101 protein-coding genes and 7 pseudogenes (2 of these 108 cut by a window edge) are annotated in these 113,966 nt (G+C 63.2%); 44 read left to right on the top strand and 64 right to left on the bottom strand.

Annotated elements, in window-relative coordinates; translation table 11 throughout:
• Positions 1-392, bottom strand: partial view of a transglutaminase family protein gene (locus tag OKW44_RS15230; RefSeq protein ID WP_018423529.1) — the start only. Its footprint begins 3,094 nt before the window's first position; only the first 392 of its 3,486 coding nucleotides appear in the window; its start codon is at positions 390-392; the stop codon falls past the left edge of the window.
• 322 nt (positions 393-714) lie between these two features.
• On the opposite strand from OKW44_RS15230, the gene OKW44_RS15225 reads away from it, so the two are divergent.
• Positions 715-1,815, top strand: a complete 1,101-nt coding sequence (locus OKW44_RS15225; protein ID WP_018423530.1) for a zinc-binding metallopeptidase family protein — start codon at positions 715-717, stop codon at positions 1,813-1,815.
• Between the two features lie 105 nt (positions 1,816-1,920).
• Here OKW44_RS15225 and OKW44_RS15220 read toward each other — a convergent pair whose 3' ends face one another.
• The 3 genes from OKW44_RS15220 to OKW44_RS15210 all read right to left on the bottom strand — a co-directional run bounded on the left by OKW44_RS15220 (position 1,921) and on the right by OKW44_RS15210 (position 4,635).
• Positions 1,921-3,231 (bottom strand): DUF3443 domain-containing protein, encoded by a 1,311-nt coding sequence (locus OKW44_RS15220; protein ID WP_026226359.1) that lies wholly within the window; start codon positions 3,229-3,231, stop codon positions 1,921-1,923.
• Between the two features lie 11 nt (positions 3,232-3,242).
• Complete coding sequence (locus tag OKW44_RS15215; protein ID WP_026226360.1) at positions 3,243-3,692, bottom strand: DUF2844 domain-containing protein; 450 nt, start codon at positions 3,690-3,692, stop codon at positions 3,243-3,245.
• 517 nt (positions 3,693-4,209) lie between these two features.
• Positions 4,210-4,635: a phasin family protein gene (locus OKW44_RS15210; RefSeq protein ID WP_018423533.1), complete on the bottom strand. Its 426-nt coding sequence runs from the start codon at positions 4,633-4,635 to the stop codon at positions 4,210-4,212.
• A 375-nt stretch (positions 4,636-5,010) separates the two neighbouring features.
• Here OKW44_RS15210 and OKW44_RS15205 point away from each other — a divergent pair, with 375 nt between their 5' ends.
• Together OKW44_RS15205 and OKW44_RS15200 are read left to right on the top strand one after the other, a co-directional pair.
• The gene (locus OKW44_RS15205) at positions 5,011-5,463 is read left to right on the top strand and encodes a hypothetical protein (protein WP_018423534.1); all 453 of its coding nucleotides are present in this window, start codon (positions 5,011-5,013) and stop codon (positions 5,461-5,463) included.
• Positions 5,464-6,110: 647 nt separating this feature from the next.
• Positions 6,111-6,902: a DUF4410 domain-containing protein gene (locus OKW44_RS15200; protein WP_026226361.1), complete on the top strand. Its 792-nt coding sequence runs from the start codon at positions 6,111-6,113 to the stop codon at positions 6,900-6,902.
• Between the two features lie 106 nt (positions 6,903-7,008).
• Here OKW44_RS15200 and OKW44_RS15195 read toward each other — a convergent pair whose 3' ends face one another.
• Positions 7,009-7,443 carry a response regulator gene (locus OKW44_RS15195; protein WP_051103862.1) on the bottom strand — a complete coding sequence of 145 codons (435 nt, stop codon included), beginning with the start codon at positions 7,441-7,443 and terminating at the stop codon, positions 7,009-7,011.
• 314 nt (positions 7,444-7,757) lie between these two features.
• On the opposite strand from OKW44_RS15195, the gene OKW44_RS15190 reads away from it, so the two are divergent.
• On the top strand, positions 7,758-9,968 hold the full coding sequence (locus OKW44_RS15190) for a TonB-dependent receptor (protein WP_018423539.1): 2,211 nt from the start codon (positions 7,758-7,760) through the stop codon (positions 9,966-9,968).
• Between the two features lie 284 nt (positions 9,969-10,252).
• On the opposite strand, the gene OKW44_RS15185 is transcribed toward OKW44_RS15190, so the two are convergent.
• Together OKW44_RS15185 and OKW44_RS15180 are read right to left on the bottom strand one after the other, a co-directional pair.
• Positions 10,253-10,750 (bottom strand): universal stress protein, encoded by a 498-nt coding sequence (locus tag OKW44_RS15185; protein ID WP_018423540.1) that lies wholly within the window; start codon positions 10,748-10,750, stop codon positions 10,253-10,255.
• Positions 10,751-11,302: 552 nt separating this feature from the next.
• Entirely contained in the window at positions 11,303-11,620 is a 318-nt protein-coding gene (locus OKW44_RS15180; RefSeq protein ID WP_018423542.1) for a DUF1840 domain-containing protein, read from the bottom strand.
• 302 nt (positions 11,621-11,922) lie between these two features.
• Between OKW44_RS15180 and OKW44_RS15175 the strand changes: the two genes are divergently transcribed.
• The 3 genes from OKW44_RS15175 (at position 11,923) to OKW44_RS15165 (ending at position 15,425) form a co-directional block, all read left to right on the top strand.
• Positions 11,923-13,089, top strand: a complete 1,167-nt coding sequence (locus OKW44_RS15175; RefSeq protein WP_026226364.1) for an HPP family protein — start codon at positions 11,923-11,925, stop codon at positions 13,087-13,089.
• Positions 13,090-13,206: 117 nt separating this feature from the next.
• A complete protein-coding gene (locus OKW44_RS15170; RefSeq protein ID WP_018423544.1) occupies positions 13,207-13,623 on the top strand; it encodes a MarR family winged helix-turn-helix transcriptional regulator in 417 nt (138 codons plus the stop codon).
• Positions 13,624-13,625: 2 nt separating this feature from the next.
• Positions 13,626-15,425: a chloride channel protein gene (locus OKW44_RS15165; RefSeq protein ID WP_026226365.1), complete on the top strand. Its 1,800-nt coding sequence runs from the start codon at positions 13,626-13,628 to the stop codon at positions 15,423-15,425.
• 69 nt (positions 15,426-15,494) lie between these two features.
• Here OKW44_RS15165 and OKW44_RS15160 read toward each other — a convergent pair whose 3' ends face one another.
• Together OKW44_RS15160 and OKW44_RS15155 are read right to left on the bottom strand one after the other, a co-directional pair.
• Positions 15,495-15,806 (bottom strand): hypothetical protein, encoded by a 312-nt coding sequence (locus OKW44_RS15160; RefSeq protein WP_018423546.1) that lies wholly within the window; start codon positions 15,804-15,806, stop codon positions 15,495-15,497.
• Between the two features lie 215 nt (positions 15,807-16,021).
• Positions 16,022-16,924: a glutamate/aspartate ABC transporter substrate-binding protein gene (locus OKW44_RS15155; RefSeq protein WP_018423547.1), complete on the bottom strand. Its 903-nt coding sequence runs from the start codon at positions 16,922-16,924 to the stop codon at positions 16,022-16,024.
• A 258-nt stretch (positions 16,925-17,182) separates the two neighbouring features.
• On the opposite strand from OKW44_RS15155, the gene OKW44_RS15150 reads away from it, so the two are divergent.
• Positions 17,183-17,806 (top strand): LysE family translocator, encoded by a 624-nt coding sequence (locus OKW44_RS15150; RefSeq protein WP_018423548.1) that lies wholly within the window; start codon positions 17,183-17,185, stop codon positions 17,804-17,806.
• Positions 17,807-17,902: 96 nt separating this feature from the next.
• Here the strand turns inward: OKW44_RS15150 and OKW44_RS15145 are convergent, their stop codons facing one another.
• The gene (locus OKW44_RS15145; protein ID WP_026226367.1) at positions 17,903-19,336 is read right to left on the bottom strand and encodes a UbiA family prenyltransferase; all 1,434 of its coding nucleotides are present in this window, start codon (positions 19,334-19,336) and stop codon (positions 17,903-17,905) included.
• Between the two features lie 811 nt (positions 19,337-20,147).
• Here OKW44_RS15145 and OKW44_RS15140 point away from each other — a divergent pair.
• Positions 20,148-21,857: a hypothetical protein gene (locus OKW44_RS15140; RefSeq protein ID WP_018423550.1), complete on the top strand. Its 1,710-nt coding sequence runs from the start codon at positions 20,148-20,150 to the stop codon at positions 21,855-21,857.
• A 563-nt stretch (positions 21,858-22,420) separates the two neighbouring features.
• Here the strand turns inward: OKW44_RS15140 and OKW44_RS15135 are convergent.
• Positions 22,421-23,836, bottom strand: coding sequence for an aminotransferase-like domain-containing protein (locus tag OKW44_RS15135; protein WP_018423551.1), 1,416 nt, complete (start codon positions 23,834-23,836; stop codon positions 22,421-22,423).
• A gap of 185 nt (positions 23,837-24,021) precedes the next feature.
• Between OKW44_RS15135 and aptA the strand changes: the two genes are divergently transcribed.
• Positions 24,022-25,350, top strand: coding sequence for an omega-aminotransferase AptA (aptA, locus tag OKW44_RS15130; RefSeq protein ID WP_018423552.1), 1,329 nt, complete (start codon positions 24,022-24,024; stop codon positions 25,348-25,350).
• Between the two features lie 100 nt (positions 25,351-25,450).
• On the opposite strand, the gene OKW44_RS15125 is transcribed toward aptA, so the two are convergent.
• Positions 25,451-25,975, bottom strand: a complete 525-nt coding sequence (locus OKW44_RS15125) for a DUF6496 domain-containing protein (RefSeq protein WP_018423553.1) — start codon at positions 25,973-25,975, stop codon at positions 25,451-25,453.
• A gap of 195 nt (positions 25,976-26,170) precedes the next feature.
• Here OKW44_RS15125 and OKW44_RS15120 point away from each other — a divergent pair, with 195 nt between their 5' ends.
• Complete coding sequence (locus OKW44_RS15120) at positions 26,171-26,422, top strand: hypothetical protein (RefSeq protein WP_018423554.1); 252 nt, start codon at positions 26,171-26,173, stop codon at positions 26,420-26,422.
• Positions 26,423-26,550: 128 nt separating this feature from the next.
• On the opposite strand, the gene OKW44_RS15115 is transcribed toward OKW44_RS15120, so the two are convergent.
• The 11 genes from OKW44_RS15115 to OKW44_RS15065 all read right to left on the bottom strand — a co-directional run bounded on the left by OKW44_RS15115 (position 26,551) and on the right by OKW44_RS15065 (position 40,668).
• Positions 26,551-27,759, bottom strand: a complete 1,209-nt coding sequence (locus OKW44_RS15115; RefSeq protein ID WP_026226368.1) for an ABC transporter substrate-binding protein — start codon at positions 27,757-27,759, stop codon at positions 26,551-26,553.
• A 103-nt stretch (positions 27,760-27,862) separates the two neighbouring features.
• Positions 27,863-31,504, bottom strand: a complete 3,642-nt coding sequence (locus OKW44_RS15110; protein ID WP_018423556.1) for a molybdopterin cofactor-binding domain-containing protein — start codon at positions 31,502-31,504, stop codon at positions 27,863-27,865.
• Positions 31,501-32,010, bottom strand: coding sequence for a (2Fe-2S)-binding protein (locus OKW44_RS15105; protein WP_018423557.1), 510 nt, complete (start codon positions 32,008-32,010; stop codon positions 31,501-31,503). Before OKW44_RS15105 ends, OKW44_RS15110 begins: the two co-directional genes overlap by 4 nt.
• Before the next feature lie 28 nt (positions 32,011-32,038).
• Positions 32,039-33,238, bottom strand: coding sequence for an amidohydrolase family protein (locus OKW44_RS15100; RefSeq protein WP_018423558.1), 1,200 nt, complete (start codon positions 33,236-33,238; stop codon positions 32,039-32,041).
• Between the two features lie 34 nt (positions 33,239-33,272).
• Entirely contained in the window at positions 33,273-33,986 is a 714-nt protein-coding gene (locus OKW44_RS15095) for an ABC transporter ATP-binding protein (protein WP_018423559.1), read from the bottom strand.
• Positions 33,983-34,792 (bottom strand): ABC transporter ATP-binding protein, encoded by an 810-nt coding sequence (locus tag OKW44_RS15090; protein WP_018423560.1) that lies wholly within the window; start codon positions 34,790-34,792, stop codon positions 33,983-33,985. Before OKW44_RS15090 ends, OKW44_RS15095 begins: the two co-directional genes overlap by 4 nt.
• Entirely contained in the window at positions 34,789-36,741 is a 1,953-nt protein-coding gene (locus OKW44_RS15085; RefSeq protein ID WP_018423561.1) for an ABC transporter permease, read from the bottom strand. Before OKW44_RS15085 ends, OKW44_RS15090 begins: the two co-directional genes overlap by 4 nt.
• 173 nt (positions 36,742-36,914) lie before the next feature.
• The gene (locus OKW44_RS15080; RefSeq protein WP_018423562.1) at positions 36,915-37,499 is read right to left on the bottom strand and encodes an amino acid synthesis family protein; all 585 of its coding nucleotides are present in this window, start codon (positions 37,497-37,499) and stop codon (positions 36,915-36,917) included.
• Positions 37,500-37,549: 50 nt separating this feature from the next.
• Positions 37,550-38,140, bottom strand: a complete 591-nt coding sequence (locus tag OKW44_RS15075; protein WP_018423563.1) for an amino acid synthesis family protein — start codon at positions 38,138-38,140, stop codon at positions 37,550-37,552.
• Positions 38,116-39,054: a UPF0280 family protein gene (locus OKW44_RS15070; RefSeq protein ID WP_018423564.1), complete on the bottom strand. Its 939-nt coding sequence runs from the start codon at positions 39,052-39,054 to the stop codon at positions 38,116-38,118. The genes OKW44_RS15075 and OKW44_RS15070 overlap by 25 nt, the downstream gene beginning before the upstream one ends.
• A 24-nt stretch (positions 39,055-39,078) precedes the next feature.
• Positions 39,079-40,668, bottom strand: coding sequence for a hypothetical protein (locus OKW44_RS15065; protein ID WP_018423565.1), 1,590 nt, complete (start codon positions 40,666-40,668; stop codon positions 39,079-39,081).
• A gap of 289 nt (positions 40,669-40,957) precedes the next feature.
• On the opposite strand from OKW44_RS15065, the gene OKW44_RS15060 reads away from it, so the two are divergent.
• On the top strand, positions 40,958-41,650 hold the full coding sequence (locus OKW44_RS15060; RefSeq protein WP_018423566.1) for a TetR family transcriptional regulator: 693 nt from the start codon (positions 40,958-40,960) through the stop codon (positions 41,648-41,650).
• Positions 41,651-42,133: 483 nt separating this feature from the next.
• Here OKW44_RS15060 and pcaC read toward each other — a convergent pair whose 3' ends face one another.
• The 5 genes from pcaC to OKW44_RS15035 all read right to left on the bottom strand — a co-directional run bounded on the left by pcaC (position 42,134) and on the right by OKW44_RS15035 (position 46,395).
• The gene (pcaC, locus tag OKW44_RS15055) at positions 42,134-42,535 is read right to left on the bottom strand and encodes a 4-carboxymuconolactone decarboxylase (protein WP_018423567.1); all 402 of its coding nucleotides are present in this window, start codon (positions 42,533-42,535) and stop codon (positions 42,134-42,136) included.
• Positions 42,532-43,323, bottom strand: coding sequence for a 3-oxoadipate enol-lactonase (pcaD, locus tag OKW44_RS15050; protein ID WP_018423568.1), 792 nt, complete (start codon positions 43,321-43,323; stop codon positions 42,532-42,534). Before pcaD ends, pcaC begins: the two co-directional genes overlap by 4 nt.
• A 5-nt stretch (positions 43,324-43,328) precedes the next feature.
• Entirely contained in the window at positions 43,329-44,708 is a 1,380-nt protein-coding gene (locus OKW44_RS15045; RefSeq protein ID WP_026226369.1) for a 3-carboxy-cis,cis-muconate cycloisomerase, read from the bottom strand.
• Between the two features lie 306 nt (positions 44,709-45,014).
• A complete protein-coding gene (locus OKW44_RS15040) occupies positions 45,015-45,674 on the bottom strand; it encodes a 3-oxoacid CoA-transferase subunit B (protein ID WP_018423570.1) in 660 nt (219 codons plus the stop codon).
• Between the two features lie 13 nt (positions 45,675-45,687).
• Positions 45,688-46,395 (bottom strand): 3-oxoacid CoA-transferase subunit A, encoded by a 708-nt coding sequence (locus tag OKW44_RS15035; protein ID WP_018423571.1) that lies wholly within the window; start codon positions 46,393-46,395, stop codon positions 45,688-45,690.
• A 420-nt stretch (positions 46,396-46,815) separates the two neighbouring features.
• Between OKW44_RS15035 and OKW44_RS15030 the strand changes: the two genes are divergently transcribed.
• The 3 genes from OKW44_RS15030 (at position 46,816) to OKW44_RS15020 (ending at position 49,849) form a co-directional block, all read left to right on the top strand.
• Positions 46,816-47,745 (top strand): LysR family transcriptional regulator, encoded by a 930-nt coding sequence (locus tag OKW44_RS15030; RefSeq protein ID WP_018423572.1) that lies wholly within the window; start codon positions 46,816-46,818, stop codon positions 47,743-47,745.
• 136 nt (positions 47,746-47,881) lie between these two features.
• The gene (gene folE, locus OKW44_RS15025) at positions 47,882-48,520 is read left to right on the top strand and encodes a GTP cyclohydrolase I FolE (protein ID WP_018423573.1); all 639 of its coding nucleotides are present in this window, start codon (positions 47,882-47,884) and stop codon (positions 48,518-48,520) included.
• 216 nt (positions 48,521-48,736) lie between these two features.
• Positions 48,737-49,849: a VTT domain-containing protein gene (locus OKW44_RS15020; RefSeq protein WP_018423574.1), complete on the top strand. Its 1,113-nt coding sequence runs from the start codon at positions 48,737-48,739 to the stop codon at positions 49,847-49,849.
• Positions 49,850-49,913: 64 nt separating this feature from the next.
• On the opposite strand, the gene OKW44_RS15015 is transcribed toward OKW44_RS15020, so the two are convergent.
• On the bottom strand, positions 49,914-51,443 hold the full coding sequence (locus OKW44_RS15015; protein WP_018423575.1) for a sensor domain-containing diguanylate cyclase: 1,530 nt from the start codon (positions 51,441-51,443) through the stop codon (positions 49,914-49,916).
• A 168-nt stretch (positions 51,444-51,611) separates the two neighbouring features.
• Positions 51,612-52,457, bottom strand: a complete 846-nt coding sequence (locus tag OKW44_RS15010) for a CHAD domain-containing protein (RefSeq protein WP_018423576.1) — start codon at positions 52,455-52,457, stop codon at positions 51,612-51,614.
• A 229-nt stretch (positions 52,458-52,686) separates the two neighbouring features.
• On the opposite strand from OKW44_RS15010, the gene OKW44_RS15005 reads away from it, so the two are divergent.
• Both OKW44_RS15005 and OKW44_RS15000 read left to right on the top strand, forming a co-directional pair.
• Positions 52,687-53,280, top strand: a complete 594-nt coding sequence (locus OKW44_RS15005; protein ID WP_018423577.1) for a short chain dehydrogenase — start codon at positions 52,687-52,689, stop codon at positions 53,278-53,280.
• A 236-nt stretch (positions 53,281-53,516) separates the two neighbouring features.
• Positions 53,517-55,103, top strand: a complete 1,587-nt coding sequence (locus tag OKW44_RS15000) for an inorganic phosphate transporter (RefSeq protein WP_018423578.1) — start codon at positions 53,517-53,519, stop codon at positions 55,101-55,103.
• A 98-nt stretch (positions 55,104-55,201) separates the two neighbouring features.
• On the opposite strand, the gene ppk2 is transcribed toward OKW44_RS15000, so the two are convergent.
• Together ppk2 and OKW44_RS14990 are read right to left on the bottom strand one after the other, a co-directional pair.
• Positions 55,202-56,128: a polyphosphate kinase 2 gene (gene ppk2, locus OKW44_RS14995; protein ID WP_018423579.1), complete on the bottom strand. Its 927-nt coding sequence runs from the start codon at positions 56,126-56,128 to the stop codon at positions 55,202-55,204.
• Positions 56,129-56,290: 162 nt separating this feature from the next.
• Complete coding sequence (locus tag OKW44_RS14990) at positions 56,291-56,689, bottom strand: VOC family protein (protein ID WP_018423580.1); 399 nt, start codon at positions 56,687-56,689, stop codon at positions 56,291-56,293.
• Between the two features lie 177 nt (positions 56,690-56,866).
• On the opposite strand from OKW44_RS14990, the gene OKW44_RS14985 reads away from it, so the two are divergent.
• Both OKW44_RS14985 and OKW44_RS14980 read left to right on the top strand, forming a co-directional pair.
• Positions 56,867-57,916, top strand: a complete 1,050-nt coding sequence (locus OKW44_RS14985; RefSeq protein WP_018423581.1) for a S1C family serine protease — start codon at positions 56,867-56,869, stop codon at positions 57,914-57,916.
• A gap of 158 nt (positions 57,917-58,074) precedes the next feature.
• Positions 58,075-59,277: a Fic family protein gene (locus OKW44_RS14980; protein ID WP_026226370.1), complete on the top strand. Its 1,203-nt coding sequence runs from the start codon at positions 58,075-58,077 to the stop codon at positions 59,275-59,277.
• A 40-nt stretch (positions 59,278-59,317) separates the two neighbouring features.
• Here the strand turns inward: OKW44_RS14980 and ggt are convergent.
• The 6 genes and pseudogenes from ggt to OKW44_RS14950 all read right to left on the bottom strand — a co-directional run bounded on the left by ggt (position 59,318) and on the right by OKW44_RS14950 (position 65,999).
• Positions 59,318-61,039: pseudogene (ggt, locus tag OKW44_RS14975) on the bottom strand (gamma-glutamyltransferase).
• Between the two features lie 38 nt (positions 61,040-61,077).
• Positions 61,078-62,481 carry an MFS transporter gene (locus OKW44_RS14970; protein ID WP_018423585.1) on the bottom strand — a complete coding sequence of 468 codons (1,404 nt, stop codon included), beginning with the start codon at positions 62,479-62,481 and terminating at the stop codon, positions 61,078-61,080.
• Between the two features lie 138 nt (positions 62,482-62,619).
• On the bottom strand, positions 62,620-63,384 hold the full coding sequence (locus tag OKW44_RS14965) for a phosphocholine cytidylyltransferase family protein (protein WP_018423586.1): 765 nt from the start codon (positions 63,382-63,384) through the stop codon (positions 62,620-62,622).
• A gap of 28 nt (positions 63,385-63,412) precedes the next feature.
• The gene (locus OKW44_RS14960) at positions 63,413-64,489 is read right to left on the bottom strand and encodes a lysylphosphatidylglycerol synthase domain-containing protein (RefSeq protein WP_018423587.1); all 1,077 of its coding nucleotides are present in this window, start codon (positions 64,487-64,489) and stop codon (positions 63,413-63,415) included.
• Positions 64,486-65,301, bottom strand: coding sequence for a HalD/BesD family halogenase (locus tag OKW44_RS14955; RefSeq protein ID WP_018423588.1), 816 nt, complete (start codon positions 65,299-65,301; stop codon positions 64,486-64,488). Before OKW44_RS14955 ends, OKW44_RS14960 begins: the two co-directional genes overlap by 4 nt.
• Positions 65,298-65,999 carry a CDP-alcohol phosphatidyltransferase family protein gene (locus OKW44_RS14950; RefSeq protein ID WP_026226373.1) on the bottom strand — a complete coding sequence of 234 codons (702 nt, stop codon included), beginning with the start codon at positions 65,997-65,999 and terminating at the stop codon, positions 65,298-65,300. The genes OKW44_RS14955 and OKW44_RS14950 overlap by 4 nt, the downstream gene beginning before the upstream one ends.
• A 237-nt stretch (positions 66,000-66,236) precedes the next feature.
• Between OKW44_RS14950 and OKW44_RS14945 the strand changes: the two genes are divergently transcribed.
• Complete coding sequence (locus OKW44_RS14945) at positions 66,237-66,668, top strand: hypothetical protein (protein ID WP_018423590.1); 432 nt, start codon at positions 66,237-66,239, stop codon at positions 66,666-66,668.
• Positions 66,669-66,680: 12 nt separating this feature from the next.
• On the opposite strand, the gene OKW44_RS37000 is transcribed toward OKW44_RS14945, so the two are convergent.
• The gene (locus tag OKW44_RS37000) at positions 66,681-66,809 is read right to left on the bottom strand and encodes a YjaZ family protein (protein ID WP_503125024.1); all 129 of its coding nucleotides are present in this window, start codon (positions 66,807-66,809) and stop codon (positions 66,681-66,683) included.
• Between the two features lie 34 nt (positions 66,810-66,843).
• On the bottom strand, positions 66,844-67,365 hold the full coding sequence (locus tag OKW44_RS14940; protein ID WP_018423592.1) for a hypothetical protein: 522 nt from the start codon (positions 67,363-67,365) through the stop codon (positions 66,844-66,846).
• 608 nt (positions 67,366-67,973) lie between these two features.
• Between OKW44_RS14940 and OKW44_RS14935 the strand changes: the two are divergent.
• The 3 genes and pseudogenes from OKW44_RS14935 to OKW44_RS14925 all read left to right on the top strand — a co-directional run.
• A pseudogene (locus tag OKW44_RS14935) lies at positions 67,974-68,375 on the top strand (porin family protein); the annotation flags it as partial.
• A gap of 166 nt (positions 68,376-68,541) precedes the next feature.
• A complete protein-coding gene (locus OKW44_RS14930; protein WP_018423595.1) occupies positions 68,542-69,051 on the top strand; it encodes a hypothetical protein in 510 nt (169 codons plus the stop codon).
• 149 nt (positions 69,052-69,200) lie between these two features.
• A complete protein-coding gene (locus OKW44_RS14925) occupies positions 69,201-69,713 on the top strand; it encodes a metal-dependent hydrolase (protein ID WP_018423596.1) in 513 nt (170 codons plus the stop codon).
• Between the two features lie 50 nt (positions 69,714-69,763).
• Here OKW44_RS14925 and epsC read toward each other — a convergent pair whose 3' ends face one another.
• The gene (gene epsC, locus OKW44_RS14920) at positions 69,764-70,690 is read right to left on the bottom strand and encodes a serine O-acetyltransferase EpsC (protein WP_018423597.1); all 927 of its coding nucleotides are present in this window, start codon (positions 70,688-70,690) and stop codon (positions 69,764-69,766) included.
• 147 nt (positions 70,691-70,837) lie between these two features.
• Positions 70,838-71,071 (bottom strand): hypothetical protein, encoded by a 234-nt coding sequence (locus tag OKW44_RS14915; RefSeq protein WP_013092363.1) that lies wholly within the window; start codon positions 71,069-71,071, stop codon positions 70,838-70,840.
• Between the two features lie 327 nt (positions 71,072-71,398).
• Between OKW44_RS14915 and OKW44_RS14910 the strand changes: the two genes are divergently transcribed.
• Together OKW44_RS14910 and OKW44_RS14905 are read left to right on the top strand one after the other, a co-directional pair.
• Entirely contained in the window at positions 71,399-71,851 is a 453-nt protein-coding gene (locus OKW44_RS14910; RefSeq protein ID WP_018423598.1) for a DUF3005 domain-containing protein, read from the top strand.
• 141 nt (positions 71,852-71,992) lie between these two features.
• Positions 71,993-72,598: a short chain dehydrogenase gene (locus tag OKW44_RS14905; RefSeq protein ID WP_018423599.1), complete on the top strand. Its 606-nt coding sequence runs from the start codon at positions 71,993-71,995 to the stop codon at positions 72,596-72,598.
• 3 nt (positions 72,599-72,601) lie between these two features.
• Here the strand turns inward: OKW44_RS14905 and araD are convergent, their stop codons facing one another.
• The 7 genes from araD to OKW44_RS14870 form a co-directional block, all read right to left on the bottom strand.
• Entirely contained in the window at positions 72,602-74,338 is a 1,737-nt protein-coding gene (gene araD / locus OKW44_RS14900; RefSeq protein WP_026226374.1) for an L-arabinonate dehydratase, read from the bottom strand.
• Positions 74,339-74,369: 31 nt separating this feature from the next.
• Positions 74,370-75,311: an ABC transporter permease gene (locus tag OKW44_RS14895; RefSeq protein WP_018423601.1), complete on the bottom strand. Its 942-nt coding sequence runs from the start codon at positions 75,309-75,311 to the stop codon at positions 74,370-74,372.
• Complete coding sequence (locus OKW44_RS14890) at positions 75,311-76,198, bottom strand: ABC transporter permease (protein ID WP_018423602.1); 888 nt, start codon at positions 76,196-76,198, stop codon at positions 75,311-75,313. Before OKW44_RS14890 ends, OKW44_RS14895 begins: the two co-directional genes overlap by 1 nt.
• A complete protein-coding gene (locus OKW44_RS14885; RefSeq protein ID WP_018423603.1) occupies positions 76,195-77,274 on the bottom strand; it encodes an ABC transporter ATP-binding protein in 1,080 nt (359 codons plus the stop codon). Before OKW44_RS14885 ends, OKW44_RS14890 begins: the two co-directional genes overlap by 4 nt.
• A gap of 170 nt (positions 77,275-77,444) precedes the next feature.
• The gene (locus tag OKW44_RS14880; RefSeq protein WP_018423604.1) at positions 77,445-78,614 is read right to left on the bottom strand and encodes an extracellular solute-binding protein; all 1,170 of its coding nucleotides are present in this window, start codon (positions 78,612-78,614) and stop codon (positions 77,445-77,447) included.
• Between the two features lie 247 nt (positions 78,615-78,861).
• Positions 78,862-79,806: an SMP-30/gluconolactonase/LRE family protein gene (locus OKW44_RS14875; RefSeq protein ID WP_018423605.1), complete on the bottom strand. Its 945-nt coding sequence runs from the start codon at positions 79,804-79,806 to the stop codon at positions 78,862-78,864.
• Positions 79,803-80,774, bottom strand: a complete 972-nt coding sequence (locus OKW44_RS14870; protein WP_018423606.1) for a dihydrodipicolinate synthase family protein — start codon at positions 80,772-80,774, stop codon at positions 79,803-79,805. The genes OKW44_RS14875 and OKW44_RS14870 overlap by 4 nt, the downstream gene beginning before the upstream one ends.
• 579 nt (positions 80,775-81,353) lie before the next feature.
• Between OKW44_RS14870 and OKW44_RS14865 the strand changes: the two genes are divergently transcribed.
• Positions 81,354-82,058 carry a helix-turn-helix transcriptional regulator gene (locus OKW44_RS14865; protein ID WP_018423608.1) on the top strand — a complete coding sequence of 235 codons (705 nt, stop codon included), beginning with the start codon at positions 81,354-81,356 and terminating at the stop codon, positions 82,056-82,058.
• On the opposite strand, the gene OKW44_RS14860 is transcribed toward OKW44_RS14865, so the two are convergent.
• Positions 82,042-82,359, bottom strand: a complete 318-nt coding sequence (locus tag OKW44_RS14860) for a helix-turn-helix domain-containing protein (protein WP_026226375.1) — start codon at positions 82,357-82,359, stop codon at positions 82,042-82,044. The genes OKW44_RS14865 and OKW44_RS14860 overlap by 17 nt on opposite strands.
• 156 nt (positions 82,360-82,515) lie before the next feature.
• Between OKW44_RS14860 and OKW44_RS14855 the strand changes: the two genes are divergently transcribed.
• Positions 82,516-83,109, top strand: a complete 594-nt coding sequence (locus tag OKW44_RS14855) for an acyl-homoserine-lactone synthase (RefSeq protein WP_018423610.1) — start codon at positions 82,516-82,518, stop codon at positions 83,107-83,109.
• 57 nt (positions 83,110-83,166) lie between these two features.
• Here OKW44_RS14855 and OKW44_RS14850 read toward each other — a convergent pair whose 3' ends face one another.
• Positions 83,167-83,856 carry a FadR/GntR family transcriptional regulator gene (locus tag OKW44_RS14850; protein ID WP_018423611.1) on the bottom strand — a complete coding sequence of 230 codons (690 nt, stop codon included), beginning with the start codon at positions 83,854-83,856 and terminating at the stop codon, positions 83,167-83,169.
• A gap of 281 nt (positions 83,857-84,137) precedes the next feature.
• Here OKW44_RS14850 and OKW44_RS14845 point away from each other — a divergent pair, with 281 nt between their 5' ends.
• The 3 genes from OKW44_RS14845 (at position 84,138) to OKW44_RS14835 (ending at position 87,017) form a co-directional block, all read left to right on the top strand.
• Positions 84,138-84,605, top strand: a complete 468-nt coding sequence (locus OKW44_RS14845; protein ID WP_018423612.1) for a universal stress protein — start codon at positions 84,138-84,140, stop codon at positions 84,603-84,605.
• A gap of 228 nt (positions 84,606-84,833) precedes the next feature.
• A complete protein-coding gene (locus tag OKW44_RS14840) occupies positions 84,834-85,601 on the top strand; it encodes a helix-turn-helix domain-containing protein (RefSeq protein ID WP_204357173.1) in 768 nt (255 codons plus the stop codon).
• Positions 85,602-85,715: 114 nt separating this feature from the next.
• On the top strand, positions 85,716-87,017 hold the full coding sequence (locus tag OKW44_RS14835; protein ID WP_018423614.1) for an SUMF1/EgtB/PvdO family nonheme iron enzyme: 1,302 nt from the start codon (positions 85,716-85,718) through the stop codon (positions 87,015-87,017).
• Positions 87,018-87,234: 217 nt separating this feature from the next.
• Here the strand turns inward: OKW44_RS14835 and OKW44_RS14830 are convergent.
• The 3 genes and pseudogenes from OKW44_RS14830 to OKW44_RS14820 form a co-directional block, all read right to left on the bottom strand.
• Positions 87,235-87,692 (bottom strand): annotated as a pseudogene (locus tag OKW44_RS14830) (IS5 family transposase); the annotation flags it as partial.
• A 38-nt stretch (positions 87,693-87,730) separates the two neighbouring features.
• Positions 87,731-88,965, bottom strand: a protein-coding gene (locus OKW44_RS14825) for an IS3 family transposase (RefSeq protein ID WP_280785269.1) whose coding sequence is annotated in 2 segments (ribosomal slippage) — positions 87,731-88,611 and positions 88,611-88,965 — 1,236 coding nt in all. Because the reading frame shifts where the segments join, the coding sequence is not laid out codon by codon here.
• A 65-nt stretch (positions 88,966-89,030) separates the two neighbouring features.
• Positions 89,031-89,528, bottom strand: a pseudogene (locus OKW44_RS14820) (IS5 family transposase); the annotation flags it as partial.
• Between the two features lie 135 nt (positions 89,529-89,663).
• Between OKW44_RS14820 and OKW44_RS14815 the strand changes: the two are divergent.
• Positions 89,664-90,481 (top strand): IS5 family transposase gene (locus tag OKW44_RS14815; RefSeq protein ID WP_085952369.1). Its coding sequence is split into 2 segments (ribosomal slippage): positions 89,664-90,012 and positions 90,012-90,481, totalling 819 coding nucleotides; the frame shifts between segments, so codons are not numbered across the junction.
• Between the two features lie 928 nt (positions 90,482-91,409).
• Here the strand turns inward: OKW44_RS14815 and OKW44_RS14810 are convergent.
• The 4 genes from OKW44_RS14810 to OKW44_RS14795 form a co-directional block, all read right to left on the bottom strand.
• The gene (locus OKW44_RS14810) at positions 91,410-91,700 is read right to left on the bottom strand and encodes a hypothetical protein (RefSeq protein WP_018423619.1); all 291 of its coding nucleotides are present in this window, start codon (positions 91,698-91,700) and stop codon (positions 91,410-91,412) included.
• Between the two features lie 491 nt (positions 91,701-92,191).
• Entirely contained in the window at positions 92,192-92,719 is a 528-nt protein-coding gene (locus OKW44_RS14805; protein ID WP_018423620.1) for a DUF4142 domain-containing protein, read from the bottom strand.
• A 265-nt stretch (positions 92,720-92,984) separates the two neighbouring features.
• Positions 92,985-93,299, bottom strand: a complete 315-nt coding sequence (locus OKW44_RS14800; RefSeq protein ID WP_018423621.1) for a DUF3303 domain-containing protein — start codon at positions 93,297-93,299, stop codon at positions 92,985-92,987.
• A gap of 401 nt (positions 93,300-93,700) precedes the next feature.
• Positions 93,701-93,910, bottom strand: a complete 210-nt coding sequence (locus OKW44_RS14795; RefSeq protein ID WP_018423622.1) for a hypothetical protein — start codon at positions 93,908-93,910, stop codon at positions 93,701-93,703.
• Positions 93,911-94,548: 638 nt separating this feature from the next.
• On the opposite strand from OKW44_RS14795, the gene OKW44_RS14790 reads away from it, so the two are divergent.
• On the top strand, positions 94,549-95,337 hold the full coding sequence (locus OKW44_RS14790) for a crotonase/enoyl-CoA hydratase family protein (protein WP_018423624.1): 789 nt from the start codon (positions 94,549-94,551) through the stop codon (positions 95,335-95,337).
• 142 nt (positions 95,338-95,479) lie between these two features.
• Positions 95,480-96,460: an NAD(P)H-dependent flavin oxidoreductase gene (locus OKW44_RS14785; protein WP_018423625.1), complete on the top strand. Its 981-nt coding sequence runs from the start codon at positions 95,480-95,482 to the stop codon at positions 96,458-96,460.
• 228 nt (positions 96,461-96,688) lie between these two features.
• On the opposite strand, the pseudogene OKW44_RS14780 reads toward OKW44_RS14785, so the two are convergent.
• Positions 96,689-96,886: pseudogene (locus OKW44_RS14780) on the bottom strand (transposase); the annotation flags it as partial.
• A 707-nt stretch (positions 96,887-97,593) separates the two neighbouring features.
• On the opposite strand from OKW44_RS14780, the gene OKW44_RS14775 reads away from it, so the two are divergent.
• Genes OKW44_RS14775 through OKW44_RS14750 form a run of 6 tightly spaced genes read left to right on the top strand, consistent with a single transcriptional unit; the run spans position 97,594 to position 103,799 of the window.
• On the top strand, positions 97,594-98,457 hold the full coding sequence (locus OKW44_RS14775; protein ID WP_018423630.1) for an ABC transporter ATP-binding protein: 864 nt from the start codon (positions 97,594-97,596) through the stop codon (positions 98,455-98,457).
• Positions 98,450-99,262, top strand: coding sequence for an ABC transporter permease (locus OKW44_RS14770; protein ID WP_018423631.1), 813 nt, complete (start codon positions 98,450-98,452; stop codon positions 99,260-99,262). Before OKW44_RS14775 ends, OKW44_RS14770 begins: the two co-directional genes overlap by 8 nt.
• On the top strand, positions 99,259-100,236 hold the full coding sequence (locus OKW44_RS14765) for an ABC transporter substrate-binding protein (RefSeq protein WP_018423632.1): 978 nt from the start codon (positions 99,259-99,261) through the stop codon (positions 100,234-100,236). Before OKW44_RS14770 ends, OKW44_RS14765 begins: the two co-directional genes overlap by 4 nt.
• Positions 100,237-100,238: 2 nt before the next feature.
• On the top strand, positions 100,239-101,549 hold the full coding sequence (locus tag OKW44_RS14760) for an amidase (protein ID WP_026226378.1): 1,311 nt from the start codon (positions 100,239-100,241) through the stop codon (positions 101,547-101,549).
• Between the two features lie 47 nt (positions 101,550-101,596).
• Positions 101,597-102,262: a GntR family transcriptional regulator gene (locus OKW44_RS14755; RefSeq protein ID WP_018423634.1), complete on the top strand. Its 666-nt coding sequence runs from the start codon at positions 101,597-101,599 to the stop codon at positions 102,260-102,262.
• A gap of 28 nt (positions 102,263-102,290) precedes the next feature.
• Positions 102,291-103,799, top strand: a complete 1,509-nt coding sequence (locus OKW44_RS14750) for an amidase (RefSeq protein WP_018423635.1) — start codon at positions 102,291-102,293, stop codon at positions 103,797-103,799.
• Positions 103,800-103,914: 115 nt separating this feature from the next.
• Here OKW44_RS14750 and OKW44_RS14745 read toward each other — a convergent pair whose 3' ends face one another.
• The 5 genes and pseudogenes from OKW44_RS14745 to OKW44_RS14725 form a co-directional block, all read right to left on the bottom strand.
• Positions 103,915-104,814 (bottom strand): MFS transporter, encoded by a 900-nt coding sequence (locus tag OKW44_RS14745; RefSeq protein ID WP_162634075.1) that lies wholly within the window; start codon positions 104,812-104,814, stop codon positions 103,915-103,917.
• 21 nt (positions 104,815-104,835) lie between these two features.
• Positions 104,836-105,857 (bottom strand): annotated as a pseudogene (locus OKW44_RS14740) (IS30 family transposase).
• 39 nt (positions 105,858-105,896) lie between these two features.
• A pseudogene (locus OKW44_RS14735) lies at positions 105,897-106,322 on the bottom strand (MFS transporter); the annotation flags it as partial.
• 83 nt (positions 106,323-106,405) lie between these two features.
• Positions 106,406-107,590, bottom strand: a complete 1,185-nt coding sequence (locus OKW44_RS14730) for a porin (protein WP_026226379.1) — start codon at positions 107,588-107,590, stop codon at positions 106,406-106,408.
• 36 nt (positions 107,591-107,626) lie between these two features.
• Positions 107,627-108,913, bottom strand: coding sequence for a M20 aminoacylase family protein (locus OKW44_RS14725; RefSeq protein ID WP_084754344.1), 1,287 nt, complete (start codon positions 108,911-108,913; stop codon positions 107,627-107,629).
• Between the two features lie 45 nt (positions 108,914-108,958).
• Here OKW44_RS14725 and OKW44_RS14720 point away from each other — a divergent pair, with 45 nt between their 5' ends.
• The 5 genes from OKW44_RS14720 to OKW44_RS14700 all read left to right on the top strand — a co-directional run.
• On the top strand, positions 108,959-109,849 hold the full coding sequence (locus OKW44_RS14720; RefSeq protein ID WP_018423642.1) for a LysR substrate-binding domain-containing protein: 891 nt from the start codon (positions 108,959-108,961) through the stop codon (positions 109,847-109,849).
• 380 nt (positions 109,850-110,229) lie between these two features.
• Positions 110,230-111,141 (top strand): IclR family transcriptional regulator, encoded by a 912-nt coding sequence (locus OKW44_RS14715; RefSeq protein WP_429410449.1) that lies wholly within the window; start codon positions 110,230-110,232, stop codon positions 111,139-111,141.
• The gene (locus tag OKW44_RS14710; protein ID WP_018423644.1) at positions 111,138-112,526 is read left to right on the top strand and encodes an MFS transporter; all 1,389 of its coding nucleotides are present in this window, start codon (positions 111,138-111,140) and stop codon (positions 112,524-112,526) included. Before OKW44_RS14715 ends, OKW44_RS14710 begins: the two co-directional genes overlap by 4 nt.
• A 41-nt stretch (positions 112,527-112,567) precedes the next feature.
• Positions 112,568-113,557, top strand: a complete 990-nt coding sequence (locus OKW44_RS14705; protein WP_018423645.1) for a substrate-binding domain-containing protein — start codon at positions 112,568-112,570, stop codon at positions 113,555-113,557.
• 55 nt (positions 113,558-113,612) lie between these two features.
• Positions 113,613-113,966, top strand: partial view of a hypothetical protein gene (locus OKW44_RS14700; RefSeq protein ID WP_026226381.1) — the 5' portion only. Its footprint extends 1,611 nt past the window's final position; the window shows 354 of its 1,965 coding nt (coding positions 1-354); the start codon lies at positions 113,613-113,615; its stop codon lies off the right edge, out of view.

Below are 113,966 nucleotides of genomic sequence, written 5' to 3'. Positions count from 1 at the left end.
ACGAACTCGGCGAAGCGCGGCGTCATCGGCCGCTTCACGCAGTAGGGCGCGAGTTCGGCCGCCAGCTCCGGCGCGTAGTCGAATGGAAATTGCTCGGCCGACGGTTCGAGAAAGAAGTCGAACGGGTTGTAGACGGCCATTTCGGCGACCAGATCGACGCTCACCTTGAACTCACGCGTCCGCTCGGGAAACACGAGCCGCGCCTGATAGTTGGCGAACGCGTCCTGCTGCCAGTTGATGAAGTGACTCGCGGGTTCGACGCGCATCGAGTACGACAGGATCGGCGTACGACAATGCGGCGCGGGCCGCAGCCGCACGACCTGAGGTGACAGCGTGACCAGCCTGTCGTAGCGGTAATGAGTAACGTGATGCAACGCGACGCGTATGGACACTCCGGACTCCTCGACGAAGGGGCAGCCCGCCAAAAAAGCAAGCTCTATGCCGTTGCTGGACAAACCCGTATAAATCGTTTGGTGTTGTGTGAACTGCGTTTGCGTTGCGTACCTCGCGCCCTGCCGCGGGCTCGCGTCGGACCGTGCACCAAAGCGGCGCAGCGCCGATGCACGATCATGAGCGTACTGTGCGTTAAAGCGGTGACGTCTGGCAATCGCGGCATGAAGATTGCGACCGGCTTTCGTCCGCTGTCGCATTGACGATGCCGCCATCATGGCTCATCACCGCAAACGACATAGCACCGATCACAAGGCCCGCCCGATGAAAACCTTCCACTGCAATCGCTGCGCGCAACTCGTGTTCTACGAGAACGTCCGCTGCGAGCGCTGCGGGTCGCTGCTCGGCTATCTGCCTGAACTGCGGGAAATCAGCGCGTTCGAGGACGCCGGCGACGGCCGCTGGCGCAGCCTGCATCCCGAGGCGAATGGCGCGCTGTTTCGACAATGCCACAACTACGCGGTCGAAAACGTCTGCAACTGGATGATCCAGGCCGATTCACCCGACACGCTGTGCCACGCCTGCCAGTTGACCCGCACGATTCCGAACCTGAGCGAACCGGAAAACCGGCTCTACTGGTACCGGCTCGAAGTCGCGAAGCGGCGTCTGCTGTACACGCTGGGCGAGCTTGGCCTCGACGTGCGATCGCGCGACGCGGACCCCGGGCGCGGTCTCGCCTTCGAATTTCTCGCCGACGGCGGCGACGGCAAGCACGTGATGACCGGTCACGACAACGGGCTGATCACGCTGAACATCGCCGAGGCCGACGACGCGCATCGCGAGAACGTGCGCAGCGCGATGGGCGAGCCGTACCGCACGCTGCTCGGCCACTTCCGCCACGAAACGGGCCACTACTTTTTCAGCCGCCTGATCGAAAACGAGCCGCGCTGGCTCGAACCGTTTCGCATGCTATTCGGCGACGAGCAGGCCGACTACGGCGAAGCGCTGAACGCCTATTATCGCGACGGCGCGCCAGCCGACTGGCAGGCGTCGTACATCAGCGCCTACGCGACGATGCATCCGTGGGAAGACTGGGCGGAGACATGGGCGCACTATCTGCTGATCGTCGATGTGCTCGACACGTCGACGTCGTACGGACTCGCGCTGCTGCCCGACGATCCGAGCGAGCCGACGCTGACCGACCGCACGCCGGTCGAGGACGCGAGCTTCAGCAATCTGATGAAGCGCTGGTTTCCGCTGACGTATGCGCTGAACAGTCTGAATCGCAGTCTCGGCCTGCCCGACGGCTATCCGTTCACGCTCGCCGCGCCGGTGGTCGACAAGCTGCGCTTTGTGCATCGCGTGATCGCGGCAGCGGGTGACAAGCGCGACAAGCGGGGCATCCGCGAGCCAACAAGCGCATAAAAAAGCCCGCCGCCGGACCAGCCGGCAACGGGCGCTTATGACGCTCATCATCGAGCCGCGAGCTACCGGCTACACGCGCTCGGTTCGCCACTTCAGTACGCGACTTCAGTACGCCACATAAGGCCCCTTCCCACCCGGCGTCGACTGCTGCTCGATCGCCGCATAGACATTGCGACCGTAGAAGAACGGCAGCCCCCAGTCGAACACAGTCGACGTGACGAATGCCGGGCCCGCGAGCAGCGGCAATGCCGAGTCGCCGCTATAAGTCTGCGCGATCGACATCGCATTGCCGACGTTGAACGTCACCGCGCTCGTCGTGCCATTCACGCCTTCGATCATCGCGCTCAACTGCTGCGTCGAGCTCGGGCAGTAATAAGCGCTGTTCGGGCTCGCGCAGGCCGGCATCAAGGTGGTCTGGAAGAAGAGTCCCGTCGAGCCGCTGTCCATAATGCTGCGCGTATACGTAGCGCCGTTCTGCACCGTCGTGAACGTGCCGTTCGACGGGCTCACACCGATCACCTGCGCCCCGCCGAGCGCATTGTTGCTCTGCGTGCCGATGCCGAACACGAGTTGCCCCGACACCGATGGCGCGCCGCCCGACACGGTCGGCAGACTGAGCATCGAGCCGTTGTTGTCGGTCGCGAAGTACGGCACCGGATTGGCGACCTGGTACGTCTCCGCGAGCGGTATCGACGTGCAACCGGTGCCGCCGCAACCATAGTAGGTCGCGGGGATCGCCTGCTGCACGCAGTTCGCGCCGCAGTCGTGCTTGAACACGCCGATGCCGAGAATGCCGTTCGCCTGCAAGGCGGCCGGCGTATTGCGCCCCGCGCCGACGGCCGCGCAATCGCCCGGCAGCGACGCGTAGCCCGGATCGATCACCTGGATCGGCAGCGCAGCGGCTTTCTCGCCGGCGATCTGCACATCGGCGAGCTTCACCGCGCCCCACGTGTAGCCGTCGAAGAACTGCATGCATTCGGCAACCAGGTTGCCCGAGCCGTCCTTCTGCTGCGGCAGGCTCATCGACGCGGGCAATTGCGACGCGAACACGCGCACGCCCCAAGAGCCGGTATCGACGAGCACGTGATCGATCGTCTGGCAGTTGCTGGTGCCGGGCGCGCAGATCGTGATGCTGACGAACGGCATGTTCGGCACGTTGCTGACGCCCGGGTCGACCGTGACGCGCACCGCGTTGGCGGCCAGCACCTGCGGCGACGGCGACGTGTTGGTCACGGTCGAACCCGACGAGCTGGTCGAGCTGCCCGAACCGTTCGAGTTGCTTGAGGTGCTCGAATTGGCCGTGGTGCTCGCGCTGCCGCCTCCGCCGCCGCCGCCGCCGCACGCGCTCAACAGCAGCGCCAGAACCACGATGGGCGCCGCGCCCAGCAGAGTCATCCACGAAGACCTGGATCGCATGATTCGCTCCGTTATTGAATAACGCTGACGTCGACGCTCGCGGGCACCGCCTGCGGCAGATAGGCGTAGCCGGTGAACGCGCGCAGATGGCCGCTCGAGAACACCACGAGATCACTGTTCGAGACCGCGAGCGGCGCGCCGCGCCGCGCCGCGCTGGCCGCAACGTAGGCATCGAAGGAGGCGCCGAGCATCGCCTTCAGATCGGGCAGCGTCGGGCCATCCCACGCGACGCCGAACACGATGCCGTTGGCAGCCACGTATTCGCGCACCCGGGTGCCGGACGGCAGCGTCAGCGCGTGCACCGAATACGCGCCCTGTGCGCTGGCCGCGCGAGCAACCGCATGCAGGCGCGTCTGATCGCCGTCGATGGTGCTGGCGTTCTGGCCGAGCGTCGCGTACGCGCTGAACGGCAACGCGCAGCTTGCCCCTAGCATTGCGCAGGCAATGCGGGTAAGAAGCATCGGTTTCAAGAGATTCCTTCGAGGTGAAACGCCGCGACCTGCATGTAGCCGATCACAAACGCGAGACTAGGGGCGCACACCTGACCGGCTAAGCCGGTTGCCTTCACGCCGGTTGGGCTGCGTGAATGCGTCTACGGAAAGGCGAGGCGAAACTTTAGTCAGGGGAATGGCGCGCGGCAATCGTTTGCGGCGCGATTGAAACCGTTCGGAGTTCCTGAATCGTTCGACCAGGTTTGATCAGCGTGGGCAAAGCCTTTTGGCGTCAATGCTTTGACGCTTATTCGCTTTCCGTCTGACATTTAGAACTGATCGACTGGGGAAATTGCGGCCGTCACGCGTAAAAGTTGCGAACGTGAGTAGCGCTTGTTCATCGATGTAAGCGTCTGCCGAATAATGAGCGGGCGGAGTCCGCATTCCTCTGACTACGTGAGGCTTGCGACACAAATCCCGACGGGCAAAAAAACGGAGGGCCTGGCGGCCCTCCGCGTCATAGAACGTCCGGAACTCGCGGCGTGCGCTACGTCTTCTGTTGCTGAAGAAGCGACTTCAACTCCTGCACGTTCTCCTCCACGCGTTTCGCGATCACCCCATACGACTCCGCCTGCGTCTGATACGCGGCTTGTGCGAGTTGTTGCATGTCGGCGAGCGATTTGTGCAGGCTCTGCTGGATCAGCTCCGCGGTTTTGCTCGACGGCGCGGTGCCGGCCGCCGTGAGTTGCGCAGTCAGCGCCTGTAGCTCGCCCAGCGTGGTGCGCAGCATGTCGGCCTGTTTCTGCGCGAGCGACTGCATCCCCTGGAATGCTGTCTGATTCGCCTGAACTAGCGCTTCCATGTCCTTTCGGCGCGCTTCCATGATGGCGGGCACGTCGAAGCCGGGGAGCTTGAACTGCTCCAGCATTTTGGTCAGATCGCCAAATGGATTGGCTGCATCGGGTCGGTCCATGCGAAATCCTCCTTGCGGTTGAAGACTCATCGCCTCTGCGCCGCCCGCACCAGGCGCGACGCCGATGCCGGCGGCTGCGTGTGCCGCGCGCACCGCCACAGCAAGATGCTTTTGGGGTCGCACGGCACATCGGAGCAATCATGCGCTATCCGGCTGGGTTGCGCCAGCGGACTCACCCTGGCGAAAACCGGTTCGCGGCAACTTGCGTCGCTTCGAGGTCCGCGCTGCAGAGCCGCGCGCCGCTAAGCCGCGCGCCGCGAAAGGCTCGGAAAGTTACTGAATGGCTTTCGTAACCCGACGAATCAGCGGGTCGACTATCGTTGCGAGGAGCCGGTCCATCGTGGCGCCGGCGCTGTTTTCGATGGGAGCGACGTCATGAGAAAAGCATTCTTCAGCGCGGCCGTCGCCGCGGTTCTTGGCATCATAGCGACGGCCGCGCTCGCCGACGACGGCATGCCGCCGCCCCCGCCCACCGCCATGCACGACGGCGGCCCGCGCGGCGACGGACCGCCGGGGCATGGTCCGATGATGGGTCACCCGGGCCCAGCTTTCGCGGTGATCAATGATCTCGAACAACTGCGCCGTCTGTACGCGCTAAACGGTCATGAAGGCGAGATCGTCGCCGTCTACCACGACGTGCTGAACAAGACCCAGGACCCGATGCTGCGTCACTACGTGTACGACTCGCTCGCGCGCGAGCAGCTGAAGCCCGCCAATCCCGAGCAGGCGATCGCGACGTTACGCACGAGTCTCGCCGAAGATCTCGTGGCGGCGAACAAGGCGCCGCATGGCACGCCGCCGGGTCAGCCAGCGGCGCAACCGCAATAAATTTTCATCGCGAATTGCGAATAAAGCGCCGCGCCACGTGGCGCTTTTTCTTTGCGCCGGAGCATGCGAGCGCGATCGAGCGACCGCGCCATCGCCGCATCTCGCCGATAGGTGGAAGAGTTTCCCGGAGCCCCGCCCCGCTCGGCTTTCCGGGACTACGTTGCCTGTCCCACATTGGCGCTTCTCTGACGCTTTTCATCTCCTGTCAGGTGATTACGATAGGAGCTCCGCAACGTCAGGGCAGGGTGAAGGAATGCGCTATCCGCTGGACATGGCCATTGCCGCCGCCCTGCTAGTGTTCGTCCTGTGTTGCATCGTCAAGCTCGCTTTGAGCTGATCGGCGGCTCGACGTCCGCGCGCTCTTCTTCGTCTCGCTCCCCTGCCGTTTCGCGTCGCGCTTCGGCGCGCGCGCCCGCGCTTCGCGCCTTCGTTTCGCCGTGACATCGCTCGAAATAATTGTCGAATGGAGTTCGGCGAGGCGCTCACCCATACTTCGTTCGCTGCCGGTGCGTGACGAATCACAGACGCATGAGATCGAAAGGCTTCACGTGCGAATCCCTTCGCCGATGATCGACGATCCCACGGTTGCCCGATCATCGGCGATGGACTCGAACAGACTGGCACCGCGTGCCGACCACAGGATCATCATGTTGACTTCAGTGAACTTCATCAAAAAGAACGCCGCCCGTTTCACCTGCATGGCACTCGTGTGCGGCGGCGCGCTGCTGAGCGGCTGCGCCGGCGCCAGCGTCACGAATCTGAGCGCGACGAGCACGTCCGCGACGGCCGACGCAGGCACACAATCGACGATGCATCCGGACACCATCTACGTCTACACGTTCGATGCCGATCCGCAGCAGGTCAAGCTCGACAACGGCGGCATGCTGCAGAAACTGAAGATGCAGATGTCGGGCTCGTCGGACGCGCAGAAGCGGGTTGCCGATGCCGCCCAGGTGCGCGAGCAGGTCGCCGACGAGATCGTCCATCAGCTGCAGGCGATGGGTCTGCACGCGGTGCGCACCGACGCGCCGGTGCCCGCCGGCCAGAACGTGCTGCTCGTGCAAGGCAGCTTCGAGACGATCGACGCCGGCAGTCGCCGCCGCCGCACGCTGATCGGCTTGGGCGCGGGCAAGAGCGAGGTGAGCACCACGGTGCGGATCGTCTACCAGCCCGCGGGCGGCACGCCGCGTGTCGTGCAGAGCTTCACGGCCAACGCGGACAGCGGCAAGATGCCCGGCATGGTCGAAACCGCCGGGGTCGGCGCGGCGGCCGGCACCGTCGCGACCGCGGCAGCGGCCGGCGCGGGCCTGCACGGCGTGACCGAAACGAAGCGTGCGGGCGTGTCGGACGATGCAAAGCGCCTCGCCGATGCAGTCGCGAAACAGATCGGGCAGTTCGGCGTGCAAGCCGGCTGGATACAGACCGCGCGAAAGAGCTGAGCGGTTGAGCGCGGCGGGTTCCGCGTCCGACTAAAGAGCGCGGTTGAAAAGCGCGGCGGTGTGGAGCGATGTCCACGCCGCCGCGTTTTGGTCGACGCGCGCCCCGTCACCAGCCGCGCCACAACCCTCGCAGCAGTGCGAGCAGCGCGGCCGGCGCCGTGCCCTTCTGACAATAACCGTCGAAGTTGTGGCGTTCGCGGCCGGTTTGCCTCACGTGGTCCTCGTCTAGCGACGTAAACGCGACGATGCCGAGGCTGTGCGTCGCCAGATAGCGGCGCAGCGCGCTTGCCGTTTCGTAGCCGTCGCGCTCCGGCATCATGATGTCGAGCACGACGACGTCGGGTACCCAGTTGCGCACGCAGTGCAGCGCCGCCGAGCAGCCGGTCGCGGCGCGCGCCTCGACGCCCTCGTAGGAAAGCCAGGTGGCAAGCGCTTGGGCGGCGTTCTCGTTGTCGTCGATGACAAGCACGCGCGGCACGTCGTGCAATAGCTGGACCTCTCGGGCGCTCCACCTCTGGCAGGAACTCGGATTTCGTGGCATGTATTGCGGCCTGCGATTAAACCTCGAGGCGGATAGCAAGCACTGTACCGCGATTGCGGCGGCGTCAAAGCCGCGCGTCGCGGCGGGCTCGACGTCATCCAAATATCCACTTTTGCCATCAGTTCTGTAAATTGTTGCATTCCCACAATAGGAATGATTCCTATTTGCACTATAATTCCGCCGAACCTTTCGTTTCGCACTCGGACTGCTTACATAAATGGCATCGTCCGCGCGTGCAATCAGGGGAAAATGCCGCCCGGATTCAACTAGCACCCCGGGACGGAAGATCGACGACCACGCCTACTTTCCAATTCATGTCCGTTTCACGCTGGAATCGCCCGCAGGCCACGCCTGCTGAAGCCACTCTGCATCGCGCCACCATCCTCGCCGCCATCGCCGTCGCTTTCAGTGTCCCGGCCAGCGCGTTCGCTCAATCCACCGACTCCGCCCCCGCCGCCGACGGCACGCTGCCCGCCATCAAGGTTCAGGCGGCCGCCGCCGAAGAGTTGCCCGGCGACCTGTCGCCGACATACGCGGGCGGCCAGGTCGCGCGCGGCGCCGACTACGGCGTACTCGGCAAGCAGCGCAACATCGACATGCCGTTCAGCATGACGACCTACACGGCCAGGCTGATCAAGGATCAGCAGGCGCGCACGCTCGCGGACGTGGTCGAAAACGACCCGTCGGTGCGAACCGCGTACGGCTACGGCAACTTCTCGGAAGTGTTCGTGATTCGCGGCTTCCAGCTCAACGCCGACGACATCTCGATCAACGGTCTGTACGGCGTTACGCCGCGCCAGTTGGTCTCGACCGCGGCGGTCGAGCGGGTCGACGTGTTCAAGGGCGCCAACGCGTTCCTGAACGGTGCTTCGCCGACGGGCTCGGCGATCGGCGGCGGCGTGAACGTGCAGCTGAAGCGAGCGGAGGACACGCCCACCGCCAACGTGACACTCGCAACCAGCGGCTCCGGCGAGTTCGGCGCGCATGTGGACGTCGGCCGACGCTTCGGCAGCGAAGGCCAGTTCGGGATCCGCGTGAACCAGGCGAATCGCGACGGCGAGACGAGCATCGACGGCGAACACCGCCGCGACAACACCACGGCCGTCGCGCTCGACTGGCGCGGCGACAAGCTGCGTCTGTCCGGCGACTTCCTGTATCAGCGCGAGCACGTCAGCGACGGCCGCCCGGTCGTCTACTTCACCGACGCGATTCCTGCCGTGCCGCCGGCAACGTACAACTACGCGCAGAACTGGTCGTACACGAACCTCGAAGACACCGTCGGCATCCTGAAGGCCGAATACGACTTCCTGCCGGGCTGGACCGCTTATGCGACCGGCGGTCTGCGCCGCACGGTCGAGCAAGGTGAGTACTACTCGCCGACCTATTCGTCGACCGGCGTCACCGGTGCCCGTCTCGGCGTGCCGTACAACCAGAATTCGACCTCTGCCGAAGTCGGCGTGCGCGGCCGCTTCGACACTGGCCCGGTGTCGCACATGGTTGCGGCGGGCGGCGCCATCACGAGCGAGAACACCAACTCCGCGTGGACCTACGCCTTCATGGGCCCGGTCTCGCTCTACAACACGGTGCAGACGCCTTACCCGGCCACGACGATGTCAGGCGGCAACCTGGCCGATCCGGGCATGACGGCCACCACGGTGATCCGCAGCGTGTCCGCGTCCGATACGCTGGGCTTCCTGCATGACCGGGTGCTGTTCACGGTCGGCGCGCGTCGCCAGCAGATCGCGACGGCCAACTACGACAACACGGGCATCGGCAGCGGCAACTACAGCGACGGCATCACGACGCCGCTGCTCGGCCTCGTTCTGCGCCCGACGCAGAACGTGTCGATCTTCGCGAACCGCAGCGAAGCGCTGGCCGCGGGCAGCATCGCGCCGGCGGGCACGCTGAACCACGGTCAACAACTGGCGCCGGTCCGCACGAAGCAGTGGGAAGTGGGTGTCAAGTACGACACCGAAAGGCTCGGTGCGTCGTTTGCCGCTTTTCAGATCGAACAGCCGTCGGCATACACCGACCCCGCCACCCATATTTATGGCCTGAACGGTAACGAACGCCATCGCGGCCTTGAAGCAGAAGTGCACGGCGAGCCGCTCAAGGGCCTGCGTCTGCTGGCCGGCGCTTCGCTAATGAACGCGACGCTCGAGAACACACAAGGCGGAATCTACGACGGCAACCGTCCGGTGGGCGTGCCGACTTTCCTGTTCAACCTGGGCGCCGATTACGACATTCCGATGGTGCCGGGGCTCGCGGTCAACGCGCGCTGGATCCATACCGGCGCGCAGCAAGCGAACGCGGCCAACACGCTGTCGATCCCGTCGTGGAACCGCTTCGACCTGGGGGCGCGTTACGAGACCTCCATCTACGGCAAGAGGACGACGTTGCGTGCCACCGTGCAGAACGTGACGAACAAGGCGTACTGGTCAGCCGTGTCGGCCTACGGCGCGACGACGTACCTGACCCAGGGCGCACCGCGTACGTTCCTGTTGTCGGTCAGCACCGACTTCTGATTGTCTGACGTGACGTCGGTCGCCTGTGCCAGCGGCTTGCATGCATGACGAAAACGCTGCCAGGCTTTCGGGCTGGCAGCGTTTTAGCGTTTACTCGCCTTCGGGTTTTTTCTTCGGCCGCTGCGCATCGGCGGCGCGCTGCGGCAGCTTGCTCTTTTCGTTATCGCTGTGCTTGACGGGTTGGGGATGATTGAACTATTCGTCGACGTCTGTCATGGTGTGCCTCCGTGCCAACGCAACGCAACGCAACACAACACAACACAACTCAACCCACAACACGACGCTCATGAATGTTCGGCGGACCGCGCGGTCTCGCCCGTGCCTGCGACTGCGGCCGGCGCATCGGTTGCCGCGCCCATCGTCACCAGCACGCTGCACGTCACGCGATCGAGCAGCAGCCCGTCGTGCCGGCCACCCCACCATCGCGCGAGTCCATGACTGCGACGATGACCGACGACGACCAGATCGGCCTTCAGATCGTTAGCGAAAAACGGAATCTCATCGAGTGGTTCGCCGATCGCGAGATGACCGGTCGCGCGAATTCCGCGTGCGGCGAGCTTCTGTAAGCCCTCGTCGAGCAGCGTTTTGGCGGATTCGTTGATGAAATCGATCGGCACCGCGGACGTGATGTCCGCGCCCTGCATCCACGCCGTATTGTTGAGCACGGAAAGCAGATGCACTTCAGCGTTCAGGTCTTGCGCGAGAGCGGCACCGTCCTTCAACGCGTGTTGTCCTTCGCGAGTTCCGTCGTAGCAGAGAAGAATGCGCTTGAAGCTCGACATGAGAACCTCCTTGCGCCGCGCGGCACGTGATCAATTAATTATATGTCAGTTCGTGATACATACCGCGCGACACCGATGCACGCAAATACCTACAGAAACGCCGTCAAACAGACACTATTCGCGAGTTTCGGCGGCCACCGAATCCCTGCCCTGAAATAGCCGTTGCTCGGCGCGGCGGTCAGGAACACCGCGCTACGACTCAGGCCACAGAAAGAAAACATGAACAGCGTTTGCCGCGGGATCGACGGGCAAACCATAGCCATGCGACCGAGCGGTCCATGCCTCGTGCGGCGAACCGTTCGGCCATCTCACGAGCACCACCGCTCCGCTGGACAACTGGTCGACAATGGTGCCGCCATACACGCCGATCACACTGCTTCGCACCCCCGTGCCGCACGATGCGGTGCAAGAGCCGCGCACCGGCTGCGGGTATCGGCCGGTCTGCTGCGCGGGTGAGAACGCATAGGCAAGCGGAACGGCGCAAACCGAAATAACGAGGATTGCGAAAAGTCGACGCGACGCAAGTTGTTTCATCGCGATTCCCTCGACCAACTACAGCCCCCAGATGATGTCCGCGTCCGAGTCGCGCGCCGCACGCATCATGTCCAGAAACGGCCACGCGCGCTGCGACAGCCGGTTGCGCGACTCGCGCTGATTACTGGTTGAGCAGTGCAATGCTTCGAGGGTCGTTTCCGCGGCCGCGTCTTCGGTGATGGCGGTTTCGAGCCGATCGATCGCGCGGGGCAGTTCGTCGTGGCTGATAACGCCCCGCGCGCCGAGCCGCTTGCCGATCAGACCAAGCAGATATTGTGCGAGATCCCTGAGCATGACGACATCCGGCGACGCCGTCGATTGAAACGTGATCATCATGATGGCTCCTTTATCGGTCTATCAGGCAACGGGCCAACGGGTGCTTCCAATCCGTCTGCTTTCATTTTATATCACGATGTGACAAACAAGGAACGCACCGAGGGGTGATCGAGGGCCATGCTGAAGCACGTCGGCCGTGTTCTCGACTGTCTGCGATATGCGACGGATTCCGCGCGCCGCGCAAGGGGCGGAGAACTTTTTATATCATATTGAAATATAATCATGACCAGACTGTATTCGCGTTGCCAGGGTTTCCCCGGTAATGTCGGGCCCGGCATCATCGACTACTTTCTGCTCCTATCTTGTCCCGCTCTCCTGCTCTCGGCTGGCTTGCCAGCTTTCTCCCCGCACCGGTCACCGTGAAATGGCACGAGCGTGCGCGTTCGTGCCTCGGCGCGCTGCTCGGCATCGCGTTCACCGGCGGTCTGATGTATCTGCTGCTCGGCCCCGTCGCGAATATTCCGCTGCTCGTCGCGCCGATGGGCGCTTCCGCCGTGTTGCTGTTCGCGGTGCCCGCGAGCCCGCTCGCGCAGCCATGGTCGATCATCGGCGGCAACCTCGTGTCCGCGACGGTCGGCGTAACCTGCGCGATGCTGATCGGCGATCCGACGCTGGCGGCCGCCCTCGCGGTGGCGCTGTCGATCTCCGGCATGTTCGCGCTGCGCTGCGTGCACCCGCCGTCGGGCGCGGTCGCGTTGACCGCGGTGCTGGGCGGCCCGGTCATTCATGCGCTCGGCTACCGCTTCGTGCTCGAACCGATCGCGATCCAGTCGGCCGCGCTGCTGTTCGCGGCGCTCGTCTATCACGCGGCAACCGGCCACCGTTATCCGCATGCGGGACGCCAGGACCGTGCGACGCCGAGCCAGGCCGCCGACGAAGCCGCGCGCGTCGGCTTCACGCGCGAAGACGTCAAAGCCGTGCTCGGGCGCCGTGACGAACTGCTCGACATCGACACCGACGACCTCTATTCGCTGCTGCGCGAAACTCAGCTTCAGGCGTTCTCGCGCAGCTTCGACGAACTGCGCTGCGAAGACGTGATGTCGCGCCACCTCGTGTCGGTGTCGCCGGGCACGCGCGCCGCCGCCGCATGGCAGTTGTTCAAGCGCCACAACATGAAGGCGCTGCCGGTCGTCGACGCGGCGCAGAAACTGCTAGGCATCGTCACGCGCGCCGATTTCGTCGACAGAAGGAGCTTCGGCGCGCTCGGTCCGATCCTCAACTACTTCGACGGCTGGCTGCGCGGCGATGCGCTTCGCACGTCGAACGTCGGCAGCGTGATGACCACCGACGTCTGCACCGTCGCCGTCACCGATCCGATCACGGAACTCGTGCCGATGTTCGCGAACTTCGGCCATCACCACATCCCTGTGCTCGACCGCGCGGGCCGCGTGGTCGGCATGATCACGCAGGTGGACCTGATCTCCGGCCTGTATCGGCAAACCGCCACCCGAGCCCGCGAGGCGGCCTGATTTTCAACTAAAAGACCGAAGAGACCTGCCGCACGATGCCGTTGCGACGGCCGCAATTCGCTTACATACCTCATGACGTGATATATTTTCGGTTTTCTTCGCATCGACGGATTTTCCATGAAAGTACGGACTCGCAAACTCGTTAAGAGCGATTTCGAGCAGTTGTCGCAGTTTCGCTATCAGATGCGGCGCTTCGAGCGCTTCTCGGAGCAGGCCGCGCAAAGCGAGGGCATTACGCCGTTGCAATACCTGTTGTTGCTGCACATCAAGGGCTATCCGGAGCGCGACTGGGCGACCGTCGGCGAACTCGCGGAGCGTCTGCAGGCGCAACATCACGGCGTCGTCGCGCTGGTATCGCGCTGCGAGGCACTGAATCTGGTGCGCCGCCAGGTCAGCGAGATCGATCGCCGCCAGGTTGAAGTACACATCGAAAGAGCGGGAGAACGGGTACTCGAACGGCTTGCGGAACTGCATCGCGCCGAATTGAGATCGCTCGAAGGCTCCTTCCAGGTTCCACGAATCGACCTCGACTAACCATGAGCATGGATTCCCACAAACGCGACTTCGCGGCGAATGCACGGCTGCCCGGCATCTTCGCGCTCGCCGCAGGCATCGGTTTCGTCAGCACGGTTGCCGCCTTTGTTCTGCTGAACCTGATTCGCCTGTTCACCAATCTGTTTTTCTTCGGCACGCTGTCGTTCGTCGACCGCTCGCCCGCCACCAATACGCTTGGCATTTGGGTGATCGGCGTGCCGGTGATCGGTGGTTTGATCGTCGGGCTGATGGCGCGCTTCGGCTCCGCAAAGATTCGCGGCCACGGCATTCCCGAGGCGATCGAGGCGATCCTGTTCGGCAAGAGCAAGATGTCGCCGAAAGTGGCGGTGCTCAAGCCGTTGTCGTCGGGCATCGTGATCGGCAGCGGCGGGCCGTTCGGCGCGGAAGGCCCGATTATCATGACCGGCGGCGCGCTCGGCTCGCTGATCGCGCAGTGCGTGAAGGTCACGTCGGCGGAACGCAAGACGCTGCTCGTGGCGGGCGCGGCGGCCGGCATGACCGCGGTGTTCGGCACGCCGCTCGCGGCCGTGCTGCTCGCGGTCGAACTGCTGCTGTTCGAATGGCGGCCGCGCAGCTTCCTGCCAGTCGCGGTGGCGTGCGCGGTCGCTGGCTTCGCCCGCGTGATTTTCTTCGGTACAGGTCCGCTGTTTCCGCTACAGACTGCCGCGCCCGATGGCTGGTCGCTGCTGTCGTGCGCGGTCGCCGGCGTGTTGTCGGGCGCGCTGGCGTCCGGCCTGTCCGCCGCGCTCTACAAGGTGGAAGACCTGTTCGGCAAGCTGCCGATCCACTGGATGTGGTGGCCAGCGCTCGGCGGCATCGTCGTCGGCATCGGCGGCTGGCTCGAACCGCGTGCGCTCGGCGTCGGTTACGACGTGATCGGCGATCTGCTGCATCAGCACATTGCGGTGGAGGTCGCCCTTGTGCTGCTCGCCGTGAAGGCGGTGATGTGGGTCATCGCGCTCGGCTCGGGCACGTCGGGCGGTGTGCTCGCTCCGCTCCTGATGCTCGGTGCCGGACTCGGCACGGTGCTCGCGCATTGGCTCCCGGGCAGCGAACCGGCGCTGTGGCCGCTCGTCTGCATGGCCGCGACGCTTGGTGCCACGCTCGGCGCGCCGCTGACGGCCATCGTGTTCGCGTTCGGCCTCACGCACGACGCCAACGCGCTGTTGCCCCTACTGACGGCAACGCTGATCGCGCACGGCTTCTGCACGATCGTGATGCGGCGCTCGATCATGACCGAGAAAATCGCGCGACGCGGCTATCACATCTATCGCGAGTACGGCGTCGATCCGCTCGAGCGCCACTATGTCGACGAAGTGATGACCGCCTCGGTCGAATCGGTCGATGCCGCCACGACGGTCGGCGCAACGCTGCAGACGCTGTTCGGCGCGAACCAGCTGCGCCGCGCGTATCCGGTGGTGCGCGACGGCGCGGTCATCGGCGTGGCCGACCGCATGTTGCTCGAACGCTTCTGCGCCGAGGACCCGGAACGCAACCGCGCGATGACGCTCGCCGACGTGTTCGCGCAACACAACACCGCGTTTGCTTTGTCATCCGAAACCTGCCGGCTCGTGGCGACGCGGCTCGCCGTGCTGGGGCTCGAACGCCTGCCGGTGGTCGCCGATCGCAACAGCATGCGTCTGGTGGGCATCGTGTCGCGCAGCGATCTGGTCAAGCCGTCGCTCGCGCACTTCGAAGAAGAGCACAAACGGGAACGGTTCCGTCGTATCGGGCCGTCGTTCAGCAAGCGGCGCTTCGCGCCGGTTCGTAAAGCCCGCTAAAAAGACCGCAGCAAAAAATCAAAGGCCGAGCCCCCGTTAGGGCCTCGGCCTTTTTGTTCGCGCATGGAGCTATTTGCCCGCGCCACGTGACTCGACGCAACCCAGCACGAGCGTGTCGCCCGATTTCGCGCCGGGACCCAGCGCCGCAGTGTGGAAGTCCGCGTGGTCGCAATGCCATTCGGCGCGGAAGTCGCGTGGGCATGCCATCGTCGTGCCACCTTTGTGCAGGCCGGGCAGCGCGTAATCGCAAGTTTCCCGTCCGTTGCAATGACGCTCGAGCTCACGAGTCAGGTTGCCGCGCGGCGCGCCGCAATTCTCGCCATAGGTGCCCGATACGATCGTAATCGCGCGCATTTGTGCGTCGGCGTTTGCGGACACCATGAATACGCCGCTTGCCAACGCCAGCGCAGCACGAAGAATTCCACTGGGGAAAATCCGTCCGCGCCGCGAAGATTCCATCGGCCTCTTCACTTTGCACCTCCGTTCCCGCTATAGGCGACGTTCAACCGAAACGCGCCGCCTATAGCCAGGTATAGAGGAAAGAGCAAAAGACTGCCACTAGAAACCATTCCTACGCGCAATAGCGGCCAAAGCCGTTATTCGAGCGCCTTGTCGTTCGGCGTCGCGTAAAGCTGTTTCAGCGAATCGCTCATCGGAAAGTCGAAACTGATGTTCTTCGGCGGCACCGGCTTGATGAACCATCGGTCGTACATCGTGTGGATTTCCGGTCCTTTCATCACCTGTTCGAGCGTGTCGTCGACGAGCTTTCTGAACTCCGGATCGTCGCGGCGCAACATGAAGCCATACGCTTCCGACGATTGCGGCGTGCCGGTGATGATCCAGTCCGACGGCTTCGCGGTCAGCGTGCGCGTGCCGGCAAGCAACACGTCATCCATCATGTACGCGACGGCGCGGCCGCTTTCGAGCGTGAGGCGCCCTTCGCCGTAATCCTTCGCGCTGATGATCTGCATGTTCACCTTCTTGTCCTCGTTCATCTTGCGCAGGATGCGCTCGGACGTCGTGCCCTGATTCGTCACGACGGTCTTGCCGGCGAGATCCGGAAAGTCCTTGATGCCCGAGTCCTTGCGCGTCAGAAGACGCGTCGTCGCGACGAAGAACGTGTCGGCGAACGTCACCTGGCTTTGGCGCGCGACGAGATTGGTCGTCACGCCGCATTCGAGATCGACCGTGCCGTTCTGCACGAGCGGAATGCGATTCTGCGAGGTGACCGGGATGAAGCGCACCTTGAGGTCCGGACGCTTCGTTTTCGTCTTGACCACATCGATGACCTTGTTGCACAGGTCCTGCGAAAAGCCGACCACCTCGTTGTTCGCGTCGACGTACGAGAACGGCACCGACGTCTCGCGATGGCCGATCGCTATCACGCCGCTTCGCTGGATCTTCGCGAGCGTGGACGTCGCGTCCTGCGCGAACGCGCCCGGACTCGCCAACGTTGCCGCCACGAGCATGGCAACAGTGGACCAATTCATCACTTTCATGGGTATCTCCAATCGTGCGGCAGGTTCCTGATGGATGGCGGGCTGCTGCGCCAGCCGCCTACATATGTTGCCATTAAAAAAATAAATGCAACATATGTTAACTACCGAGTGTTGAAACGCCGCGTGGCGACGCTTTCCGGCCAATCAAGTCATCATCGATCCGTACCGGACATCATTTTCAAAACCGTACAGGTACTGTACCGGCCCCTGTCGCTAGAATGAGCCTCACCGTTTTTTGTTGGCGACACCGGAGCCCCCATGTCTTTCGTCACTCTCAGCGCGCTGCCCGCCGGCGTCCTGTTCGCGCTCGTCACCTCGATCACGCCCGGTCCGAACAACACTATGCTGCTCGCGTCGGGCGTCAATTTCGGCTTTCGCCGCACGCTGCCCCATTTGTCCGGCATCAGCGTCGGCGTGGTGCTGTTGATGTTGTCGGTCGGCATCGGCCTCGGCGAGGCGTTCGTGCATTTCCCCGTGCTGTACACGGTGCTCGAAGTCGTCAGCGTCGCTTATCTGCTGTATCTGGCGTGGAAAATCGGCACGTCGGGCGAACTGAAGCTCAGGAACGGCGAGCGTCGCCCGATGCGCTTTCACGAGGCGATCGCGTTTCAGTGGGTCAATCCGAAGGCGTGGATGATGGTGCTGACCGCCGCGACGACGATTCACCTGAGCAACAGCTTCGGCATGAACGCCGTCGCGATGGCTGCGGTGTTCTATGTGATCGGCTTTCCGTGCATCTGCGTGTGGGCCGGGTTCGGCACCGCGATGCGCGAGGTGCTGTCGAACCCGAAGCGGCTGCGCGTCTTCAACATCGCGATGGCGCTGCTGCTCGTGGCGTCGCTGTATCCGATCGCGCTGGAGCTGATCAGGCACGGCGGCTGAGCTTTCGACGCGCGCCGCCGCGTCTTGTACGCATGCAATGTTGGGGTTCGGAATCGCGTCGCTTTGCGATGCAACCTATAAAGAGCTAGCGTTTGATCAAATCGCAAAAAGGACTGCGGCTACGCAAAGCATCATGATGACCAGGCTAGAACGGTTCCTGAACGCATACACGATCGGGTCGTCATGCATCTGCCCTCGGAAAGCTACCATCCAGACGCGGCTGATCCAGTACAGCACGAGAACAAAGAAGATCCAAAGCCTGTGGGGATGACGATACAACCCCGTGACGGCGGCAGAATTCATGTAAAGCGCAAGAACGAGCACCGCCACATAGCCCGCTGCGGGTCCAAACGAGCGCACGATGCTCATGTCCGCCGTGAGATAACCTCGGCCAGGCGTCGAGTCCGTGCCCTCTCGCTGCATTTTGTCGAGTTCGGTATAGCGCTTCACCAACGCCAGACTGAGGAATATCATCACCGAGAACATGATTAGCCAGTCTGACGGCACGACATCGACCGCCGCGCCCCCAGCCACGATGCGGGTGGTATAGAGCGCAGCCAGCGTGAAGACATCTACCAGCATCACCCGCTTCAGGTGGAAGGAATAAGCGAGTGTCAGCACGACGTAACACGCTAGCACGAGCTGAAACGATGGCAGCAGGAAAACCGCGAGGCTCGCCGACGCCAGCAACAGGACGAATAACATGCCAATTCCGCTAACAAGCGGCAACTCGCCTGAGGCAAACGGACGTTTGCACTTGCGACTATGGCGCCTGTCCGCGTCGAGATCGAGCATGTCATTCAATATATATACCGAAGACGCACAGAAGCAGAACGAAAGAAATGCGATCCCGCCAACCTTCAGTGCGTCGAAGTTCGTGAAGCGATGCGACGCAAGAAGCGGCACGAAGATCAACAGGTTTTTCACCCACTGATAGACGCGCATTTCCCGTACGGCCAGCCTGAAGAGAGACCGTTTGTTATCGAAGATGACCGTGGTTTGATTCACCTTCCGCGCGGCCGCCTGGATGCTCTTTCCTCCAACGACAATCGCCGTGCGCGCCTGCTTCCACACCGGCAGATCGGCTCGCGCGTTTCCGCAATAGTCGAATCCTTGTACGCCAAACTCCGCCGTCAAAGCCGACGCCTTGTTCGTGCCTGACAGACTGATCGACTCGTTGCTCGCCATCACCCCCTTAAAGAATCCGAGGTGAGATGCGATCTGTTCGGCAAACCGTTGATTGCCTGCAGTGCAGAGATAAAGCTCGCGGCCGGCCGCGCTCTCTTTCTTCAGGAAGTCGATCAGGCGTCCGTTGTACGGCAGCAGTGACACGTCGATTGCGGCCCGCGCGGCTATCTGCGCTTTGAGATATCCCTTTCCACGCAGCAACCATTCCAAACAATAGAGCAGATAGAGCGGATTTCGCTTCACGAGAGCGAGGAACGACTCGATCAGAAGATCGCTGTGCGTCAGTGTCCCGTCCAGATCAACGCAAAGTGGAATGGCAGCCATGGTGACCTCGATGGACATAAATCGTCATCAACCTTACAAAGTTTAAGCAATGCAAAAGTCGCATTGACCCGCTGGATCAGCACGCGAGCGCAACGGGCCGCTGCCGCGACTCATTTCCGCGTCGTCGCCTCGGTCGGGTGCTCAACTTTCAAGGCGTTGTAAAGGAGTCTGGCGAGCGCAATCGCCGGCTCTGCCAGCCACGAACATCTACTGATGCCAGTGAATCTTCGTACTTGAGAAGCGCAACTCCGCGTGGAATGCGCCTTACCGCAGTGAAGGGTGGGCGCGCGTTCCCCGCATGAAGATCGTGATCGTCATGCACTCGACCCTTGTCTGAGCGCATCGACCTGTCGATAGGGTTAGCACGACAGATTCGTGGGCGGACAATGAAGCCAATCGCTGGCTATCGCTTATTCGCTGCGTTGCAGCGAACCGTTGGCGCCTGCAGCGAGCATAGATCTGCCGGCTCTGACCGGTGTCACAGCGGCTTGCAATGTGGTGATATTGGCCGATAACGTCGAACACTCTCCGCGTCTGGGTCCACGCCTCGACTTTCCAAGCACCACCCATCGAGCTGCGCTATTTGTGCGGCGCTCCGACAGCAGAAAAGTGCCTCGGCGGTTCGCGCAATGCGAGCTTGCGCAGCGCCATTCAAATGCCCATAATCGGCGCTGTTCGATTCGCTGTCGTTCCTCTTTTACTTCGTTCATCCCAACCCCGGCCTTGCGTTGTGTTGTCGTGGGCATGTTTCGACGGTCAGAGTGGTGACCTTGGTAGCAGCGGGCATGCGTCGACCGGCGAGGGTCTCCATCAACCGGAGAAGGCCCGAATGTCCACGATGACGAATGACGCCATTCTGCGTGTGAGCTCCACGCGGAGATCGATGACGATGCAAGCCGCCCTGGAGTGTGTGAACTGGACGCAGCTGTGCGACCAGATCCTCATCTTCGTATTCGGCTCGTCGCTATATGCAGCGATCCTCTACAACCTCGACATCAATAGCGGCGTGCTGGCAGGAATCTGGGCGTTCGCCATCGTTGTAGCCGTCGTCATCTATGGCTATGTTTCTCGTTCCGAATGGCGCACCACGATCGTTACGATATTATTCATCGCGGTGGTGTTGTTTGCGTTTGGATTCCTGCGAGAATTCAGTTTCGACGGCCTGAACTATCACATCGCGACACCGTTATCGATAGACCACACCCTAAACGGCGTTGCCGATACCGACGCACTGGGCGGAAGCTTCTGGGCCGCACATTACCCCAAAGCATTTGAGTATTTTGCATACACGGCCAAGGTTCTGACTTCACGGTTCAACAGTGGAAAGTCATTTACGCTATTGCTCAGTGTCCCTGCCTGCGTTGCTCTGATGGGTTTGCTGCAGTCAGCGGGAATATCTGCCAGAGCGTCACTGATTGCTTCGGTTGCCTCTGTTTACAACCCGGTAGCGCTCGGCCAGGTGACGAGTTTTTATGTCGACGCTGCACATTACTACTGCTGGGCCATCTTTTCTGTCCATTTGCTTTTCGCGCTCAAGCGTAGGCCTTATTCCGGAGTTCAACTAGGTATCGCACTCGTGCTTCTGATCGGCTCGAAGCTGACAGGACCCGCCTTCGCCGCCATCTCGATTGCTGTTTTCTTCACGGCGGAGTTTATTGGCGGCGAAAAGAGACGCTTTCTGACTCAGAACCGGAAAGTTATCGGAGAGTTGGTCATCTGGTCTGTTGTCGCTGTCGCAGTGATCGGCTATTCGCCGTACGTGCAGAACATAGTCGCTGGCAAACACATTTTCTACCCCGTGCTGGGCAGCGACAAGGTCGATATTATCGGTGGAAGAGTGTCAGCACACTTTCTTGCAATGAATCCTTTGCAGAGGATTTTCTTATCGTATTTCTCGCTGCCGCTGGATTGCAGGCCGTGCGAGAACGCGGAGCCTATCTTTGTCCCGTCATACGCCCACTTGCGCGACGCGTTTATCGCGCTGCATACGGCTGCTGCGCGTTTCGGCGCGTTCGGACCCTTCTTCGGGGTTATGTTTATCGCGTGCATCGCTTCTTTCTTCTGGAGAAGGAGAGACGGCGGTGAGATTGCGAAAGTGTTTCTTCTCGCAACGTTAGCGAGCGTTCTGCTACATCCGCAGTCCTGGTGGGCCCGCTACGTCCCGATGTTTTATATGGTCCCATTTCTGGTCATTGCGGGGTTTTCATCCAATCGGAAACTATTCCATGTAGTACTCGCCTTCGGCATCGCGAACTCGGTCCTCGCTGCGGCAAGCGTTACGGGCTATATCCTGCTGAAGGAGACGTACTACAAAGACGAGGTGGCCGCAGTGCGCACGATATGCGGTCAAGAACCAATATTGCTGGCATCTTCGGAGATGAATTGGGAAGCGGATTTGCGCGACGACAGTCTCGTTGTTGCGGCGGGAAAGCATCCGGCCAATTCAGGTTGTCCCGTGAACTTCGACGAGATGATGGTCATGAATAAATATCCGTCGCTGGAAAATTTTCGATGGTCGCCAACGTCCAGCCGGCGTTGAAAAGAACCCGCCAGTTGCGTGTGGCGAAGCCGCTCGAACGAGCGTATTCATTTGCTCACCTATTTCTCACTGAAACGAATATTTCGCGATCTTGACCTCGGTCCTTGTCGCAGTCGCAATGACACTGAACCCAATGCGGACGATGTCGCCGTTAGTGGCCCAGATTGCGTTTGTCCGTAGGTCGGTCTTTCGTGGCGTGCTACGCAAGCACGTGCGATACAGTCAATGGCGCTTGTCAAGGCAAACGGGCGTTGCCGAGGGACATCTGGCAAGGGTAGTCAGAATTGCCGAAGTGCTGGATGTTCCTGTGTGGCTACTATTCGTATAGCCGGCAGGTCGCGGCTGACCGCAGCGGCGGGAGCATTCCCTGGAATCTCAAACGCAATCCAGTCAACGATTAACTTTGAAAACCTGTCAGGAAAAGAAAGTACACACTTAACGGTCCATGCGCTGTCTTTGGGCTCAGCGCGCATTTCCAGTTCGCGATATAACCAAAGGTACAACTTAATTGTTTGAGGAATGGCCGCTCAGAAAAGTACGGACTTTATTGTGTCGCTACACGTCTACCACGCCCCCTGCCCGACCCGCTCGATGAAGCGCCACAACGCGTCGTCGCTCGAATACGGCGCGTTGAAGCGGAACCACGCGCTTGGCGCGTCGTCGGGACGGAAGTACGAGCCCGGTGCGAGCCAGATTCCGTGCGCAAGCGCGGCAGTTGCGACCTCGGCGGCACGCTCCGCTTCGATCGGCAGACGCGCCAGCATGAAGAGTCCCGCGCGCGGCCGGTGAAACACCTCGAGCCCGAGCGCGTCCAGCCGTTCTTCGAGGGCCACGTGCGCGAGCTTCAGCCGTTCGTTGACCGTCTCGACGTGGCGCGCGTAACGCCCTTCCACCAGCACCTTGTCGACGATCCGCTCGATCGTTTCCGACGACGTCAGCCCCACCGCCATCTTCGTGCGCGCGAGTTCGCGCAGCACCGCCTGCTCGGCCACCACATAGCCGCAGCGCAGCGACGGCGTCACCGTCTTCGAAAAGCCGCCGACGTGCAACACGCGCTGCAAGCCTTCCATCGCCGCCAGTAGCGGCGCGCCGGCCGGCGCGAGTTCGCGGCTCACGTCGTCCTCGATCACCCAGATGCGCTCGCGCTCGGCGATCTGCAGCAAGCGGAACGCGGCCGACATGCCGAAGGTCGCGCCGGTCGGATTCTGGAGCGTGGTGTTGACGAAGATCGCCTTCGGCTTGTGCCGCGCGACCAGCGTTGCGAGAACGTCCGTATCGACGCCGGCCGGCGTGCGCGGCACGCCATGCACGACCAGCCCGGCGAGCTTCAGGATCTGCAGCAGATTGCAGTAGCCGGGATCTTCGACGATCACCGCATCGCCCGCGCGCAGCAGCGTGCGCACGATCAGGTCGAGCCCCTGCGTCGCGCCCTGCGTGAGCAGCACGTTCGCGACGTCGACGGGCAGCCCGCGCCGGTCGAGTTGTTCGGCGATGCGCTCGCGCAGCGGCGCGAAGCCGTACGGATGGCCATAGTCGCCGAGGCGCGCGGCCGGCACCCGGCTCAGCGCGCGCAGCGAGTGCTGCAGGCCGCTCTCGTTGGTCCATTCGCTCGGCAGCCAGCCGCAGCCCGCCTTGATCGGCACCGAGTGATCGGCGAATACGTCGGACAGCAGCCACGTCGCGGTCAGGCTCGGCGGCGTCCAGTCGGCGATGGCCGCGCGCGTGGACGGCGAGCGCGCCGCCACCCGATAGCCGGAGCCGCGCCGCGCGACCACGAGGCCCATCGACACGAGCCGGTTGTACGCCTCGGTCACGGTGAAGGTGCTCAGCGCGTGGCTTTGGGCAAGCTGCCGCACCGACGGCAGCAGTGCGCCGGCGCGCAGCGATTGCGAGTCGATCGCGCGCGCGAAGCTCTGCACGACCTGTTCGACGAGCGTCGGCGCCGCGCGCCGGTCGCGTTGAAGGTCCAGTTCGATCATGTTTCGGGCGAAAAACGAGGGGCAAAAAGACGGACCGCGGACCGCCCGCCTACCGGAACAGTTCGCGCGAATCCACCAGCACAGTTGACACCACACTTGGTCAACTGTTTATGCCGCCATTAAACCGCGAGGACTACAGTTTGGCTACGCTTAAAGCCCCAACCGCGCCACTTCGAGGAGATGCCATGACTTCGCGCCCCGTCATCGACGATCTGTCGTCCTTCTGGATGCCCTTCACCGCCAATCGCCAGTTCAAGGCCGCGCCGCGCCTGCTGGAATCGGCGAAGGGCATGTACTACCGCAGCACCGACGGGCGCGAGATTCTCGACGGTTGCGCCGGGCTGTGGTGCGTGAACGCCGGCCATGGCCGCGATGAAATCGTCGCCGCGATCACGCAGCAGTTGTCGACGCTCGACTTCGCGCCGACCTTCCAGATGGGCCACCCGCTCGCGTTCGAAGCGGCGAAGAAGGTTGCCGAGCTGATGCCGGAAGGGCTCGATCGCATCTTCTTCACGAACTCCGGCTCCGAATCGGTCGACACCGCGCTGAAAATCGCGCTCGCCTACCATCGCGCGCGCGGCGAAGGCCAGCGCACGCGTCTGATCGGCCGCGAGCGCGGCTATCACGGCGTCGGTTTCGGCGGCATTTCGGTCGGCGGCATCGCACCGAATCGCAAGACGTTTTCCGGCGCGCTGTTGCCGGCGGTCGATCATCTGCCGCATACGCACGACCTCGAACACAACGCGTTCTCGAAGGGCCAGCCCGCATGGGGCGCGCATCTGGCCGAGGAGCTGGGGCGCATCGTCGCGCTGCACGACGCTTCGACGATCGCCGCGGTGATCGTCGAACCGGTGGCCGGCTCGACCGGCGTGCTGATTCCGCCGCAAGGCTATCTGCAGAAGCTGCGCGAGATCTGCACGAAGCACGGCATCCTGCTCATCTTCGACGAGGTGATCACAGGCTTTGGCCGCCTCGGCAAGGCGACCGCGAGCGAACACTTCGGCGTCACGCCGGATCTGATCACGCTGGCGAAGGCGATCAACAACGCGTCGATTCCGATGGGCGCGGTCGCGGCGAGCCGCACGATCCACGACACGGTCGTGGGTAGCGGCGCGCCGGGCGCGATCGAGCTGTTCCACGGCTACACGTACTCGGCGCATCCGGCGGCTGCCGCGGCCGCGATCGCGACGCTCGATCTGTACCGCCGCGACCAGCTGTTCGAGCGCGCGGCAAGCCTCGCGCCGACGTTCGAAGCCGCCGCGCATGGACTGCGCGGCGCGAAGCACGTGAAGGACGTGCGCAATCTCGGCCTCGTCGCGGGCATCGAGCTCGAATCGCGCGACGGGGCGCCGGGGGCGCGCGCCTACGAGGCGTTCGTCAAATGCTTCGAGGCCGGCGTGCTGATCCGTTTCACCGGCGACATCCTCGCGTTCTCGCCGCCGCTGATCATCGACGAAGAGCAGATCGCGCGGCTCTTCCGCACCGTTGGCGAGGTGCTGGCGACAGTACAGTAAGAAGGCGCGCAAGCGCGCCACCAGGCGACGACGAAAGAGCGGCGGCACGCGCATGCGTGCGCCGCTCTTTTCTATTGCTGCCGCTTTGCGAGCCGCAAGCTCAGTGATGCGCGCGCGACGCCCGCGTTTGCGCGGCCTTTTTCGCGGCAGCGGAGCGTCCAGCCGCGCCCTTCGTCTCAGCGGCCTTTTTGGCTGCGGCCGAGCGGCTCGCGGCTGGCCGCTTGGCCGCCGCCGACTTCGCCTGCTTCGACATCGCGGCCGACGACGCCCCGGCCTTGCTCTCGCGCTTGAGCACGCTCTCCGACACACGCGAGCGTTTCGCGCTCGACTCCTTGCTCGCACTCTTTTTCGCGGCGCCTTCGTGCTTGCCCGCCGCGCTGTCCTTCTGCGCTTTCTTGCGGGTCGCCTCGCTCGTGGCGCCCTTCTTCGGCGGCTTTAGGTCGACGCCCGCGCGCCGCGCCTCGGACAGCCCGATCGCGATCGCCTGCTTCGGCGAGCGCACGCCGTGCTTGCCGGCGCGGACTTTGTCCACCTGTTCCTTGACGAACTCTCCCGCTTGAGTACTCGCTGATTTGCCGGCGCGTTTATCGGCCTCGGCACGCTTCAAGGTTTTCTGCTCTGGCATGACGGTTCTCCGGTTGTGGGTGAGTCTCTATCATTGAGCAACGAGCGTGCCGGCGCGCCAATCCGCGCCATGGTCCGGCGGCGGTTGCGCGGCGGGACTCGCGTGCGTCGGCGGGACGGCGTATGGTTGTGGACATGGGACGGGAGTAAGCGCCGAAGCGCCAACTCAAATCGACCGCCTTGCATGGAGACAGCCATGAAGATAGTTACGGTTCGCGCTGGCACACATATCGAGGGCGTGCACTGGATCGCCGAGTACGTCGAAGACGTCCACGAAATTCGCGTGTTCCGCGAGGGGCAGGAAGTGGACGTGCACAACGCGCCGTCCACACTGTTCGGCGATGAAGAAAACGCGGGCTCGAAAAACACCGCCGATCATCGCGCGATGGAAGCGGCCGTGCTCGCTTATCTGAAGCGCTTCGTCACGGAGCACGACGCGGAAGAGTAGGTTTCGCCGACGGCAACCGCCGTTTTCAAAGCCGCCCGCTCGTGGCAAAAGCCGCTGCGAACGTGCATTCACCAACACTCGCGCGGCCATTGCGCGGCAGTCACGACGGACCGCCGCGCGCCACGTCCTCAATCCGCCGGGCGCAGTTTCTTCACCTCGGCGTCCGATGGCTGCACGCTCGCGCCATCCACATAGCGGTACGACGTCATCACACCCTTGCCGTCCTTCACGCCGGTCACGCCGACATACGCGCCCATCGTCGACTGATTGTCCTGCGCGCGGTACATGATCGGGCCGAATGGCGTCTGCACGTTGAGCCCCTTGAACGCGGCGGCGAGTTTGTCCGGATCGGTCGAACCCGCCTTCTTGATGCCGTCCGCGATCGACATCAGCGCCGAATAGCCGACCACCGAGCCCAGCCGCGGATAGTCGTGATATTTCGCCTGATACGCGTCGACGAACTGCTTGTTCGCGGCCGTATCGATCGAATACCACGGGTAGCCGGTCACGATCCAGCCGGTCGGCGCTTCGGCGCCGAGCGGATCGAGGTAGTCGGGCTCGCCGGTCAGCAACGACACCACCGCGCGATCCTTGAAGAGCCCGCGCGTATTGCCCTCGCGCACGAACTTGCCGAGGTCGGCGCCGAACAGCACGTTGAAGATCGCGTCGGGCTTCGCGTCGGCGATCGCCTGGGTCACGGCGCCCGCGTCGACGTTGCCGAGCGGCGTCGCCTGTTCGACGACGAACTGCACGTCCGGCTGCGCGGCCGTCAGCAGCTTCTTGAAGGTCGCCACCGCCGATTGCCCGTACTCGTAGTTCGGATACACGATCGCCCAGCGCTTCTTCTTCAGCTTCGCGGCCTCGGGCACCAGCATCGCGACCTGCATGTAGGTCGAAGGGCGCAGACGGTACGTGTATTTGTTGCCATCGGCCCAGACGATCTTGTCGGTCAGCGGTTCGGCCGCGAGGAAGAAGATCTTCTTCTGCTTCGCGAAGTCGGCTAGCGCGAGGCCGGTGTTCGACAGGAAGCCGCCGAACAGCAGCTGCACCTGCTCACGCGCGATCAGTTCCTGGGCGACGCGGATCGTGTCGCCGGGATTGCCGTTGTCGTCGCGCGAGATAACTTCGAGCTGCTTGCCGAGCACGCCACCCGCCGCGTTCACCTGCTCGAGTGCGAGATTCCAGCCTTGCTTGTAAGGCCCGAGAAAGGCGGGTTGCGCCTTGTAGCTATTGATCTCACCGATCTTGACGGTCTGCTGTGCGCTCGCGCCGAGCGCGGCAAACGAGCACACGGTCGACACCATGAGGCGAGAGATCCATCCTGCGCGCGTGGTCATGCGTTTCTCCGTTATCAGAAGGAATGGTGGTTTTAGTCAGATATGCGAACGCGCGGACGTGCAAGCGCGCGGACCTGCGCACCTGCGGACGACGGCTGGCGGCTCATTGCTCGCGCGGTTCCGCGCGGATTCTGGCCACGTTCGCGGCGACGTCCTGCCACGCCGGCTTGCCGCCCGCGAACTGCGCGCGCAGGAACGACACGAGTTCGGCGACCTGGGCGTCGTTGAAACTGTCGCGGTAAGCCGGCATCGTACCGAGTTCGGGCCGCGCAGGCGAGCCGATGCCGTCGAGAATCACGCGAATCAGGTTGTCCGGCGCCGCGCCGTGCAGGTTCGTGTTCAGCGCAAGCGACGGATGTGCGCCGAACAACTGAGGTCCGCTGCCAGCGTGATGGCACGCGGCGCACGCGCCGTCGAAAAGCCGCGCACCCGCCGTGACCGGCGCGCCCGTCATCGCGCTGGCCTGTTCGTATGCGCGCGCGGTCGCGGCCGGATCGGCGTTCGGTTCCAGCGGATTGAGCGACGCGAGATAGACGGCCATCGCGCGGATATCGCTGTCGGGCAGCGCCGCGAGATCGCCGACCACGTGCGCCATCGGCCCGGCTGCGACACCGTGCAACGGCGCGTGACCGTCGCGCAGATAGCGGAACAGTTCGTCCTCGCTCCACGGCACCGGCGCGTTCGACAACGCCGACAGCGCGGGCGCTTCCCAGCCCTCTGCGCTGCCTCCGCCCATGAGCGCCGCGCCGGTTTTTTCGGCGCCGAACGCGTTGCGCGGCGTGTGGCACGCGCTGCAATGGCCAAGGCCATTCACCAGATACGCGCCGCGATTCCATTGCTCGCTCTGCGCGGGCTTGGCGGTAAACGCAGTGCGGCCGAGAAACAGGCCGTTCCATGCAGCCATTAGCGGACGCACGCTGAAAGGAAACGCGAGCTTCGTTTCGGGCGGCCGGCTGCGCACCGGCGTTTGCGACATCAGATACGCGTAGAGCGCATGCAGATCGTCATCGGAGATGTTCTGGAACGACGTGTACGGAAACGCCGGATACAGCCGATGACCGTCGCGGCTGATGCCGTGCCGCATCGCGCGCACGAACGCTTCGAGCGACCAGTGGCCGATCCCCGTTTGGCCGTCGGGCGTGAGGTTGGTGCTGTAGACGGTGCCGAACGGGGTCGCGAGCGGCTTGCCGCCGGCGTTCGGCACGCCGTTGTTGGCGGTATGGCAAACCGCGCAATTGCCGAGCGACGCGAGCAGCTTGCCGCGCGCGATCAGTTCCGGCGCGAACGCGCTCGCGAGCGGCGGCGTGATCGGCGCAAGCGGCGCGCTGGAAACCGATGCGAACGACAGCGCACCAAGCCAGCCGACCGCGCCCGCAGCCAACAAGCCGAAAAAGCCGCGCAGCCAGCGCTTTTTCCTGCGCGCCGCCGCCGCGTCTTCCGCCTGCGCGTCGGCGAGCGCGGCGCGGATCTTTTCCGGCGTGAACGGCGGGCGACGGAAACGCACCCCCGTCGCGTCGTACAGCGCATTGGCGATGGCGGCCGCGCCGGGCAACGACGCCGACTCGCCGGCGCCCATCGGTGGCTCGCCGTGGCGCGACATCATCACGACGTCGATCACCGGCACTTCCCGGAACGTCAGGATCGGATACGCGCCCCACTCCTGGCTCGTCACCGCGTTGTCGCCGAAACTGACCTGCTCCTTCAGCGCGCGGCTCGTCGTCTGGATCACGTTGCCGTGAATCTGATGACGCACGCCATCGGGATTGACCATCGTGCCCGTGTCCTGGCCGACCACGACGCGCGTGACCGCCAGTTCGCCGCTGTTGCGATTGACTTCGACGTCGGCGACCCACGCGGACCATGCGGCGCCGAACCCCGGGAATTTGCTGTGCACGTAGCGCGCGTACGCGATGCCGCGGCCGCGCGCGATGTTGTCGTCGTCCTCGCCGCGCGTTTTGAACGCGGGTTCGCGCGGTTCCCACCCGGCTTTTGCCGCGACCGCCTTGACGAGGTCGATCGCGCGCGGATCGGTCAGATGCCTGAGGCGGAATTCGACCGGATCGACGCCGGCCTGCTCTGCCAGTTCGTCGATGAACGACTCGTGCGCGAACGTGTTCGGCAACGCCGACACGCCGCGCAGCCACGCGGCGCGCACGATTGGCGGCGTGTCGTCGCAGACGATGCGCATGCTGTGATAGTCGTACGGCGGCACGGCCGTGCGGTCGCCCATCTCGAACACCTGCGGCTGCGCGGGGATCGTGCCGGTCAGCAGCAGCGCGAGCGTGGGGGCGTCGTTGGATGGATAGCGCGTCGCGAAGTCGTAGGCGGCGAGGTCGCCTTCGGCGGTGAGCGCGCCGCGTACGTCCATCAACTGCGCCGCGCCCTTCGGCTCCCACGCGTGTTCGTCCTCGCGCGACAGCTGCACGCGCACCGGCGCGCCGACCGCGCGTGATAGCAGCGCGGCATCGGCGGCGACGTCGTCCGCGCAATTGCGGCCGTAGCAGCCCGCCGCATCCATCCGTACGATGTCGATGCGCGCTTCGTCGAGCGCCAGCAGCAATGCGAGGTCGGCGCGCAGCGAATGCGGGTTCTGCGTGCCGGACCAGATTTTCAGCTGCGTGTCGTCGCCGTCTCCGTTGCGATAGTCCGCGACCGCGCACGACGGGCCGATCGATGCGTGCATCTGGAACGGCCACACGTAAGTCCGTTCCAACGTGCGCGACGGGTCTTGCGCGAGCGCCGCATCCACGTCGCCTTCGATCACCAGGTCGCGCCGCGTCGCCGGATTCGCACGCAGCGCCGCTTCGACCTGCTCGCTCGTGTCGAGCGGCGGCAGACCATCGACCGTCTTCCAGCGCACGTCGAGCCGCTGCGCTGCCTGTTGCGCAATCTCCTCACGCACGGCGACGATACCGACGAAATCGCGAATCACGACCACCTTCACGATGCCAGGCAAATCGCGAATCGCCGCTTCGTTCACCTCCAGCAGGCTATGCCCGATGAACTCACCCTGCGCGACGCCCGCATAAGGCGGCCGCACCACGCGTCCATGCAGCATGCCGGCCACGCGCACGTCGTGCACGAAGCTCAGCTCACCGGTCGCCTTCGCGGGAATATCGACGCGCGGCACGCTTTTGCCGACGACGCGGTACGCGTGCGGCGGTTTCAAAGGCGCATCGGTCGACAGCAGCAGTTCGACACGCTGGCCTTTGATCAGCTCGCCATAGTGAATGCCCTGCGCCGGGTCGCCATCGCGTGGAAACACGCGGCTGTCCTGCACGTCGAGATCGTTCGCGTCTACATTCAGGCGCGCAGCCGCTTGTGCGACCAGATACTGACGCGCTTGTGCCGCCGCCTGCCGCAGCGGCACCGCCGAAATCTGGATCGTCGCGCTCGCGATCGTCGGCCCCTGGTTCGGCGCTTCGCCGGTATGGCCGAGCACGATCGATACACGCGTCAACGGCACATCGAGCTCTTCCGCGACGATCTGCGCGAGCGCGGTGCCGATGCCGGTGCCCAGGTCCACGTGACCGTTGAACGCGACCACGCTGCCATCGTCTCGCACGACCAGAAACAGATCCGCCTCGGTCGGCACGAACGAAGAACGCGAACCCGGCTGGCCGCGCGCGGCCTTGACCGGTGCATGCGGCGGCCGCGCGACGAGCAGCACGCTGTGCGCGTCGTACAACTGCTTGCGCGACGGCGGCGCGCCACGACGATCGACGCTGAAGTCCGGCCCGGTCATACGCGCGCTCCGTCGTCCACGTCCGTTTGCGCGTCGAGCAATTGCGCCGCGCGCTGCACCGCGCGCACGATCTCGACATGCGTGCCGCAGCGACACAGATTGCGCGACAGCTCGCGCTGGATCGTCGCGACGCTCGGATGCGGATCGCGATCGAGCAGCGCCTTCGCGGTCATGATCATGCCGTTCAGGCAGTAGCCGCATTGCGCGGCCTGTTCGTCGATGAACGCCTGCTGCACCGGATGCAACGCGGTGCGCGTGCCGAGCCCTTCGAGCGTCGTGATCTCGCGGCCCAGCGCAACTTCGGCGGTCGTCACGCAGGCGCGCGTCGGCATGCCGTCGAGCAGCACGGTGCAGGCGCCGCATTCGCCGAGACCGCAACCGAACTTCGGCCCGTTCAGCGCGAGATCGTTGCGCAGCAAGTAGAGCAGCGGTGTCTGCGCCGCCGCGCTGACCACATGCGTCGCGCCGTTCACCTTCAGCACGAGCTGAGCGGCGCGGTTCGTCATGATGCGAGCACCCTGTCGCGCCGCGCGTTCACAGCACCACCGGCACTTCGGTCGCGGGCGGCGTATTGCGGCTGCGCCGGCAGCGGATCAGACCATCGATCATCACCATCCCCACACCCGGAATATCCCCGAGTTGCACGCTTTCGAGCAGCGTGTCGGCGGCCGTATGCTGCGCGCGGTCCATGAACACGAGATCGGCGGGACGGCCCACCTCGATCAGCCCCTGGCGCAGGTGGCGCTGCCGCGCGGTATTGCCGGTCGCAAAGCAGAACGCGATTTCGGCGGGGACGTCGGCGAGGCTCGAGATCAGCGCGATCATGCGCAGAATGCCGAGCGGTTGCACGCCGGAGCCGGCCGGGCTATCGGTGCCGAGAATGATCCGGTGCGGGCATTTCAGTTCGATCGCATGGCGCGCGGTCAGCAACGCGATCCGCTCGTTGCCGTTGTGGACGATTTCGAGCGCGCGGCTCGACTGCTCGCACAGATCGCACACGTGCCGGTACGACAGCGACGTATGGCCGCCATTGACGTGGCCGATCACATCGGCATCGGCGGCGAGCACCACGTCCCGATCGATCAGGCCGGAGCCCGGAATCGACGGACCGCCTGTGTGAATCGTGCTCTGGATACCGTACTTGCGCGCCCACGCGACCATCTGTTGCGCTTCCTCGCCGCCCTTCACGCTGCCGAGGCCCACTTCGCCGAGCAGCTTTACGCCGGCCTCGGAAAGCTCCTTGAAGTCCTGCTCGACCATGCCCTTCTCGATCACGGGCGCGCCCGCCAGCACCTTGACGCCGCCACCGACGCCGGCCGCGCGCATGCCCTCGAACGAGCGCTGCGCGGTGATCGCGAGCGCCTTCACGCCGAGCACATCTTTCGGACGGCCAGGCAAATGCACTTCGCCGGCCGAGATCATCGTCGTCACACCGCCGTTCAGATTCGACTCGATCCAGCCCAGCTGATTCTGGCGCGGCGTCCAGTCGCCAAACACCGGATGCACGTGCGAGTCGATCAGGCCCGGCGCGACCGTCGTGCCCTTGCAGTCGACCGTCGTGCGCGCGCCTTCGAGATCGCAGTCCTTCTCGCGGCCGACCGCGACGATCACGCCGTCGTCGATCACCAGCGTGTCCGCGTCGAGAATCGGCTGATCGATATCGCCCGACAGCAGCAGCCCGATGTTCGTTACCGCGACCTTGCCCGACAAGCCTGTCAACGTCTCTGCCGCCATCTGCCTCTCCTTTCGCCGACACTACCCGATGAATTCACACGCTCAGATAAGCGCGCCTCACTGTTTCGTTCCGTGCGAGTTCGCCGATCGTGCCGCTGAAACGGATCTGCCCTTTTTCGAGCACATACGCGCGGTCGCTGACCAGCTCGGCGAAGTGCAGATTCTGTTCGGATAACAGAATGGATAGCCCTTCGCGTTTCAGTTCGAGAATCATGTTCGCCATCTGCTCGACGATCACCGGCGCGACGCCTTCGGACGGTTCGTCGAGCAGCACCAGATAGGGATTGCCCATTAGCGTGCGCGACACGGTCAGCATCTGCTGCTCGCCGCCGCTCATCTGGCCGCCGGGGCGCTTCGGCATTTCGCCGAGATTGGGAAACAGGCGGAACAGCTTGTCGGGAGTCCATTGCGGCGCGCCTTCGCGCGGCGGCTGGCGGCCCGTGTCGAGGTTTTCCATCACGGTCAGGTCCGCGAACACGCGGCGGTCCTCGGGCACGAAACCGACGCCCATGCGCGCGATCTTGTACGGCGCGAGCGCGCTGATGTTCTGGCCGCGAAACGTCACTTCACCGTGGCGGCGCGGCAGCAGTCCCATCACCGCTTTCATCGTCGTCGATTTGCCGGCGCCGTTGCGGCCCATCAGCGCGACCACTTCGCCACGGCCGACTTCGAGGCCGACGTCGAACAGGATGTGCGCGCGGCCGTAGAACGCATTGAGGCCGGAGACTTTCAGCATCGGTTCGCTCATTGCAATGCTCCACGATCCCGCGCGCCGCCTGACGCGTCTTGCAGTGGCGCGTGTGGCCGGAACGTCTTGCCGGTGCCGAAATAGACCTCCTGCACGCGCGCGTCGTTGCGGATCGTGTCGGCGTCGCCCTCGGCGATCAGCTTGCCGCGCGCGAGCACGATCATCCGGTCGGCGTACGCGAATACGACGTCCATGCTGTGTTCGGTGAACAGCACGCCGATCTCGTGTTCGGTCACCAGCCGCTTGGTCAACGCCATCAATTCGTTGCGCTCCTTCGGCGCCATGCCGGCGGTCGGTTCGTCCATCAACAGCAGCTTTGGCCGGTTCGCGAGCGCGATCGCAAGCTCGACGCGCTTCACGTCGCCATAGGCGAGCACGCCGCACGCGCGCTTCGCGTGCGCGCCCATGCCGACCTGTTCGAGCAGCGCGAACGCTTCGTCGGCATGGTGCGAGCCCGCTGGCTTCCAGAGGCCGAAGGTCTTTTTCTCGCGCGACACCAGCGCCATTTGCACGTTTTCGAGCACCGTCATCGAGTTGAACGTCGCGGCGATCTGGAACGTGCGGCCGACGCCGCGCCGCCAGATATCGCGCGGCCGCATGCCGACGAGTTCATGACCGTCGAGCAGAATCGAACCCGACGACGGCTGCAACTGGCCGTTGACCATGTTGAAACAAGTCGATTTGCCCGCGCCGTTGGGACCGAGCAGCGCCAGCAGTTGACCGGCTTCGAGATCGAATGAAACGTTATCGACCGCCTTCAGTCCTCCGAACGATCTCGACAGACCGCTTACGCGCAGCAGGCTCATAGCCCCTCCTTGACCGCGGCGGCCCGTTGCGACGGCGACGCGGCGCCGCCGTTGGTCTTGTCGGCCTGATCGCCGTTCGCGTCGCCGAAACGCTCGCGAATGAAGCCGACGATACCCTGTGGAAACGCGATCACCAGCAGCAGGATCGCGAGGCCGAGCAGCGCCTGCCAGTAGTCGGTCTGGCGCGCGACCGTGTCCTGCAGCCACGTAAACACGGCCGCGCCGACGATCGGCCCGCTCAACGTCTGCAAGCCGCCGAGCAGCACCATCACGAGGCCATCGACCGAGCGGCTCACGCTGATCACTTCGGGCGAGATGTTGCCCTTAGAAAACGCGTACAGCGATCCGGCGAGTCCGCAGAACAGCGCCGCAATCACAAATGACGCCCATTGCACCCGCTTCACGTCGATGCCGATCGCCTCGGCGCGCAGCGCGGAATCGCGCGACGCGCGCATCGCATAGCCGAGCGGCGAGAACAGCATGCGGCGCAACAGCCACACGCCGAGCACCGCGCACGCTAACGTCAGGTAGTAAAACGCAACCGGCGACGACAGCCAGTTCGACGGCCACAGGCCTAGCACGCCGTTGCTGCCGCCGGTCACGTCGTCCCACTGGAACACGACCGACCAGACGATCTGCGCGAACGCGAGCGTCAGCATCGCGAGATAGACACCGGACAGACGCACGCAGAACCAGCCGAACACGAGCGCGCCCACCACCGCGAGCAGTGGCCCGAGCAGCAACGCGGCTTCCATCGGCAGATTCAGCACTTTGAGAAACAGCGCCGCGCCGTAAGCGCCAAGTCCAAAGTACGCGGCATGGCCAAACGAATGCAGGCCGCCCGGACCCATGATGAAATGCAGACTCGCCGCGAACAGCACCGCGATCAGGATTTCAACCAGCAGCACCGGCATGTACGGGAACGCGTTGGCCGCGAGCGGCGCGAGCGCGAGCACCAGCAACACGAAGGCGGCCAGCCCCTTCAGACGCCTGCCCGCCGGACGCAATGGCGTTTCCGGCGTACCCATCGCGCGCACCGCGGCGCTCGCGCGGCCGAGCAGACCCCAAGGCCGCACCACCAGCACGACCGCCATCACGACGAATTCGGCCACCAGCGTGAAGCGGCTCAGCGATAAACCGATGCCGAAGATCGTCACGTGCCCGATACCGATGCACAGTGCCTTGATCTCGGCGATCAGCAACGCCGCGACGAACGCGCCCGGAATCGAACCCATGCCACCGACCACGACGACCACGAACGCATTGCCGATCGTCTCGAGGTCGAGCGACAGGTTCGCCGACATGCGCGGCCCTTGCAGCGCGCCGCCGAGTCCCGCGAGAAACGCGCCGACGAAGAACACGCCGGTAAACAGCCACGCCTGATTGATGCCGAGCGCGCCGAGCATCTCGCGATCCTGCGTCGCGGCGCGCACGAGCGTGCCCCAACGCGTGCGCGTCAACGCGTACCACAGCAGCAGCAAGACGACCGGACCGATCACGATCAGCGCGATGTCGTACGTGGGCAGCGGATGGCCGAGAAAGTCGACCGCGCCCGCGAGATGCGGCGCGCGCGGGCCGAACAGATCGTCGGGACCCCATAGCCATAGCGCGGCATCGCGAAAGATCAGCACGAGCGCAAACGTGGCGAGCAGATGGAATAACTCCGGCGCCTGATAGATCCGCCGCAACACGACGATTTCGACGAGCGCGCCCAACACCGCGACCGCGAGCGCGGCGGCGAGCACCGACAACCAGAAGCCGCCCGCCGTGTGGCCAAAGCGGCTCGCGATGCTATACGCGACGTAAATGCCGAACATATAGAACGAGCCGTGCGCAAAGTTGACGATGCGCGTTACGCCGAAGATCAACGACAAACCGGCGGCGACCAGAAACAGCGTCGACGCGTCGGCGAGTCCATTGACCAGTTGTACCAGCAGATTCGAAAGCATCGAGACCCTCGGCAGCTCGCCGAACGGCGCGCGCGCAACATGCGCAGCGGCCCGATCGGCGGACGTTGCAGCGCGGGCGGCACCATGCGCGCCCGCGTCAACGGCAGGACACTACCAGCGAAACAACCCGCAAAACAAGCGACGGCAAACAGGCGGCTGAAAAAAACGATCGCTCAGCGCAGGCCGTCCTCGCCTTTGATCTCGTTCGCCTGCAAGCCGCCGATGCGCGGCAGCGGCCGGCCCGACGCGGTCACCGCGACCGCCACGACGATTTCGTTCGCGCGCGGCGCATCGGCCACGCGCGCCTCGATCGCGTCGAAATGGCTGCGCACGTAGGCGGCGTCCTTGTGGCCGAGCGGCACGTCGATCGCGGTGCCCAAGGTGCCGATCTTCTTCGCCGACGGCACCAGCGCCGCGCCCTTCTCGACCGCCGCGCGCAGCGGCGCGCCGAGCTTCGGATGCAGGATCGCGGCCGCATGTTCGAGCTCGCCCGCCTCGCCGACGATCGCCGCCTTGCCGTAGCTTTGCGCCTCCCCGGGCGCGATGCCCAACGCCTCGACGCAGCGCTTGCCGAGCAGCGCGCCGAGTTCCTCGCCAGCCTCGATCAGCGCGTCGAGCTTCGCCTCATAGCGGCCCGCATACGGATTATCGATCACCGCGATCGCGACCGCGCGGCGCGCGGGCGGCTCGACGGCCTGGCCCATTTCGATGCGTGTTTCGTCGACCTGCACGACCAGCTTGCGAAGCCTGATTGCCATTTGCGCTCTCCGAGTTTCGTTGCCTTGCTGTACGGTTGCCGCGCGCCGCTTCAGCGCAAGCCATCCTTGCCGACGATCGCCTCTTTCGCGAGGCCGCCCACCCGCGCATGCACGCGCTGCCCCGTGCTCATCGCGAGGATGTAGACGATCTCGTCGGCGGCGGGCGCGCCGGGCACGCGTACTTCGATCGCATCGAAGTGGCTGCGCACGTAGCTCGCGTTGACATGCGTGAGCGGCACGTCGAGCGCGGTGGACGGCGCGCCGACCTTCTTCGTCGACGGCACGATCGCGTTGGTCGGCACGCCGTGCTTTTCGAGCAGCTCGCGCATCGCGTAGCCGCCGGGCACATGCCATAGCGCGCCATGCTCGAGTTCGCCGCGCGCGCCGACAATCGCGCCCTTCCCATAGCTTTCGATCGACGCATGCGGCACCGCCATCGCCGTCAGCAGCCCCTGCGCCATCTCGAAGCCGATCGGCTTCAGCGCTTCCATCGCGGGTTCTATTTTCGGCTCGTAGCGGCCCGCGAACGGATTCGTCATCACCGCGGCGATCGCGCCTCGTCTGAGCGGCTGCGCGGGCGCAGGCCCGAACTCGTGGAAGATGTCTTCGACGTGCGTCAGCACGCGGCGTATTTCGAACACGGAGCCTCCGTTGTCAGTGAAGCGCGCGTGGTGGACAACGCGCGTGAATCGTCGATGCCGGTGACCCGCGCCCGTCCTTGCAGGAACAGCGCGGCACCTTCGATCAAACCCTGGTCGCGCGACCGCTTCGCGACGTCGACGCCGCGCGCGAGCGCGAAATCGATCAGCGGCTGCGGCAGACGCGGCACGTCGACGGTCACCAGCAGATCGCCGAGATCGCTATCGTCCTTCAGCGACGACGCCGGACGCCGCACGATTCCCGCATGGTCGAGATCGACCGCGTTCGCGATCATCGTCGCGGCGGCGTCGGCGCTCGCGGCATCGCGCGCGAGCACGGTCACGCTGTCGGCGATGCCGAGACTGAAGCTGCGGCCGCGCCAGCCGCTCGTCGCGATGCCGCGAATCGGCTGCCGAGCGTCGAGCGTCAGATGCGCGTCGAGCGCAGGGTCGTGCGCGAAACGCGTGCCCGAAATTTGCGCGAGGTCCGCCAACACGCCCACGCGATACTGCTGCCCCGCCGCGAGTTGCAGCGCGATGTCGCCGCCGTTGTTGATGAAGGCGCGCGCGATGCCGTCGCGCGCGAACGCGGCGATCAGTTCGTCGGCGACGCTGCCCGCGACCGCCGCCATCGGCGTGATGAAGCTTGAACGATGCGGATGACACGCGCGCCACATACGCGTCGCGACCGGGCCTCGAAGCGGGCACTCATGTAATGCCGACACAGCCTGCAGTGGTTGACGAAGCACGTTCAATTCGCGGACCAGCTCCTCCAGCACAGGACTGAAGCGCTCCCAGCATGCGTCATATGCGGCACGCACCGCGCCGGGCTCGCCGTCGGCGCCGAGGATCAGGTCGATCGGCCCGTGCTGCCAATGCCAGCGGTGTTCGTCGAGCCGGGTTCGGGTGGGGGTCATCGCGTGATTTTTTGGTTAGGGTGCTTAACCGGGCATTGCAGGCGGCCACGGATTGTCCGGGTCGCGAGCCAGCGTCCGCCGCGCGAGCGGCGCGCCTTCCGTATGCGTCGGCCCACTCGCTAGGACGCTCTGCAACGAGCGCACCGCCTCGACGTGGCCGCCGAGATCGCGGTACGTGTCGTACGTCATCGTGAATTCGATCGGCGCGACGAGCGCCGGTGTCGGCACCGTGCCGAACGAGCGGTCCGGCATGCGCGTCACGTCGACCATCACGGTGATGCCGCCGCCCGGCCACACATAAGCCGGCGCGCCGCCGCACGTGACGTTGACGAGCTTGCGCTTGATCGCGCGCGTGAGCAGCACCGGATTCTCGGTCGCGCCGGCGCGCAGACTGCCGCCCGCGCCGCCAAGAAACAGCACCGTCGCGAGCGACGGCTCGCAGTTCTCGCCGATCCGCTCGACCGTGCGGCGCACCGCGTCGGGCATCGGCGCGATGCGCGGCACGAGCTGTGCGTCGAGTTCGTACCATTGCGCGTGTTCGCCGGTCGTCGAGACCATCAGCACGCGCATGCCCGGCTTCGCGACCGACGGATCGAATCCTTCGACTATCGCGAGCGGGTCCTGAATGTCGGTGCCCCCCCAACCGGTGCCAGGATTGGCAACCTGGAAATAGCGGCCCGGCGTCGATTTGCGGCCGCGTATCTTGAGTCCCGAGCGCGTCATGCCGAGGCAGCGGCCCGCCTGGTGCTCGGTCAGCACCCCCGTAATGTGATCGTCGACGACCACCACCTCATCGACGTGGCCGAACCATTGCTTCGCGAAGATACCGATCGTCGCGGAGCCGCAGCCGACGCGCATGCGCTGCTCCTCGACACCGTCGACGATCGGCGCGACGCCGGCGCGAATCACGAGACTCGCGCCGCCGTCGATACCAAGCTCGACCGCCTCCTTGTTGCCGAGCGCGAGCATCATGTCGCAGGTCACGCGGCCTTCTTTCTTGCTGCCGCCGGTCAGATGATGGACGCCGCCGAGGCTCAGCATCTGCGAGCCGTATTCGGCCGTGCTCACGTGACCGACGATCTCGCCGTCACAACGCACGTTGGCCTGTTCGGGGCCGAGAAAGCGATCGGTGTCGATCTTCACCTTGAAGCTGCAATAGCTGAAGATGCCTTCGGTGACGACGGTGACCATGTCGACGTCGTCGAGCTTCGATGCGACGATGAACGGCGCGGGCTTGTAGTCGGGATAGGTCGAGGAGGCACCGACGCCGGTGACGAAGAGGGCCGGTTCGACGGTGCTTTGGTCGGCGGCGGGGGATGTGCCGAATTCAATCGCCGCATTTGCCTGGTCGGCGTCGGCATCATCCGTACGCGACAGAAACACCACCGGATCGACGCGTATCAACCGCCCATCCGCATTCGCATAACGATCGCACGCGCCGGTGCGCCCTTCCGAGATCTGGCACAACACCGGACACGCATTGCATTCGATCTTGTTCGCGGCCATGCGCTCGCTGCGCGGCGCCGACTTTTCGAGCACGGTCGGCCCCGGCGTCGACGCGGTATCGCGATCGACACTGTCTGCACCGAAATCGACCTTCGTATGTTCTGTCATCGTGGGGTTCCGTACGACATCACAGGCGCGACATGGCTGGGGGTGCTGCGCGGTGCGCGAATCGTCCCGGTTTCAGGGCACTTCCGCGTGGGCCGCCCACTTTCATGTTGCGGTCACTCACCGTTCATGTAGTATCTTCTACACCAAACTCGATTGAAATCTACTCGATCAAAATCGACTGTGCAACGTGTTTTCCGTCACGCGGGATCATGGTGCAATGCGGCATCGGCGTGCCGAGTCTGCGCGCCCGCCGTTCAAACCTACGCTGACAAAGAGATCCGAGACCGTCATGAGCCCCACCGCCGCCCGCAAGCCGGGCGCCATCGGTATCCGCGCGAAACAGGCGCAGGACACGCGCGCCAAGATCCTGAAGGCGGCCATCAGGGTGTTCGCGAAGCAGGGTTATGCGAGCGGCCGCATCGAAAGTATTTCGAAGGCCGCGCGTTCGCACGACCGGATGATCTATTACTACTTCGGCAGCAAGGAGCAGTTGTTCATCGAAGTGCTGGAAACGATCTACACGCAGTTCAACGAAGCGGAAAGCAAACTCGATCTCGATCTGCGCGATCCGGTGCACGGCCTCGAACAGATGGTCGAGTTCGTCTGGCAGTACTACCTCGATCACCCGGAGTTCGTCACGTTGCTGTCGAGCGAAAACCTGCACCGGGGCAAGCATGCGAAAAAATCGCTGAAGCTCAAGGAGATTTCGGGCTACGCGATTTCGGTCGTGCAGAAGCTATTGGACGCGGGTCGCGCGCAGCACGTGTTTCGCGCCGATATCGCGGCGCGCGACGTGTATCTGATGATCGCGTCGCTCGGCTATTTCTATAACGCCAATCAGTACACGCTCGGCGCGTTTCTCGGCGAGCCGCTGATGGACAAGGCGGCGCTCGCGCATTGGCGCGAGGTGATCAAGGAAACGGTGTTGCGCGCGGTGTGCGTGCAGGTACCGGTGAGCGTTGTAGCGACGACTACCGTATAAAAAAATATCGGCGCCCGCCGAATTCGCGAAGGAATGCCGTGCGCATTCCTTCACAACGGTGACAGGCGTTTTCGTTTTTTTGCGGCTTCCGTTTGCTGCGGTTTTCGTGGCTTGAGGCTTCACTGCCCTGACGTTCTTAACGTCCGGTTTTTGCACATCTGCAGCGTGGTTCTGTTTTCCCCACGAATCGGCCCACTGTAAAGGACGGATTTGAATTACCACACACTATGATTTTGACCGTTCACCGGACGAACTGAAATGGCCGGCCGCTACCGCAACCCTTCCTACCGCCAGTACCTGCCGCAGGAACTGCTCGATGAACTGCGCGCGGTGTCGAAGGCGACCCCCGTCGGGTGCAGCAGATCGCGTGGGTGGCCGTGCAGCGTTTCCCGCGTGAGCTGCGGAGTCCGTCGTGAGCACGCCTGCCCTCGCCTTCGACCTGATCCTGCGCGATGCGCCGGGCCAGCTGCGCGTGCTCAGTCTTTACGACTTCGCCGCCGCGGCCGCCGCATCATCCTCGCGGAACAGCTTGTCGGCCAAATGAAACGCGGAGTTAGCCGCCGGCACGCCGCAGTAGATCGCGGTCTGCAGCAGCACTTCCTTGATCTGCTCGCGCGTCACGCCGTTGTTTTTGGCGGCGCGCAGGTGCAGCGCGAGTTCTTCGCTGCGATTGAGCGCAACCATCATCGCGATCGTCAGCAGGCTACGCGTATGACGCGGCAGACCTTCACGCGTCCAGATCTCGCCCCATGCATAACGCGTGATCAGGTTCTGGAACTCCTCGGTCAGCTCGGTGCGGTTCGCGAGCGAACGGTCGACGTGCGCGTTGCCCAGCACCGCGCGACGCACCCCCATGCCGGCTTCGTAACGGTCTTCGTCGTTCATTTTGCCTCCGTCAGGAAGTCGAGCACGGTCTTCGTGAACTCGCCGACCTTTTCGATGTTGGAAATATGCGAGGCGTCGAGTTCGACGTAGCGCGCGCCCGGAATCGCCTGGGCGAGTTCGCGGCCTTGCGCGGCCGTGGCGGCCAGATCGTGCGTGCCGCTGATCACCAGCGTCGGCAGCTTGATACCCGGCGCTTCGGGGCGCAGATCGGCCGCGTCGATCGCGTCGCAGTTCGATGCGTAGCCTTCCTTGTCGGTATGCACGAACACGTCGCGGATCATCGCCAGCACGACCGGCTCGCGCTCGATAAAGTCGGCCGTGAACCAGCGCGGCAGCACCGCGTCGGCGAGCGCGAACATGCCTTCGCTGCGCGCCTTCGCGGCACGCGGCACCCACACTTCCGGCGAGCCGATGCGCGCGGCCGTGTTGCACAGGACGACGCGCTGGAAGCGGTCGCCATGACGCGCGGCGAGTGCGACGCCGGTCAGGCCGCCCATCGATATGCCGCAGAAATTCGCGCGCGCGATCTTCAGCGTATCCATCAGGCCGAGCACGTCGCCGCTCAGCTGCTCGATCGTGTACGGACCCTTCGGCGCTTCCGAATGACCGTGGCCGCGTGTGTCGTAGCGCAGCACGCGGAAGTGCTTCGACAACGCCGCGACCTGCGGCGTCCACATGGACATATCGCAGCCGAGCGAATTCGACAGTACGAGCCACGGCGCGTGGCCGTGACGATCGCCGTCGATGCGATAGTGAAGCTCGGTGCCGTTGACTGCGGCGTAGGGCATGCCGGTTACTCCTTGGAATGGGCGCGCTGCGCGCGCGTGGTGTGAAGCGCCAGCGCGGCGTCGACATATGCGTGCGCCTGGCCGACGTATTGAGCGGGATCGAGCAACTGCTTCAGGCGCTCGAGCGAAAGATGTTCGGTGACGGCCGCGTCGGCGGCGAGCACGTCGTACAGCGTCTTGCCGTCGCGGATCGCCGCCTTCGACGCGCGCTCGACCAGATGATGCGCGTCGAGCCGGCCGATGGAATCGCCGAGCGCGAGCATCACCGCTTCGCCGAGGATCAGGCCGCGGGTGACGTCGAGATTCGCGGCGAGGCGCGGTACATTCACGCTCAGGCCGGACGCGATCTGTTCGATGTTCGCGAGCGCGCCGCCCGCGAGGCGCGCGAGATCCGGCAGCGCGTCCCATTCGGCCTGCCAGCCGCCGAGCGCACGTTCGTGCTCCTGCACCATGCCGGCGAGCACGGTCGCCACGAGGCCGGGCGCGCGCGTCGCGGCAGTCAGCACCGCCGCGCAACCGACCGGGTTGCGCTTGTGCGGCATCGTCGACGATCCGCCCTTGCCGGACGCGGCCGGTTCGGCGAGTTCGTCGATTTCGGTTTGCATCTGGAGCGACACGTCGCGCGCGATCTTGCCGAGCGTGCCGATCAGCATGCCGAACAGCGACGCCGTCTCGGCGATGCGATCGCGCTGCGTGTGCCACGGCAAGGTCGGCACCGCGAGGCCGAGTTCCTTGGCAAGCGACTGCGTGACCTGCGGCGCCGCCTCGCGCAGACTCGCGAGGGTGCCCGCCGCGCCGCCGAATTGCAGCACCAGCACACGTTCGCGCAACGCATCGAGCCGCTCGCGATGACGCAACAGCGCGTCGAGCCATTGCGCGAACTTCAGACCCAGCGTGATCGGCAGCGCCTGTTGCAGCCACGTGCGGCCGATCATTGGTGTCGCGCGATGGGTGGTCGCGAGTTTCGCGACCGCGTCGCAGGTGGCTTGCAGGCCGCTGTCGAGCAGGTCGAAGGTGTCGCGCAGTTGCAGTACCGTCGCGGTGTCGATGATGTCCTGGCTCGTCGCGCTCCAATGCACGTATTTGCCAGCTTCGGCATCCGCGGCTTTGACGCGTGCAGTCAGTTGCTTGACGAGCGGAATCGCGAGGTTGCCGCCCAGCGCGGCGTCGCGTGCGAGCGCGTCGGCGTCGAGCTGATCGGCCTGGCAGGCCGCTTCGATCGCGGGGACGGCGGATTCGGGAATGACTTTGTGCGCGGCAGAGGCACGCGCGAGCGCGGCTTCGACGTCGAGCATCCGCTGCAGCGTGGCACGCGGCGCCCAGATGTCGTTCATCGGCTGTGTGCCGCAAAGAAGGCCAGTCAGACGGGCGCTGGAGTCGAGCATGGTGACAACGATGTTTGAGGGAATCGGAAGCGAAGAAGCGGCACCGCGCGCGGCGGTTCGAAGCAGACGCCGTGGCGGAGCAAGCGCTCGTAGCGCGCTTGCTCCGCGCTCGTGCCGTGCGTATGCCGCAGTATGTGCTGCGTATTGTGCGCCAAACGCGGTCAACCCGTCGCTGAAGTTGCCAGGCCAGCGCTGACGAGGAGTTTGCCCCGACATCGCTGACCCGTTCGCGCAATGCTGCTTTCAGACGAGACGCCATCGACGCGGCCGCAAAGCAGACCGCCGCCGCGACGCCTCAGCGAACCATCAGGCCGCGCGCGCGGCCTGCGTGCCGTCGGTCATCGGCACACCGGTCAGCTTCAGCAGTTCGTCGAAGCCGATGTCCGTGAAAATCTCGCGCACGACGAGGCCTTCCTTCGTGACGTCGATCATTGCGAGGTCCGTATAGATACGGGTCACGCAACCGATACCGGTGACCGGGTACGAGCACTCGGCGGTGATCTTGCTCTCGCCCTGCTTGGTCAGGTGCTCCATCATCACGTAGACCTGCTTCGCGCCGATCGCGAGGTCCATCGCGCCCCCGACCGCCGGAATCGCGTCGGGTGCGCCGGTGTGCCAGTTCGCGAGATCGCCCTTCGCCGACACCTGGAACGCGCCGAGCACGCAGAAGTCCAGATGGCCGCCCCGCATCATCGCGAACGAATCCGCGTGATGGAAGTAGGCGCCGCCCGTCAGCAGCGTGACGTGCTGCTTGCCGGCGTTGATCAGTTCGTCGTCTTCCTGGCCCTTCGCCGGTGCGGGGCCCATGCCGAGCAGACCGTTTTCGCTGTGCAGGAAGATTTCCTTGTCTGCGGCGAGGTGGTTCGCCACCAGCGTCGGTACACCGATGCCGAGGTTCACGTAAGCGCCTTCAGGGATGTCCTGGGCAACGCGCTTGGCCATTTCATCGCGAGTCAGTTTCTTCATGTCGGTCTCCAGGTCAGGCAGCAGCGTCGTGAGGATTGGGCGTGGGGGCATGCGCCGCTTGCGGCACCGCGATCACGCGTTGCACGAAAATGCCGGGCGTGACGATTTCTTCCGGATCGAGGCCGCCGAGCGGCACCACTTCCGACACCTGCACGATCGCGGTCTTCGCGGCGCTCGCCATGATCGGCCCGAAGTTACGCGCGGTCTTGCGATAGATCAGGTTGCCCCAGCGATCGCCCTTGTACGCCTTGATCAGCGCGAAGTCCGCGTGCAGCGGCGCTTCGAGAACGTAGTGACGGCCGTCGATCAGACGCGTTTCCTTGCCTTCGGCGAGCTTGGTGCCGTACGCGGTCGGCGTGAAGAAGCCGCCGATGCCCGCCCCCGCCGCGCGGATGCGCTCGGCGAGGTTGCCTTGCGGCACGAGTTCGAGTTCGATTTCGCCGGCGCGATAGAGCGCGTCGAACACATACGAGTCGGTCTGACGCGGGAACGAGCAGATGATCTTGCGCACGCGCTTGGCCTTCAGCAGCGCCGCGAGGCCGATATCGCCGTTACCTGCGTTGTTGTTGACGATGGTGAGCTCGCGCGCGCCCTGCTCGATCAGCGCGTCGATCAACTCGGACGGCATGCCGGCCGTGCCGAAGCCGCCGATCATGACGGTCGCGCCGTCGTGGACATCGGCGACCGCCGATTGAAGTGTCTCGAAAATCTTGTTGATCATGTCGAATTTCCTTTGGGGGCGCTACGTGCCGCTGGGCTGACAGCCGTAACCGGCAAAGCATGCGCGGAAACAGTCTCCTGGCATGCTGGCGACGACTCGCGAGGGGAGAGCGGGCTGGCGCATTCGATTAATTCGCCGCTGCATTTTGTTCGTTGCGTGAACAGTGATTCGTTTAGCGAACGCCTCGGCGATTATGGTTGTCCGGTGGGCCGATTGTCAAGGCAGGGAAACCCCCTTCATCATAGGTCGCCGCGCGCGGCGGCGAAGGTCCGGGATGCCGTCGTCCTGCACTCGCCCTGCGCGCGAAAATGCCGGCCGCGCAAAATCCCACTATCCTTATGGGCGATTTTTCAACTAGGCTCTATAACGATACGGCATAAGCCTTCCCCTGCCCCACCCGCCCCGCGAGCCTTAACAAGCATGTCCGAGACACATCTGGATCTGAACCTGATCCCCTATCTGGTCGCGATGGAAGATACGCGCAACGTGAGCCGCGCCGCCGAGCAGCTCGGCGTGAGCCAGCCGCGCGTGAGCACCGCGCTGGGGCGCCTGCGCGAATACTTCGACGATCCGCTGTTCGTGCGCACATCGAAAGGCATGGAGCCGACACCGCGAGCGCTCGCGATCCTGCCCGCCGCGCGCGACGCGTTGCTGCGCATCGAGAAAGGCATGCTCGACGTGCAGGATTTCGATCCGGCGACCAGCACGCACACGTTTTCGATCGCGCTGTCCGACGTCGGCGAAATCGTGTTTCTGCCGCGTCTTTTGCAGTTGTTCGCCGAGCGCGCGCCGTCCGCGAATCTGCGCTCGGTCACGCTGTCGCCGTCGCAAGTGGAACGCGGGCTCGAATCGGGCGACGTCGATCTCGCCGTCGGCTATTTTCCGGACCTGGCGGGCAACAACTTCTTTCAGCAGCGGCTCTTCACGCATCGCTTCATCTGCCTGATGCGCAGCGGACATCCGCTGTCGAAGGGACCGCTCACGCTCGAGCAATACGTGGCGTCCGGGCATGCGGTCGTGCGCGCCGAGGGACGCAGCCAGGAAGTGCTCGAACAGTACCTCGAAAAGAAACGCATCAGACGGCGGGCGGTGCTCGAAACGCCGCACTTCATGAGCCTGCCTTTCATCCTCGCGCGCACCGATCTGCTCGCGACCGTGCCGCACGCGATCGGCTTCGCGTACGTGTCGGAGCATGCGTCGATCATGCTCGTCGAGCCGCCGCTGCCGTTGCCGCGCTTCGATCTGCGGCAGCACTGGCATCGCAAGTTTCATAACGATCCACGCCTCGGCTGGCTGCGCGGCGTGGTCGCCGAGCTGTTCAACGATGCGATGGACGAATGGCCCAAGTAGCCGTGCGCAGCACGCCCGCGACTGCCCCGGCCGCGAAAGGGGCATCGGCACCTTCAGCGCAAAACATGGAACAATGACCTCAGTTACTGACCCCGCGCGTCGCGCAGCGTCGACGCGCGATCCAGGAGGACGACGCATGACCAGCAGCAAGGCAAAAAAAACCAAACCCGTAGCGGCCGCCGAACGCCCGAGCCGCGAAGAAGCCGAGGCAGCCGTGCGCGTGCTGCTGCGCTGGGCCGGCGACGATCCGCAGCGCGAGGGCCTGATCGACACGCCGGCACGCGTGACGCGCGCTTACGAGGAGTTCTTCGTCGGCTATCAGATCGATCCGCGCGATATCCTCGCGCGTACCTTCTCCGAAGTGGACGGCTACGACGAAATGATCGTGCTGAAGGACATCCGCTTCGAAAGCTATTGCGAGCACCATATGGTGCCAATCATCGGACGCGCGCACGTCGCGTATCTGCCGAATCATCGCGTGGTCGGCATTTCGAAGCTCGCGCGTCTCGTCGATGCGTTCGCGAAACGGCTGCAGATTCAGGAAAAGATGACGGTGCAGATCGCCGATACGCTGAACGACGTGCTGCAGCCGGCCGGCGTGGGCGTGATTCTCGAAGCCGCGCATCAGTGCATGTCGACGCGTGGCGTGCACAAGGCGGGCGTCACGATGGTCACGTCGCGCATGCTCGGCACGTTCCGCACCGATCCGTCGACACGGCGCGAGTTTCTGGCGATCGTCGGGAATCCGGGCGTGATGTCGGTGCCGAATACCTGATGAGGTGGACCCGGGGACTGCCTGTGGTTCGTTGACGATGCAGCCCCCGCCCCTGCGAATCCAGAGTGCGCGCCCGCGCGCACTCTCTTCAAGCGCCGGCCACGTTGCGGTGGGCACGCGGGGTTGACAGTTAGTTGCGTATTGGCGATTGAGGCCGATGTTCGACACCGGCCGTCCACGCATGCCAGCCCAACAGCAGCGACAGGAGCGCCTCAATTGGTCGAGTTTCCGTTGTCGGCGGTTTCAACCTGGGGCAGCACTATCGTGTTCGTCAACGTCCTGCTGACGCGCCTCGGCGTACCGATTCCGGCCGTACCGATGCTGCTGTTCGCGGGCTCGGCGATCGCCGCGGGCACCCTGGCGTTCTGGCCGACCCTCGGCGCGGCGGTGCTGGGCGCATTGATCGGCGACGGCACCTGGTTCGCGGCGGGCCGGCTGTATGGACGCAAACTGCTTTCGTGGCTCGGCCGCTTGTCGCCCGCCGTCGATACGAGGCTGGAAACCGCGCGCGCGCTATTCGAACGCTATGGCGTGCCGCTCGTGTCGATTTCGAAGTTCGTGCCCGGCCTCGGCCTGATCACGCCGCCGCTAATGGGTACGACTGCCGTCGACATCCGCATCTACGCACTATGGGATCTGGCGAGCGTGACCGCGTGGGCGACGTTCTGGCTGCTCGGCGGCGCGGCCGTGGAACGCGAGGTGCATATGCTGCGCGCGTTCGTCGAGCAGCGCGGCGGCACAATCGCCGACATTCTTCTTGCGGTGGCGCTCGTCTATCTGCTCTACCGGCTGTATCTGCGATATTACGAACGGCGCCGGTTCACGCGAGCCACGTCGGCCCAAGCCGCGCCGATGCTGGCCGCGCCGACGCGGGCCTCATCGGCGAGTGCCGCCGCGTGGAGCATGCCGTGGCGCAGGCGGCGCTCCGGTCGCCTGCGCCGCATGGCGCCGTCCCGCGTGCTCGATGCGCGGCCCGGCGCTCCGCTGCTCGATCTGCGACGCCAGATTCCCGACGCGCGCGCGCTCGATCCGCATTCGCCTGAGCAGATCGACGGCGCGCTGCGCACATACGACCTGGTCATCTATTGCATCTGCCCGGACAGCGCGACCGCGCTCGAAGTCTCGCAGCATATGCGCAGCAATGGCTACACGCGGATTCGCGCACTGCGCGGCGGGCTCGATGCATGGCAGCGGCGTGGCTTCCCGGTGGGCTTGCTGGCTCACGCGGATGGTTCGGCCGCCAATCGGCCGCGCTCGGCGTCGCGGGACGAAACACCTGCGGCGGTGACGTTGCGCGGCTTCGCGCCGCGCAGTGCGGACCGCGCCTGAATCGCGCCGCATCGCGACAATCTGCGCCGACGAAGCGCCCGCCCACGCGAATGAACACCTGGCGTTAAAGCACCGCCCCAGTGCGCGACGCCCCCTGCGTCGCCGAATACTCGTCCCACTGCGCCGACCGGGTGCGATTGCGCCCTTCGTTCTTCGCCACATACAACTGTCCGTCAGCGGCGGCCAGCAGCTCGAGTCCGTTCGCGAAATCCATGGCGCTCGGCAGCGCCGTTGCGCAGCCGACGCTCACCGTCACCGCCTGCGGCGCATCGTGTCCGCGCACGATGACCTGGTTTTCCACCTTGCGACGAATCTGCTCCGCGACCGCGAACGCGCCCTGCGCGGTCGTATCCGGCAGCACCAACGCGAACTCTTCGCCGCCGTAGCGAGCGACCAGATCGGCCGAGCTCCGCGCCACCGACGCGATGCAATCAGCCACCGCGACCAATAACTCGTCGCCGCTCTCATGGCCGTAGGTATCGTTGAAACGCTTGAAGTGATCGATATCGATGAACAGCACCGACAGCGGCTTGTTCTCGCGTCGCGCCCGCTTCCATTCGTCGTCGAGCCGCTTGTCGAGCACGCGGCGATTGTTGAGCCCGGTCAGCGGATCGGTCGCGGCAAGACGCAGCAGCGCGGCCTGCGCGCGCTGTTTGTCGCGCAGCGCGAACGCGAGCAGCCACGACACGAGCACGAACACCGAGCCGAACGAGATGGTCAGCGCGGCGGCCACGTGACTGCGACGCTGCCACGGCGCGAGCACGTCATCGACAGCGGGCGCGACGGCCACGATCAGCGGCGTGCCCGGTACGTGCGTGTAGGTGAAGATGCGACGCACACCGTCGACCGGCGAGACCGATACGTAGCTGCCGGAGTCGTGCACCGTCATCGGTGCGAACGTCGGCGACTTTGCGACGCTGGTGCCGATAGCGCGCGCGTCGATCGGCTTGCGCGCGAGCAGCGTGCCGTCCGCCATCACGATGAAAACCGAGCCCTGCTCGCCGGTGTCGATCCGGTCCAGCAGGTGCTGGAAGTACTCGATGCGAATCGCGAGCAGCGCGATGCCGGCAAAGCGGCCTTGCGCATCGTCGATACGCCGCGTCAACGCGATCGACAGCTTGCCGCCACGCAGCCGCGACATGAATGGATGCGAGAAATACAGGCCCGCCGCCGGATTGCGCTGCTGCACCTGAAAGTATTCGCGATCGTCGAGATGGACGGTGGTGTTGGCGTCGGCGTACTGCGCGGCGGCCACTTCACCGTCGGCGCCGACTATATACGCACCGCCGAGAAAGGCGGCGGTGGTCGCGCGATCGAACAGCATCGCCTGGCGAACCGGGACCGGCAGCGTCCATGTGAGCGGATCGCTCGCGGCATCCACCATCGATTGCAGCGACAGACTATAGATTTCGACGTTGCGCGCGAGATCGGCGGAAATGATCGACACGAGGTTTTGCGACGTCTGGCGCGCATGATCGAGCATTTCGCGGCGGCCTTCGCCGACCTCCACCGCCGTCAGGATCGACATCGCCAACGCGACGAGCGTGCCGGCGACGCCGGCCACCCACGGGCGGTTGCCCACATAGCGGGTCATCCCGGCTCGAACGGCGCGCAAGTCAGGCACAGCCGATGACGCAGCGAAAGCCAATGCGGCGCCACGCTCCTCGCCTCCTTCGCGGACTATTCTTTCGGACCGCAGCGCGGTGCGCCGTGCATTTTGGGCTGCGAATCCTCCGCGCTAACGAGGACCGAACGCGCGCTCTCAGCCCAGTAGCTCCGACGCCGCGCGCAAGCGGCGTTTGCGTTTCCTGTCGAGCCAACCCAACGCGGCTTCGATGTGGTCCGCGTCGGCAAGCGACGCGGCATTATCGCGCAACAGCGTTTCGCTCGCGACGGTATCGTTGAGCATGCCGAAGCGCTTCTGGATTTTTTTCAGGCGCTTGAGCGTGCGCTTATGGCTGGTTTTAAGCACCGGCCCGAAAAACTCGAACAGATAGCGCAGTTTCTTGCCCGCTTTTCTGACATCGTGAAAGGCTGCGTAATTCGAGCGTTTCGCATGGCGTGCGCGTTTGATGCGCTTTTTCAATGAGTGCTCCGACACCCCTATGCGTCGAGCGGCAAATTTGCGCAGCGCAATAGCCGAATCGTGCGTGGCGTGCAGTTGCGCGGAAGTGGTGGCCAACGCATCGCGCAGCAGGTGCTTGACGTCGGCGTTCAACAACGTCTCGCGGCTGGTCGCCAACGTGTCGCGGCGCGCCTGCTCGAGCTTCGGCATCAATGCTTGCGCGCCGCTGTCTTGCTGCTTGAGCAACGCGATCAGGATGTCCCAATCGCGCGCTTTACCCGCCGCGGTGGCGAGAAACTTGTAGACCGCGCGTTGCCGGGAATTTTCGCCCTTGTCGAGCAGCGGTGCGAAAGCCCACCATAACGAACGCAAACGCCGCAGTGAAACGCGCAGTTTATGCAGCGCTTCGGGTGACGCGTCGCCGTGCACCCCTTTGGCGAGCCGGATCGCCTCATCGACGAGCGGCGCGGCATAGGAAGTGAAGGCTCGCTGTGCCGGTTCGTCCTGTACCGGCTCGTTGACTGTCTCGCTGTCTTGCTTCATCGACGCTCCTGGGAAACATGACCTTACTTTCAGCGTAGCAAAAATGATGCTCAGGAGGATCGGGGCGCGTGTCAGCCGGCTCTTTCCTCACGCGTTGGCGCGTCACGCTGGCAGCGTCTATCCTCGACCAATAGGATCGTGCGTTGCACGGTTCGGTTCGGCGAGCGCTCCGGCTTGACGATGCGGTGTGCAGCGCGGCAAATGCCGCAAACAGACCTTAGGAGGATGTATGCGAATACTCGTTGTCGGTGCGACCGGCCTGCTCGGTTCGCACATCGTGAGGCTGCTCGCCACCGAGCATGACGTGGTGGGCGCGAGCCGCAAAGGCTCGGAATTGCACGTCGACCTGTCGGACAAAAGCAGCATCGAAGCGATGTTTGCGCAAGCCGGCAGCTTCGACGCGATCGTCTGCGCGGCCGGCTCGGCAAAATTCGCGCCGCTCGCGGCGCTTGGCGACGAAGACTTTTCTTTTAGTCTTGCCAATAAACTGATGGGGCAGGTCAATCTGGTGCGCTGCGGCGTAGACCATGTGTCGCAAGGCGGCTCGTTCACACTGACGAGCGGCGTGCTCGCGCAACAGCCGATGGAAGGCAGCGCCGCCGTCAGCATCGTCAATGCGGGTGTCGAAGCGTTTGCGCGCTCGGCCGCGCTCGAATTGCGGGGCAAGGCCCGCGTCAATGTGGTGAGCCCGGGGTGGGTCGCCGAAACGCTCGAGTCGATGGGCCGCGATCCGTCGCAAGGGGTACCGGCGGAAATCGTCGCGGAAGCTTATAAACGCACCCTCGGTGGCAGCGCAAGCGGCGAAGTAGTCAGCGCATCGTGAGCGCAACCGAAGCCCACTCGCCGTTCGTGTTATTCATCACTTGCTTAGTCCGCTTCGGACGTCTTACTATTCCCGTCCACCAGCCTGCGTAGTCTTTACCGGCGTGAGCGGCGCAGCATAGGCCGCGCCGCGTGTGTTTTTCCTGCGCCCCCAATGTCGTCACGCAGTTGTCATCATTGCGACACACAGCGAAAGCAGCATCAAAAACTCTGCGACCACTTTTTGGGGCTCACGTCATGCCGGAACTTTCGTATCCGCAACCAGGCGCCGCCAGCGGCAAAGGCCGTAGCGCCGGCCTGGTTATTTTCGTTGCCCTGCTGATCGCGGGCGTCGTGTACTGCGGCGTTCATCTGATAGACGATCTGCAGCCCGTACGCGAAAGCTCGGTGCTGCCGTATCTGCTGCTCGGTGTCGCGCTGCTGATCGCGCTCGGCTTCGAGTTCGTCAATGGCTTTCACGATACGGCCAACGCCGTCGCCACCGTCATCTATACCCACTCGCTGACGCCGAATATCGCGGTGGTCTGGTCTGGCGCGTGGAATTTTCTGGGCGTGCTGACGTCGAGCGGAGCGGTCGCCTTCGGCGTGCTGCAACTGCTGCCCGTCGAGTTGATTCTGCAGGTTGGCAGCAGCGCCGGCTTCGCGATGGTATTCGCGCTGCTGATCGCCGCGATCATCTGGAATCTGGGCACGTGGTCTTTGGGCCTGCCGTCTTCGAGTTCGCACACGCTGATCGGCTCGATCATCGGCGTAGGTCTGATGAATCAGATGCTGCATGGTGCGAACGGCACCAGTGGCGTGGACTGGAATCAGGCGCTCGGCGTCGGCAAGTCGCTGCTGTTTTCGCCGATCGTGGGCTTTCTGCTTGCGGGCTTGCTGCTGCTGATCCTGAAGGCCGTCGTGCGCGTGCCCGCGCTGTATGCCGAGCCGAAGGGCAAGGAGCCGCCGCCGTTCTGGATTCGCTGCCTGCTGATTCTGACCTGCACGGGCGTGTCGTTCGCGCATGGCTCGAACGACGGCCAGAAAGGCATGGGGCTGATCATGCTGATCCTGATCGGTACCGTTCCCACCGCCTACGCGCTGAACAAGGCGGTCACGCCGGCGCAAACGCAGAACTTCGTCGCGGTCGCGCATCAAACCGTGGCGACGCTGTCGCGCTACACGCAGGGCGCGGCGCCTTCCGCGGATCCGCGCGCCGACGTCGAGGCCTTCGTGCGCACCCGTCAGTTGACGCCCGCCACGCTGCCGGCGCTGCAGCAGCTGACCGAGCAGATCGGTCGCCAGGTCGGCGAGTCGGGCTCGATGGCCTCGGTGCCGCAAGGCATCGTCGATAACGTGCGCAACAACATGTATGTCACCTCCGAGGCGATCCGTCTGATGCAGAAGGCCAATCAGCCGCAGTTCTCGCCCGAAGACGCGAAGGTCATCGCCAACTTCAGAACGCAGATCGACCACGCGACCAAGTTCATTCCGCCGTGGGTCAAGGTGGCGGTCGCGATCGCGCTGGGTCTCGGCACGATGGTCGGCTGGAAGCGCATCGTCGTGACGGTGGGCGAGAAGATCGGCAAACAGCATCTGACGTACGGCCAGGGCGCGTCGGCTGAACTCGTCGCGATGGTCACGATCGGTGCCGCCGACGTCTACGGTCTGCCGGTGTCGACGACCCATGTGCTCTCTTCCGGCGTGGCCGGCACGATGGCGGCCAACGGCTCGGGTCTGCAATGGGCCACGGTGCGCAGTCTGATCCTCGCATGGGTGCTGACGTTGCCCGCGTCGATCGCGCTAGCGGGCGGGCTGTTCTGGGTATTCCGTTCGGTGTTCTGAGTTCGCCGATCTGGCGGGGCGAAGCAAGAAGAAAAGCGCGGTACGCTCATACACGTACCGCGCTTTTTCGTTGGCCAGCTATTTCATATGATCCGCTTTTAATACAGCTCCGGCACGATCATCGACTGAGGCACCGGCTGACGGCTATAGTCTTCGTGATAGACACGCGAGGGCAAGTCGATCTGCGGATGCTCGATTTCGTGATACGGCACCTGGCTCAGCAGATGCTGAATGCAGTTCAGGCGCGCGCGTTTCTTGTCGACGGCCTGCACGACCCACCACGGCGCCTCGGGGATATGCGAGCGCTGCAGCATCACCTCCTTCGCCAGCGTATAGGCTTCCCAGCGGCGCCGGCTTTCCAGATCCATCGGACTCAGCTTCCACTGCTTGAGCGGATCGCGAATGCGGTTCTGGAAGCGGATTTCCTGCTCTTCGTCGGTGATCGAAAACCAGTACTTGAGGATCTGCACGCCGCTGCGCGCCAGCATCTTTTCGAACTCCGGCACCGAGCGGAAAAACTCTTCGTATTCCTCGTCGGTGCAGAAGTTCATCACGCGCTCGACGCCCGCGCGGTTGTACCAGCTGCGATCGAATAGCACCATCTCGCCGCCCGCCGGCAGATGCGATACATAGCGCTGGAAATACCATTGCGTGCGCTCGCGATTGTTCGGCGCGGGCAATGCGGCCACGCGGCACACGCGCGGATTGAGGCGCTGTGTGATGCGCTTGATCGCGCCGCCCTTGCCGGCCGCGTCGCGCCCCTCGAAGATCACGACGAGCCGGTGCCCGGTCGCGACGATCCAGTCCTGCAGCTTGACCAGTTCTCCCTGCAGCCGGAACAGTTCGCGGAAGTACTGCTTGCGCGCCTCGCGATGCTCGGGCGTAAAGCCCTCCGGGCCATCGATGATGCGGTCGTCGACCTCCATTTCGAGTTCTTCGTCGTAGGCGTCGATGAGGTCTTCCTCGAAACGGCGTTGCCGCTCCGCCATCAGTTCGATATCGGGTGTCGGGTCTGGCTCTTTCATTGCGGCTCTCCTCGCAACAGGAATGGGATGGCGCGCGGCGGCTAGCGCGACGCGGTCGCGTTCGATTATCGAAGCTCGAGGTGTCAGCCGTGTTACCGCGTGGGCGGCCGCTGCACATGCGTATTAACCCCATGATAGCGAGTTTGGTCTCGACTTCCACCGCTAGGGCAGCGGTCGCGCGAAGCTCAGTTCGTGGCCGTCCGGATCGGTGATATGAAAATAGCGCTCGCCCCACGGCGCATCCGACGGCGCGAACGACGGCTGCAAGCCTGCCGCCACCGCCCCGGCATAGAACGCGTCGACGTCCGACACGTAGATGATCACGCGCCCCCACCAGTTGACGGGCGCGCGCGCATCGGCGATCAGGTTCAAATACGAACTACCGAACGCGAACGACGTGAAGGCCTCGCGCGGACCGCCGAACTTGAGCGGGAAGCCGAGCGCTTCGTAGAACGCGACGGCGCGCTGCATGTCGCCGGTGGCGAGCGTGATCGCGCTGAGCGACTCGATGCGTGGACCCGGCGGCGGGGATTGCGGCGCTGAAGCGTTAGATGCGGACATGAACAGGGTCTCCGAGGCGCGAGCGAGCGGCGAGCGACGGCCCGCCCGGGAAAGTGTCTCACGGGCAGTGGCCACCGGTCTGGCGGCGCGGCCGGCACGCCGCCGACGCCCCCGGGATGCACTTGAAAACTCGCGCAGCGCCCCGCATCTCGGAGCCCGTCTATCCGGAGCATCGTTATGGGAAGCCGCCCACGCTTCATCGATGACCTGTCGAGCGCCGCATCCGACGCCCCCGGGCCCCAATCCACCGACCTTTTGACCAACGACGACGACGCGTTGCTCGACGCCTACTCCCGCACCGTGATCGGTGCACTGGAGCGCGTGCAGCAGGCGGTCGCGTTTATCGCCGTCGAACGCCGGCTGCCCGGCGACGCGTCTGCGCATGGGCGCGGCGCGCGCGGCGGCACTGGCTCGGGCTTCCTGTTCACGCCCGACGGCTACCTGCTGACCAATAGCCACGTCGTGCATGGCGCGACGCATATCCAGGTGACGCTGGCCGACGGCGCGAAGTTCGACGCCGATCTGGTCGGCGACGATCCCGGCAGCGATCTCGCGGTGCTGCGCATCGGTTCGCCGGAACCGCTGCCGCATGTCGAACTCGGCGAATCATCGAAGCTGCGCGTCGGGCAGATCGCCATTGCGGTCGGCAACCCGCTCGGGCTGCAACAGACCGTGACGACCGGCGTCGTTTCGGCGCTCGGCCGGTCGCTGCGCTCGAACTCCGGCCGCATGATCTACGACGTGATCCAGACCGACGCGGCGTTGAATCCGGGCAACTCGGGCGGACCGCTGATCAATTCGGCGGGTCAGGTGATCGGCGTGAATACCGCGATTATTCCTGGCGCACAGGCCATCTGTTTTGCGACGGCGATCGATACCGCGAAGTGGGTCATCATGCAGATCTTCGCGCACGGTCGCGTGCGACGCGCGTATATCGGCGTGGCCGGCACGACGACGCCGCTGTCGCGGCGCGTGCAGCGCTATTTCGGGCTCGGCACGCAAAGCGGCGTGCACGTGATGGAGATCGTCAAAGGCAGTCCGGCCGCGCTCGGCGGCTTGCGCACCGACGACACGATCGTCGCGATCGACGCGCATCCGGTGCACGATGTGGATGCTCTGCAACGCACGCTCGATGCTTCGCGTATCGACAAGCCGGTCAACGTGACGGTGTTGCGCGGCGCGCAACGGGTGGAGTTGACGGTGACGCCGGTGGAGCAGGCAGGGTGAGGGGGATTGCCTGGGGACTGCGGGGTGGACAGTCAGGCGCCACCCTACCGCAAACCCTACATTAGACTCTACAAGAAATAATTAAAATCCTTATAAATCAATTTATTGAAAGATATAATCAACAACATCTAACTCTACATAAAACCCTACAGTCCGCCATGACGACCGTCGTTTCGTTCGAACCCTTGTTTCCTGAGGACCGTGTATTGGATCCGCTGATCGAGCGCACGACCGAACTCGTCGACTCATCGCAAAAGCTCCTTGCCGTAAGCGGGACGCCATTTGCCGCGGCGCTCGTCCCGCAATTGCGTGCGATGAATTCGTACTACACAAATAAGATCGAAGGCCAGCACACCACACCCGCCAGGATCGAGGCCGCTCTCAAGCGCGACTATTCAGCTGACGTCGCCGAGCGCAAAAAGCAGCGCCTTGCGATGGCGCATATTGCAACGGAATCCTCGCTCGAAGAAGAGTGGGATTTGCTTGCGATGCCCGCCCTGTTCGAGCCCGCACGACTTACGGCCATTCATGAGCGATTTTTTTCCTATTTGCCGGTAGCTGAGAGATTTACCAGCGAGGGCGAACCAATCGTGCCGGGCGAACTTCGCAAATCGGACGTCACCGTGGGCCGGCATCTCGCGCCAGAACCTGAAATGATCGCGCCATTGCTCGATGCATGGGCCAAGCGATATGCGCGCCTACGGATCAAGGACCATCAGTTGATCGGCATCGCCTGCTCGCATCATCGGTTGGCATGGACTCACCCGTTCGCAGACGGCAATGGCCGGGTGGCACGTCTGCATTCACATCTCGCTTTACGATCGGCCGACTTGACGCATGGCCTATGGTCTCCGCTTCGCGGTCTCGCACGCGAACATGAGCTGTACTACGCAAGATTGAGCGAAGCCGACCAGACGCGCCGCAATGACCTCGATGGCCGAGGCAATCTATCCCAGGAAGGCCTGGTGCGTTTCGCGCGGTTCTTTCTCGATTGCTGCCTGGACCAGGTAAGCTTTATGGTTCGCATGACCGAGTTCGATGGCATTGCAGATCGCCTGCTCGATCTATTGCGTTACCTCGATTCAAATCCGTGGATGATCGGCTCCGAAAAATCGGTGATCAAACCGGAGGCCTCGGCACTGGCGATGGAGTTTGTGGCGACGCGGCGTGCAGTCAGCCGCGCCGAATTCAATCAGATACTTGGCGTTACTGATGTTCTGGCTCGCCGGATTACGCGCTCTCTACTTGATATTGGACTGCTCGACTCGCCTTCCCATCGCGGCAATCTCTCGTTCGGACTCCCATTGAAAAGTCTTCGATTCCTATTCCCGAGACTATGGCCCGAAGTCGATCAGGACTAGGCTGATCGTCGAAGAGAATGGCTGCAACCGGCTCTCCTCCCTACCGAACCACCCGCGTCACCCCTCGTCCACGCGGATCGGCCGCCGCATCCGGCTCGTCCCCATCGATCCTGATCACCTGAACATCGCCGGTGAATTGCTGCCCTTCCAGCTTGTAGCCCTTCGCCTCGAGCCGCTGTGCGAGTTCGCCCTCGATCGGCTTGTACGGCTCCGCATAGATCGTATTCGGCGGCAATAGCTGGTGATGGAAACGCATCGCGGCGAGCGCATCCGGCAACGGCATGTCGAAGTCGTAGATGTCGTTGATCACCTGGAAGATCGTCGTGAAGATCCGCGATCCGCCCGGCGTGCCGATCACGAGCGCGACCTTGCCGTCCTTCGTCAAAATCGTCGGCGCCATCGACGACAACGGGCGCTTCTTCGGCTCGATCGCATTCGCATCGCTGCCGACCCCATCGAACATGTTGGCGGCGCCCGGCTTCGCGGAGAAGTCGTCCATCTCGTCGTTCAGCACGATGCCTGCCCGATCCACCACGACGCCCGAGCCGAACGCGCCGTTCAGCGTGTACGTGTTCGACACCGCGTTGCCCCATTTGTCGACCACCGAAAAATGCGTGGTCTCCGGCCTTCTGCGGCATCGAGGTACCGAGCCCCGGCTGAATGCTCTTTGTGTCCGACGGCACATTCGGATCGACCTCGGCCGCGCGCTTGGCCAGATACGGGTCGTCGATCAGTTGCGCAACCGGCATCTTGTAGAAATCCGGGTCGCCGAGATACTGCGCGCGGTCCGCGAATACGCGCTTCTCGAGCTCCGCGATCAGATGCACGTATTGCACGGAATTGAGCGGCACGTTCTTGAACTCGGGCGCGATATCGGCCTTCATCTTCAGCAGTTGCACGAGCCCGACGCCGCCCGAACTCGGCGGCGGCGCGGTGATTACGCGATAGCCGTTCCAGTTCGCCTGAATCGGCTCGCGCCAGACCGCCTTGTACTACGCGAGATCGGCCTTCGTAATCAGGCCGTGGCCGCGCATCGAAGCGGCGATCAGATCGGCAGTCTTGCCCCTGTAGAAATCTTTCGGGCCCTGATCGGAGATACGCTGCAATACCGCGGCAAGGTCAGGCTGCCTGAAGATGACGCCCTGCTTCAGATTGCCGAAGTAGGTGTCGAAATTGGTCTTGCCCGCGAAGTTCTTCGCCGCATCGTCGCGCAGCTTCTGCAGTTGCGGGACGACCACGAAGCAGTCGCGCGCATAGTGAATAGCCGGCGCGAGCACCTGCTGCCATTTCAGCTTGCCGAAACGGCGCTGCGCTTGCCACATGCCGTCGACGGTGCCCGGCACGCCCACCGCGCCATAGCCGACGAGCCTCATGTCCTTGATGATCTCGCCCTTGTCGTCGAGATACATGTTCTTCGTCGCGGCGAGCGGCGCGCGCTCGCGATAGTCGAGGAAATACGGCTTGTTGTCGACGTACAGCGTCATGAACCCGGGAACGTGACCGCAAGGGTGAAGGCGATCGCGGCGGCCGCATCGACCGCATTGCCGCCTTCGTTGAAGATCTGCTCGGCGGCATCGGCGCTGTATGAGTCGGGCACCGCAATCGCCGAACCGGCAAGCACGACCGGTTGCGTCTTCGCGGGCGCTTTCGCGACAGCAGGAGCCGCCTCGAGAAACCCGGTTGAAACGCAGAGGATTGCGATCAGGGCAAGACCGCTGATCGAAGCACTGGTTGAAGCTTTGACGTTGCGAAACAACTTCATGACCTCCTCATCGACGACGACGGCATCCGTATGATGGCTTACGCGCGCCCGCGACTGCCGCGCGAGATCTCATCGCCCGCGTCTCGCGGCAGCCGCCGCGTAATCGGAATCGACAGGCACGAGAACAGACCGACGACGAGAAACGCCGGCCAGAAATCGGAGAACACGATGTTCGGATGCCCTTGCACACGATGCGAAATCTGTAGCACGATGCCCGAGATCGTCACGCCGAGGCCGAGCGACATCTGCTGGATGACACTCGCGACACTCGTCGCGCGGCCGACGTCGCTGCCCGGAATATCCGCATAGGCCAGCGTATTGAGCGACGTGAATTGCAGAGAAGGAAAGAAGCCGCCCACCAGCACGATGCACCAGATCACCCAATGCGGCGTGCCGGGAAAGAACAACCCGTACACTGCGATCGCGAGACCCGCGCACGCGGCGTTGACCATCAGCACGGTACGAAAGCCGAAGCGTTCGAGAATACGCGACGCCACCGTCTTCATGAAGATCGAACCGAACGCGGATGCGCACGTGATCGCGCCGGCTCTGAACGCGGTCATGCCGAGCCCTTCCTGCAACGCCAGCGGCAACAGGAACGGCACGGCGCCTAGACCGATACGAAACAGCGAACCGCCGATCACGCTCGCATGAAAACTCGGGATACGGAGCAGACGCAGGTCGAGCACCGGCAGCGCGACGCGGCTCGCGTACAGCACATAAAGCAGCAGCAACACAATGCCGGTCACGCACATGCCGACCGATTGTCCCGTCGACACGAGTTCGCCGCCGACCAGCGAGAGCCCGAGCATGAACAGCGAAGCCCCGCTAGCCGACAGCACGAAGCCGAGCCAGTCGAGCCGGCCCGGATGCGGCTCGCGCGTATTGGCGATGTACTTGTTGGTGAGCCAGATGCCGAGCAGGCCGATCGGCACGTTGATCACGAAGATCAGACGCCAGTGCAGATAGGTCGTGATAAAGCCGCCGAGCGGCGGCCCGACCACCGGACCGAGCAACGCCGGCACCGTCAGATAGTTCATCGCGCGAATGAACTCCGACTTCGGCAGCGACCGGAAGATGATGATGCGGCCCACCGGCACCATCAGCGCGCCGCCGATGCCCTGCACGAAGCGCGCGAGCACGAAGGTATCGAGCGAAGTCGAGGCCGCGCACAGCAGCGAGCCCGCCATGAAAATGCCGATCGCGGTGCGGAACACGGTGCGCGAACCGAAGCGGTCGGCGACCCAGCCGCAGATCGGGATAAAGACGCCAAGGCCGATCACATACGCGGTGACCGCAAGCTTCAGCGTGATCGGATCATGACCGAGGTCGCGTGCCAGAACCGGCAGCGACGTCACGATGACCGTGCCGTCCACGTTTTCCATGAACATCGCGCACGCGACGATCAGCGGAACGACGAAAGCGCCTAAAGCGAGCAGCATTGTCATGGCGACGGTGGCCAGCCATCAATGGAAAGCGTCGATTATGGCATCGCGGCGACAACAAATGTTGTCGCGCGAGGGGATTTTGCCGTGTGGCATCGCGCGCTGCCGTGCATCTTCGCGCGCGGCACGGACGCCTTAGCGCGATGCGCTGACGAGCGGCTGCAACTGCGGCAGGATCTCGTTGGCGGCGCGCGCGACGTCGTTCGGAAAGTCGATCTCGATCCACGGCGCGCCGGTCACGTCGGCCGTGTCGAACACCTGGCTGCGCTCGAGCAGCAGGTCGCGCACCGCCTCTTCGTGCGGCATGTTCGCGCGGCCGCTGTCGACATAGCCCGCGACGATCTGCGTGAAGCGTCGCGCGGTTTCCTCGCGGAAGCGGAAGAAGCCGACCGACTCGCCGATCGTGTCGTACTCAAGATTGACCGCGAGCTGCTTGCGCAACTCGACCGGCACGCCGTCCTTCAGGCACAGCTTGACGGGCTCGTCGCCCGCTTCGAAATCGCGATCGATCAGCAGACGGTTCACCGACTCGCCCGCCACCAGCGCGCTCAGGATGCGCTCGTCGTACAGCACGTCGGCGTCCATCAGCAGCACGTCACCGCCGCGCGTCAACGCATCGGCGACGGTATGCACGGTCAGCACGCTGCCCAGATCGAAGCGCGGATTGAGCACGGTTTCGACCTTGTGCGGCCAGTCGATGCGCGTGAGTTCCGCCTGCACGGATTCCGGCTGGAACCCGAGCGCCAGCACGACGTCGGTCACGCCGGCGGTTTCGAGCATCTGCAGATGCCGTTCGAGCAGGCTCATGCCGTCGAACTGCAACAGGCATTTCGGAAACTGGGCTTGCGGCGGCTGCTGGAGACGCAGGCCGAGGCCCGCTGCGAGAATGATTGCGCGCATGCGCGGTCCTTTGAAAAAAGTACGGAGGTCAATCGGCAACCGGCACACGCCGTGGAGCGCGCCGCCGTTGCCAGCTTCGTTCGCTGAAGTGCAATACCAGCAGGCCCGGCAGGCCCAGCAGGATTTCACGCGCACGCTTGGCGAGCGACAACGCCAGCGCCGCGTCGGGCGGCAAACCCGCCAGCGGCGCGAGCAGCAGATAGCCGCCCTCCTGCACGCCGAGCGAGCCCGGAATCATGAAGGCCGCGCCGCGAATCGCCTGGCCGACGCTTTCCAGCAGCAGCGCGTCGATCCAGCCGACCGGATGACCTAGAAAACGCAGCGCGAGCCATACCTCGGCCGTGCCGACGACCCACCCCACGAGGCTCAGCGCAAAGCTCGCCGCCACACGGCCGCGCTCGCGGTACAGCGACTGCACGGCGGCATCGACGGCTTCCGCGCGCGTCATCAGCGACGACCAGTCGCGCTTGCCGAACACCTTCGACACCACGCCCAGCAGCCGGCCGAACAGACCGCTCCGCTGTGCGCAGTAGAACGCGGCGATCAGCGCGCCGAGCACGCCGGTCGCAATCAGCGTTGCAGTGCGCAGGTCGTGCAGCGTGCCGTGCGCGGCATACGCGCCGAACATCGCGAGGCCAGCGAGCGCGAACACGATTTGCGCGAGCGCCTGCCATGTCGTGCTGACGGTGATCGCGGCGGCCGCGTCGCGCAGCAGCATGCCGCGCTGCGACAGTTGACGCACCATTACCACCGGGCCGCCGATCTGCCCAGCGGGCAGCAGGCTATTCACCGACTCGCCGATCCAGCGCGCGGACAACGCATCGCGCAGTGAGGGTTCGGCTCGCGCAGCGCCCGTCGCGCCGCTGGTTGCACCGCTTGCCGGACCTTCATGCGCACCGTCACGCGAGGGGTGGTCGCGCTTGAACAGCACGGCGATCGCACCCGCATCGAGCACGAGCGGCACCACGTGGAACGCGGCGACGACCGCGAGCCCCCAGCCGGCTGCGAGCAAGGTCGACACCACCGAGCCGAAGCCCTGCCAGGCGAGCAGGCCGACGAACAGCGCCGAGCCGATCGACAGCAGAAGCAGGGCCGCGCGACTCATGCGGCGTCCTTGCCGCGCGAGGCCATCTGACGGAACACCTGGCGGAAACCGAAGTATGCGATCGCGTCCTTCATGTTGGAAACGAAGCGGCGCCACGGCCGCATGTTGGGATCGGTGACGTATTCGAACGTCAGCGACACACGCATCTCGTTCGGGCCGGCCGGCGTGATGCGATGGCGCAGCTTGTCGCCATCGAAAAACACGAGGCCGCCCGGCGGAATCTGCACCGAGCCCGGCTGGTCCGGCACCTCCGGATTGCGCGTATGCAGCTCGTAGTCGAGCCGGCACGACGATTCGTCGATCACGCCGAGCAGCAGCGTGTAGCGGCGTCCGTCGTAATACGAAGTATCGTAGTGCCAGCCGATATGGTCGCCGGGGCGCGTGTAGTAGTAGAGCGCGTATGCGTGCGGATCGTCGGCGGGCGACACCTGCAACTGGTCGCCGCTCAGCTGCTCGAGCCAGCCGATCAACTCCTTCGAGCGATACAGCTCGGCGATGAACGGCGCCAGACGGTCGATCGTATGGCGGCTGACACTGCCGCCCTGCTTGTGACCCGGCAAGAAGTTGCGGTTCACTTCGTCGAGCAGCGAGCGCGCGCTGTGTACCAGCTGCTCGGTCACTTCCGGCGCGAGGAAATCGTCCAGATACAGAAACGCGTCCTGCGCGGAGAAGTCTTTACGCAGACGCGCGTTGTCGAACGTGCGGGTACGGCTCGCGACCGCGCGGTCGGCATCGGGCGCGGGCGTGAGCGCCGCCACAGGCGTGCCTGACGATACGGGCGCGATGACGTCGTCTTCGGCGTGCAGATTCATTTGCCGGCCCACTGTTGACGCGATTCAGAAGCGCTGGCGGCCTTGGCCGTCGGACCAGCGCTACGGCGCGCGACGCGCCAGTAGTCGATCACCACCCATACGGCGAACAGCGGCGCGCCGATCGACGCGACCACCACGAACGGCGCGACGACATTCATCAGCGTGACGATGGGCAGCAGGTACAGCACGTCCTCGGTTTCGAAGCCCCCCATCGACGCCTGCTTCGTGCCGGCCTTGCCGACCATTTCCTCGATCCGCATGCGCAAAAAGAAGATCAGGGCGACCGCGACACCAGCCACCGCGCCGAGCACGCCGGGCGCGAGCTTCAAAGCGTCGATCTGCGCGCCGCCGACACCGATACCCATGCCGACGAACAGCATCACGGTCACGAGCGCATCACAGGCGAGGTCGTAAAAATGACCGATGCGGCTCGACTTGCCGCCCACTCGCGCGAGTTCGCCATCCGTGTGATCGACGAAATTCGACAGGACGATCAGCAGTGCGCCCGCATTGGCCCACGCGAATCCCCCGTGCGCAAGGCACAGCGCGCCTGCGACGCCGATCAGCAGGCGCAGCGTGGTCAAATGGTTCGGGGTGACCCAGGTGTCGACTAGCGGTGTCACGAGCCGGCGGGCGAGTCGGGCGTCCCACGTACGTGCCGGCGGAACGTCTATTGGAGGTCGGGGTTGCGAAGTCATAAGGCGGAAATATATACGGGATTCTGAAAGCTTGCTGTTATGCCGTACGTTTCTCTGCAATTTGCAGATGCCATTCGTGTGTCCGTCAAAAGCGGAACTCACCGAATCGCTGTAAAGTGCGGATCCAGTTGTGCCAGTCACGCGGAATCTGTTCGATGTGCAGCACCGCTCGTGCCCTCCGGGGGATGGCGCAGTGGTTGCTAATCCACGACATCGACTGTCCGCCCGCCTACGCTCATGAACCGTCTCCTTGTCCCTCTGCTGTTTGCCGCCGCCGCCGCACTGCCCCTTTCCTCGTTCGCCGTGGAGCTCGACGCGCCACTGACATGCAATGAGAGCGGCCACCAGTTCATTGCCGATCTGATGCAGCAGCAGCTGATCCACCCGAAGCCAAGTCACGTCGAAAGCAACTCGATCAACGCGTTCTCGCCGATGCCCGATGCGCATCTGACCGCGTTCGGTTTCCGCGTATTCGCGGTGGTGGGCTTCGAAAAGGACGACCCGATGTTCCGGGTCGGCGACGGCGAACCGGTCGCGCAGTCCGCGTATGGCGCGGTCGTGTTCGGCAGCGACGACAAGGTTAAAAGCGCGCTTGAAAACGCGGGCAGCACGGCGATCGTGCATCACGTCGCGCCGCTCATCACCGCGATTTTCTGCAAGCGCAGCTAGGTTTGGCGACACCTAGTATTCGACCGTTTCGCCACGATCGTCGATCTCTTCGACCACGAGCCAGTTCGAATGGCCAGTGAAATAGGAGCGCCGCTCTGCCAACTGCGCGATGATCGCCGGCAGTTTGAGCGACCAGCGGATCCGATCACGACGCAGCCGCGCCTACAACCGCCACTTACCCCGGCCGACGAAACTCGTTTGCCACCCACGCCGTGGCGCTCGCCTTGCTGAGCTTGAACGTCGGCGCAACCTGCACTTGCGCGATCTGCTCGCCGAAAAGATCGAGCGCGCTCAACAGTGCGTACGGCTCGTCTTCGTCGGGGACGATGTCGAGCGTGATGTCGAGTTCGTCGTTGCCGTCCGCGCTCGGCACGCGCACCGTCTTGTGCAGTTGCGCGCGCAGCTGCTGCTCGTGACGACGCAGCACTTCTGCTGCGGTTTTCACGAGCGTGTTGAACGCCGATACGTCGAGCGGCTTCGGATCCTTCTTGTTGCGGCCCATCGTCCACGGTCCGACGAGCGCGGGCTCCGCCTCGCCGTCCTTGATCATTTCAACGGCCCAGCCTTCGTCGTCTTCGTTCTTGATGATGCGCGCGGTCCAGCCGTTGTCGCGCCACAGACGCTCTTCATGGACGCTGTCGTCGGGTCCGAGGAACTCGGCATTCGTGTCGATCGAGGGAAAGGGCGTGTCGGTCATCACAGGTTCACTCACTTCGCGGGGCGCACAAACATATTTCGAACCCGCAATTCTACCTGCCCTGCCCGCCTGGCCGTGCTCGCTCTGACGAACGGACAAGGCGCGTTCGGAACGGCGCCGCCGCTCAACGCGCGAAAAGTTATATTTACCCTACGCGACGATGTATAAATCCGCTTTAAAGGTCAGATAAAAAAACGCGGCCCGAAAGCCGCGTGTAAAAATGAAAAAGACACCCTTTGGTCGAAGGGGTCTATCGAAATTATAAGTGGCATCCCAACCCGATTTAAGGCTTTCTTCGAAAGACTGCATTGCGCAAAACCGTGGGAATCAGCGCGAACGGCCTCGTCCGCTTTCTCCTTTCCTCGCCTTGTGCCGTTACCACCCGACAACCGCCTAAGGTTTGACAGCGCATCCCGCCATTCATCGTTAAAAATATTTTTCCTTTTGCCGACCTGCGCTTCGCGATTAATTCACATAATCCCGGCTTCGAAAATAAATCGTTGTTAGGCGCGTAATTAAATATCCGCATAGCGGCAAGTACGCTTCGCTACGAATCGACAGTCAACGGGCGCGCGCAGCAACTTTCGCTGGAATGCCGTTTCGTCCCGACGCTTACGCTCGGCCGTCAGTACGACCCGGTCAGCGACTACCTGGCGCCGCTGTCGGAAGCGGGCGAGAGCTACGGCAACAAACTCGCAGCTCACCCGTTTGATAACGACAACCTGGGCCGGCCTGTACGGTTTCAGCAACGCGGCCGGCCAGTTCGCGAACAATCGCGCATGGAGCGCGGCGCTTCGTACGACAACGGTCCGTTGAGCTTCGCCGTCACTTATCAGCAGTTGAACAACTCACTGAGCAAGCGCACCGACGTGTACCGCGAAGGCGTGTACCTGCATGCATCGGGCGAACTCGGCGACTTCGGCGCGAACGTCGCGGCGATCAATACGCTTGCGCCGTCGTCGACCGGTAACCAGGTCGCCGCGGCAGTCGGTCTTCGGCATCGCTTCTGACGGCGGTTCTCACCACGCTTTTCATGCAGGCATTGCGCCGCGCGGCCATCCCCGCGCGGCACGGTGAAGCCGCGCGCGACACGATCACGTTCGGGTATTTTCATGGGCCTTACGGTTTGCCATCAGACCAATAGACCCATGGCCGCGCTAGTGACGACGTCGACGCATGCTCGGTATACTGCCCCGGCCGCCGTGCGACGCCGCGAAACCGCGCCGCCTGCACGGCAGCTTCGTCGCGAAGCATCGCGCTGTGCGTCAGCGCATCGCGCTTCGCCCGTGCCTCACCTTCCCATGCATGACCGGGAACGCCGACGATCGGATCATGAAAAGACTTCTCCTGCTTGCCCCAGCTGTCGCCCTCACCGCCACCCTCGCCGCTTGCGGTTCGTCGGGCGGCCCCGCGCGCGATGCGTCCGCGCCGCTCGTGTACGTGTCGTCGTCACGCACGCCTGCGTCCATCGCCGCCTGCCTCGAAGAACGTCTGCCGCGAGTGCGCACCTCGCACGCCGGCGCCGCGACCGAACTCGCGGTCGGTGCCGATTCGCACAACTCGTACTTCGTCACGCTGACCCCGCTCAACGGCAACACGGTCATCAAGGTCGTGCATCCGGCCAATGCGCCCGACGATCCGCCCGAAGAGGAAATGCGCTTCGATATCGCGCGCTGCGCGACCTGAGCGGCGCGATGCGCTTGAACGCCGTGCGCGCCATGCACGGAAGGCCGATGCGCGAATTTTTATCTCGCTCATCGGCTATTTTTTTGCGCGCCCATCTGCGAACATAGCCGCCCTTTAGTTTTCGCGCGGCACGTGTGCCGCGAGTTTCGATGGCATCCAGCAAAGCGCATCATGCGACCGGTTTCGCAGCCGGCATCATCGCGGCGGCGATCGTCGCGCGCAGCGGCGGCGGTCCGTTTCATACTGGCGTGCTGCTGAGCTTCATCGCCGGCGTGGCCGGCAGCACCGCGCCGGACTGGCTCGAAGTCGCATGGTGGTCGCGCGCGCGGCGGCTGTGGATCACGCATCGCACGTTGACGCATTGGGGCATCGGCTGGCTCGCGCTGCTCGCGGTGTCGTATCACACGCTCGGACATTCGATCTACGCGGCGCCCGCGTTCGGCTTCGCGTGCGGCGGCCTGATGCATCTGTTCGCCGACTGGCCGAATCCGCTCGGCGTGCCGTGGATCGCCGGGCGACATTCGTTGAATCTGTGGAATAGCGGGCACTGCGATCTGATCGTCGTTGCGGCGTCTTGGGCGGCCGCGTGGATTATCGGCGAGCATGTGTGGCTGCATGGCATGCATGTGTTGCCGTGGTTGCGCCATTGGCCGATCGGCTAGGCGCAGCGATGCAATCGGCCCGGCGCGCGGGCGCGGCGGCTAGCCTTGCATCATTGCCGTCCATTGTCGGTGCGCTCTCCTTCGCGGACCTTGCCTTGCGATACGCTGCTGCCCGGCGGCACGCTATGCGTGAGCCACACGTTGCCACCGATCACCGACCCGCGCCCTATCGTCACGCGTCCGAGAATCGTCGCGCCCGCGTAGATCACGACATCGTCCTCGACGATCGGATGCCGGGCGTTGCCCTTGATCAGCGTGCCGTCCTCATCGGCCGCGAAGCTCTTCGCGCCGAGCGTGACCGCCTGGTACACGCGCACGCGCTCGCCGATGATCGCTGTCTCGCCGATCACCACGCCGGTGCCGTGATCGATGAAAAAGCTCGGCCCGATCGTCGCGCCCGGGTGAATGTCGATGCCGGTCGCCGAGTGCGCGATCTCGTTGATGAAGCGCGCGAGCAGCGGCACGCCGAGCCGATGCAGCGCATGCGCGAGCCGATGATGCGTCATCGCCCACACGCCCGGATAGCACAGCAGAATTTCGGTGATGTGCTGCGCGGCGGGGTCGCCGGTGTACGCAGCCTGGATGTCGCTGACGAGCAGCGCGCGTATGCCCGCCAGTTGCGTCGCGAACTCGCGCGCCACCGCGAACGCGCGCTCCCGCAACTCGGCGTCGGGCGTCGCGCCGAACTCGGGCAGGAAGCGCAGCGCGCGGCGAATCTGTTCGGCGAGCAGCCGCAACGTGCTTTCGAGCGTGTGGCCGACGTAGTAGTCGACCGTCTCGTCGGTTAGATCGGGTGCGCCGTAATGCGTCGGAAACATCGCGGCGCGCAGACCGGCCACGATATTGACCACCGCTTCGCGCGATGGCAATTCGCGAATGCCGAGCGGATGCCGCGTGCGATGCAATTGCTCGCGCGAGGCGCGCAGGTCGGCGACGATCTGTTCAAGGCCCCAGTTATGGGAAGGCTCGTTGGGCATAAGCGACGGCGCCGCGCGGCGTGCACGGTTCGAAGTGGTTATCGAGCAGAGATTACCGCGTTTTAACGCTGCCCGCCCGGCAGCGCGCAGGTCGGCTCGGATTCATTGCGTCGACGTGAGCTGGCACGCACGCACCGTTTCCTGACTTCAGATAGTCAGGCTACTCGCGTCGATCCAGCGCACTGCCCAATCGCGCGCGTGCGCGATGGCTGCGGCTTCGTCGGAGAAGCGCAGTTCCGTGGGAAAGAAACGGTTAGCGACCAGTTCGCCGTCGCTCGAGCGCGAGATCACCACATACGGTTGCCAGGAGCCGTCGCCCGAGCGCGCCGGTTCGCAATTCAAAAGATAGCCGCGATGTGTGAATGCAGCATCGAAGTGCATGAGTCACCCGCCCCTGAAGCCCGTAACATTTTCTCAGTCGCGCGGCCATTTGTTTGATAGTTTTCCGACCATGATGGAAGAGCCGGAGCATGCCGCCAATTTATCCGCGCGTCGGTCGCAGGAGTAAGATCATACTCTGTAGAAAATACCCGTCCATTGAAAAAAACGAAATGAATCGCGGACGTCATCGCCGTTTAATCGCGAGGTAACGCCACTCGCATCGAAGGATGGCGGACAACGCATCGCGACTCCCGCGCACAGCGGCGCCGTGTCAGTCGGAACGGCTTTTGCTGTTTTCTTCGAATGTCCGCTTCAGGAGAATGCACGATGAACAGCGCGATCAGCAAACCCGAAAACGCCGGTACGAAGCCGGACCCGAAGGACCCGCCAAGCACGGACCTGCACAACGACCGCACGCACGACAGCACGGTCGACACCGACGGCAAGAACCGCGAAGCGGCCCGTCTGGCAGGCCACGGCGCGATCTCGCCCGACGCGGTCACGACCAGCAATGCGACGCTCGACAACAGCGTGCCCGAGTCGCTCGATGGCATGGCCGGCTTCGACAGCCGGGTCGGCGGCAACCATCTGCTGCTCGCGCTCGAGCCGGGCTACGCGGTGATCGACAAGGGCATGGCCGAGCCGCTCGCCGCCTACTCGGCCGAACATCAGTACGACGACCCGCGTCCGGTCGGACAGCGCCACGATCGTGGCCGCATTCACTATGCGCTCAATCATTTGCGGCCCGCGCGCGTAATCGAATTACATCGGGTGAAATAGGCGCGCGTATCATCCCTTTATACGCGCGCGTTTGAATTACCGCGTTTATTCCGATTTATCAGGCAATCACGCAGCACGCACTGTTTTATTCTGGTGCGTGCTTTGCTTGGTTTAACGTTGGTTCGTTTAACGGAGTTGCGGATGAAAAGAATCGTCGTCATCGGTGCCACGGGCACGCTGGGCCAGGCCATCCGCGCGGAGCTTCAGGCGCATCACGAAGTGATCGAGGTGGGCGCGACGCGCGGGCAATATCACGTCGACAGCACGGACCCGGCGAGCGTCGAGCGGCTGTTTCGCGACATCGGCAAGGTCGACGGCGTCGTCACCGCGACCGGCAAGGTGCATTTCGGTCCGCTGGAGCAGATGAGCATCGAGCAGTTCTGGGTCGGGCTGCGCGACAAGCTGATGGGCCAGATCAACGTCGTATTCTCGGCGCTGCCGTATGTGAACGACGGCGGATCGTTCACGCTGACGAGCGGCATTCTGGGCGACGAGCCGATCCCGCAGGGAGCGAGCGCGACGACCGTCAATCTCGCGCTTGAGGGCTTCGTGCGCGGCGCCGCGATCGAACTGCCGCGCGGGCTGCGCATCAACGTGGTGAGTCCGACCGTGCTGACCGAGTCGATGGAGGCTTACGCGCCGTTCTTTCGCGGCTTCGAGCCCGTCAGCGCGCAACGCGCGGCGCTTGCTTATCTGCGCAGTGTGGAAGGGGCGCAGACGGGGCGCGTGTATCGCGTGGGATATTGAACCTCAGTGAATCTCCGGCTCGCCCGAACTATCGGGACTCACGCCGCCGCGCTGCAGGAAGTCGAAATCGCAGCCTTGATCCGCCTGCATCACGTGCGCCTGATGCAGGGCGCCATAGCCGCGCTCGAAGCGCGCAGCGGGTTTGACCCACGCGGCCTTGCGGCGCGCAAGTTCTTCGTCCGATACCAGCAGATTCAGCCTGCGGCGCGGCACGTCCAGCTCGATCAGATCGCCGCTTCGCACCAACGCCAGCGGCCCACCGACGAATGCCTCGGGCGCCACGTGCAGCACGCACGCGCCATAGCTCGTGCCGCTCATCCGCGCGTCAGAGATACGCACCATGTCGCGCACGCCTTTTTGCAGCAGCTTGCGCGGAATCGGCAGTTGACCCCATTCGGGCATGCCCGCGCCTACCGGCCCCGCGTGCTGCAGCACGAGCACGCAGCTTTCGTCGATGTCGAGTGCGTCGTCGTCGATGCGCGCGGCCATGTCGTCGTAGTCGCTGAACACGACCGCACGGCCCGTATGCACGAGCAGATGCGGCTCGGCCGCGCCGGGCTTGATCACGGCGCCGTCGGGCGCGAGATTGCCGCGCAGCACCGCGAGGCTGCTGTCGCGCAGTAGCGGATTCGTGCGGCGGCGGATCACGTCGTCGTTGAAAATGCGCGCGCCGGCAAGGTTCTCGCCGAGCGTGCGGCCGTTCACGGTTTTCTGCGAGCCGTCGATCAGTTCACCCAACTCCGCGAGCAGCCCGCGCAAACCGCCCGCGTAGAAAAAGTCCTCCATCAGATAGGCGCCGGTCGGTCTGATGTTCGCGAGCACGGGCGTGCGGCGCGCGATCTCGTCGAAGCGGTCGAGCGTCAACTCGATGCCCGCGCGCCGTGCAAGCGCGATCATATGCACGACCGAATTGGTCGACCCGGACAGCGCGACACAAGTCGTCACCGCGTTATCGACCGATGCCGCTGTGATCAGGTCCGACGGCTTCAGATCCTCCCACACCATCTCGACGATACGCATGCCGGTTTTCGCGGCCATCTGCGCATGCCGCGAATCGGGCGCGGGAATCGACGCGAAGCCGGGCAGCGTGAAGCCCAGCGCTTCGGCCGCGCTCGTCATCGTCGATGCGGTGCCCATCGTCATGCAGTGACCGGGCGAACGCGCGATGCCACCCTCGACGCCCTGCCAGTCGTCCGGCGTCAGCGTGCCCGCGCGCAGTTCGGCCCAGTAGCGCCATGAGTCGGAGCCCGAGCCGAGCGTCACGCCGTTCCAGTTGCCCCGCAGCATCGGGCCGGCAGGCAGAAAGATGGCGGGCAGATTCATCGAGATCGCGCCCATCAACAAAGCGGGCGTGGTCTTGTCGCAGCCGCCCATCAACACGACGCCGTCGGCGGGATACGAGCGCAGCATCTCCTCGGCTTCCATCGCGAGGAAATTGCGGTACAGCATCGTGGTGGGCTTCTGGAACGGCTCGGACAGCGTCTGCACAGGCAGTTCGATCGGAAAGCCGCCCGCCTGCCAGATGCCGCGTTTCACTTCCTCGACGCGCTGCTTGAAATGCGTGTGGCACGGATTGATCTCGCTCCACGTGTTCAGAATCGCGATGACCGGCTTGCCCGCGTATTCGTCGCGGTTGTAGCCCATCTGCGCGGTGCGCGAGCGGTGGCCGAACGAACGCAGATCGTTCGCGCCGTACCAGCGATGACTACGCAATTCCTCGGGGGTCTTTCTCTTCGTCAACGTCTACTCCACGATTGGCGCCGGCCATGCGTCAGCGCCTCTGTTCTTTCACGCGGGACACGATCTGCGTCGGGCTCACGAATTGTAGTGCGATCAGCACCCAGATCAACGTGATCGCCATATAGATCATCGCCATCGCATCGATCGATTGCGGCGCGCGCACGCCGGTCGAAAACACAGCGTAATACAACGCGACCACCAGCGTTTGCGTGGCCGGACCGGCCGTAAAAAACGTCAGCTCGAACATGCCGATCGTGCGCACCAGCACGAGCAGCCCCGCCGCCAGCGTGCCCGGCACGAGCAGCGGCAGCAGCACGTAACGGAAATAGCGGAACGTGTTCGCGCCGAAAATGCGCGCGGCCGCTTCGAGATTCGGATCGATCTGCTCGATGAACGGCGTCATCACGAGAATCACGAACGGCAGCGCCGGTACGAGATTCGCAAGAATCACGCCCCATAGCGTGCCGGCGAGTCCAACCTTGTACATCGCGGTCGCCATCGGAATGCCGTAGGTGACGGGCGGCACCATCAACGGCAGCAGAAAGATCAGCATCGCAAGGCGCTTGCCGCGGAATTGCACGCGCGCGAGCGCATACGCAGCCGGCACGCCGAGCAGCACCGAAAGCAGCACGACCGCGCCGACCACCTGCACGGTCACCCACAGCACGCTCGCGAGCTGGAAGTCGCTCCACGCCTGCGCATACCAGTGCAACGTGAAGCCTTGCGGCAACGCCGTGCCGAACCAGCGCGTCGCGATCGAATTCACCGCGACGGTCGCGATCAGCAGCACGACGTTGATCAGGAAGAACGCCATCACGGCCCACACCAGCGCCTGCCAGATACGGCCCGGCAGGTTCGCGCGCTGACGCGCGTGTTGCGCTGGCTCGCGGGCGCCGTCGCCCGGCTGAGGCGCCGCGGAAGCGGAGGTGGACGCGGACCAATCGGGCTGCGTCGCGCGACGATCGGTCGTCATCAGCCTTTGCCTCCCGTTACGGGACCACGATAGAACCAGCGGCGCGCGCCGAGCAGCGCGGCGACCACCAGCAGTTGCACGAAGCCCATCACCATCGCGATCGCCGATGCGAGCGAATAGTCGTAGCTCTCGAACGCGGCTTCGGCCGCGGCAATCGACATCACGCGCGTCGGACCAGCGGGCGCGCCGAGCAGCACCGCCGACGGAAACACCGAAAACGCCTGCACGAACGACAGACACGCGGCCATCGTGAGCCCCGGCACGAGCAACGGCAGATAGATGCGGCGAAACTGCTGCCACGGACTCGCGCCGAGCGTCGCGGCCGCGCTTGCGAGCGTCGGGTCGATGCCGGTCACGTACGACAACGTCAGCAGAAACGCGAACGGAAAGCCCGACACGATCAGCGACAGCAGCACACCCGTGAAGTTGTGCGTGAGCCGCACCTCTTGCGTGTACAGATGCAGCGCCTGCAACGCCTGCGGCAGCCAGCCGTGCGGACCGAAGTAGGTGAGCATGCCGTCGGCGATCAGCACGGTGCCGAGCGTCACCGGGATCACCAACAGCGTCGTGACGATCTTCTGATAACGCGAGTAGCGGCGCAGCGCGAACGCGACTGGCACCGACACGCCGACGTTGATCAGCGTGGCCGGCACCGACAGCTTCAGCGTAACGAGAATCGTCGGCCACATCGACGTGTCGGTGAAGAACGTCAGATAGTTGGCCCACACGCCGCCGCCGTTCATCGGCCGGAACGACAGCGCCAGACCATACGCGAACGGATAGATGAACAGCGCGACGATAAAGAGCAGCGCGGGCGCGACGAGCCAGGCCTTGGCATCGCGCGGCGCGCGGGACGTGAGCGGGGGGACAAGCGTCGGCGTGTTCATGCGGCCTCGACGTCGTAGACGAGCACGCACGACGGCCGCACGCGCAGCGTGATGCGCTCGCCCTCCGCGCATTCACCGGTCACGCGCGCCCACACGTCGCCGAACGCGGTCTTCACGCGCAGCAGCGAATCGTGGCCGCCGTATTCGACCGCGTCGATCAGCGCCTCGAACGCGTTGTCGGCGCCGGGCTCGGCGCGCTCCATGTCTTCGGGGCGCAGCGCGACACTCACGCGTTTGCCGTCGAAGCCGGCCATCGGCGTGCCGATGAGCCGCACGCCGTTAGCGCTGACCACGACGCCATCGCCTTGCATGCCCTCCAGCGTGAACTCGGCGACATTGCGATAACCCATGAAGCGCGCGACATGCAGATTGCGCGGCCGCGTATAGACCTCCTTCGGCGTCGCGACCTGCTGCACGACGCCCTCCCTCATCACGACGATGCGATCGGCCATCGACAGCGCTTCGTCCTGATCATGCGTCACGTACAGCGTCGCGCGTTCGAGCTGCGTATGGATGCGGCGAATTTCCGCGCGCATTTCGATGCGCAGCTTCGTATCGAGATTCGACAGCGGCTCGTCCATCAGGATCAGCGGCGGCTCGATCACGATCGCACGCGCGATCGCGACACGCTGCTGCTGGCCACCGGACAATTGGCCGGGCAGCTTGGGCTCATGACCGGTCAGTTGCACCAGTTTCAAGGCCTCGCGTGCACGGCGCGCGATCTCGCTTCTGCCGACGCCGCGCATTTTCAGCCCGAAGCCGACGTTGTCCAGCACGCTCATATGCGGGAACAGCGCGTAGTTCTGGAACACCATGCCGAAGCCGCGCTTTTCCGGCGGCAGCACGTCGATGCGCCGCTCGTCGAGCCAGATGCCGCCGCCGGTGAGCGGCTGCAATCCGGCGATGCAGTTCAGCGCCGTCGATTTGCCACAACCCGACGGCCCCAGCAGCGCGATGAACTCGCCGCGCCGGATCGTCAGATCGAGACCCTGCAGCGCGGCGATCGCGTGGCCTTGCGCGTTGGTGAAACTGCGGCTCACCGAATCGAGCCGCAACTGCTCAAAGTGATGCTTCATGGCGGTTTCCTGATCCGCGTGAGGCGACGGATGTCGCGAGTGCCGCGCGTGCGGTGGGCGCGGCGCATCAGGCAGTTAAGCCGAGGCGCGTGATCGCTGAAGACACGCAGCGCGGCGGTGCCTCACGCCGCGCTGCGTTTCGCCTCGTTTTCCGTCGCAATGGTGAAGGCCTAACGGGTCTTCTGCGCGCCGATGTCGCTATCCCACTTCCTGAAGGCGGCGACCATCGCCGCTGCATTCAGCGGCAAAGCATGCGGACGATCGGCCAACAGCTTCGCGTATTCGGGCCGGCCATACTTTTGCAGTACCTCCTGGCTATGCGCGGGCGCCTGCTCGACGGAGACGCCCTTGATCGCGGGGCCAGGATAGAAGTAGCCGTCGTCGTAGGTCAGCGCCTGCTGCGCGGGCTCCAGCATGAAGTTCATCATCTTGTACAGCACGTCGAGCTTTTCCTTCGGCACGCCCTTCGGGACCACCATGTAGTGCGCATCGTTGACCCACGTCATGTTGTCAAACGGCTGTACGCGGAATTCGGCCGGCACGATGCCGAGCGCCCGCGGATTGATGTCCCAGCCGGTCACGGTCACGGTCATGTCGCGCGTGCCTTCGCCCAGTTCCTTCATCACCGCCGAGGTGCCGCCCGGATAGTACGGTATGCAGTCGTTCAACTGCTTCAGGAACGCCCACGTCTTGTCCCAGCCGTGCACCGGGTCCTGCGGGTCCTTGTCGCCGAGCACGTAGGGCAAGCCCATCAGGAACGTGCGGCCAGGACCGGAATTGGCCGGCCGCGCGTAGATCAGCTTGTCGGGGTGGGCCTTGCACCATTGCAGCAGTTGCTCGGGTGTCTTCGGCGGATCGCTGACCTTGGCCGGGTTGTATTCGAGCAGCGGACCAGCCGGCATATACGCGACCTCGAGCCCGTAGCCTTGCGCGAGATCCTGCATCTTGCGCGGGCCCGGCGCGTACTTGTCGAGCACGCCGGGGAACTGCGCCGCGTTGTCGGGCAGCAGCTTGATCCACAGGTTCTGTTCGATGCCGGCCGCGAGCGCGTCGGTGCCGGTCAAAACAAGGTCGATATCGGAGCGGCCCGCGGCCTGCATCGCCTTGATCTTGCCGGGCAATTGCGGCGCGGGCGCGTTCGTGAACGTGATGTTCGCGACGAGATTCGGATTCTTCGCCTTGAACGCCTCGAAGCCCTTCTGCGTGAGTTGAAGATCGCCGGCCACGTCGACGATATTGATCGTGACCGGATCGGCCGCGTGCGCGGCAAGGGCGAACGCCGCGCTTGCGGCGATACAGACGGATACCAGCTTGAACGACAATCTGTGCGAAACAGTCATTGCGTCTCCTCGCTTCTTGGTATGGAAGCCCGCTGGTCGATGCGTTGCGGGCGGTGTCTTTCTACCAAGGGAACATAGCGAAGCGCAACAGCCGATGTCAAGCAAATAGTCGAGAGCGTGGGTCGGGCGAGAAAATGCTCGCTTTACCTGAAATCCTTGTCGTTCAATGCCCGGCACCGTGGGTTAAGGGCAAACCCGAGCCCTCGCCGCGATAGCAATACATGTTGTCTGGTTAGCGGACAACCGCTCAACCTCCGCGCACGCCCTGCGTATTGACGAACAGCGAATACAACCCGTGGCTCGCCGCCATGAACAGACGGTTGCGATGCCGTCCGCCGAAGCAAACGTTCGCGCAACGCTCTGGCAATGCGATGTGGCCGAGCGGCTCGCCTTGCGGGCTGAACACGCGCACGCCGTCGAGCTCGTCGGTGCCCATGCCCCACCCGCACCACAAGTTGCCATGCGTGTCGACACGAAAACCGTCCGGGGTGCCCGGACCCGCGTCGATCAGCACGCGGTTGTTCGACAGCGTCGTGCCTTTGCCATTGGCCTCGACATCGAATACGCGGATCTTGCGCGGCTCGCCGCGCGATTGGACCACGTACAGCAGCGATTCGTCCGGCGAGAACGCGAGACCGTTCGGGGCGAGCACGTCGTCGATGACCATCGACACCTCGCCCGACTGGCCGTCGATCCGATACACGCACGCCTTCAACTCGGACTGCTGCTGCTCGCCCTCGTAGAAACCTTCGATGCCGAAGGTCGGGTCGGTGAACCAGATCGAGCCGTCCGATTTGACGACCACGTCGTTCGGCGAATTGAAGCGCTTGCCTTGATAGCGATCGGCGAGCACGGTGATCGAGCCGTCGTACTCGGTGCGCGTCACACGCCGCGTCAGGTGCTCGCAACTGACGAGACGCCCTTCGCGATCGCGCGTATGGCCGTTCGCATTATTCGACGATTGACGGAACGTGCTGACCGCGCCCGTCGTTTCGTCCCAGCGCAGGATGCGGTCGTTCGGAATGTCGCTCCACAGCAGATAGCGGCCATCGCCGAACCACACCGGCCCCTCCGACCAGCGCGTGCCCTGATACAGGCATTCGACCGACGCCGACGCGATGATCAACGACTTGAAGCGCGGATCGAACACGCGGATGGAGGGATCGGGATAGCGTCGGCTGTGATCGGTCATGGGGTTGTCCGCGTGTCGGAGCGGTTCGATTGGGTGGGCGCGAACTCGCGCTCGAGAGCGAGCAGCGTGCGCGCGGTCTGCGCGATCTTCGCATGATGCTCGCGCGGTGTCGAACTGAGCAGCGGCTGCAGCGGCCCCATCTCGGCGAGGCCCGTGAACGTGATTGCATCGTGCAGCACGCGGATCAGCGAGATGTCGTTGCGCAGCGTTTCGAGCGGCATGAACGCATCGTACAGACGTTGGGCGGTGTCGTGATCGGCGCTCCGGCCGCTTTGCACCGCGCGCAGCAGCGCCATTACCATGCTCGGCGCGATACAGCCGCTTCCGGTCGTCCACGCTGCCAGCCCGAACTCGCGCAGATGCACGAGCGCCGGCCGCTCGCCCATGCCCGATACGATCTTCGCGGCCGGCACGCGTTGCAGCAGCCGGCGCAGATACGGATCGTCAGCGGGGTTGTCGCGCGGGATCGCATATTTGACCGCGCTCAGCGTCCCACGCTCGACGAGCCGCGCGAGCGTATCGACAGCGACGTAGTTTTCGCTCTTGATATACAGCGTGAGCGGCATGCCGGCCGTGTCGGCGATCCGCGTGAGGCCCGTCTCGACGCCCTCGGACGTCGTGAAGCCGCCGAGCGGCAGCACCATCGCGGTGCGGTAACGCGTCTGCGCGAGGATGCGCGCCTGATCGAGCATCTTGCCGTAGTCGGGACCTAGCGCCGGAATCACGCGTGTCGCGGGACCCGCGGCCTCGGCGAGCAGGTCCAGCAACTCGCGGTATTCGCTGACCGCGACGTGATAGAGGTTCGCATTGCCGCCATACAGTAGCGTGCGTACGCCGCCCGCTTCGATATGGCGGATCAGCGCGAGATTCTGGGCAGGGTCGAGCGTGTAGTCGGCCCGGCGCGCGAGCGGCGGCACGGCCATGACCGACGCGGCGAACTCGCCGTCGCGGAGCGGTGATTCGTTCATGATGGTTGACGCGGAAACGCGCTAGGCGGAGGTTTCACGGTAGCATCGGCATCACAATGTTGTCAAACAACTTGCGCGTGACGATCGCCCAGCATGCCGCCGGCGGCGAATTGCGCGGGTGGCGGTCACGAAATTTCCTTTTGTATAACAATGGAGCGGGCCCCCGCCGCCCATGTGGAATCGGCGCAGGCTTTTTTTGGCAACAAGGACGCGGCGAGCAATAACCCGCTTTCCGAGATAATCGAGTAAATACGATTTATTCTGAAGCGCGACGAAATAATGCTGTCAACGAAACATATTAAAATATGTCACCGGATGCCGATTAGCCGCGCTGCTCACCCGGGAAGCCCGGCCGGGCTAAAGAACTATTTCAATCAGGATAATAATAAGCGACACCGGCGTTGCTATCACGTGGCGGTTATCGTTTCCCCCGCAGAGCACCGGCGCATTGCGTTCGAGTTTTTAGTGATAGATTGTGCGGGCCAAAAGAGCGGACCGAAGTTTGTCTGCCAATAACCGCGAAGAGATATTTGCGAGCCTGAGAGAGCCAAAAAATTGTCGCTACACTTTATCGAGCAGATGGCACCGCTACTGGACGCCGCCGACGAGGCGGAATGGTTCGGCGTGATCACGGGCTTAGCCGAAACGTGGGGCTTCGACAAGATTCTGGTCGCGATGCTGCCGCGGCCAACCATGCGTCTCGAGGATGCTTACCTGCGCAGCACTTACGCATCGGCATGGCGCCAGACGTACGACGAGCAAGGCATGGTGCATATCGACCCGACGGTCGCACACTGCCTGTCACGCTCATCGCCGCTGGTCTGGACGCCCGAGATTTTCGCCAGCCCGGCGCAGCGATCCCTGTATGAGGAAGCTCGCTCGTACGGCCTCGGCGCGGGCGTGACGCTGCCAATTCATGGGCCGAATCAGGAAGCCGGCATGATGTGCTTCGTCAATGACGACAAGCCGTCAGACGGGTTCAGGCGCCATGTGAATGCCGCGTTGCCGAACCTCGTGCTGTTGCGCGACCTCGTGATCGACACCAGCAAACAGCATCTGAATTCACATGCGCAGACCTTGATGCCGAAGCTCACGCCGCGCGAGCGAGAATGCCTGAAATGGACCGCACGCGGCAAATCCACGTGGGAGATATCTCACATCCTGAGTTGCTCGGAAGCGGTGGTGAACTTCCATATGAAAAACATCAGGGCGAAATTCGGCGTGAATTCGCGGCGTGCGGCAGCCGTGATCGCGGCGCAGCTTGGGCTTATTGACCCGGGTTGAGCAGCGCGGCCGCGTCGCGGCTGTACATCACACGCTCGGCGCGACCCAGATCGGCGTCCGACACGGTCTTCGTGAAGTACAGACCCAGCAGGATCGACACCGGCGCCGGGATCTCCGCGCCCGACTCGAAGCGACTGCCGCGCGATTGCGTGACGCCGAAGCGAGCCCAGAAACGGCGCTGGCTCTCTTTTTTCTTCTTCCGGTAGGCAATGATCAGAACGCGATCCACTGCCGAAGAGACCTCCGAAGAACGCGCCTGGAGGTGGGTTTGCGGTTGCCAGTGATTGTCGAGGAGTTCCATTTTGGACCCTTGTAGGTTGGGGGCGAAGACGTGTCTGAATTCTGATATACCCGATAAGCATCCACACCTATCCAGGTAGGTAGGTGGCGCAAAGATTCAGAATGCATAAGTTTTCCTGCGTATCTGGCAGTCCCCCAACGCGTACAGGAGAACGTCATGCAAACCACGATCCGAATTGGACTCCGGCAGGAATTCGACAACGAACTGATCAACGAGATGTACCGCTTGCGCGCCCGTGTCTTTCACGGCCGGCTCGGCTGGGAAATTCCGACCATCGCGGGAATGGAGATAGACGGCTACGACGCGCTCGGGCCGTACTACATGCTGATTCAGGGCGAAGACGAACGGTTGCGCGGCTGTTGGCGCCTGATGCCGACCGAAGGTCCGAACATGCTGAAAGACACCTTCCCGCAGCTACTGCATGGGGCGGCCGCGCCGGTCGGGCGACATATCTGGGAACTGAGCCGCTGGGCGATCGAAACCGGCGGTGAGGAACAGTCGTTTGGTTTCACGGATATGACAATCCGCGCAATTCAGGAAGTGATGCGCTTCGCGCAGCGCATGGGCATCACGCATTACGTCACGGTGACCACCACGCCGATCGAGAGGATGCTGCGCCGAGCCGGCCTCGACATCAGCCGGCTCGGGCCCCCGCTGCAGATTGGCGGCGAGCGGGCCGTCGCGCTCGACGTCGCGGTAAGCGCGAAAACGCTGACCTCGCTGTTCGGGCCAGTCGCCGTCGCTGCCTGAGCCTCGCCGAAGCGCGGCCTGGCAAAAGTCGCGACGCCTTCACCCGCGCGCGCGGACTCAGGAACCGAACATCCGTTCCAGCGCGTTCTCGAGATGCGCGCGCATTGCGGCGCCCGCGCCCGCCGCGTCCTTGCGGCGGATTGCGTCGAGCACCGCCATGTGTTCGGCCTGCACCAGCTGCTGCCTCTCCACCGTCTTGACGAGCGACAGATTGCGCGACAGGTTCATGCTGAACAGGATCTGTTCCTCGATGAACGACATCACCGTAATGAAAAACGGATTCTTCGACGCGCGCGCGACCGCCTGATGAAACAGGAAGTCGTCCTTCGCGCCGATCCCCTGCGCCTCGATGATGCGCTCGAGCTCGTCCCACGCGTGCTGGATCGCGGCGATGTCGTCGGCGTCGGCCTTCAACGCTGCCTGCGCGGCCGCGCCCGCCTCGGTCACGATGCGAAACTCATAGCAGCGGCGGATATCGGAGAGTGTTTCGAGCGGCGCGAAGCGGCGTACGTCCGGATCGGGGCGCCGCGCGACGGTCGTGCCAGAGCCGTGCCGCGTCGAGATGATGCCGTCGGCCCGCAATCGCGCGAGCGCTTCGCGCACGGTCGGTCGGGACGTGGCAAAACGCTCCGCCAGCGCGTGTTCGGTCGGCAGTCGCTCGCCTTCCTTGTACTCGCCTTCGAGGATGCGGTTGAGAATGTCGCCGTAGATCTGGTCGGGTAAGCCCTTAGTTTTTCGATCGTTCATCAGCGGACTGGCCAGCTTGTCTGAATATGGCTTGATTGTAAGGCCAACCCTGTTTCGGCTTCAGCAAAGTTTTACGGGTTGTAAGCATGCCAGGCCGCTTCGCGCACGCCGCCGCGCACGCCATTTTGTCCGCACCGCGCCGGAATATTTGGCAAGTGTTTGATTTACATCCTGGTCCGGTGCATCTTTTCCGGCAATCATCTAAGCTTTATTGCTATAAAAGATCAATAAACCTGCCGCGGCTAGCAATGTGGCAGATGCATTCTTGACGCGGAGCCGATATGTACACACGCATCCTTGTAGCGGTCGACGGCAGCAATACCTCGCGCCGTGCGTTTGAAGCGGCGCTCGATCTCGCCAGATCGAATGGCGCGGTGTTGCGGCCATTTTATGTCGTCGAAAACACGCCAATGTACTTCGAGGCGCCCGGCTACGACCCGTCGATCCTGCGCAACCGCCTGATCGAGGAAGGCCAGGAGCTGCGTGCCGAGTTTTCGAAAGTGATGGCCGAGCAAAGTGTGAAGGGCGACCCGGCGGTCTCCGAGGCTTCGTCGCTCGGCGATGTCGCCGAGATCGTGCTGCAGGCCGCCGCCGAATTCAACGCCGACCTGCTCGTGATGGGCACGCACGGCCGGCGTGGCTTTCAGCGGCTGATTCTCGGCAGCGTCGCGGAACGCTGCGTGCGCCAGGCCACTCTTCCGGTTCTGCTGGTACCGTCCGCCGCGGGCACCGACAAGAAACCCGCCTGACTCTTTCATCAAGCGCGGGGCGGCACGCCATGCGCGGCCCTGCCGGAATCGAGCCACGCTACCCGTCGACGGGCGAGGTCGATATAGGCCGTGGCGGCTCACCTTCTCACCTTCGTCAGAGCACCGCCGTTGCTCGGACTGCCGAGCAGCGAACGCGTCTCTTTGCCGCCAGTTGCGGGTCATAGCGGGTGGGACAATTTCACCACTACCAATAATCGCGCGCAGAACATGCTGAATCCCACTGCTGTGCCCCCTCCCTCGACCCGCTCCGCCGGCAACCGCGAGGCCGTGGCGGCACGCGCAGCCGCACGTACCGCCGCGCGCTGCTCCAGCTGTTCGATGCGTCAGATCTGCATGCCGCAGGGGCTGTCGGCGGAGGAACTGCCGAAGCTCGAAACGCTGATCTGTTCGGCGCGCTCGGTGCCGCGCGGCGAAGCGCTGTATCGCAGCGGCGACCGCTTCGACAATATCTACGCGGTGCGCTCCGGCTCGATGAAGACCGTGATGGTCCACCGCGACGGCCGCGAGCAGGTCACCGGGCTGCGTCTCGCCGGCGAGCCGCTCGGGCTCGACGGCATCAGCGCGGACCTCCATGCGTGCAGCGCCGTCGCGCTGGAAGACAGCACGGTGTGCATCGTTCCATATAGCGCGCTGAAGCTGCTATGTCGCGAAATCAGTTCGATCCAGGAACGCATGCACAAGCTACTGGGCGCGCAGATCGTCAGCGAAGCCGCGCAGATGATGGTGCTCGGCTCGCTGTCCGCCGACGAACGCGTCGCCGCCTTTCTGCTGGACGTGTCACAGCGCAATGCGCAGCGCGGCTACTCGTGGTCGGAGTTCAATCTGCGTATGACGCGCGAGGACATGGGCAGCTACCTCGGCATGACGCTCGAAACGGTCAGCCGCACCCTGTCAAGATTTCAAAAACGCGGCCTGATTGACACGCGGGGCAAGCACATTCGCATCGTCGATCTCGAAGGCTTGCGGCAGATCTAGCGGCCGGAGTGGCCTGGACGGTCGCGCTGTTCGTCTTGGCACGCCGCCTGCGAGCGGGTAGAGTTTTCAGACCGTCCCCCCAGGACAACCGTGTTGCATGGAGACCCGGCCCCAATGAATCGCGACCCTGTCCCGCATCATCCGCTCGTGCAGCGCCTGCTCGACGCGCGTCAAGTCACCGACGACCTGTTTGCGATCGTCAAACCCGACTACCTCTATGAACGGCCAATCCGCGAGCGTCACCGCGTCGTGTTCTACATCGGCCATCTCGAAGCGTTCGATCGCAATCTGCTCGACCAGCGTCTATTCGATCTGCCGGCTTTCGCGCCGGAACTCGACCAGCTGTTCGCCTTCGGCATCGATCCGGTCGACGGCGGCTTTCCCACCGATCAACCCGGCGATTGGCCGTCGCTCGACGCCGTGCGCGAGTATGCAACGCGCGCGCGCCGGCAGATCGACACCGCGCTCGACGAACTCGGCAACCCGGCGCACGACGAGGCGGCCGTGCAGCTGCTGAACGTCGCGATCGAGCATCGGTTGATGCATGCGGAAACGCTCGCGTACATGCTCCATCAGTTGCCACTCGCGCAGAAGAACACCGCGTTGCGCGAGCCGGTGGTGACGAGCGAGGAGCGGCGCGACGCGTTGTCGTCGATGGTTAGCGTGCCGGCCGGCACGGCCGTGCTCGGCATGCCGCGCGAGGCCGGCCGCTTCGGCTGGGATAATGAGTTCGGCGAAATGAGCGTGGACGTGCCCGCGTTCGAGATCGATCGATACATGGTCACGAACGGTGCGTTCCTCGAGTTCATCGGAGACGGCGGTTATCGCGAGCCGAAGTGGTGGTCGTCGAAGGACTGGGCGTGGAAGGAAGCGGAGCACATCGAGCATCCCGCCGGCTGGTCGCAACGCACGGCGCAAGACCGTCGCCCCGCATGGACGCTGCGCACGATGTTCGACAACGTGCCCTTGCCGCTCGACTGGCCCGTCTACGTGAGCCACGCCGAAGCGAGCGCCTACGCGCGCTGGGCCGGCAAAACCCTGCCGACCGAGGCGCAATGGCAACGCGCGGCGCACGGTGCGCCGCAAGGGGCATCGGGGAACTTCGATTTCCGCAGTTGGGATCCACGGCCCGTCGACGCACATCCGGACAACGTCAGCACGTTCGGCACGGAAGGTCAGTTCGGCAACGGCTGGGAATGGACCTCGACGCTTTTCGAAGCGCTGCCGGGCTTCGAAGCGTTTCCGTTCTATCCTGGCTATTCGGCCAACTTCTTCGATGGGCAGCACTACGTGCTGAAGGGCGGCTCGGCGCGTACCGCGCTGTGCATGCTGCGGCCCGAATTTCGCAACTGGTTTCAGCCGCATTATCAGTATGTGTATGCCGGGTTTCGGTGTGTGCGTGGTTTGACAAGTTAAGCAAAAAATGACTGAATGATCATCTTTCGCTTAAGACGATGTTTCAAAAAGAGCTACGGCTACTGTTAAGGAAGGTCTGCACAACCCGCTTTTCACGCGTTATTTTTCACATCCAGCGCAGCCTCTGCGTTCAGATATTTTTTGGTGAGTTGATCGCCGTTTTTTTCGCGCGCCGGAGCTCTTCAACCAGACATACGACCCTTATCGACCCGGTGTTTCAAGCTTTGCGCAAAGCTCTACGCGCCATCCATAGATTGCCCAAAGCAAACAGCGTGGTGATCTGGGCGGTGTTCTTCATCAAACCACGATAGCGGGTCTTCATGTAACCGAACGCCGCTTAAGGATGCGAAACGGGTGTTCGACCTTGGCTCGAATACTCGCCTTCAGGCGTTCGATTTGATCGTATATCGCGTCCAACGAATCACTCATATCCAGTTTCCTGCGCTTTGCCGGTCGCATTGCAACATGCCAACGAACCGCGCCTGCCTCACAGCGCTTTTCGATACCCTGATATCCGGCGTCCGCGTACACGTCCGTTTCTTTACCATGTAGCAACGCCTGGGCTACGTTGATGTCGTGAACGTTGGCCGCCGTTCCAATGACCGTATGGACCAGGCCCGACTCGGCGTCCACGCCGATATGCATCTTCATCCCGAAGTACCAGTTGCCACCTTTCTGGACTCGCCCCTGCATAACCGGACACGCGGTCACGCTTAGGTTAGTGAATTTGCTTGCTGGCGAAACTCGCGTGGCGAGCGGTATTTCAGAGCGCTGTGCGGATGCGATTCGTTGTAGTGGTCGAACGCGATGGCCAGGTTTTGCAGCGCCGTCCTGGCGTCAGGCTTGGGCATCCACGAGACATAATCGCGCTTCATCGTTTTGACGAAGCTCTCGGCCATCCCGTTGCTCTGCGGACTTCTGACGGGTGTCGTGACGGGCTTCAGGCCGATTGCCCGCGAGAACGTCAGCGTCTCATCGGCAATGTAGCAGGAACCGTTGTCACTAAGCCACTCGATTTCATTGTCGGTTCTCAGCGCTCCGTGGAAGCGGTTCTCGACGGCCTGAAGCATCACGTCACGCACCATGTCACCGGTGTAGCCGCCCGTGCTCGCCACCCAGCTCATGGCCTCGCGGTCGCAGCAGTCCAATGCAAAGACGACGCGCAATGGCGCACCATCGTCACAACGGAATTCGAAGCCGTCCGAGCACCAGCGCGCATTACTTCGCTCCACCGCGACCTTGCCGTCGTGCCGGCGTGCGGACTGGGCATGACAAGGCCGGCGCTCGAGTAGCAGGCCGTAGGTACGCATGACCCGATAAACCCGTTTTGCATTAACGCGAGGTTGGGCCTGCGCGTCCCGGCTTCGCCGCAGCAGCGCCCACACACGCCGGTAGCCGTAGGTGGGCAGCTCGGCAACCAGCCCCCGAAGCTCGGTGACCAGCGGCATGTCGTCCAGGGCTGGCGTCTTGCGCTGGTCGACCCACTTGGCGGGGCGCTTCGATTTGACCGCAAGATTAGAGCGCGACACACCCAGGACTTCACAGACCGTCTTCATCGGTCGTCCCCCGGCAGCAATGGTGAGCGCGCAATCAATTTTTTTGCCCGGCCGTACTCCACTGCTTCGCGGAGGATTTCCACTTCCATGGTCTTCTTGCCCAGCAGCCGCTGGAGTTCGCGAATCTGCTTCGTCGCTTCGACCAGGTCGGAGGCTGGCACCACCTGTTCGCCGGCACTCACGGCTGACAGGCTGCCATCCTGATACAGCTTGCGCCAGGCGAACACCTGGTTCGCATTCACCTGATGGCGACGGGCTACCCCGGAAACGCTCGCTCCGGGTTCGAAGGTCTCACGCACTATCGCGAGTTTCTCCTCGACAGAGCGGCGCCGGCGCTGTTCCGGCTGGGTCAGAACCTCAACGGGTTCTACATGGGAGCTAGGCTTAAACATAGGCGGAAGACTACCTTAAAGTTTAAGCGTTACCTCGTGTCCGGTTTTCGACGGGGCCGTTCCACTTTCTGCGTTGATTGCATTGCCGGATCACGTGTGCCGGAGCCATTTTTTGTCGAACTGGGTGCGGCAATCAGAGTGGCGTCGACTGCCGATCCAGTCTTGAGCATCAGGCCTTTCTCCGTCAGGATTTCATTGACCAGCGCCAGCATTTGCACTGCCAGTCCGTGCGTTTCCAGCAGATGGCGGAACCGGAGAATCGTGCTTTCATCCGGCAAGCGAACCATCCCGCCGTCGAGACCCGCGAACTCGCGATAAAGCGGCACGTCATAGAGTGCCTCTTCCATTGCAGGGTCTGACAGACCGAACCATTGCTGCATGAAATGAATCTGCAACATCGTCGCAATCGGGAACGGCGGCCGACCGGTTTTGCCCGTGGGATAGTGCGGCTCGATCAGCGCAATCAGCTTCAACCAGGGCACAACACGCCGCATCTCATCGAGAAATTCCCGTTTGCGCGTGCGCTTCGTTGACAGATCCAGACCAAGACCAAGTTGCGCCATCACACTGCTCCTCGCCTAATTCGCTCTGTTTCCAGGATAGCTCAGCAGCAACGCAATGCCAGGACTTTTGCAGACCTTCCTTAACTCAAACGCAAAGCTGTTAACCTCGACCGTTGTGACGAGCGGAGCGAGGAGATGGCCAGGCAAATCATCGACGACGAATTGTGGGCATTGATCGAACCACTTCTACCGCCAGCAAGGCCGAGACGCTTCCGGTATCCAGGGCGCAAGCCCGTGGCCAATCGGGCCGCGCTGACCGGGATACTGTTCGTGCTCAAAAGCGGCATTCGCTGGAGCGATCTGCCCGCCGAAATGGGTTGCGGATCGGGTATCAGTTGCTGGCGGCGCTTGCGCGACTGGCAACAGGCCGGCGTCTGGGATCGGCTCCACGAGATCCTGCTCGCAAAGTTGCGTGCCGCCGACCAGATCGACTTTTCTCGCGTCGTCATCGATTCCACTTCTGTTCGAGCGGTTGGGGCGGGCGAAAAACTGGACCGAACCCCACCGATCGTGCGCGACCCGGTTCCAAACATCACGTCGCCACCGACGCCAACGGTACGCCGCTCGCGGTCATCCTGACTGGCGCGAACCGCAACGACATCACGCAACTGCTTCCACTGGTCGATGCGATCCCGCCGGTTCGTGGCTTGCGCGGTCGACCACTTCGCAAACCGGCCCGAATCTATGCGGATCGCGCTTACGACCACGACAAGTATCGCCGGCCCTTGCACGCTGTCGGCATCCCCACATCGATCGCCCGGCGTGGCGAACCCCATGGCAGCGGTCTGGGTAAGGTCCGTTGGGTCGTCGAGCGAACCAATGCGTGGCTGCATGGATTTCGCCGCCTTCGTACTCGATATGAGCGTCGTGCCGACATCCATGAAGGGCTCCTTAAACTCGCCTGTTGCCTGATCTGCTGGCGAACACTTCAGCGCTCGGACGACTCTTTTTGAAACATTCTCTAAGTGCAACCAGGAACCAACTATTGCTTTAACGGCTGGCGCGGCCACGATTTCTTAAACTCACTTTGGCACGAATCCGCTCGCCTCATGCTTGCCACCATATCGATAGACCGAAATATCTCTCAATACTGTCCTTGTTGAAAGTGAGCCCGATTTGTTCCAGATAATAAGCGGCCTCCCGCATGATGCGACCGGTTGCGAGTAGTCGACGCCAGCCATTTTTCCTCAAACGCTCCCTGTATGTCGCAGCCACCCCCGCACATTCACGAGGAAAATGTTCTCGTAACCATACATCGGAAGCACCGGTCCGTGCTGCCAGCTCCGTGATTGTCAACATAGGATCAGATGAGACTAGCTTCTCGATTTCGCCCTTCGAAACGCCTTTCGTATGCGGTTTAATCGACCACCGCTCCTGCACGACATATGCCCCTCTAACTGTCGAAGCAATGGTGTCCTCATCATGCAACACATCCAGTACATCTGCGCCCGCGGAACTGCAGACAGCAAGTAGATGCTGCAGTCCAAACCGCGCGTCGGGTCTAAGTTAGACCCGCTCCGGCTAGTCAATCCCCTTCGAAGCAGCCGTTCAACGTTTCACATGAGTCGCGTGCGCGGCTTGTCCGCGACTCGCCGCTCGATGAAGCGATGAAGAAGAAATCGGATTGCCGTACGTGGAACCGGCGAGCGGCGTGGTGCCGCCTGTTCCCGGAGAGCGTTGCCTAGTTCAAGACAAGCCCTCCGCAGCCCATTATGAGATCGCGGAATTCTCAATCCGCTCCGTGGGATCTTCCCGATCAACGTACAAAGGCCGGTCTGGACGAACTCGGTAAACAGTGTGCGTGAGGAGCAACCGGTGAAGCTCGTTACGTACCTGCCAATCCGGCCGCTGAACTCATACGGTGCCAGTCGCAAGGCGAAGTTACTTCAGGTGAATGAGGACTGATCCCTCCGATATTTCCGGCGCGGCCGCGCCCGTGTTTCCGGCGTTTTTCGCGATCCAGTCCTTCGCCTTTTGCACGCTTTCATCAATGCCTGCCTTGTCCTGGCAAACAGTTACCGAGAATCCGCCATCGCCGCTGCGTGCGAGGGTGTAGCCGACAAAGCCTTTGACCGAACGCAGCAGTTCTTCGACGTCAGTCGCTCGTTTCTCCAGCAGATCGAATAATTCCTTTGCACCCTTTCCGGAATATGTCCTTATAACAGTTTGCATGATTGGATCCTCCTGTTTGATGGACCAACGAGACGAGCACGCCGCACAAAATAATGTGGAGGCTCGATCTGCTCTTTCCGACAGCGTGGAGTGCGTGCAACTAATTGAGAAGGCCGCCCAACTGATATCCGCGACCCTTACCTATCAGTGTAGTAACTGTGCCGTCGTAGTAAACGTGGGAAGCGATGCAAAATCTTGGTGCCTTCAGCCGACGCCCGCAAACGGCCGTTTACTGCACTATGCGCGCGGCCACACCCCGAACCTCGCAGGGCAGCGGTCGGCAGCCCTCGACTTGCTCCGCAGTGAAATTCGTTGGTGTCGGTGGCGCAAAAGATGTGCCTACGGGCGCTACTTGATCGGCAGACGCCGCCTGAAATGTATCGGGACGTGCGCAGTATCGAGCGCGTCGCACATCAACTCGAAGTCGGCATTGTCGGCATCAACGAAGGTGCACCCGCAAGCGAGGCTCGCTCACCCGAATCCCTTGGGGATTACCAGACCCGTGCCGATTGCAGTCGAATCGCATAGTCGAGATGCAAGATGAAAATCACGCGCGCTCTGACGAGCAGCGCCTTCAGTTCCGCGTTCTTCGCGGCGGGAAGCAGCGTGTTGTCCACCGCATGAACCAATTGCTGGTGATATGCGATCTCTTGATAGAGGTAGTCTCCGTCGAACGCATACCCATCGGCCGCATTCAACCTGGCGAGGTTGTCATCCCCTTCGTTCCGAAACGCCTCGCTCATCCTACTATTTTCGGGGTAGAGCATCAGCCTCTGCGTCAATTCGACGGCTGACTGATTCAAGGCCCTGTGTTCTGCGATCATTTGTCCAGCGAAATTCTGGATGCTTCTTCTCTGGCTTCGGCTTAGCGCGAGGTTGCCCGCCTCGATTTCGGCTCGATTCGCGACCATGAGGATGGCGGCGATTTGCTGGTCAGTGTGTTGCGCGTGTACGTCATACATGCGCAGCGACAATGCAGCGAGTAACACCAGCGCGGCGGCTTTGCGGCTCGGGATCATCTTTCGCCTCCGGTTCGAACCATTGAACGGACACGTCTGCTGCGGTACTGCATTGACCGGTTGAATCCGCCACCCGCTCCAGCCGTTCATCTTTCCCTGAAGCGGACGCTAACGGTCAACGACGGCCAGCGGGTGCAGGCCGTTGGCCGTCCGACTGAGCGGGGGCAAGCCCGCGACTCGGCGGCAATGCCAGGACACTGACCACCTCAAAAGAGCACAGTGTCTCGGGTTCACTCGCCGTGAAAGCAACATAACCCTCCGGATGTCACTTACTTTTCAGTCCGTCTCGCCAGGCGATCGCTTCGAGTTCGACCCGGACTGCGTCCTCGACGGCAACTACGGGGTGCGCCCGAAATTCAAATGCCGGGAATGTCGAGCAAACTTTGTGAACCGCCAATGGATCGTCGCAGTCAACCAACATGTGCCCACCCCACTCTCCCACGCGCACCACGAAAAACTCGATCTTGAAGTTGTCTGGCGCCTTCCACTGACTAAATACATCAAGGATTCGCTTCTGGGCATTCTCGTACTCTACAGGCGAACCTTGCGTGCGTTCGAACCAGCTAATTACGTACTTCATTGCCATCCTCCTTTAGAACATTGATGTCGACAGAACGCTTGCCGTATGGACGGCCTAGCGAATCAGCAGCGACAACTGGAGCAGCGGCGACGAATGCCCATTGCCTTTTGCCCTTCTTATGCACCGCTTGAAAGCGGCCAATGAGGGTCGTTTTACGTGTTCAGAACCGGACGCCAACGACGATGGCTAGCGACGGCGGCCCCGAACCGTGACGGCGTTGGTGATCGCCATGATTCCAGCTTAGCTCATCGCCAAAGACACTCGATGGAAATGTAACTGCGAGCGGCAGTTAATGGCTGGAGTCGCCTCAGCCGGATCTTGAGGCGTGGGCCGCGCCTCTTAGCGATCTAGCGCTTCTGTCTGAGCAAGTCAAATTGGCGCTGTTGTCTCAGCGAATTCAGTTAGCGCTGCTGCCTCAGCAAATCCATGTCGCGCTGTTGTTTCAGTAATTGGAGTTGTTCGTTCTGGAGTTCGATCTGTTGCTTCTGCGCTTCCAATTGTCCTCTATAGGCCACCATGCTTTGGTCAGCCAGCGCTTCCTGCGGGTAAGTCTGCGCGTAGGCGAGGGAACAGCCAGCCGCCAATGTCGCAGCAACGATAAGTGCTTTCATGATGCCCCTCGCACGGATGCTCCTTTGAAATATCTTAGGCCGGAAAGGCCGGGCATCGGCGGGACCGACGTGGCTATCGGCGTCGTGCCTGGATCGGTGATTGCGTATGTTGAGCGAGCGGCGTGCTTTTCGCAGTGGCAACGAGAGGCCGGGATCGGACCCGTACCAGCCGTTCGGATTGACGGGACGTCAACGGCTGCTTCCCGAGGTACTACAGTCATTCCTTCCCTGTGCTCATTGGTGGCGCGCAGGGTCTTCGCTGAGCAACTCGAACGGTCGCACGGGACTGTTCGCATGCGTGGCGGAACTAACACACTCCGCGGCCCGCATTGCGCCCGATCGAGGCAATGACTGATCACTGAACTGCGATCCAACCACTCGTGCCGTAGCTGCAGAAGGATTCGCAACTTCCGCCGTCGCACTCCCGCGGACCGGTGATCAATCGCGTTTCGATTCATGCAAGGCGCGGCACAACTCGCGCGTGCAACCACGAAAGCATGCGTGTGGTTGTCCGCGCGAATCGTGTTTAATGCTCGACTGCCTGCACCGACAGGATGCCCGTCTGCCCATAAAACTCCCGCAGCACGAACGCTTCAATCCATCCGAAGTGCCAATCCACCTAAGCGAAGGAGACCATCATGAGCAATGCAGCAACGACGCTCGAAGTCCGCATGACGATCGAGGACCATATCGCGATCATCTCGGTCGACAACACGGCCAAGAAGAACGCCTTCACCCCGGAGATGATGCAGCAGCTCTCGCAGCGGCTGACCGAGTTCGACGACGACAACAACCTGTGGGTGGCAGTTCTCGACCCCGTCGGCGAACACACCACTGCCGGCCTCGACATGCCTAAGTTCTTCGGCCCGACCGCCACGGCAAAGCCGATCCCCGACGACCAGGTCGATCCCTTCGGTCTGGGCAAACGCTGCCGCGAGCCGGTGATCTCGGTGGTCCATGGTATTACCTATACGATCGGCCTCGAGCAGATGCTGGCCTCGGACATCGTGATTGCAGTCGACACCGCTCGCTTCTGCCAGATGGAATCGAAACGCGGCATCGCACCGCTGGGTGGCGCGCACTACCGTTACCTCACCCGCACGGGCTGGGGCAATGCGATGTATCACCTGTTCCTGTGTGACGAATTCTCCGCCGCGGAGGCATACCGCTGCGGCTTCGTCCAGGAAGTGCATCCATACGGGCGGCACCGCGAGCGCGCGATGGAGATCGCCCGGGCGATCTGCAAGGTCGCGCCGATCGGCCTGCGTGCGACCAAGGCGGCGGCTCTGACCTATATCGAACACGGCGAGCAGGCAGCGATTGCCGTCATCCCGAAGATTCAAGAGGAGGTCTTCGCGTCGGAGGACTTCAGGGAAGGGATCCAGTCCTTTGTTGAGCGTCGCGAGGCCCGCTTCACGGGGCGTTGATCCTACTGGTTCAAACGTGAATTGCCACTGGATTCGGTCCTGCGGCATCACATGGAAACTGGCGCGGCTCAATGGCATTGCCGGCCGAGTTCTGACGGGTATCCCTGGGTACCACTATCCATCCATTCAAAAGAGATTCGCAATGAAGACGCAGATCACGGAGTTGTTCGGCATCGAGCATCCCATCATCCAAGGCGGCATGCACTACGTGGGATTCGCGGAACTGGCGGCAGCGGTGTCCAATGCGGGCGGCCTGGGCATCATTACGGCGCTGACACAGCCCAGCCCGGAGGCGCTGACGGGCGAGATCCGGCACTGCCGGAACATGACCGACAAGCCGTTCGGCGTCAACCTGACTTTCCTTCCGGCACGCAATCCGCCGGATTATCTGGGCTACGTGCGCGCGATCATCGATGGCGGCGTGAAAATCGTCGAGACCGCTGGGAACAATCCGCAGAAGTGGCTGCCCATGCTGCAGGAAGCCGGCATCAAGGTGATTCACAAATGCACATCGGTGCGGCATGCACTGAAGGCCGAGAGCATCGGCTGCGATGCGGTCAGCGTGGACGGCTTTGAATGCGGGGGCCATCCCGGCGAGGACGATGTCCCCAACTTCATCCTGCTGCCCCGTGCCGCGGACGAGCTCAGGGTACCGTTCGTCGCCTCGGGCGGCATGGCCGATGGTCGCTCGCTTGTGGCGGCACTTGCCATGGGCGCGGGCGGTATCAACATGGGCACGCGCTTCGTGGCGACCCACGAAGCGCCGGTCCACCAGAAGGTCAAGCAGGCCATCGTCGCGGCAACGGAACTGGATACGCGGCTCGTAATGCGCCTGCTGCGCAATACCGAACGCGTGCTGAACAACGCTGGGGTCGAGCGCCTGCTGGAAAAGGAAAGGCGACTCGGCGCCGACATCGCCTTCTCGAACATTGCGGACGAGGTAGGTGGCGTCTATACGCGTGTCATGAGGGATGGCGACCTGGACGCCGGCGCCTGGTCATGCGGCATGGTTGCCGGACTCATTCATGACATCCCCAAGGTCGGAGAGCTGGTCGAACGAATCATGTACCAGGCCGAAGAGATTGTTGCGAAGCGGCTTCACGGGATGCTGTCGCAGGCATGAACATTGGTGATACCAACAAGGAAAGAGACAATGTGCGGAGATCGGCTTTGTGCCTGGTGCCCCGAGCGCCTTGTCTAGTTGGACCCGCAGCCCTGCGCGCACCCCGGATTGTGACCATCGGTGGCGACACCCTGGAGCACGCTTACTAGAGTTCGATAACGTGCAATAGCCCGCGATCGAGGGGTGCATCCGTTCATTGAGGAAGTCCTCAACCTGCCGCCTTTTCAAAAGCGCGTCCACCGAATCACTCAGATCCAGTTTCCTGCGCTTTGCCGGTCGCATTGCAACATGCCAACGAACCGCGTCAGCCTCACAACGCTTTTCGATGCCCTGATATCCGGCGTCCGCGTACACATCCGTTTCTTTACCATGAAGCAACGCCAGGGCTACGTTGATGTCGTGAACATTGGCCGCCGTTCCAATGACGGGCGTTGCCGCAAGCGCTTCATCCAGCGCATCTTCAAACCGGATGCCCTCCGGCGTCGCGCGATTCGCGGTAGCCCGTGAGAAACGCGGGATCGACGAACGCACTCGAGCCCCCCGCGCCGGGCGCAAAACGACTGCCTTCCTCGTTCGTCCACGCGACGACCTCGACGGAACGCCGTGTCGCGATGCCCGCTCGATCCAGCGCGCGAAGCCGCCTCGTCGAGCAGCGCGCGCCGCGCTTCGCCATCGATCGGTGTCAGCGCTTCTCGAGACACGCGCCATCGGTGCGGCGTCCGAACGCGGCCAGTCGTTCGATAGACGCATCACGGCTATCGCCGTCGAGCAAGCTGACGATTCGGGCGGCTATCGGCTGATCGCTCGTGCACGGATCGAACACTTCCTATCTTTGCAATCGTCTCTTTGCAGTGGCTTTCCAACGGAATGAACGTCGTTCAAGAGACTTGCACGAAGCGATTAATGTGCCATTGAATTCATGCCTCGCTCCGCACAGTTTCATCGCAACATGCACCGATTTCGCACGGCGACGTGCACTGCAGAGTCGCAGCAGCACCAAGGTTGCGCACCAACGCATCCCATGCGAGTCCACCGAGAAAAAACTTTTTTGACGAGGACAGCTTCCGATTTTTGATTGTGCATTATGCATTGCAGCAACTACTTCACCAGTACGAGACCTTGCGAGGAACGACATGAAGGGATCGAACGCAACGGCAGTCGACACGTTCGCGGAACCGCTGCGCGTGAGGCAGCTCACTCACGGGTTTCAATCGCCCGATCGCTCGACCGTGACCATCTTCGACCGGCTCGACTTCTCCGTGGGACATGGCGAGATCGTGTCCATCGTCGGACGAAGCGGCGCGGGCAAGAGCACCCTCTTCAATCTCATCTCAGGCCTGCTCACGCCGCAGTCAGGCGAGATATCGGTCGGCAGACGCGCAGATGGGGAAGCGGGCCGCATCGCTTATATGTTGCAGAAGGACCTGATGATGCCGTGGCGCACGGTGCTGCAAAATGCGCTGCTCGGCATTGAGTTGTATCGCAAGGTCCGGGCCGATGATGTCGCCCGTGCGCGGCAGATGCTCGCGCGCTACGGGCTCGGCGCGGTCGCCGATGCCTATCCGCATTCGCTCTCAGGCGGCATGAGACAGCGCGTTGCGCTCACGCGCACACTGCTCGTCGATCCGACGCTCGTGCTGCTCGACGAACCCTTCTCCGCGCTCGACTACGAAACGCGTCTCGCACTCGAGGACGACATCATCGCGCTGCGTGCGCAAAGCGGCACGAGTGTCGTGCTCGTCACGCACGACATCGAAGAAGCCATCGCGATGAGCGATCGCGTGATCCTGCTTGGCGGGCGTCCCGCACGCATCGAAGACCAGATCGACATCGAACTGACGACGCACGGACCGCGCAATGCCGTCTCCGCGCGCGAGGCGCCCGAGTTCCGCGGCTATCACGCGCGCGTCTGGAACGGTTTGCGCGGACACGTCACCTCGCGCGACGCAGATGAAGTCGCTCCATCGAGCATCCTTGCAGGAGCCGTCCATGACTGAAGCCGTTCTGTCCACCAACGTCACGCAAAGGAAAGCCGTACGCCGTACGCGCCGCAAGCTCGGCACGACGGGCGCCGTCTTCGGTATCGTCGTTGCGCTGGTCGTTGCCTGGCAACTTGCCGTTAGCGCGGGCTGGATCAACGGCAAGCTGCTCGGCTCGCCGTCCGGCATCTATGAGGCCGCGGTCATCGGGCTGACACAGGGCACGCTCGTGTCCGACACCTGGGTCACGCTCTATGAAACGCTGGCGGGTCTCGCCATCGGCAGCGGCCTCGGGATCGGTCTCGGCCTGCTGCTGTGGTTCCTGCCGACAGTCTCGGGTGTCGCCGAAGGATTGTCCGTCATCCTCAACAGTATTCCGAAGATTGCGCTCGGACCGCTCATCGTGATCTGGTTCGGTTCCGACGCCTCGTCGAAGATATGGCTCGCCGGCATCTCCACATTCGCCGTCGCGATGATCTCGTCCTGCGCCGCCGCGCGTGAAGTCGACAAGGACCTGCTCAATCTCTTCCATTCGTTCAAGGCGAAGCCGTCGATGATCTTCACCAAGCTCATCGTTCCGAGCGCGCTGCCGTGGATCTTCTCGACGCTGCGCGTGAACATCGGCTTCGCGTTGATCGGCGCGGTCGTCGGCGAATACATTGCATCGCAGTCGGGGCTCGGTCACGCGGTGTTCGTCGCGGGCTCGCTCTTCGATCTTAATACCGTCTGGCTCGGCATCATCGTGCTGACCTTGATGGCCTCGGTTCTCAGCTGGATCGTTCAACTCGCGGAAGCGAAGATCATTTCCTGGAAGAAAAAATGAAGAAGACACACGCTCTACTCAATAGTATCGCGGCCGCATGTCTGGTCGCGTCTGGAATCGGCGCGACGAGCGCTCAGGCCGCCGAGCCGGTGGTCGTCTATCAGGCATTTCAGTCGATCCAGTACCTGCCGCTCTATGTGGCTATCGACAAAGGCATCTTCGAGAAGAACGGCCTTGCCGTGCAGAAGGTCACTGCGGGCAGCGGTGCGGCGGGCGTTGCAGCGGTGATCGGCGGTCATGCGGACTTCTCGCTGCAAGACCCGATGACCGCCATGCTCGCCAACCTCAAGGGCGCATCGCTCGTGAACGTGGCCAACGTGGTCGCCGGCGTGCCGGTGTGGGTGATCGCGCCGAAGGATTCGACGGTCAAGGGCGTCGGCGATCTCGCAGGCAAAAGCGTCTCGACCGCACTGCCGCCGTCGACGAGCACGTATCTGCTGCAACGGCTCATCAGCGAACAGAAGCTCGCGGACGTGAAGATGAACACCGTGCAGATCGGCACCGAACTCGCGCCGGTGATGGCAGGGCGCTCGGAAGCCGCCGCGCTCTATATGCCGCAAGCGGAAACGGGGCTCGCGCAGGGCTATCGCATCGTGTATGCGTTCCCGAAGGCGTATCCGGGCGGCTATGCGTTCTCGACCATCGACACGCTCTCTGTCACCGTCAAGAGCAAGCCTAAGATGGTAGCCGCGTTCGTCAAGTCGATCGGTGAAGCCGAGGCTCTGATTCAGCAATCGCACGACACGGCCAAGAGCGTCGCGCGCGCCGAATTCCCATCGCTCGATCCGAAGATCGTCGATTCGGCGGTGCAGCGTCTCATCGATCAGAAGATCTATGCGGCCACGCCCGATATTTCCGAGCAGGCCTTCCGCAATGCGCTCGATCTGCAGGAGTCGATCGGCAACATCAAACCCGGCGCAATCACTTATGCCAATGGCGTCGACAACACGTTCGCCGCAGCCGCGAGCAAGTAACGATGAATCGATCAGATCAATCATTGCTCACGACACTGCTCGCTAATCGTCACGACGAAGCCGCCGCGCGCGCGACGCTGCTGGACGCGCAGGCCCGCGCCGATGCGCTGGAGCCGTGGCTTCGGGCCTTCGTGCATCGGCCGGATGCGTACGCCGTGCGCGGCGCCGTGGCGCGTGCGCTCGTGGGCGTGCCCATCGGAGTCAAGGATCTCGCCGATACCGCCGACATGCCCACGGGCTACGGCTCGCCGGCTTACGACGGGCATCGGCCCGGGCGCGACGCGCGCATCGTGTCGATGATCCGCGCGCTCGGCGGGACGGTCTTCGGCAAGACCGCGACGACCGAATTCGCCTGGCGCGGACCGGCTGCGACCGTCAACCCGTGGAACCGTGCGCACACGCCGGGCGGCTCGTCGAGCGGATCGGCGGCGGCCGTCGCAGCGGGCATCGTGCCGCTCGCCATCGGCACGCAGACGGTCGGATCGATCATTCGCCCGGCCGCGTATTGCGGCATCGTCGGCTACAAGCCGTCGTATCGCGCGGTGCCGAGCGAAGGCGTGCATCCGCTGGCTGCGTCGCTCGATCACGTCGGATTCTTCGGGCGATCCGTCGAAGATGTCGCCGTCGCGCATGCGTTGTTCGTCGAAGGCGCTCCTCAGGCGGTCGAAAGCGAAGCGGCGTGGCGCGATCACTTTCCGCGCGACACTTCCGCGCTCACGCTCGGCGTCGTTCGCACGCCGTTCTGGGACGAACTCATCGCGCCGCATCAACACGCCAACTTCGATGCGTCGCTGCGGACGCTGAGCCAAGGCGGCGCGCGCATCGTCGAGTTGGACTACGGCGCGGACCTGCCGCAAATGCGCGAAGCGACACTGACGATTCTCGCGGTCGAGGCGTATCGCGCCGTCGGCGATGTAGCCGCACGCGCGCCCGCGCTGATGAGCGAACACATGCGCGAACTGTTGTCCGAAGGCCAGGCGATGCCGCTCGAGCGCTATCAGCAAGCCTTGCTGTTGCAGGCGCACGTGCGCTCGCAGTCTGCCGCGCTGCTGCAAGGCTGTGACGCGCTCGTGACCTTGCCCGCCAGCGGTGAAGCACCCCACGGACACGCCGATACGGGCGACGCCCGTTTCTGCGCACCCTGGAGCCTGATGGGGGCGCCCGCCGTCAATGTGCCTTCCGGCTGGAGCGATGCAAATCTGCCGCTCGGCTTCCAGATCGTCGGCGCTTTCGGCGATGATGCGAAGCTGCTGCGGGTTGCCGCACGCATCGAAAGCATGCTGAAGTTCGAAAGACGCGCCGTCACCATTTGATCGACGAAATGCGCAACATACGATAACGACCGCTCACGGAGACGAACATGAGCCAGCCCTTTCGTACGATTCAGCAATACGTGCTCGGCACGTTGCGCGCCGAGATTCTCAACGGCGTGTATCCACCGAACACGCGGCTGCGGCAGGAAGAGATCGCCAAACGCCTCAGCGTCAGTACGACGCCGGTGCGCGAAGCGTTCCGCGACCTGCGCGCGGAAGGGCTGGTCTCGATCGATCCCAACAAGGGTGTCGTCACACGCGCGCTCACGGCCGCGGACGTCAGCGAAATCTACGAACTGCGCATGGTGCTCGAGCCGATGCTGTCCCAACGCGCCTGCACGCATGCCACCGATGGCGACCTCGCCTCCGCCGAAAAGGTGCATGATGAAATGTGCGCGACATTGTCGTCCGAGAGGTGGGCCATCCTCAATGAGGAGTTCCACAAACATCTGATGGCGAGCGCCGCCGGCACGCGTCTCTCTGAGCTCGTCGAAGGGCTGTCGCTGGTCGCGCGGCCTTACGTGTCCCTCTCGATGCACGTCAAGAGCGATATCCTCGACAGCAACAACCGCGAGCATGCCGATCTCCTCGACGCCTACCGCGCCCGCGATATGCGCGCCGTGCATGAGCAGACGTACGCGCATCTCGAGAACACGCGCGATGCGATCATCGCCTGTGTCGAGCAGGCCTTGCCTTCGCCAGCGGCGGCTTGAGCTCTTATCCGATTCCTCCTTGATGCCCATGACGCACGACTCTCTCGTCTCTCTCTCCGCCGTCGATGCGCGCCGACTGATCGGCGATCGCAGTGTCTCGCCAGTCGAACTGCTTGACGCGTGCATCGCGCGCATCGAAGCGATTAACCCTGCCGTCAACGCGATGGCGGCGACGTGTTTCGAACGTGCGCGCGACGAAGCGCGTCGCGCGGAAGCGGCGGTGATCCGTGGCGAGCCGCTCGGCTTGCTGCATGGCGTGCCCATCGGCGTGAAAGATCTCGAAGAGACCGCCGGCGTACTCACGACGTATGGCTCGAAGCTCTTCCGCGCAAACGTTCCGGACGAGGACAACGGGATGGTCGCACGCATTCGGGCGGCGGGCGCCATCGTGACAACCAAGACCAACACGCCCGAAATGGGCGCAGGTGCGAACACCCGCAACGACGTCTGGGGCGCGACGGGCAACCCCTTTGCGCCGCTGCTGAACGCGGGGGGGTCGTCGGGCGGATCGGCCGCAGCGCTCGCAACCGGCATGCTCCCGCTCTGCACCGGCTCGGACACGGGCGGATCGCTGCGCATTCCAGCCGCGGTCTGCGGGATTGTGGGAATGCGGCCATCGCCGGGACTCGTGCCGGGCGACCGGCGCGAACTCGGGTGGGCACCGATTACCGTGAGTGGCCCGATGGCACGTACCGTCGCCGATGTGCGGTTGCTGCTTGCCGCGCAGGCTGGCTTCGACGCGCGCGATCCGCTAGCTTACGACGTCGATTCGGCCGCGCTTGCACAGCGCCGTCCGATCGATGCGTCGGGGCTGCGCATCGGCTTTACCGATGACTTCGGGGTATGCGCGCTCGACGACGCATCCCGCGCGACGTTCCGCGCGAAGGTCGACAAGATCGCACGGCTCGTGGCGGTGTGCGAACCGGTATGCATCGACATGAGCGGCATCGACCGATGCTTCGACGTAGTGCGCGCGCAGAACTTCGTTGCGCAGTTCGCGGAAATCTATGAGCGCGACCCGTCGCAGCTTGGACCCAATACGCGCGCGAACTTCGAGCTGGGCGCATCGATGACGCTCGGCGACGCCGTTTGGGCGCACAAGATGCAAACGACGCTGTATCGACGCTTCCAGTCGCTCGTGCAGCACTATGACGTGATCGTTTCGCCGACGGTGTCCGTCACGCCATTTCCGTGGTCCCAATGGCATCTCGAAGCGATCAATGGCAAGCCGCTCGATACGTACTATCGCTGGCTGGGACTGACTTACCTCGTTTCACTGATGACCAATCCGGCGTTGTCGCTGCCGTGCGGGGTCGATCATGCCGGCATGCCGTTTGGTGTGCAGTTGGTCGGCCCAGCGCGTAGAGATGGGCGGTTGCTGGACATTTCGGAGGCGCTCGAAGCGGCATTTGCTACGGACGACGCGCTGCGGCGACCTGCGCCGGATCTTAAAGCACTGTCCGAGCCGGTCCTTGAGCTGCGGTCTATCGTGTCGTCCCCGCCGATCTTATCGAATCGTTCGAGGATGGCCTGGTAAGGTGCAAGGTGCCCGCTCCGGGAAGACACACGCCGTGCCATTCATCTTCCGCGGGCTACCGCGCGCCGTATCGCTGATCTCCTTCCGGATCACTACCCAAGCCGTGACACAGCGCTCAATCGGTGGCTCTTTCTTCGAACATCGGCAGAGCGATCAGGCTGATTAGCCCACACACGCCCATATACCAGACTGGGGCATAGGCATTTTTTGTCGCGCTGATAAGCCATGTCACAACGAAGGGGGCAAAGCCGCCGAAAAGGGTGACTCCAAGGCTGTAGATGATGCCCAATGACCGCCCACGGATTTCTCGTGGAAACCTCTCGAGCAGGAGCAGAAACCCGCCGGGACTGGCCAGTACTTTGAGGGCCATGATGAGCGCCACGCCCGGAAGGATCGTAACCATGGCTGGTACCCGAAGTATTATCGCAAACACCGGGTAAAGCACCAGAACGCTAGCCACGCCGGTGATATAAAGCATCGGCTTGCGTCGTTTCAATCTATCCGTAAGCCTGCCGCATATTGGTGACGCCACCATCAGCATCAGACCGGCGACCCCGCTCGGCAGGAATGCTGTCGCCGCTGACAGATGAACGACGTTTGTCAGATACGATGGCAAATAGAAAACAATGATATACATCGACGACGTACCGCCAAGCATCAGCAACGTGCCAAGGACGATATGGCGCACATCGTATTGCGGTTCCATGCAAGCGCGACTACCCATGGGCGGCGTTGCGTGGTGCGTTTCGTTCAGGTTCTGACGGATATATAGGCCAATCGGACCGATCAGCAGGCCCAACAGGAATGGCACGCGCCAACCCCAGCTTTCGAGGGCGGCTGACGACAACGTATGCGTCAATTGCAGTGCGCAAAATGCACCCGCAAGCGCGGAGGCGCCCTGACTCGCCATCTGCCAACTGACCAGATAGCCGCGCGTGCCCGGCGCGGCCGATTCCATCAGGAATGTCGTTGAAGCCCCGACCTCGCCACCCGCCGAAAAACCCGGCGGTTTCAAGAGTGAAGCGCAACAGCGGGTTTAATGTTTAGAGCCTTGAGGTTGACTTGCTGAGGCAAGGGTCGCGGCGAAGACCTCGAATGGCGAATGGAAGGCATGAGTCGCGCGAGGTCGGCTGTTCAGACTGTCGGCGATAGCGTCAAGTTCGTCCTGACTGTAGACCGAAAGATCTGTGCTTTTGGGCAGATACTGGCGCAGTAGCCCGTTGGTGTTTTCGCAAGTGCCGCGTTGCCAGGGACTGTGGGGGTCGCAGAAGTACACTTTCACGCCGGTTGCGGCGGTGAGCTCTTTATGGCGCGACATTTCTTTGCCCTGGTCGTAGGTGAAGCTCTGCCGTAATGGCGCGACAATCGAATTGAGTTTGGCGGAGAAGCCCGCCAGCGCTGAAGCGGCGGTGGCGTCTTCCATCTTGGCAAGCAGCACCAGCCGGCTGGTCCGTTCGACCAGCACGCCTACCGAGGACTGGTTGCCGGCACCCTTGATGAAGTCGCCTTCCCAGTGCCCAGGCAGCAGTCGGTCTTCGATTTCGGGCGGCCGCACATGAATACTGACCATGTCAGGAATCTGTCCGCGCCGGTCTGTGCCCGTGTACGCGGCATGCGCGTGCTGTGGCCATGGCGCAAGCACGCAATGAGCTGACGGCGCAGTTCGCCGCGCGGCTGGGCATAGATGGCCGTGTAGATGGTTTCGTGCGAAACCTGCTGGGTCGGGTCGGTCGGATACATACGCTTGAGTGTGCCCGATATCTGCTGGGGTGACCATTTCCACTCGAGCAGGGTGAGAACGATACGCCAGCAGACGCTTTGCAGGCAAAGCTTTGTGGGATGGCGACCCGCGCTGCGGCGTGCGGCACTGAGTGCTTCAGCCGACACGGACGCGTAGCCAGCGGGAGAGCTGTTTCGCGTCAGTTCCCGGCTAACGGTGGCCGGCGAGCGCCCGAGTATCCGGGCCATGGCCCGGATACTCGAACCCTGCAGATGCAGGCTTGCAATGGTCAGACGCTCTTCAGGTTGAAGTTGCTGGTACTGAGTTCTTTCGTGCATCGCAACACCTTATACGAGATAGGTGTTGCACTTCAGATTTGAGGCCGCTCCCTGAATGAGCCGACCGGCCAGAATCAGAAGCGGCGCAGCGAGACCGATCTGCGCATAGGTCGGCGTCAGGCCGATGATTGCAGTGCCTAGCGCCATCAACAGGATCGTCAGGGTCATCGCGGCTTTGCGGCCCCGGCGATCCGCGTAGGCACCGATCACGATGCCGCCGATTGGACGGATCACGAAACCGACACCGAAGGTCGCGAACGACAGCAAAAGCGGACCGTGCACCCCTTCGACCGGGAAAAAGAGCTTGCCGATAAGCGCAGCAAAAAAGCTGTAGACCGTGAAGTCGAAAAATTCGAGGGCATTGCCGAGCGCCGTCGCGAGAATGATCCTTCGTGAAGACTGATCGACGCGAACGGCGGATGACGGGTCGCGCAATTGCGCGCCGGGAGTACTGATTGTCTTCATGGATCCCTTCAGACGCTGTGGGGCAGAGTGCACAGCGCCGGCATCTGGTCGCACTGACCTGTGCCGGCTTGCTGTGCTCAGGCTCAGAACTTGTGATACATACCGAGGGACGCGGTCATCGGCGTGGTGCCTTGCTCAGGCGATGCCGAGTTCGGTTGTGTCGGCAATGACGTACCGTTTAGCAACACGGACGAGATGCCGTAGTTCCGGATAAAGCCGGCTCGGGCATAGAGGCCAGTACGCTTCGACAGCGTGTAGTCATAGCCGAGCATTGCACCTAGCGCCGAATCTTGAGCCAGTCGCCCTGCGCTGTCCCGAACACCCGACGTATCGCGATAGACGACCGACGCGCGCAGCACATTGCGTCCGTACGGCAGCGTCGCGCCCAACATGTACGAGCGCGCGATGCCATTGCCCGCGAGTCGAGGCGCCACCTGGGCAAATCCAGCCGAAAGAACATAACTGCCCACGTCGTAGATTGCTGCGACGCCATAGGCATCGTTGCGCACGGTCTGCGTTCCTGAGGACGTGGCAACCGGCGAGCTCCAGACCTGGTTATAGTCAGCCGCTACGTACAGCGAACCGTTCGTCCACGAGGCAACGACCCCCTGATTAGACGCATACGGCGAAACACCCTGGGTACCGTTGAACGCATAGAGGAACGTCGCACCCAGCCCCCCAACGCGTGGCGTGGTCCAGGTCACCGCGTTGCTGACCCGAACCAGCACCTGGCTCGACCCTGGACCGAGGTCGGCATTGTAGCCGACACCCTTACTGGTCTGCACGACGCCACCGGCCAGCCACGTGACAACCGAGTTGGTGACGACCTCTCCGAACGGATCGGCCACATCGGGAAGAGACGCGGTGGTCTGGCGGCCCAACCGCACCACGCCCCAGGTCTTTGAATTCAGGCCGACCCATGCCTCGCGATCGAACAGGGTCTGGCTCGTCTGCAGGCTGCCGTTGTTGGCCTCGAATCCGTTCTCCAGGTTGAATTCGGCCTTCAGTCCGCCTCCCAGATCCTCCCGCCCAAACAGGCCGAATTGTGACGTATGCGTGCCGCCGCTTTGCATTTGCCAGAGCTTTTTTGCGCCGACGCTCTGGTAATTGATGCTCATGTCGACCACGCCATATAGCGCGATCCCGTTGCTGGAGAGTTGGCTGTTGTATTGCGGCAAGGTGAACTGAGACTGAATGAACGAGTCCGGATACGCAGCGTGAGAGAACAAGGCTATCCCCGCAACGAAGACACTCTTCTTATTTTTCATCGAGATCGCGAAATGATTAGTAGATAGGTGCTGTCGTCACGCAGCCAGATACTGCTCGACTAAGCGGGCCCAATAGCTGGCGCCGATCGGCAGGGCTTCGTCGTTGAAGTCATAGCCCGGGTTGTGAAGCATGCAACTGCCGTGGCCTTGCGCGCCGTTGCCCAGCGCGACGTAGCAGCCGGGCACTCTCTCGAGCATCCAGGAGAAGTCCTCCCCGCCCATCCTCCCAGGCGGCGCCGGGAAAATATTCTCAGCACCGACCACCGCGATAGCCGCTTCACGTGCCAATGCCGTCTCTTGCGGCGTATTCACGAGTACGCGAGAAATTGGTTTGTAGTCGATCTCCGCGGTGACGCCCAGGCTGCGAGCCTGGAATTCGACGATCTCGCGCAGACGGGATTCAATCAGCGCCTGCACCTCCTTGTTGCGCGCGCGCACGGTTACGAGGATTCTGGCCGTCGACGGCACGACGTTATGAGCCGTACCGGCCAAAATCGCGCCTACGGTTACGACCGCCGCGTCCGCCGTCGAAATGTTGCGTGAAACGATGGTCTGAAGCGCCATCACGATGCTGGCGGCTGCAACCACAGGATCCCGTCCGAAGTGGGGCATGGCCCCGTGGCAGCCCTTACCCGTCAGCACGATCGTCACCGTGTCGGAGGAGGCAGCCACCGCGCCGCTTTGCACGACAAACTGCCCGACCGGCAGTCCCGGCGCGTTGTGGAGAGCAAATATCGCGTCGCACGGGAACCGTTCGAAGAGGCCGTCCTCGAGCATGCGCACCGCCCCACCCAGACCTTCTTCAGCGGGCTGAAAAATCAGGTTCAAGGTGCCGTTGAAGCGCCGGGTTCGTGCCAGATAGTGAGCGGCGGCGAGCAGGATTGCGGTGTGACCGTCGTGACCACATGCATGCATCTTCCCGTGCGTCTTGCTCGCATAAGGCAGGCCGGTGTCCTCAAGGATGGGCAGCGCGTCCATGTCGGCGCGGATGCCAATCTTGCGCGAGCCATCGCCGACCTTCAGGCGTCCGACCAGGCCAGTGCCGCCCACGCCTTCAGTCACCTCGTAACCCCACGCTTGCAGTTTCTGCGCAACCAGCCGGCTTGTCTCGAGTTCTTCGAAACCCACTTCTGGATGGGAATGAATGCGCCGACGCAACTCGACAAATTCCGCCGCATGTTCGCGAATCTCGGGATAAATATCTACAGTCTGGGACAACGCTACCTCCTCAAATAGGTCGAATAACCGTCCGGCAACAATTGCACCGCGATCGAAGGGAAGTCTATGGCGGCAGGGGTAAACAAAAAACTGATAAACTTTCATGTCTATAACCATTGGTTATGGCTTTCCGCCTGGAAATAGAGATCGATGAAACTCCATCAACTTCGTGCGTTAGTCGCGGTCGCGGATCAGGGCAGCATCGCCGGCGCAGCCCGTTCGCTATTCGTCAGCCAGCCGGCAGTCACCAAGGCAATCCGCGAACTCGAGTCGGATATCGGGATCACCTTGCTTGGCCGCAGCGTTACCGGTGTGACGTTGACGTCCACCGGTGAATCGCTAGTGCGACGCGCGCGGCTAATCGTCGGCGAGCTGGAGCGCGCCGAGGAGCAGATGGCGATCGAAAAGGGCGCGCTGGAAGGGAAAATCACGGTCGGGGTGACGCCCATCACTGCGCTCACCCTGCTGCCGGGCGCCTATGAGCGGTTTCGAAGGGATATGCCCCAGATCAGAGTCACATTCCTAGAGCAGACGACCACGAGGTTGCTCGACAACCTGCGCCAAGGGACGCTCGATTTTGCGTTGGGCACGTCAGCTGAGGTCCTCTCTGATTCCGCTATGCAGGTTACTGACCTCGCGGTGTATCCCCTGGCGTTTGCGGTAAGGCAAAATGGTCTGCTGGCTCAAGCAACCTCGCTGGCAGATCTTTGTGACGCCGAGTGGCTGCACTCCGATACCACCGGCGCGTACCCAATTTACGTTGCCGAGTTGTTTCGCCGGCACGGCTTGCCGCCGCCGCAACGAATGACACTCTGCACGTCGCAGGCGCTTCTTTATAGTCTCGCGATAACGTTCGACGCAGTCATCGCGTGGTCATTGCACGCGATCGGCGCTGTCAACGTGCGAGGCCAGTTCCGCAGGCTCGACTTCGTTGAAACGACACGCGATCTGAAGCTGCAGTTGATGCAGCGCGCTGGTGCGATCCAGACGCGACCCTCCGAATATTTCATGCGCTGCATCGTGGATGCGGCAGCAGTGTGATCCTCTGACTCGACACGCGCGAAGCTACCGACTCTTGAGGTTTGTTCGACGCCTGCCCCTGTCCGCAGGCTCGCACGCGCCTGACGGCGCATGCGGGCAGGCGTTGGACAAACCTCAAGAAAACTCGTCAGCGATTTCCCGTGGCCAGAGATCACTTTGTTCTGAGACGCCACGCATAGTGTTAGGTTTCGCGACCGGGTTCGATCAGGCCTACAGCCGTACCCCACCACGATTGGTCCACGTCAGCCTTCGAATTGCTACGTCTCGTCGACGCCGCTCGATGTGACACTGCCCCGCTGCCCAACGATATCCACTCAGTACGGAAGCGGCTTATCGCGCGTCATCACCCAGGCATTCCCCCGATTAACATTATTTCCATAATGCAGGAATATTGCCTAATTCCTAAATATATGAAATTTCGCATGGTGAACCAGCGCCCCCGGATCCTGCCCGAAACCGAACCAGTCGACGACGCCCAAGGGAAGAACTCGAGCTTGGAACGCATGCTGTCGCTACTGGATCAGTTCGTCGAGAGTAGCCCTGTCTGGTCCGCGGACGAGTTAGCTGACGCGCTCGGGTTCACGCGATCAGCCGTCTATCGGTACATCCGGGAACTCTCAGCCTCGGGCCTGCTGGCACCGGTCGCGACCGGCCGTTACAGCCTTGGGCCGCGCATCATCCAACTCAATCGACAGTTGCAGGAATCGGACCCCATGCTGGTCGCGATGCAAACCCTCGAAGCTGATCTGCCGCGCTTCGCCGCCGCGCAGAAGTGGCATCTGTGCCGGCTTTTCCGCGACCGTGTCGTCGCGATCGGCGAATACGGTCATCTCGACAAGGACTTGAGCTATCGACGCGGATGCCCAATGCCGCTTCTGCGTGGCGCGACGTCGACCGCCGTGCTCGCGTGGCTGCCCGACCGACAATTGATGCGCCTGTACCTGGAGAACCAGGACGAGGCGCGAACCCCCACGCTCGGCGCCAGCTGGCCGGAATATCGAAAGGCGCTCGCCGGCATTCGCAAACAGGGCTATGCACTCGCGCTTGCCGAGGTGGACGAGGGGGTGTTCGCGCTCGCAGCGCCGGTCTTCGCAGCGGATGGCAAGGTGACCGGAAGCATCAGCGTGGTTCGCTCGCTCGACGATTACAGCGCACAGCGCGTGCAGCAGGAAGGCACGATGCTCGCCGATATCGGACGCCGCATTTCGGAGACCATCCGTCAAATGGCTGTCGCGCAACACAAGCCTGCAACAACTAAAACGAGCCGCAAACGGCAAAAGGAGACACGATGAATACGGAAGGCTACGGGGGCAATACCGGCACGCTGGTCCTACAGGATCTGATCAATGAACGGCGGTTATCGCGGTTTCAGGTGGTCACGTTCCTGCTTTGCTTTTCAATTCTGGTACTCGATGGCTACGACACGGTGGTTGTCGGTTACATCGCGCCCGCGTTGAAGGCTCACTTTGGCGCGGCTCCCGCACAGCTCGCGCCGATGTTCGGCGCAGGTCTCTTCGGCCTCACGCTCGGTTCTTTCATCTTCGGTCCGGTCGCGGATCGATTCGGACGCAAGCCGACGCTCATCGCATCCATCGCGGTGTTTGCGCTATTCAGCCTGCTGTCCGCGCGGGCCGACTCGATCGGCATGCTGATCGCGCTGCGCTTCCTGACTGGCCTCGGGCTTGGCGGAGCGATGCCGAATGCGTACACGCTCGCAGCCGAATATTGCCCCGACCGTCTGCGCTCGACGCTGGTTGCGCCGATCGGATGCGGTATCGCGGTGGGAGGCGCACTGGGCGGCCTGTTCGCGTCGCGCATGATCGGCGCGTTTGGGTGGGGGTCGATGCTCGTGCTCGGCGGCGTGCTTCCGCTCCTGCTTGTCGTGGTGCTCGCCCGCTGGTTGCCCGAATCCGTGCGCTATCTGGTCGCGCGCGGCGGCAAGCAGGCGCAGGCCCGCGCGATTCTGAAAAGGATCGCGCCCGACGCGGATCTCGAGAACGTCACGATCACGCTTGAAGAGCGACGCGTGCAAGGCTTGCCGCTCAAGCAGTTGCTGGGCCCCGGTATCGGCGGCGGCACGCTGCTGCTCTGGACGACAGCGTTCATGGCGCTGCTCGTCATCTATTTTCTCGGCAACTGGCTGCCGATCCTGATCCAGCAAAGCGGCATGTCGTTCCATAACGCTTCGTTGATGACGGCGCTCTATCTCACCGGCAACAGCCTTGGCGCGGTTCTGCTCGGCGTGCTGATGGATCGGATGAACCCGCAATATGTGCTGTGCGGCGCGTTCGTCTGTGCGTCGATCAGCCTCGCATCGTTCGGTCATCTCTCCGGCGTGCCCGGCCTGGCTTTGCTGGCGCTCTTCGTTACCGGTGTCGGCACCGGCGGCACCATGACCGGCACCAACATTCTGTCGGCAAGCTATTACGCGACCGCGAGCCGCGCGACGGGGGTGGCATGGACGTTGGGCATGGGACGCGTCGGCTCGATCGTCGGCTCGATGATCGGTGGTGCGATGCTGGCCGCGCACTGGGAAGCGAAGATGATTTTCGGCGCGGTGGCCGCGCCGTTGGTTATCGCGGCGATCAGCATTTATGCGCTGGCCATCTACCGCTCGCGTCATCCCGCGACGGCCACCGAGCCTGCTCGCGCGCAGATCGGATCGGCCGCTCATTGAGCCGGCCGGTGTATAGAACATTCAACTATCAAAGGAACACAATGAAGCTGCCTCTCACCATTGCGTGCTGGGATTACGACCGCACGCGCGCACTCTTCGATGGCCGCATCGAGATCGAGGGTTGCGACCCGAACTATCTGTCCCTTCCGGTCGAAGAGACATTCTTTCGGGCACTACGGTCGTCCGAATTCGATGTCGCGGAGCTATCGCTGAGCAGCTACACGATGTTGCGCTCGCGCGGGAAGTCGCCTTATACGGCGATTCCGGTGTTCCTTTCGCGGATGTTCCGTCACTCCGCGATTTACGTGCGACGCGATCGCGGCATCACGGCGCCACGCGACCTCATCGGCAAAACACTGGGCGTGCCCGAGTTCCAGCTGACCGCGCCGGTTTGGGTCCGCGGCATTCTCGAGGACGAATACGGCGTGCGACCGTCCGATATTCATTGGCGAACGGGCGGTGTCGAAGCGCCGGGCCGCCACGAAAAGGTGGCGATGCAAAACAACGCGGGGATCGACATCCAGTCGATTCCGTCGGATGCGACGCTCAACCAGTGGCTCGTCGAAGGACGGATCGACGGCATCGTGGCGCCGCGTGCCCCGAGCGCGTTCACCGACGGCCATCCCGACATCGTGCGTCTCTTTCCCGACTTCCGCGCAACCGAGAAGTCGTACTATGCAAAAACCGGCATCTTTCCGATCATGCACGTCGTGGGCATTCGCAATGAGCTCGTCGAGCGTCATCCCTGGTTGGCTGCGAGCGTGTTCAAAGCATTTACTCTTGCGAAGAACCACGCACAGCGCGAGCTGAGCGAACTCGCCGCATTGAAGACGACGTTGCCCTGGCTTGCAAGTGAATACGAAGAGACCGTCGCCGTGCTTGGCAAAGACTTTTGGCGCTACGGTGTGCCCGGCAACGAAGCGGTGCTCAACGCGTTCTTGCGCTACCACCATACGCAGGGGCTTTCCGAACGGCTAATGACTATCGACGAACTGTTCGCGCCTTCCACCACGGCGCAGTTCGTTATCTGACGCCATTCGCGGGGGCGGCGAAAATCTCTTCTTCTGGCCCGAGACAGGTTTCTCCATGCGCGCCAACCATGCTTTGCCTACGCAAACTGGCATGCCCGTGCTCCAGACGACGGGCCATGTCTCCTCGTTCGGCAACGACGCGATTGCATTGCGCTGGACGAACGAGGACGAACGTCTCGCCGGTTTCTCGCTGATCGACTGCGAGCGCAAACGCAGGTTGCGCATCGTCGCGCCGTTCACGCTCCTGCTCGCTGACGGAACCACCATGGGCCTGGCCGAGCTGAGGGTCGTTGCGCCCGTGAGCGACGCTGCGCTCGAACCCAACCCGCATGCGTCCCGCTTGGGCGAACGAATCGCAGGGCGACGCGCGAGCGTCTCCCTGGTAGATACACATGGACGCCTCAAGGTG

This window comes from Paraburkholderia lebeckiae (assembly GCF_050436325.1).
Lineage (GTDB): Bacteria > Pseudomonadota > Gammaproteobacteria > Burkholderiales > Burkholderiaceae > Paraburkholderia > Paraburkholderia tuberum.
Note: the sequence above shows the minus strand (reverse complement) of the source record. Positions and strands in the feature narration are given on the sequence as shown.

What these genes read in the sequence shown, in the direction of transcription:
- OKW44_RS15225 (WP_018423530.1), top strand. Translation starts at nt 715, where the DNA reads ATGAAAACCTTCCACTGCAATCGCTGCGCGCAACTCGTGTTCTACGAG.
- OKW44_RS15220 (WP_026226359.1), bottom strand. Translation starts at nt 3,231, where the DNA reads ATGCGATCCAGGTCTTCGTGGATGACTCTGCTGGGCGCGGCGCCCATC.
- OKW44_RS15215 (WP_026226360.1), bottom strand. Translation starts at nt 3,692, where the DNA reads ATGCTTCTTACCCGCATTGCCTGCGCAATGCTAGGGGCAAGCTGCGCG.
- OKW44_RS15210 (WP_018423533.1), bottom strand. Translation starts at nt 4,635, where the DNA reads ATGGACCGACCCGATGCAGCCAATCCATTTGGCGATCTGACCAAAATG.
- OKW44_RS15205 (WP_018423534.1), top strand. Translation starts at nt 5,011, where the DNA reads ATGAGAAAAGCATTCTTCAGCGCGGCCGTCGCCGCGGTTCTTGGCATC.
- OKW44_RS15200 (WP_026226361.1), top strand. Translation starts at nt 6,111, where the DNA reads ATGTTGACTTCAGTGAACTTCATCAAAAAGAACGCCGCCCGTTTCACC.
- OKW44_RS15195 (WP_051103862.1), bottom strand. Translation starts at nt 7,443, where the DNA reads ATGCCACGAAATCCGAGTTCCTGCCAGAGGTGGAGCGCCCGAGAGGTC.
- OKW44_RS15190 (WP_018423539.1), top strand. Translation starts at nt 7,758, where the DNA reads ATGTCCGTTTCACGCTGGAATCGCCCGCAGGCCACGCCTGCTGAAGCC.
- OKW44_RS15185 (WP_018423540.1), bottom strand. Translation starts at nt 10,750, where the DNA reads ATGTCGAGCTTCAAGCGCATTCTTCTCTGCTACGACGGAACTCGCGAA.
- OKW44_RS15180 (WP_018423542.1), bottom strand. Translation starts at nt 11,620, where the DNA reads ATGATGATCACGTTTCAATCGACGGCGTCGCCGGATGTCGTCATGCTC.
- OKW44_RS15170 (WP_018423544.1), top strand. Translation starts at nt 13,207, where the DNA reads ATGAAAGTACGGACTCGCAAACTCGTTAAGAGCGATTTCGAGCAGTTG.
- OKW44_RS15165 (WP_026226365.1), top strand. Translation starts at nt 13,626, where the DNA reads ATGAGCATGGATTCCCACAAACGCGACTTCGCGGCGAATGCACGGCTG.
- OKW44_RS15160 (WP_018423546.1), bottom strand. Translation starts at nt 15,806, where the DNA reads ATGGTGTCCGCAAACGCCGACGCACAAATGCGCGCGATTACGATCGTA.
- OKW44_RS15155 (WP_018423547.1), bottom strand. Translation starts at nt 16,924, where the DNA reads ATGAAAGTGATGAATTGGTCCACTGTTGCCATGCTCGTGGCGGCAACG.
- OKW44_RS15150 (WP_018423548.1), top strand. Translation starts at nt 17,183, where the DNA reads ATGTCTTTCGTCACTCTCAGCGCGCTGCCCGCCGGCGTCCTGTTCGCG.
- OKW44_RS15145 (WP_026226367.1), bottom strand. Translation starts at nt 19,336, where the DNA reads ATGTCCATCGAGGTCACCATGGCTGCCATTCCACTTTGCGTTGATCTG.
- OKW44_RS15140 (WP_018423550.1), top strand. Translation starts at nt 20,148, where the DNA reads ATGTCCACGATGACGAATGACGCCATTCTGCGTGTGAGCTCCACGCGG.
- OKW44_RS15135 (WP_018423551.1), bottom strand. Translation starts at nt 23,836, where the DNA reads ATGATCGAACTGGACCTTCAACGCGACCGGCGCGCGGCGCCGACGCTC.
- aptA (WP_018423552.1), top strand. Translation starts at nt 24,022, where the DNA reads ATGACTTCGCGCCCCGTCATCGACGATCTGTCGTCCTTCTGGATGCCC.
- OKW44_RS15125 (WP_018423553.1), bottom strand. Translation starts at nt 25,975, where the DNA reads ATGCCAGAGCAGAAAACCTTGAAGCGTGCCGAGGCCGATAAACGCGCC.
- OKW44_RS15120 (WP_018423554.1), top strand. Translation starts at nt 26,171, where the DNA reads ATGAAGATAGTTACGGTTCGCGCTGGCACACATATCGAGGGCGTGCAC.
- OKW44_RS15115 (WP_026226368.1), bottom strand. Translation starts at nt 27,759, where the DNA reads ATGACCACGCGCGCAGGATGGATCTCTCGCCTCATGGTGTCGACCGTG.
- OKW44_RS15110 (WP_018423556.1), bottom strand. Translation starts at nt 31,504, where the DNA reads ATGACCGGGCCGGACTTCAGCGTCGATCGTCGTGGCGCGCCGCCGTCG.
- OKW44_RS15105 (WP_018423557.1), bottom strand. Translation starts at nt 32,010, where the DNA reads ATGACGAACCGCGCCGCTCAGCTCGTGCTGAAGGTGAACGGCGCGACG.
- OKW44_RS15100 (WP_018423558.1), bottom strand. Translation starts at nt 33,238, where the DNA reads ATGGCGGCAGAGACGTTGACAGGCTTGTCGGGCAAGGTCGCGGTAACG.
- OKW44_RS15095 (WP_018423559.1), bottom strand. Translation starts at nt 33,986, where the DNA reads ATGAGCGAACCGATGCTGAAAGTCTCCGGCCTCAATGCGTTCTACGGC.
- OKW44_RS15090 (WP_018423560.1), bottom strand. Translation starts at nt 34,792, where the DNA reads ATGAGCCTGCTGCGCGTAAGCGGTCTGTCGAGATCGTTCGGAGGACTG.
- OKW44_RS15085 (WP_018423561.1), bottom strand. Translation starts at nt 36,741, where the DNA reads ATGCTTTCGAATCTGCTGGTACAACTGGTCAATGGACTCGCCGACGCG.
- OKW44_RS15080 (WP_018423562.1), bottom strand. Translation starts at nt 37,499, where the DNA reads ATGGCAATCAGGCTTCGCAAGCTGGTCGTGCAGGTCGACGAAACACGC.
- OKW44_RS15070 (WP_018423564.1), bottom strand. Translation starts at nt 39,054, where the DNA reads ATGACCCCCACCCGAACCCGGCTCGACGAACACCGCTGGCATTGGCAG.
- OKW44_RS15065 (WP_018423565.1), bottom strand. Translation starts at nt 40,668, where the DNA reads ATGACAGAACATACGAAGGTCGATTTCGGTGCAGACAGTGTCGATCGC.
- OKW44_RS15060 (WP_018423566.1), top strand. Translation starts at nt 40,958, where the DNA reads ATGAGCCCCACCGCCGCCCGCAAGCCGGGCGCCATCGGTATCCGCGCG.
- pcaC (WP_018423567.1), bottom strand. Translation starts at nt 42,535, where the DNA reads ATGAACGACGAAGACCGTTACGAAGCCGGCATGGGGGTGCGTCGCGCG.
- pcaD (WP_018423568.1), bottom strand. Translation starts at nt 43,323, where the DNA reads ATGCCCTACGCCGCAGTCAACGGCACCGAGCTTCACTATCGCATCGAC.
- OKW44_RS15045 (WP_026226369.1), bottom strand. Translation starts at nt 44,708, where the DNA reads ATGCTCGACTCCAGCGCCCGTCTGACTGGCCTTCTTTGCGGCACACAG.
- OKW44_RS15040 (WP_018423570.1), bottom strand. Translation starts at nt 45,674, where the DNA reads ATGAAGAAACTGACTCGCGATGAAATGGCCAAGCGCGTTGCCCAGGAC.
- OKW44_RS15035 (WP_018423571.1), bottom strand. Translation starts at nt 46,395, where the DNA reads ATGATCAACAAGATTTTCGAGACACTTCAATCGGCGGTCGCCGATGTC.
- OKW44_RS15030 (WP_018423572.1), top strand. Translation starts at nt 46,816, where the DNA reads ATGTCCGAGACACATCTGGATCTGAACCTGATCCCCTATCTGGTCGCG.
- folE (WP_018423573.1), top strand. Translation starts at nt 47,882, where the DNA reads ATGACCAGCAGCAAGGCAAAAAAAACCAAACCCGTAGCGGCCGCCGAA.
- OKW44_RS15015 (WP_018423575.1), bottom strand. Translation starts at nt 51,443, where the DNA reads ATGACCCGCTATGTGGGCAACCGCCCGTGGGTGGCCGGCGTCGCCGGC.
- OKW44_RS15010 (WP_018423576.1), bottom strand. Translation starts at nt 52,457, where the DNA reads ATGAAGCAAGACAGCGAGACAGTCAACGAGCCGGTACAGGACGAACCG.
- OKW44_RS15005 (WP_018423577.1), top strand. Translation starts at nt 52,687, where the DNA reads ATGCGAATACTCGTTGTCGGTGCGACCGGCCTGCTCGGTTCGCACATC.
- OKW44_RS15000 (WP_018423578.1), top strand. Translation starts at nt 53,517, where the DNA reads ATGCCGGAACTTTCGTATCCGCAACCAGGCGCCGCCAGCGGCAAAGGC.
- ppk2 (WP_018423579.1), bottom strand. Translation starts at nt 56,128, where the DNA reads ATGAAAGAGCCAGACCCGACACCCGATATCGAACTGATGGCGGAGCGG.
- OKW44_RS14990 (WP_018423580.1), bottom strand. Translation starts at nt 56,689, where the DNA reads ATGTCCGCATCTAACGCTTCAGCGCCGCAATCCCCGCCGCCGGGTCCA.
- OKW44_RS14985 (WP_018423581.1), top strand. Translation starts at nt 56,867, where the DNA reads ATGGGAAGCCGCCCACGCTTCATCGATGACCTGTCGAGCGCCGCATCC.
- OKW44_RS14980 (WP_026226370.1), top strand. Translation starts at nt 58,075, where the DNA reads ATGACGACCGTCGTTTCGTTCGAACCCTTGTTTCCTGAGGACCGTGTA.
- OKW44_RS14970 (WP_018423585.1), bottom strand. Translation starts at nt 62,481, where the DNA reads ATGCTGCTCGCTTTAGGCGCTTTCGTCGTTCCGCTGATCGTCGCGTGC.
- OKW44_RS14965 (WP_018423586.1), bottom strand. Translation starts at nt 63,384, where the DNA reads ATGCGCGCAATCATTCTCGCAGCGGGCCTCGGCCTGCGTCTCCAGCAG.
- OKW44_RS14960 (WP_018423587.1), bottom strand. Translation starts at nt 64,489, where the DNA reads ATGAGTCGCGCGGCCCTGCTTCTGCTGTCGATCGGCTCGGCGCTGTTC.
- OKW44_RS14955 (WP_018423588.1), bottom strand. Translation starts at nt 65,301, where the DNA reads ATGAATCTGCACGCCGAAGACGACGTCATCGCGCCCGTATCGTCAGGC.
- OKW44_RS14950 (WP_026226373.1), bottom strand. Translation starts at nt 65,999, where the DNA reads ATGACTTCGCAACCCCGACCTCCAATAGACGTTCCGCCGGCACGTACG.
- OKW44_RS14945 (WP_018423590.1), top strand. Translation starts at nt 66,237, where the DNA reads ATGAACCGTCTCCTTGTCCCTCTGCTGTTTGCCGCCGCCGCCGCACTG.
- OKW44_RS14940 (WP_018423592.1), bottom strand. Translation starts at nt 67,365, where the DNA reads ATGACCGACACGCCCTTTCCCTCGATCGACACGAATGCCGAGTTCCTC.
- OKW44_RS14930 (WP_018423595.1), top strand. Translation starts at nt 68,542, where the DNA reads ATGCTCGGTATACTGCCCCGGCCGCCGTGCGACGCCGCGAAACCGCGC.
- OKW44_RS14925 (WP_018423596.1), top strand. Translation starts at nt 69,201, where the DNA reads ATGGCATCCAGCAAAGCGCATCATGCGACCGGTTTCGCAGCCGGCATC.
- epsC (WP_018423597.1), bottom strand. Translation starts at nt 70,690, where the DNA reads ATGCCCAACGAGCCTTCCCATAACTGGGGCCTTGAACAGATCGTCGCC.
- OKW44_RS14915 (WP_013092363.1), bottom strand. Translation starts at nt 71,071, where the DNA reads ATGCACTTCGATGCTGCATTCACACATCGCGGCTATCTTTTGAATTGC.
- OKW44_RS14910 (WP_018423598.1), top strand. Translation starts at nt 71,399, where the DNA reads ATGAACAGCGCGATCAGCAAACCCGAAAACGCCGGTACGAAGCCGGAC.
- OKW44_RS14905 (WP_018423599.1), top strand. Translation starts at nt 71,993, where the DNA reads ATGAAAAGAATCGTCGTCATCGGTGCCACGGGCACGCTGGGCCAGGCC.
- OKW44_RS14895 (WP_018423601.1), bottom strand. Translation starts at nt 75,311, where the DNA reads ATGACGACCGATCGTCGCGCGACGCAGCCCGATTGGTCCGCGTCCACC.
- OKW44_RS14890 (WP_018423602.1), bottom strand. Translation starts at nt 76,198, where the DNA reads ATGAACACGCCGACGCTTGTCCCCCCGCTCACGTCCCGCGCGCCGCGC.
- OKW44_RS14885 (WP_018423603.1), bottom strand. Translation starts at nt 77,274, where the DNA reads ATGAAGCATCACTTTGAGCAGTTGCGGCTCGATTCGGTGAGCCGCAGT.
- OKW44_RS14880 (WP_018423604.1), bottom strand. Translation starts at nt 78,614, where the DNA reads ATGACTGTTTCGCACAGATTGTCGTTCAAGCTGGTATCCGTCTGTATC.
- OKW44_RS14875 (WP_018423605.1), bottom strand. Translation starts at nt 79,806, where the DNA reads ATGACCGATCACAGCCGACGCTATCCCGATCCCTCCATCCGCGTGTTC.
- OKW44_RS14870 (WP_018423606.1), bottom strand. Translation starts at nt 80,774, where the DNA reads ATGAACGAATCACCGCTCCGCGACGGCGAGTTCGCCGCGTCGGTCATG.
- OKW44_RS14865 (WP_018423608.1), top strand. Translation starts at nt 81,354, where the DNA reads ATGGCACCGCTACTGGACGCCGCCGACGAGGCGGAATGGTTCGGCGTG.
- OKW44_RS14860 (WP_026226375.1), bottom strand. Translation starts at nt 82,359, where the DNA reads ATGGAACTCCTCGACAATCACTGGCAACCGCAAACCCACCTCCAGGCG.
- OKW44_RS14855 (WP_018423610.1), top strand. Translation starts at nt 82,516, where the DNA reads ATGCAAACCACGATCCGAATTGGACTCCGGCAGGAATTCGACAACGAA.
- OKW44_RS14850 (WP_018423611.1), bottom strand. Translation starts at nt 83,856, where the DNA reads ATGAACGATCGAAAAACTAAGGGCTTACCCGACCAGATCTACGGCGAC.
- OKW44_RS14845 (WP_018423612.1), top strand. Translation starts at nt 84,138, where the DNA reads ATGTACACACGCATCCTTGTAGCGGTCGACGGCAGCAATACCTCGCGC.
- OKW44_RS14840 (WP_204357173.1), top strand. Translation starts at nt 84,834, where the DNA reads ATGCTGAATCCCACTGCTGTGCCCCCTCCCTCGACCCGCTCCGCCGGC.
- OKW44_RS14835 (WP_018423614.1), top strand. Translation starts at nt 85,716, where the DNA reads ATGAATCGCGACCCTGTCCCGCATCATCCGCTCGTGCAGCGCCTGCTC.
- OKW44_RS14810 (WP_018423619.1), bottom strand. Translation starts at nt 91,700, where the DNA reads ATGCAAACTGTTATAAGGACATATTCCGGAAAGGGTGCAAAGGAATTA.
- OKW44_RS14805 (WP_018423620.1), bottom strand. Translation starts at nt 92,719, where the DNA reads ATGATCCCGAGCCGCAAAGCCGCCGCGCTGGTGTTACTCGCTGCATTG.
- OKW44_RS14800 (WP_018423621.1), bottom strand. Translation starts at nt 93,299, where the DNA reads ATGAAGTACGTAATTAGCTGGTTCGAACGCACGCAAGGTTCGCCTGTA.
- OKW44_RS14795 (WP_018423622.1), bottom strand. Translation starts at nt 93,910, where the DNA reads ATGAAAGCACTTATCGTTGCTGCGACATTGGCGGCTGGCTGTTCCCTC.
- OKW44_RS14790 (WP_018423624.1), top strand. Translation starts at nt 94,549, where the DNA reads ATGAGCAATGCAGCAACGACGCTCGAAGTCCGCATGACGATCGAGGAC.
- OKW44_RS14785 (WP_018423625.1), top strand. Translation starts at nt 95,480, where the DNA reads ATGAAGACGCAGATCACGGAGTTGTTCGGCATCGAGCATCCCATCATC.
- OKW44_RS14775 (WP_018423630.1), top strand. Translation starts at nt 97,594, where the DNA reads ATGAAGGGATCGAACGCAACGGCAGTCGACACGTTCGCGGAACCGCTG.
- OKW44_RS14770 (WP_018423631.1), top strand. Translation starts at nt 98,450, where the DNA reads ATGACTGAAGCCGTTCTGTCCACCAACGTCACGCAAAGGAAAGCCGTA.
- OKW44_RS14765 (WP_018423632.1), top strand. Translation starts at nt 99,259, where the DNA reads ATGAAGAAGACACACGCTCTACTCAATAGTATCGCGGCCGCATGTCTG.
- OKW44_RS14760 (WP_026226378.1), top strand. Translation starts at nt 100,239, where the DNA reads ATGAATCGATCAGATCAATCATTGCTCACGACACTGCTCGCTAATCGT.
- OKW44_RS14755 (WP_018423634.1), top strand. Translation starts at nt 101,597, where the DNA reads ATGAGCCAGCCCTTTCGTACGATTCAGCAATACGTGCTCGGCACGTTG.
- OKW44_RS14750 (WP_018423635.1), top strand. Translation starts at nt 102,291, where the DNA reads ATGACGCACGACTCTCTCGTCTCTCTCTCCGCCGTCGATGCGCGCCGA.
- OKW44_RS14730 (WP_026226379.1), bottom strand. Translation starts at nt 107,590, where the DNA reads ATGAAAAATAAGAAGAGTGTCTTCGTTGCGGGGATAGCCTTGTTCTCT.
- OKW44_RS14725 (WP_084754344.1), bottom strand. Translation starts at nt 108,913, where the DNA reads ATGAAAGTTTATCAGTTTTTTGTTTACCCCTGCCGCCATAGACTTCCC.
- OKW44_RS14720 (WP_018423642.1), top strand. Translation starts at nt 108,959, where the DNA reads ATGAAACTCCATCAACTTCGTGCGTTAGTCGCGGTCGCGGATCAGGGC.
- OKW44_RS14715 (WP_429410449.1), top strand. Translation starts at nt 110,230, where the DNA reads ATGCAGGAATATTGCCTAATTCCTAAATATATGAAATTTCGCATGGTG.
- OKW44_RS14710 (WP_018423644.1), top strand. Translation starts at nt 111,138, where the DNA reads ATGAATACGGAAGGCTACGGGGGCAATACCGGCACGCTGGTCCTACAG.
- OKW44_RS14705 (WP_018423645.1), top strand. Translation starts at nt 112,568, where the DNA reads ATGAAGCTGCCTCTCACCATTGCGTGCTGGGATTACGACCGCACGCGC.